General features: G+C 59.0%; 103 protein-coding genes and 2 pseudogenes. 70 read left to right on the top strand and 35 right to left on the bottom strand.

From position 1 onward, the window contains the following. On the top strand, nucleotides 1-255 hold a 255-nt coding region (locus BM300_RS31435; RefSeq protein WP_305883299.1), incomplete at its 5' end, for a group II intron maturase-specific domain-containing protein. A 91-nt stretch (nucleotides 256-346) separates the two neighbouring features. Here BM300_RS31435 and BM300_RS17425 read toward each other — a convergent pair. Then, entirely contained in the window at nucleotides 347-499 is a 153-nt protein-coding gene (locus BM300_RS17425; protein WP_018606531.1) for a DUF3309 family protein, read from the bottom strand. Between the two features lie 232 nt (nucleotides 500-731). Here BM300_RS17425 and BM300_RS17420 point away from each other — a divergent pair, with 232 nt between their 5' ends. The 3 genes from BM300_RS17420 (at nucleotide 732) to csrA (ending at nucleotide 2,289) form a co-directional block, all read left to right on the top strand. Then, complete coding sequence (locus tag BM300_RS17420; RefSeq protein WP_003199173.1) at nucleotides 732-1,547, top strand: SDR family oxidoreductase; 816 nt, start codon at nucleotides 732-734, stop codon at nucleotides 1,545-1,547. A 57-nt stretch (nucleotides 1,548-1,604) separates the two neighbouring features. Further along, complete coding sequence (locus BM300_RS17415) at nucleotides 1,605-1,937, top strand: YnfA family protein (protein ID WP_063325143.1); 333 nt, start codon at nucleotides 1,605-1,607, stop codon at nucleotides 1,935-1,937. Nucleotides 1,938-2,088: 151 nt separating this feature from the next. Continuing rightward, nucleotides 2,089-2,289, top strand: coding sequence for a carbon storage regulator CsrA (gene csrA / locus BM300_RS17410; RefSeq protein ID WP_092144941.1), 201 nt, complete (start codon nucleotides 2,089-2,091; stop codon nucleotides 2,287-2,289). Here the strand turns inward: csrA and BM300_RS17405 are convergent. From BM300_RS17405 to mnmC, 5 genes are all read right to left on the bottom strand, one after another. Then, nucleotides 2,278-2,505 (bottom strand): YheU family protein, encoded by a 228-nt coding sequence (locus BM300_RS17405; RefSeq protein WP_003199186.1) that lies wholly within the window; start codon nucleotides 2,503-2,505, stop codon nucleotides 2,278-2,280. The genes csrA and BM300_RS17405 overlap by 12 nt on opposite strands. Before the next feature lie 177 nt (nucleotides 2,506-2,682). After that, entirely contained in the window at nucleotides 2,683-3,873 is a 1,191-nt protein-coding gene (locus tag BM300_RS17400) for an osmoprotectant NAGGN system M42 family peptidase (RefSeq protein WP_063322377.1), read from the bottom strand. A gap of 178 nt (nucleotides 3,874-4,051) precedes the next feature. Then, the gene (ngg, locus tag BM300_RS17395) at nucleotides 4,052-5,797 is read right to left on the bottom strand and encodes an N-acetylglutaminylglutamine synthetase (protein ID WP_063322376.1); all 1,746 of its coding nucleotides are present in this window, start codon (nucleotides 5,795-5,797) and stop codon (nucleotides 4,052-4,054) included. 3 nt (nucleotides 5,798-5,800) lie between these two features. After that, complete coding sequence (locus tag BM300_RS17390) at nucleotides 5,801-7,573, bottom strand: N-acetylglutaminylglutamine amidotransferase (RefSeq protein ID WP_092144937.1); 1,773 nt, start codon at nucleotides 7,571-7,573, stop codon at nucleotides 5,801-5,803. 277 nt (nucleotides 7,574-7,850) lie between these two features. Next, nucleotides 7,851-9,833: a bifunctional tRNA (5-methylaminomethyl-2-thiouridine)(34)-methyltransferase MnmC2/FAD-dependent 5-carboxymethylaminomethyl-2-thiouridine(34) oxidoreductase MnmC1 gene (gene mnmC, locus BM300_RS17385; RefSeq protein WP_092463403.1), complete on the bottom strand. Its 1,983-nt coding sequence runs from the start codon at nucleotides 9,831-9,833 to the stop codon at nucleotides 7,851-7,853. A gap of 151 nt (nucleotides 9,834-9,984) precedes the next feature. On the opposite strand from mnmC, the gene pap reads away from it, so the two are divergent. Together pap and BM300_RS17375 are read left to right on the top strand one after the other, a co-directional pair. Then, on the top strand, nucleotides 9,985-11,502 hold the full coding sequence (pap, locus tag BM300_RS17380) for a polyphosphate:AMP phosphotransferase (RefSeq protein ID WP_063322373.1): 1,518 nt from the start codon (nucleotides 9,985-9,987) through the stop codon (nucleotides 11,500-11,502). 103 nt (nucleotides 11,503-11,605) lie between these two features. Further along, entirely contained in the window at nucleotides 11,606-12,790 is a 1,185-nt protein-coding gene (locus BM300_RS17375; RefSeq protein ID WP_092222882.1) for a thiolase family protein, read from the top strand. 150 nt (nucleotides 12,791-12,940) lie between these two features. Here the strand turns inward: BM300_RS17375 and BM300_RS17370 are convergent, their stop codons facing one another. Continuing rightward, on the bottom strand, nucleotides 12,941-13,138 hold the full coding sequence (locus BM300_RS17370; protein WP_063322371.1) for a DUF6316 family protein: 198 nt from the start codon (nucleotides 13,136-13,138) through the stop codon (nucleotides 12,941-12,943). Between the two features lie 190 nt (nucleotides 13,139-13,328). Here BM300_RS17370 and BM300_RS17365 point away from each other — a divergent pair, with 190 nt between their 5' ends. After that, complete coding sequence (locus BM300_RS17365) at nucleotides 13,329-14,291, top strand: DMT family transporter (protein WP_063322370.1); 963 nt, start codon at nucleotides 13,329-13,331, stop codon at nucleotides 14,289-14,291. Between the two features lie 133 nt (nucleotides 14,292-14,424). Here BM300_RS17365 and BM300_RS17360 read toward each other — a convergent pair whose 3' ends face one another. Beyond that, nucleotides 14,425-15,819, bottom strand: a complete 1,395-nt coding sequence (locus tag BM300_RS17360) for a class II fumarate hydratase (protein ID WP_063322369.1) — start codon at nucleotides 15,817-15,819, stop codon at nucleotides 14,425-14,427. A 202-nt stretch (nucleotides 15,820-16,021) separates the two neighbouring features. Between BM300_RS17360 and BM300_RS17355 the strand changes: the two genes are divergently transcribed. The 7 genes from BM300_RS17355 to BM300_RS17325 all read left to right on the top strand — a co-directional run bounded on the left by BM300_RS17355 (nucleotide 16,022) and on the right by BM300_RS17325 (nucleotide 24,021). Continuing rightward, nucleotides 16,022-16,543, top strand: a complete 522-nt coding sequence (locus BM300_RS17355; RefSeq protein WP_042732949.1) for a DUF2059 domain-containing protein — start codon at nucleotides 16,022-16,024, stop codon at nucleotides 16,541-16,543. 12 nt (nucleotides 16,544-16,555) lie between these two features. Continuing rightward, on the top strand, nucleotides 16,556-16,855 hold the full coding sequence (locus BM300_RS17350; protein WP_014337210.1) for a BolA family protein: 300 nt from the start codon (nucleotides 16,556-16,558) through the stop codon (nucleotides 16,853-16,855). Nucleotides 16,856-17,123: 268 nt separating this feature from the next. Next, nucleotides 17,124-18,065: an oxygen-dependent tRNA uridine(34) hydroxylase TrhO gene (locus BM300_RS17345; protein ID WP_063322368.1), complete on the top strand. Its 942-nt coding sequence runs from the start codon at nucleotides 17,124-17,126 to the stop codon at nucleotides 18,063-18,065. Nucleotides 18,066-18,101: 36 nt separating this feature from the next. Further along, nucleotides 18,102-18,704: a DsbA family protein gene (locus BM300_RS17340; RefSeq protein WP_170862070.1), complete on the top strand. Its 603-nt coding sequence runs from the start codon at nucleotides 18,102-18,104 to the stop codon at nucleotides 18,702-18,704. Beyond that, the gene (locus BM300_RS17335) at nucleotides 18,697-20,523 is read left to right on the top strand and encodes an ABC transporter ATP-binding protein (protein WP_092144926.1); all 1,827 of its coding nucleotides are present in this window, start codon (nucleotides 18,697-18,699) and stop codon (nucleotides 20,521-20,523) included. The genes BM300_RS17340 and BM300_RS17335 overlap by 8 nt, the downstream gene beginning before the upstream one ends. A gap of 190 nt (nucleotides 20,524-20,713) precedes the next feature. Beyond that, on the top strand, nucleotides 20,714-23,173 hold the full coding sequence (locus BM300_RS17330) for an EAL domain-containing protein (RefSeq protein ID WP_063322365.1): 2,460 nt from the start codon (nucleotides 20,714-20,716) through the stop codon (nucleotides 23,171-23,173). 77 nt (nucleotides 23,174-23,250) lie between these two features. Further along, entirely contained in the window at nucleotides 23,251-24,021 is a 771-nt protein-coding gene (locus BM300_RS17325) for an iron-containing redox enzyme family protein (protein WP_371914666.1), read from the top strand. A 140-nt stretch (nucleotides 24,022-24,161) separates the two neighbouring features. Here the strand turns inward: BM300_RS17325 and BM300_RS17320 are convergent, their stop codons facing one another. From BM300_RS17320 to BM300_RS17300, 5 genes are all read right to left on the bottom strand, one after another. Then, nucleotides 24,162-25,088: a GGDEF domain-containing protein gene (locus BM300_RS17320; RefSeq protein WP_092463397.1), complete on the bottom strand. Its 927-nt coding sequence runs from the start codon at nucleotides 25,086-25,088 to the stop codon at nucleotides 24,162-24,164. Nucleotides 25,089-25,441: 353 nt separating this feature from the next. Next, complete coding sequence (locus BM300_RS17315; protein ID WP_018602937.1) at nucleotides 25,442-26,182, bottom strand: YciK family oxidoreductase; 741 nt, start codon at nucleotides 26,180-26,182, stop codon at nucleotides 25,442-25,444. A gap of 167 nt (nucleotides 26,183-26,349) precedes the next feature. Further along, nucleotides 26,350-27,021, bottom strand: a complete 672-nt coding sequence (gene mupP, locus BM300_RS17310; RefSeq protein ID WP_063322362.1) for an N-acetylmuramic acid 6-phosphate phosphatase MupP — start codon at nucleotides 27,019-27,021, stop codon at nucleotides 26,350-26,352. A 4-nt stretch (nucleotides 27,022-27,025) separates the two neighbouring features. Continuing rightward, on the bottom strand, nucleotides 27,026-27,724 hold the full coding sequence (gene ubiG, locus BM300_RS17305; RefSeq protein WP_063322361.1) for a bifunctional 2-polyprenyl-6-hydroxyphenol methylase/3-demethylubiquinol 3-O-methyltransferase UbiG: 699 nt from the start codon (nucleotides 27,722-27,724) through the stop codon (nucleotides 27,026-27,028). A gap of 61 nt (nucleotides 27,725-27,785) precedes the next feature. Beyond that, complete coding sequence (locus tag BM300_RS17300; RefSeq protein WP_092144920.1) at nucleotides 27,786-29,117, bottom strand: TRZ/ATZ family hydrolase; 1,332 nt, start codon at nucleotides 29,115-29,117, stop codon at nucleotides 27,786-27,788. Nucleotides 29,118-29,223: 106 nt separating this feature from the next. On the opposite strand from BM300_RS17300, the gene mtnA reads away from it, so the two are divergent. From mtnA to BM300_RS17160, 27 genes are all read left to right on the top strand, one after another. Continuing rightward, nucleotides 29,224-30,300, top strand: a complete 1,077-nt coding sequence (mtnA, locus tag BM300_RS17295; protein ID WP_092345747.1) for an S-methyl-5-thioribose-1-phosphate isomerase — start codon at nucleotides 29,224-29,226, stop codon at nucleotides 30,298-30,300. Between the two features lie 442 nt (nucleotides 30,301-30,742). Further along, on the top strand, nucleotides 30,743-33,406 hold the full coding sequence (gene gyrA, locus BM300_RS17290) for a DNA gyrase subunit A (RefSeq protein ID WP_063322358.1): 2,664 nt from the start codon (nucleotides 30,743-30,745) through the stop codon (nucleotides 33,404-33,406). Between the two features lie 304 nt (nucleotides 33,407-33,710). Beyond that, nucleotides 33,711-34,796: a 3-phosphoserine/phosphohydroxythreonine transaminase gene (serC, locus tag BM300_RS17285; protein ID WP_003199231.1), complete on the top strand. Its 1,086-nt coding sequence runs from the start codon at nucleotides 33,711-33,713 to the stop codon at nucleotides 34,794-34,796. After that, nucleotides 34,796-35,890: a prephenate dehydratase gene (gene pheA / locus BM300_RS17280; RefSeq protein ID WP_003199233.1), complete on the top strand. Its 1,095-nt coding sequence runs from the start codon at nucleotides 34,796-34,798 to the stop codon at nucleotides 35,888-35,890. The genes serC and pheA overlap by 1 nt, the downstream gene beginning before the upstream one ends. Before the next feature lie 13 nt (nucleotides 35,891-35,903). Then, on the top strand, nucleotides 35,904-37,016 hold the full coding sequence (gene hisC, locus BM300_RS17275) for a histidinol-phosphate transaminase (protein WP_092463395.1): 1,113 nt from the start codon (nucleotides 35,904-35,906) through the stop codon (nucleotides 37,014-37,016). Between the two features lie 28 nt (nucleotides 37,017-37,044). Then, nucleotides 37,045-39,252, top strand: coding sequence for a bifunctional prephenate dehydrogenase/3-phosphoshikimate 1-carboxyvinyltransferase (locus BM300_RS17270; protein ID WP_057448475.1), 2,208 nt, complete (start codon nucleotides 37,045-37,047; stop codon nucleotides 39,250-39,252). Then, nucleotides 39,249-39,938 (top strand): (d)CMP kinase, encoded by a 690-nt coding sequence (gene cmk / locus BM300_RS17265; protein ID WP_092345753.1) that lies wholly within the window; start codon nucleotides 39,249-39,251, stop codon nucleotides 39,936-39,938. Before BM300_RS17270 ends, cmk begins: the two co-directional genes overlap by 4 nt. Before the next feature lie 119 nt (nucleotides 39,939-40,057). Then, nucleotides 40,058-41,752, top strand: coding sequence for a 30S ribosomal protein S1 (gene rpsA / locus BM300_RS17260; protein ID WP_014337228.1), 1,695 nt, complete (start codon nucleotides 40,058-40,060; stop codon nucleotides 41,750-41,752). A gap of 227 nt (nucleotides 41,753-41,979) precedes the next feature. After that, nucleotides 41,980-42,258: a hypothetical protein gene (locus BM300_RS17255; protein ID WP_013692555.1), complete on the top strand. Its 279-nt coding sequence runs from the start codon at nucleotides 41,980-41,982 to the stop codon at nucleotides 42,256-42,258. A 136-nt stretch (nucleotides 42,259-42,394) separates the two neighbouring features. Then, entirely contained in the window at nucleotides 42,395-42,691 is a 297-nt protein-coding gene (gene ihfB, locus BM300_RS17250) for an integration host factor subunit beta (RefSeq protein WP_003199243.1), read from the top strand. A 26-nt stretch (nucleotides 42,692-42,717) separates the two neighbouring features. Beyond that, nucleotides 42,718-42,942 carry a lipopolysaccharide assembly protein LapA domain-containing protein gene (locus BM300_RS17245; RefSeq protein WP_092222894.1) on the top strand — a complete coding sequence of 75 codons (225 nt, stop codon included), beginning with the start codon at nucleotides 42,718-42,720 and terminating at the stop codon, nucleotides 42,940-42,942. Nucleotides 42,943-43,121: 179 nt separating this feature from the next. Beyond that, a complete protein-coding gene (locus BM300_RS17240; protein WP_092345755.1) occupies nucleotides 43,122-44,165 on the top strand; it encodes an LPS O-antigen chain length determinant protein WzzB in 1,044 nt (347 codons plus the stop codon). A gap of 900 nt (nucleotides 44,166-45,065) precedes the next feature. After that, nucleotides 45,066-46,322 carry a lipopolysaccharide biosynthesis protein gene (locus tag BM300_RS17230; protein ID WP_092345759.1) on the top strand — a complete coding sequence of 419 codons (1,257 nt, stop codon included), beginning with the start codon at nucleotides 45,066-45,068 and terminating at the stop codon, nucleotides 46,320-46,322. Nucleotides 46,323-46,354: 32 nt separating this feature from the next. After that, complete coding sequence (gene pseB, locus BM300_RS17225; protein ID WP_092345761.1) at nucleotides 46,355-47,353, top strand: UDP-N-acetylglucosamine 4,6-dehydratase (inverting); 999 nt, start codon at nucleotides 46,355-46,357, stop codon at nucleotides 47,351-47,353. Between the two features lie 3 nt (nucleotides 47,354-47,356). Continuing rightward, nucleotides 47,357-48,517, top strand: a complete 1,161-nt coding sequence (pseC, locus tag BM300_RS17220; protein WP_092345763.1) for a UDP-4-amino-4,6-dideoxy-N-acetyl-beta-L-altrosamine transaminase — start codon at nucleotides 47,357-47,359, stop codon at nucleotides 48,515-48,517. Then, a complete protein-coding gene (gene pseF, locus BM300_RS17215) occupies nucleotides 48,514-49,215 on the top strand; it encodes a pseudaminic acid cytidylyltransferase (RefSeq protein ID WP_092345765.1) in 702 nt (233 codons plus the stop codon). The genes pseC and pseF overlap by 4 nt, the downstream gene beginning before the upstream one ends. A 5-nt stretch (nucleotides 49,216-49,220) precedes the next feature. Next, a complete protein-coding gene (pseG, locus tag BM300_RS17210) occupies nucleotides 49,221-50,330 on the top strand; it encodes a UDP-2,4-diacetamido-2,4,6-trideoxy-beta-L-altropyranose hydrolase (protein ID WP_092345767.1) in 1,110 nt (369 codons plus the stop codon). 8 nt (nucleotides 50,331-50,338) lie between these two features. Continuing rightward, nucleotides 50,339-50,893, top strand: coding sequence for a UDP-4-amino-4,6-dideoxy-N-acetyl-beta-L-altrosamine N-acetyltransferase (gene pseH, locus BM300_RS17205; protein ID WP_170862068.1), 555 nt, complete (start codon nucleotides 50,339-50,341; stop codon nucleotides 50,891-50,893). Nucleotides 50,894-50,896: 3 nt separating this feature from the next. After that, nucleotides 50,897-51,949 (top strand): pseudaminic acid synthase, encoded by a 1,053-nt coding sequence (gene pseI, locus BM300_RS17200; protein WP_092345769.1) that lies wholly within the window; start codon nucleotides 50,897-50,899, stop codon nucleotides 51,947-51,949. A gap of 124 nt (nucleotides 51,950-52,073) precedes the next feature. Continuing rightward, nucleotides 52,074-52,988: a polysialyltransferase family glycosyltransferase gene (locus BM300_RS30405; RefSeq protein WP_139197670.1), complete on the top strand. Its 915-nt coding sequence runs from the start codon at nucleotides 52,074-52,076 to the stop codon at nucleotides 52,986-52,988. Next, the gene (locus BM300_RS30400) at nucleotides 52,978-54,171 is read left to right on the top strand and encodes a hypothetical protein (RefSeq protein WP_139197671.1); all 1,194 of its coding nucleotides are present in this window, start codon (nucleotides 52,978-52,980) and stop codon (nucleotides 54,169-54,171) included. The genes BM300_RS30405 and BM300_RS30400 overlap by 11 nt, the downstream gene beginning before the upstream one ends. Continuing rightward, the gene (gene galE / locus BM300_RS17185; RefSeq protein WP_092345775.1) at nucleotides 54,168-55,184 is read left to right on the top strand and encodes a UDP-glucose 4-epimerase GalE; all 1,017 of its coding nucleotides are present in this window, start codon (nucleotides 54,168-54,170) and stop codon (nucleotides 55,182-55,184) included. Before BM300_RS30400 ends, galE begins: the two co-directional genes overlap by 4 nt. A 7-nt stretch (nucleotides 55,185-55,191) precedes the next feature. Next, complete coding sequence (locus tag BM300_RS17180; protein ID WP_092345777.1) at nucleotides 55,192-56,289, top strand: glycosyltransferase family 4 protein; 1,098 nt, start codon at nucleotides 55,192-55,194, stop codon at nucleotides 56,287-56,289. Next, entirely contained in the window at nucleotides 56,286-57,248 is a 963-nt protein-coding gene (locus tag BM300_RS17175) for an NAD-dependent epimerase/dehydratase family protein (RefSeq protein ID WP_092345779.1), read from the top strand. Before BM300_RS17180 ends, BM300_RS17175 begins: the two co-directional genes overlap by 4 nt. 27 nt (nucleotides 57,249-57,275) lie before the next feature. Next, nucleotides 57,276-58,292, top strand: coding sequence for an MraY family glycosyltransferase (locus tag BM300_RS17170; RefSeq protein WP_092345781.1), 1,017 nt, complete (start codon nucleotides 57,276-57,278; stop codon nucleotides 58,290-58,292). A gap of 116 nt (nucleotides 58,293-58,408) precedes the next feature. Next, complete coding sequence (locus BM300_RS17165) at nucleotides 58,409-60,403, top strand: polysaccharide biosynthesis protein (RefSeq protein WP_092345783.1); 1,995 nt, start codon at nucleotides 58,409-58,411, stop codon at nucleotides 60,401-60,403. Nucleotides 60,404-60,517: 114 nt separating this feature from the next. After that, complete coding sequence (locus BM300_RS17160; protein ID WP_092345785.1) at nucleotides 60,518-60,853, top strand: ComEA family DNA-binding protein; 336 nt, start codon at nucleotides 60,518-60,520, stop codon at nucleotides 60,851-60,853. Between the two features lie 138 nt (nucleotides 60,854-60,991). Here BM300_RS17160 and BM300_RS17155 read toward each other — a convergent pair. From BM300_RS17155 to BM300_RS17140, 3 genes and pseudogenes are all read right to left on the bottom strand, one after another. Beyond that, a pseudogene (locus BM300_RS17155) lies at nucleotides 60,992-62,500 on the bottom strand (IS66 family transposase). An 18-nt stretch (nucleotides 62,501-62,518) separates the two neighbouring features. Continuing rightward, nucleotides 62,519-62,868 (bottom strand): annotated as a pseudogene (gene tnpB, locus BM300_RS30395) (IS66 family insertion sequence element accessory protein TnpB). A gap of 126 nt (nucleotides 62,869-62,994) precedes the next feature. Further along, nucleotides 62,995-64,098 carry an acyltransferase family protein gene (locus BM300_RS17140; protein ID WP_170862067.1) on the bottom strand — a complete coding sequence of 368 codons (1,104 nt, stop codon included), beginning with the start codon at nucleotides 64,096-64,098 and terminating at the stop codon, nucleotides 62,995-62,997. A 393-nt stretch (nucleotides 64,099-64,491) separates the two neighbouring features. Between BM300_RS17140 and BM300_RS17135 the strand changes: the two genes are divergently transcribed. Beyond that, entirely contained in the window at nucleotides 64,492-65,343 is an 852-nt protein-coding gene (locus BM300_RS17135) for an urea carboxylase-associated family protein (protein WP_092144866.1), read from the top strand. Between the two features lie 198 nt (nucleotides 65,344-65,541). Here the strand turns inward: BM300_RS17135 and BM300_RS17130 are convergent, their stop codons facing one another. Together BM300_RS17130 and eat are read right to left on the bottom strand one after the other, a co-directional pair. Next, nucleotides 65,542-65,709, bottom strand: a complete 168-nt coding sequence (locus BM300_RS17130; RefSeq protein WP_014337248.1) for a DUF2897 family protein — start codon at nucleotides 65,707-65,709, stop codon at nucleotides 65,542-65,544. A 120-nt stretch (nucleotides 65,710-65,829) separates the two neighbouring features. Then, nucleotides 65,830-67,194 carry an ethanolamine permease gene (gene eat, locus BM300_RS17125; protein WP_092144864.1) on the bottom strand — a complete coding sequence of 455 codons (1,365 nt, stop codon included), beginning with the start codon at nucleotides 67,192-67,194 and terminating at the stop codon, nucleotides 65,830-65,832. 393 nt (nucleotides 67,195-67,587) lie between these two features. Here eat and kdpF point away from each other — a divergent pair, with 393 nt between their 5' ends. The 6 genes from kdpF (at nucleotide 67,588) to BM300_RS17095 (ending at nucleotide 75,803) form a co-directional block, all read left to right on the top strand. Further along, nucleotides 67,588-67,677, top strand: coding sequence for a K(+)-transporting ATPase subunit F (kdpF, locus tag BM300_RS17120; RefSeq protein ID WP_063322338.1), 90 nt, complete (start codon nucleotides 67,588-67,590; stop codon nucleotides 67,675-67,677). Between the two features lie 8 nt (nucleotides 67,678-67,685). Then, nucleotides 67,686-69,380: a potassium-transporting ATPase subunit KdpA gene (kdpA, locus tag BM300_RS17115; RefSeq protein WP_092345791.1), complete on the top strand. Its 1,695-nt coding sequence runs from the start codon at nucleotides 67,686-67,688 to the stop codon at nucleotides 69,378-69,380. 10 nt (nucleotides 69,381-69,390) lie between these two features. Further along, nucleotides 69,391-71,445 (top strand): potassium-transporting ATPase subunit KdpB, encoded by a 2,055-nt coding sequence (gene kdpB / locus BM300_RS17110; protein ID WP_092222928.1) that lies wholly within the window; start codon nucleotides 69,391-69,393, stop codon nucleotides 71,443-71,445. A 204-nt stretch (nucleotides 71,446-71,649) separates the two neighbouring features. Next, nucleotides 71,650-72,195 (top strand): potassium-transporting ATPase subunit KdpC, encoded by a 546-nt coding sequence (kdpC, locus tag BM300_RS17105; RefSeq protein WP_092463393.1) that lies wholly within the window; start codon nucleotides 71,650-71,652, stop codon nucleotides 72,193-72,195. 193 nt (nucleotides 72,196-72,388) lie between these two features. Next, nucleotides 72,389-75,040, top strand: coding sequence for a sensor histidine kinase (locus tag BM300_RS17100; protein ID WP_092144856.1), 2,652 nt, complete (start codon nucleotides 72,389-72,391; stop codon nucleotides 75,038-75,040). A 64-nt stretch (nucleotides 75,041-75,104) separates the two neighbouring features. Beyond that, nucleotides 75,105-75,803 (top strand): response regulator, encoded by a 699-nt coding sequence (locus BM300_RS17095; RefSeq protein ID WP_092144854.1) that lies wholly within the window; start codon nucleotides 75,105-75,107, stop codon nucleotides 75,801-75,803. A gap of 178 nt (nucleotides 75,804-75,981) precedes the next feature. On the opposite strand, the gene BM300_RS17090 is transcribed toward BM300_RS17095, so the two are convergent. Next, on the bottom strand, nucleotides 75,982-77,019 hold the full coding sequence (locus tag BM300_RS17090; protein ID WP_003199314.1) for a patatin-like phospholipase family protein: 1,038 nt from the start codon (nucleotides 77,017-77,019) through the stop codon (nucleotides 75,982-75,984). 207 nt (nucleotides 77,020-77,226) lie between these two features. Between BM300_RS17090 and BM300_RS17085 the strand changes: the two genes are divergently transcribed. The 3 genes from BM300_RS17085 (at nucleotide 77,227) to BM300_RS17075 (ending at nucleotide 79,530) form a co-directional block, all read left to right on the top strand. Then, nucleotides 77,227-77,517, top strand: coding sequence for a hypothetical protein (locus tag BM300_RS17085; RefSeq protein WP_057448452.1), 291 nt, complete (start codon nucleotides 77,227-77,229; stop codon nucleotides 77,515-77,517). 105 nt (nucleotides 77,518-77,622) lie between these two features. After that, the gene (locus tag BM300_RS17080; protein ID WP_092144852.1) at nucleotides 77,623-78,384 is read left to right on the top strand and encodes a CHAD domain-containing protein; all 762 of its coding nucleotides are present in this window, start codon (nucleotides 77,623-77,625) and stop codon (nucleotides 78,382-78,384) included. Between the two features lie 348 nt (nucleotides 78,385-78,732). Then, nucleotides 78,733-79,530 (top strand): acyl-CoA thioesterase, encoded by a 798-nt coding sequence (locus BM300_RS17075; protein ID WP_092345797.1) that lies wholly within the window; start codon nucleotides 78,733-78,735, stop codon nucleotides 79,528-79,530. Nucleotides 79,531-79,557: 27 nt separating this feature from the next. Here the strand turns inward: BM300_RS17075 and BM300_RS17070 are convergent, their stop codons facing one another. The 3 genes from BM300_RS17070 to BM300_RS17060 form a co-directional block, all read right to left on the bottom strand. Continuing rightward, nucleotides 79,558-79,932 carry a terminase gene (locus tag BM300_RS17070; RefSeq protein ID WP_092144848.1) on the bottom strand — a complete coding sequence of 125 codons (375 nt, stop codon included), beginning with the start codon at nucleotides 79,930-79,932 and terminating at the stop codon, nucleotides 79,558-79,560. A 248-nt stretch (nucleotides 79,933-80,180) separates the two neighbouring features. Beyond that, complete coding sequence (locus tag BM300_RS17065; RefSeq protein ID WP_092144846.1) at nucleotides 80,181-81,662, bottom strand: methyl-accepting chemotaxis protein; 1,482 nt, start codon at nucleotides 81,660-81,662, stop codon at nucleotides 80,181-80,183. A 232-nt stretch (nucleotides 81,663-81,894) separates the two neighbouring features. Beyond that, nucleotides 81,895-82,701 (bottom strand): TatD family hydrolase, encoded by an 807-nt coding sequence (locus BM300_RS17060; protein WP_092144844.1) that lies wholly within the window; start codon nucleotides 82,699-82,701, stop codon nucleotides 81,895-81,897. Between the two features lie 236 nt (nucleotides 82,702-82,937). On the opposite strand from BM300_RS17060, the gene BM300_RS17055 reads away from it, so the two are divergent. The 3 genes from BM300_RS17055 to BM300_RS17045 all read left to right on the top strand — a co-directional run bounded on the left by BM300_RS17055 (nucleotide 82,938) and on the right by BM300_RS17045 (nucleotide 85,451). Continuing rightward, nucleotides 82,938-84,359 (top strand): MltF family protein, encoded by a 1,422-nt coding sequence (locus tag BM300_RS17055; protein ID WP_063322327.1) that lies wholly within the window; start codon nucleotides 82,938-82,940, stop codon nucleotides 84,357-84,359. 100 nt (nucleotides 84,360-84,459) lie between these two features. Further along, nucleotides 84,460-84,894: a DoxX family protein gene (locus BM300_RS17050; protein ID WP_063322326.1), complete on the top strand. Its 435-nt coding sequence runs from the start codon at nucleotides 84,460-84,462 to the stop codon at nucleotides 84,892-84,894. 248 nt (nucleotides 84,895-85,142) lie between these two features. Continuing rightward, on the top strand, nucleotides 85,143-85,451 hold the full coding sequence (locus BM300_RS17045) for a hypothetical protein (RefSeq protein ID WP_063322325.1): 309 nt from the start codon (nucleotides 85,143-85,145) through the stop codon (nucleotides 85,449-85,451). Between the two features lie 8 nt (nucleotides 85,452-85,459). On the opposite strand, the gene greB is transcribed toward BM300_RS17045, so the two are convergent. From greB to BM300_RS17030, 3 genes are read right to left on the bottom strand one after another with little or no spacing between them, the layout of a single operon-like run. Next, nucleotides 85,460-85,957 carry a transcription elongation factor GreB gene (gene greB, locus BM300_RS17040; RefSeq protein ID WP_092144836.1) on the bottom strand — a complete coding sequence of 166 codons (498 nt, stop codon included), beginning with the start codon at nucleotides 85,955-85,957 and terminating at the stop codon, nucleotides 85,460-85,462. A gap of 34 nt (nucleotides 85,958-85,991) precedes the next feature. After that, nucleotides 85,992-88,496: an ABC transporter permease gene (locus BM300_RS17035; protein ID WP_092345801.1), complete on the bottom strand. Its 2,505-nt coding sequence runs from the start codon at nucleotides 88,494-88,496 to the stop codon at nucleotides 85,992-85,994. Beyond that, a complete protein-coding gene (locus BM300_RS17030) occupies nucleotides 88,496-89,179 on the bottom strand; it encodes an ABC transporter ATP-binding protein (RefSeq protein WP_063322323.1) in 684 nt (227 codons plus the stop codon). Before BM300_RS17030 ends, BM300_RS17035 begins: the two co-directional genes overlap by 1 nt. Before the next feature lie 10 nt (nucleotides 89,180-89,189). On the opposite strand from BM300_RS17030, the gene BM300_RS17025 reads away from it, so the two are divergent. The 3 genes from BM300_RS17025 (at nucleotide 89,190) to BM300_RS17015 (ending at nucleotide 91,283) form a co-directional block, all read left to right on the top strand. Next, the gene (locus tag BM300_RS17025; protein ID WP_063322322.1) at nucleotides 89,190-89,795 is read left to right on the top strand and encodes an arylesterase; all 606 of its coding nucleotides are present in this window, start codon (nucleotides 89,190-89,192) and stop codon (nucleotides 89,793-89,795) included. Between the two features lie 56 nt (nucleotides 89,796-89,851). Then, entirely contained in the window at nucleotides 89,852-90,145 is a 294-nt protein-coding gene (locus tag BM300_RS17020; RefSeq protein ID WP_003199347.1) for a hypothetical protein, read from the top strand. Nucleotides 90,146-90,311: 166 nt separating this feature from the next. Beyond that, nucleotides 90,312-91,283 carry a L,D-transpeptidase family protein gene (locus BM300_RS17015; protein ID WP_063322321.1) on the top strand — a complete coding sequence of 324 codons (972 nt, stop codon included), beginning with the start codon at nucleotides 90,312-90,314 and terminating at the stop codon, nucleotides 91,281-91,283. Nucleotides 91,284-91,423: 140 nt separating this feature from the next. Here the strand turns inward: BM300_RS17015 and oprI are convergent, their stop codons facing one another. Continuing rightward, complete coding sequence (gene oprI, locus BM300_RS17010; RefSeq protein ID WP_003183784.1) at nucleotides 91,424-91,675, bottom strand: outer membrane lipoprotei OprI; 252 nt, start codon at nucleotides 91,673-91,675, stop codon at nucleotides 91,424-91,426. A 635-nt stretch (nucleotides 91,676-92,310) separates the two neighbouring features. Between oprI and BM300_RS17005 the strand changes: the two genes are divergently transcribed. Next, a complete protein-coding gene (locus tag BM300_RS17005; RefSeq protein ID WP_003199362.1) occupies nucleotides 92,311-92,592 on the top strand; it encodes a GNAT family N-acetyltransferase in 282 nt (93 codons plus the stop codon). A gap of 164 nt (nucleotides 92,593-92,756) precedes the next feature. Here the strand turns inward: BM300_RS17005 and BM300_RS17000 are convergent, their stop codons facing one another. After that, nucleotides 92,757-93,833: a 3-deoxy-7-phosphoheptulonate synthase gene (locus tag BM300_RS17000; protein WP_003199364.1), complete on the bottom strand. Its 1,077-nt coding sequence runs from the start codon at nucleotides 93,831-93,833 to the stop codon at nucleotides 92,757-92,759. A 267-nt stretch (nucleotides 93,834-94,100) separates the two neighbouring features. Between BM300_RS17000 and BM300_RS16995 the strand changes: the two genes are divergently transcribed. The 4 genes from BM300_RS16995 to cysB all read left to right on the top strand — a co-directional run bounded on the left by BM300_RS16995 (nucleotide 94,101) and on the right by cysB (nucleotide 97,662). Then, on the top strand, nucleotides 94,101-95,054 hold the full coding sequence (locus BM300_RS16995; RefSeq protein ID WP_092222942.1) for a putative 2-dehydropantoate 2-reductase: 954 nt from the start codon (nucleotides 94,101-94,103) through the stop codon (nucleotides 95,052-95,054). A gap of 20 nt (nucleotides 95,055-95,074) precedes the next feature. Next, nucleotides 95,075-95,980 (top strand): 5'-nucleotidase, encoded by a 906-nt coding sequence (locus BM300_RS16990; RefSeq protein WP_092222945.1) that lies wholly within the window; start codon nucleotides 95,075-95,077, stop codon nucleotides 95,978-95,980. 96 nt (nucleotides 95,981-96,076) lie between these two features. Beyond that, nucleotides 96,077-96,577, top strand: a complete 501-nt coding sequence (locus BM300_RS16985) for a universal stress protein (protein WP_014337270.1) — start codon at nucleotides 96,077-96,079, stop codon at nucleotides 96,575-96,577. A gap of 110 nt (nucleotides 96,578-96,687) precedes the next feature. Beyond that, nucleotides 96,688-97,662: an HTH-type transcriptional regulator CysB gene (gene cysB / locus BM300_RS16980; RefSeq protein WP_003199376.1), complete on the top strand. Its 975-nt coding sequence runs from the start codon at nucleotides 96,688-96,690 to the stop codon at nucleotides 97,660-97,662. Between the two features lie 7 nt (nucleotides 97,663-97,669). Here the strand turns inward: cysB and BM300_RS16975 are convergent, their stop codons facing one another. Further along, complete coding sequence (locus tag BM300_RS16975; protein WP_025212614.1) at nucleotides 97,670-98,152, bottom strand: GreA/GreB family elongation factor; 483 nt, start codon at nucleotides 98,150-98,152, stop codon at nucleotides 97,670-97,672. 2 nt (nucleotides 98,153-98,154) lie between these two features. Then, nucleotides 98,155-98,541: a hypothetical protein gene (locus tag BM300_RS16970; protein WP_092463391.1), complete on the bottom strand. Its 387-nt coding sequence runs from the start codon at nucleotides 98,539-98,541 to the stop codon at nucleotides 98,155-98,157. Nucleotides 98,542-98,661: 120 nt separating this feature from the next. Here BM300_RS16970 and earP point away from each other — a divergent pair, with 120 nt between their 5' ends. Continuing rightward, on the top strand, nucleotides 98,662-99,795 hold the full coding sequence (earP, locus tag BM300_RS16965) for an elongation factor P maturation arginine rhamnosyltransferase EarP (protein ID WP_092463389.1): 1,134 nt from the start codon (nucleotides 98,662-98,664) through the stop codon (nucleotides 99,793-99,795). 48 nt (nucleotides 99,796-99,843) lie between these two features. Continuing rightward, complete coding sequence (locus BM300_RS16960) at nucleotides 99,844-100,413, top strand: elongation factor P (protein ID WP_003199385.1); 570 nt, start codon at nucleotides 99,844-99,846, stop codon at nucleotides 100,411-100,413. A 222-nt stretch (nucleotides 100,414-100,635) separates the two neighbouring features. Here the strand turns inward: BM300_RS16960 and BM300_RS16955 are convergent, their stop codons facing one another. The 3 genes from BM300_RS16955 to BM300_RS16945 form a co-directional block, all read right to left on the bottom strand. Next, the gene (locus tag BM300_RS16955; RefSeq protein WP_092463387.1) at nucleotides 100,636-101,649 is read right to left on the bottom strand and encodes an alpha/beta hydrolase; all 1,014 of its coding nucleotides are present in this window, start codon (nucleotides 101,647-101,649) and stop codon (nucleotides 100,636-100,638) included. Nucleotides 101,650-101,684: 35 nt separating this feature from the next. Next, on the bottom strand, nucleotides 101,685-102,104 hold the full coding sequence (locus tag BM300_RS16950) for an organic hydroperoxide resistance protein (protein ID WP_003199389.1): 420 nt from the start codon (nucleotides 102,102-102,104) through the stop codon (nucleotides 101,685-101,687). Nucleotides 102,105-102,447: 343 nt separating this feature from the next. Further along, nucleotides 102,448-102,909 (bottom strand): MarR family winged helix-turn-helix transcriptional regulator, encoded by a 462-nt coding sequence (locus tag BM300_RS16945; RefSeq protein ID WP_039010909.1) that lies wholly within the window; start codon nucleotides 102,907-102,909, stop codon nucleotides 102,448-102,450. A 147-nt stretch (nucleotides 102,910-103,056) separates the two neighbouring features. On the opposite strand from BM300_RS16945, the gene BM300_RS16940 reads away from it, so the two are divergent. Then, on the top strand, nucleotides 103,057-103,806 hold the full coding sequence (locus BM300_RS16940; RefSeq protein ID WP_063322314.1) for a sulfite exporter TauE/SafE family protein: 750 nt from the start codon (nucleotides 103,057-103,059) through the stop codon (nucleotides 103,804-103,806). On the opposite strand, the gene BM300_RS16935 is transcribed toward BM300_RS16940, so the two are convergent. Next, complete coding sequence (locus BM300_RS16935; protein ID WP_027912697.1) at nucleotides 103,796-104,650, bottom strand: LysR substrate-binding domain-containing protein; 855 nt, start codon at nucleotides 104,648-104,650, stop codon at nucleotides 103,796-103,798. The genes BM300_RS16940 and BM300_RS16935 overlap by 11 nt on opposite strands. A gap of 97 nt (nucleotides 104,651-104,747) precedes the next feature. Between BM300_RS16935 and BM300_RS16930 the strand changes: the two genes are divergently transcribed. Both BM300_RS16930 and BM300_RS16925 read left to right on the top strand, forming a co-directional pair. Next, nucleotides 104,748-104,966 (top strand): DUF1127 domain-containing protein, encoded by a 219-nt coding sequence (locus BM300_RS16930; RefSeq protein ID WP_063322313.1) that lies wholly within the window; start codon nucleotides 104,748-104,750, stop codon nucleotides 104,964-104,966. Between the two features lie 64 nt (nucleotides 104,967-105,030). After that, nucleotides 105,031-106,260 (top strand): winged helix-turn-helix domain-containing protein, encoded by a 1,230-nt coding sequence (locus BM300_RS16925; RefSeq protein ID WP_092463385.1) that lies wholly within the window; start codon nucleotides 105,031-105,033, stop codon nucleotides 106,258-106,260. Between the two features lie 54 nt (nucleotides 106,261-106,314). Here the strand turns inward: BM300_RS16925 and BM300_RS16920 are convergent, their stop codons facing one another. Beyond that, complete coding sequence (locus BM300_RS16920) at nucleotides 106,315-107,661, bottom strand: class II 3-deoxy-7-phosphoheptulonate synthase (protein WP_003199400.1); 1,347 nt, start codon at nucleotides 107,659-107,661, stop codon at nucleotides 106,315-106,317. 142 nt (nucleotides 107,662-107,803) lie between these two features. Between BM300_RS16920 and BM300_RS16915 the strand changes: the two genes are divergently transcribed. Both BM300_RS16915 and BM300_RS16905 read left to right on the top strand, forming a co-directional pair. Continuing rightward, nucleotides 107,804-108,559, top strand: coding sequence for a spermidine synthase (locus BM300_RS16915; RefSeq protein WP_003199402.1), 756 nt, complete (start codon nucleotides 107,804-107,806; stop codon nucleotides 108,557-108,559). Between the two features lie 925 nt (nucleotides 108,560-109,484). Next, complete coding sequence (locus BM300_RS16905; protein ID WP_014337279.1) at nucleotides 109,485-111,158, top strand: DEAD/DEAH box helicase; 1,674 nt, start codon at nucleotides 109,485-109,487, stop codon at nucleotides 111,156-111,158. Nucleotides 111,159-111,267: 109 nt separating this feature from the next. Here the strand turns inward: BM300_RS16905 and BM300_RS16900 are convergent, their stop codons facing one another. Further along, on the bottom strand, nucleotides 111,268-112,035 hold the full coding sequence (locus tag BM300_RS16900; protein ID WP_092463383.1) for a DODA-type extradiol aromatic ring-opening family dioxygenase: 768 nt from the start codon (nucleotides 112,033-112,035) through the stop codon (nucleotides 111,268-111,270). Between the two features lie 104 nt (nucleotides 112,036-112,139). Between BM300_RS16900 and BM300_RS16895 the strand changes: the two genes are divergently transcribed. Then, on the top strand, nucleotides 112,140-112,793 hold the full coding sequence (locus BM300_RS16895; protein ID WP_092144819.1) for a thiopurine S-methyltransferase: 654 nt from the start codon (nucleotides 112,140-112,142) through the stop codon (nucleotides 112,791-112,793). Nucleotides 112,794-112,870 lie beyond the last annotated feature (77 nt).

Raw genomic sequence — 112,870 nt, 5'->3', positions numbered from 1 at the left:
GAGGAGTTGGACGGATGGGTGCGACGTAAGCTTCGGTGTGCCATCTGGCGCCAATGGAAGCAGCCCTCGACGAGGGCGCGCAACTTAATGCGCTTGGGGCTTGGCGAAGCTCGTGCCTGCAAGTCAACGTCGAATGGCCGCGGCCCATGGTGGAACTCGGGGGCGTCGCATATGAATCAGGCGCTGCCGAAGAAACTGTGGAACCAACTCGGACTGGTCTCGATACTGGACACGATCAACGGCTTATCTGCATAACCTGAACCGCCGTATACGGAACCGTACGTACGGTGGTGTGAGAGGACGGCGGATGCAAATCCGCCTCCTACTCGATCGCTTACTGAGTGGTTTATATCTTGCCCAGTAGTAGCAGGATCAACAGCACTACCAACACCACACCGATGATACCGGACGGGCCATAACCCCAACTTCTTGAGTGCGGGAAGACGGGGAGGCCACCGATCAGCAGGAGGATCAGGATAATGATAAGTATTGTGCCCATTGTAGATTTCCTTATTGGTCAGTTCTGGAGTGATACAACTTCCAACTACCAGCGCGCATGCGTTAAATCCGGGCGGCTTAATAAGTCCGACCGTTGCGCCTTGTAGAAAATTCAAAGTTTTTGTAGCGCCTACGGTTTGCCCTCGCCATTCAGCACTCTGATGGAGCGTGGGTCCGTTGAACGCCTTCGCTACACTCGGCCTATCTCTCCCGGAACAACAAGGCTGTCTGCTATGCAAAATCGCATGATGATCACTGGTGCCGGCTCTGGCCTGGGTCGCGAAATCGCGCTGCGCTGGGCCCGCGAAGGATGGCGCCTGGCCTTATCGGATGTCAGCGAACCGGGCCTCGTGGAAACCCTCAAGCTAGTGCGTGGTGCCGGTGGCGACGGCTTCATCCAGCGCTGCGATGTGCGCGACTACAGCCAATTGACTGCGTTCGCCCAGGCCTGCGAAGAGAAATTCGGCGGTATCGATATCATCGTCAACAATGCCGGCGTGGCCTCGGGCGGCTTCTTCAGCGAGCTTTCCCTGGAGGATTGGGACTGGCAGATCGCGATCAACCTCATGGGTGTGGTCAAGGGCTGCAAGGCGTTCTTGCCGCTGCTGGAAAAAAGCCGTGGCAAGATCATCAACATCGCCTCCATGGCAGCCCTGATGCAGGGCCCGGCCATGAGCAACTACAACGTGGCCAAGGCGGGTGTCGTGGCGCTGTCGGAAAGCCTGCTGGTGGAGCTGGCGCAGCAGGAAGTGGGTGTACACGTAGTGTGTCCGTCGTTCTTCCAGACCAATCTGTTGGACTCCTTCCGTGGCCCGACCCCGGCCATGAAAGCCCAGGTCGGCAAGTTGCTGGAAAGCTCACCGATCAGCGCCACGGATATTGCCGACTACATCTATCAGCAGGTCGCCCAGGGCCAGTTCATGATCCTGCCCCACGAACAGGGACGCATGGCTTGGGCCCTCAAGCAGAAGAACCCACAGTTGCTGTACGACGAAATGACCGTCATGGCTGACAAGATGCGCGCCAAGGCCCGGCAAAACCTCAATTGACCTGGGTGCCCGATGTCCTCAGGATGGCGCCATTCGGCCTTCCTGATGGACATCTGCATGCTCAATTACCTGTGGTTTTTTCTCGCCGCCCTGTTTGAGATCGCGGGCTGCTACGCCTTCTGGATGTGGTTGCGCCAGGGCAAGAGTGCCTGGTGGATCGCCCCGGCGTTGCTCAGTCTCACGTTGTTCGCCCTGTTGTTGACCCGCGTCGAAGCGACGTACGCCGGGCGCGCCTACGCCGCTTATGGCGGCCTCTATATCATTGCATCGATCGGCTGGCTGGCGGTGGTTGAGCGGGTGCGGCCACTGGGGTCCGACTGGATTGGCGTGGCACTCTGCGTCTTGGGGGCGAGTGTGATTCTATTCGGCCCGCGGTTCTCGGCCCCCTGAAATAACCGGCGGTCCGACAGGGTTTTGCAGGAAGTTTCCGTCAGTCACAAGAACTTTGCTTGTAGGGCCTTACTGAATTCTCGCGGGTGTCTTGAGAACGGGGAACAGGCCGGGCATGGTCAGGGTCCAGACATTCTTAAGGACAAGAACCATGCTTGTATTAAGCCGCGCTGTAGGTGAGTTGATTTCCATTGGTGACGATATTTCCGTCCGTGTGCTGTCGGTCAGCGGCGGCACGGTGCGTTTCGGCGTGGAAGCGCCACGGCACGTCGATGTCCATCGCTCCGAAATCTACGACAAGATCCAGAAGAAAAAGGCCCAGGCCACTCGCAAGGCCTGTTCAGTCGAATAGGTGTTTTGGCACGTCGTGCTTGAGCATCAGTTGACACTGTTCACTTTCGGGGTCGAAGACGATCAACGCCTGGCCTTTGGTCAGGGCTTGCCTGACCCGCAGAACCCGCGTTTCCAGGGGGGTGTCGTCACCATTGTCGGTGCCGTCGCGGGTCACGAAATCCTCGATCAGGCGGGTGAGCGTGTCGACTTCGAGTTGGTCGTGGGGGATGAGCATGGGGTACCTCGGCTAGACAATGGGACGATGCTACGGCCAATGGGCTTTTGCGGCTAGCCTTGGGTTTGTGGGGCCGTTCTGGCCTCATCGTGAGCAAGCTCGCTACCACAGGAATGCATTTCAAGTGTGGGAGCGAGCTTGTTCGCGATGGTAATAGCCCAGACAGTGAATGTTGGATCAGCTATCGGAGCGCTGCCCCACCAGGCTATCCACCGATGGCACCCGGGTATCGCTTTCCATCTGGGTATCGTGTTCGATCTGATGACTGAAGCGGTCCAGTGAGCCTTGGGCTGGTTGCGCGTCGCTGGCGAACACCGGCGGGCTGAGGATGTAGGCGCCGAGCAGGCGACTGAGGGCGGCCAGGCTGTCGATGTGGGTGCGTTCGTAGCCATGGGTGGCGTCGCAGCCGAAGGCGAGCAGGGCGGTACGGATGTCGTGGCCGGCGGTGATGGCCGAATGAGCGTCGCTGAAGTAGTAGCGGAACAGGTCGCGGCGTGCCGGTACCTCGTTCTCCTTGGCCAGTTTCAGCAAGTGCCGCGACAGATGATAGTCGTAGGGGCCTCCGGAGTCCTGCATCGCCACGCTGACCGAATGTTCGCTCGAGTGCTGGCCAGGGGCGACGGGCGCGATGTCGATGCCGACAAATTCGCTGACATCCCAGGGCAATGCTGCCGCTGCACCGCTGCCGGTTTCCTCGGTGATGGTGAACAGTGGGTGACAATCGATCAGCAGTTCTTCGCCGCTGTCGACAATCGCCTTGAGCGCCGCCAACAGGGCTGCGACCCCGGCTTTGTCGTCCAGGTGCCGGGCACTGATGTGGCCGCTTTCGGTAAATTCCGGCAGGGGATCGAAGGCGACGTAATCACCGATGCCCACCCCCAGGGTTTCGCAATCGGCACGCGTGGCGCAGTAGGCGTCCAGGCGCAGCTCGATGTGGTCCCAACTGATGGGCAGTTCGTCCACGGCGGTATTGAACGCGTGCCCGGACGCCATCAACGGCAGCACGCTGCCACGGATCACGCCGGTGTCGGTAAACAGGCTGACCCGGCTGCCTTCGGCAAATCGGCTGGACCAGCAACCCACCGGGGCCAGGGTCAGGCGGCCGTTGTCCTTGATGGCCCGCACTGAGGCACCGATGGTATCCAAGTGCGCCGACACGGCCCGGTCGGGGCTGCTCTTGCGCCCCTTGAGCGTGGCGCGGATTGTGCCACGGCGGGTCATTTCAAAAGCGATCCCCAGCTCTTCGAGCCGCTCGGCGACATAACGCACGATGGTGTCGGTAAAGCCGGTAGGGCTGGGAATGGCGAGCATTTCCAGCAGGACTTTCTGCAGGTATTCGAGATCCGGTTCTGGAATTTTGCTGATCATGGAAACTCCTCACGGAACATTAAGTTGAATAGGGGAACCTTGTGGCGAGGGAGCTTGCTCCCGCTGGACCGCGAGCGGTCCCCTTTGAGCTCCAGGTCAATGCACAGACCCGGAGGGCAACGGAGAAGGACCGCTTCGCAGCCCCGCGGGAGCAAGCTCCCTAGCCACAGAAGAAGGGCTAGGCCACCGCCTGGCTATGAGGAAACAACAGATCCACAAAGCGCTCGGCGGTGGGTTGTGGTTCGTGGTTGGCCAAGCCTGCGCGTTCGTTGGCTTCGATGAACACATACTCGGGTTGATCGGCCGCCGGTACCAGCAGGTCGAGGCCGACCATGGGGATGTCCAGCGCCCGTGCGGCGCGCACCGCCGCATCGACCAGGGTCGGATGCAGGATCCCGGTGACATCCTCCAGCACGCCGCCGGTATGCAGGTTCGCCGTACGCCGTACGAACAGGTGCTCCCCAGCGGGCAGCACGCTGTCGTAGTCGAACCCCGCCGCGTTGAGTGTGCGCAAGGTCTCGCCATCCATCGGGATTTTACTTTCGCCGCCCGTGGCCGCTTGGCGTCGGCGGCTCTGGGCTTCGATCAACGCGCCGATGGTGTGCCGGCCATCGCCGATCACCTCCGCCGGGCGCCGGATCGCCGCCGCCACCACTTCAAAACCGATCACCAGGATGCGCAGGTCCAGACCCTCGTGGAAACTTTCCAGCAAGACCTGGCTATCGAATTGCCGGGCCGCTTCGATGGCGCTCTGCACCTCCTCGATGGTGCGCAAATCCACCGCCACGCCTTGGCCCTGTTCGCCGTCCAGCGGCTTGACCACCACCCGTTCGTGCTCGTCGAGAAACGCCAGGTTGTCATCGGCATTGCCCGCCAACTGTTGGGCCGGCAGGTTCAGGCCGGCGCTTTTCAGCACTTTGTGGGTCAGGCTTTTGTTCTGGCACAGCGTCATGCTGATGGCGCTGGTCAGGTCGCTCAAGGATTCGCGGCATCGGACCCGGCGGCTGCCATGGACCAGGGTGAACAAGCCGGCCTCGGCATCGTCTACCTGTACGTCGATGCCTCGGCGGTGAGCTTCTTCGACAATGATGCGCGCATAAGGATTGAACTGCGCTTCGGGGCCTGGCCCCAGGAACAACGGCTGGTTGATGCCGTTCTTGCGTTTAATGGCGAAGGTCGAGAGATTGCGAAAACCGAGTTTGGCGTAGAGGTTTTTCGCCAGGCGATTGTCGTGCAACACCGACAGGTCGAGGTAACTCAAGCCACGGCTCATGAAATGCTCGATGAGGTGACGCACCAGCACTTCGCCAACACCGGGCCGCGGACATTGCGGGTCCACGGCCAGGCACCAGAGGCTGCTGCCGTTTTCCGGGTCGTTGAAGGCCTTCTGGTGATTCAGGCCCATGACGCTGCCGATCACCGCACCGGTGTCGTCATCTTCGGCCAGCCAGTAGACCGGGCCACCCTCATGGCGCGGGGTCAGGCGCAGTGGGTCGATGGGCAACATGCCCCGGGCTTGGTAGAGCTGGTTGATGGCCTGCCAGTCGGTCTCGCCTTGGGCCCGGCGAATCCGAAAGCCGCGAAACACCCGCGTGGCCTGGCGATAGTCGCTGAACCACAGGCGCAAGGTGTCGGACGGATCGAGGAACAGTTGGGCCGGTTCCAGCCCCAGCACTTGCTGGGGCGCGGCCACGTATAAGGCAATGTCCCTTTCGCCGGGTTGTTCGTTGAGCAGTTCCCGGGCCAGGCTTGCCGGGTCCGGGAAGGTGTGGCCGATCAAAAGTCGGCCCCAGCCGCAATGCACCGCGATCGGGTCGGCGCCCAATTCGCTGCCGTCTTCGGCCAGGCGTGCCTGCAGGCGTTCATAGGAGGGCGCCTGGCCGCGCAAGAGGCGTTGGTTGTGAACCGTTGCATGAGGTTTCATCGATCAGATTCCTTGCTCGCTGAGCCACAGGTTCAGCGCCGCCAGTTGCCACAGTCGTGAGCCGCGCAATGGCGTGAGCTGGCCGTTGGGGTCGGTCAGCAGGCGGTCGAGCATGGCCGGGTTGAACAGGCCGCGGTCCTGGCTCGGATCCAGCAGCAGTTCTCGAACCCAGGCCAGGGTGTTGCCTTCCAGGTGCTTGAGGCCTGGTACCGGGAAATAGCCTTTTTTGCGGTCGATTACCTCGCCGGGGATCACCCGCCGGGCGGCTTCCTTGAGTACCTGTTTGCCGCCATCGGGTAGCTTGAACTTCGCGGGGACCCTGGCCGAGAGTTCCACCAGGCGGTAGTCCAGGAAGGGCGTGCGCGCTTCCAGGCCCCAGGCCATGGTCATGTTGTCGACGCGCTTGACCGGGTCGTCCACCAGCATCACGGTGCTGTCCAGGCGCAGGGCCTTGTCTACCGCGGCATCGGCCCCGGGCTGGGCGAAATGTTCCTTGACGAAGTCGCCGGCGGCGTCGTTGGCCGTCAGCCATTTGGGCTGCACGGTGGCGGCATATTCTTCATGGCTGCGGTCGAAGAACGCGGCGCGATAGGCCGCGTACGGATCGCTGGCACCATCGACCTGCGGGTACCAATGGTAACCGGCGAACAGCTCGTCGGCGCCCTGGCCGCTTTGCACCACTTTGCAGTGCTTGGCCACTTCCCGCGACAGTAGATAGAAGGCGATGCAGTCGTGGCTGACCATCGGTTCGCTCATGGCACGGAACGCTGCCGGCAGTTGCTCGATGATCTCTTTTTCGTCGATACGCAGTTGGTGGTGGCGGGTGCCGTAGTGCTTGGCGATCAGGTCCGAATACTGGAACTCGTCACCGCGCTCGCCACCGGCATCCTGGAAACCGATAGAGAAGGTCGACAGGTCCTCTACGCCGACTTCCCGCAGCAGGCCCACGAGCATGCTTGAATCCACGCCACCGGAAAGCAGTACGCCGACATCCACGGCGGCGCGTTGGCGAATGGCGACCGCTTCACGGGTGCTGTCGAGCACGCGCTCGATCCAGTCTTCCAGGTTCAGGTGCAGTTCGTCGGCCCGTGGTCCGTAGGGCAGGGTCCACCAGGTTTTCTGCTCGGTGCTGCCGTCGGCTTCGATGCGCATCCAGGTCGCGGGCGGCAGTTTTTCAACACCCGCCAGCAAGGTGCGGGGCGCCGGGACCACCGCGTGGAAATTCAGGTAATGGTTGAGGGCCACCGGGTCGAGCATCGGGTTGATATCGCCGCCCTTGAGCAGCGCCGGCAATGCCGAGGCGAAACGTAGCCGTTGGCCGGTGCGCGACAGGTACAGCGGCTTCACGCCGAGGCGGTCGCGGGCGATGAACAGGCGCTTGGCATCGCGTTCCCAGATGGCGAAGGCGAACATGCCGTTGAGCTTGGGCAGCAGCGCTTCGCCCCAGGCGTGATAGCCCTTGAGCAGCACTTCGGTGTCGCCACCGGAATAGAAGCTGTAGCCCAGGCCTTCGAGTTCGCTGCGCAGCTCCGGGTAGTTGTAGATCGCGCCGTTGAAGGCCAGGGACAGGCCCAGCTGATTGTCGATCATCGGCTGGGCCGAGCCGTCCGACAGGTCCATGATTTTCAGGCGCCGATGGCCCAGGGCAATTGGTCCCTGGCTATGAAAACCCCAGGCGTCGGGGCCGCGAGGGGCCAGGTGATGGGTGATTCGCTCTACGGCCGCAAGGTCCGCAGGTTGTTGATCGAAACGTAACTCTCCAGCTAATCCGCACATAAGTCCTTACCGGTTTTTCCGTTGGGGAGGGGTCAAGCCGCACCCACCAAAAGGGCGGGTACCCTGAAACTGACCGGAGGGATTGCTGTGAGTTTTAGATCGATGCGTTATAAGCCGGCGGGTAGGGGGTGCCCCATGCCTCACGGGATAAGAGGAACCTGTGGAAGCGAGCTTGCTCGCGATAGCAGTGGGGCAGTCAACTCAGATGCCAACTGATCCACCGCCATCGCGAGCAAGCTCGCTCCCACAAGGGATTGGGGCACACCATTAAAGGGTGTCAGGCCTTGCCCCGAATCAATGCCCGCAACGCAAATCGATTCGGATGGCAGGCCTCGGCCACGCTGCGGGGCAGCGGCAAAGGCTCGTTGTCCAGCCAGGCGGCGATCAGTTCGCCCGACAGCGGTGCAGTGATCAGGCCACGGGAGCCATGGCCGCTGTTGATGTACAAACCCTCGGACCACGGGCAGGGGGTGTCTGGCACTTGGCGGGCGTCTTTGCCCAGGGCCGAATAGGCCTCGCTGAACGCCTGCCTATCCGCCAACGGTCCGACAATCGGCAAGTAATCCGGGCTGGTGCAACGGAATGCCGCACGGCCTTCGAGGCGTTCCGGGTCCAGGCTGCCGGCGTTCAGGCGATCCACCAGGTCTTGGGAGATTTCTTCGAGCATCTGCAGGTTGCCGGCGTGCTCGGCGGCGGTGGGCGTCAGGTCGTCGCTGTTGAAATCGAAACTGGCGCCCAGGGTGTGCTCGCCCAGCCGCGGCGGGGCCACATAGCCTTCGGCGCAAACTACGGTCGCCAGGCTCTGGCTGCGGGTGGTTTGCGGCAACCGGGTGATTTGCCCGCGAATACGCTTGAGCGGCAAGTCGGCGGCCGGTTCGAAACGTTTGATTTCGGCGGCGCTGGCGAGGATCGCCACCGGTGCGCTGGCCAGGCATCGTTCGTCGTCCCATGCCTGCCACTGGCCGTCCACGCGGCGCAGTTGCAGCACTTCATGATGGGGCTGCACGTCGATCGCCGTGCCTGAGGCTTGCCAGCGACACAAGGCCGGTGGATGCACCCAGCCGCCCTCGGGATAAAACAGACCACCACAGGCCAGGCCGATGCCGGACCGCACTTGCGCCTCGCACTGATCGAGGGGGTGCAGCAAATCCCTTGGGAACGCCTCGGCCAGTTGTGCCTGACGCTCGGCTTCCTTGCTGTTGAAGGCCAGTTGCAAGACCCCGCAGGCGTCCCAGTCAATGCCGCGTTGCAGTTGTTCCAACACGCGCCGGGTGTAGCCGAAACCGCTGAGGATCATCTGCGACAACGCCGTGCCGTGGGCCGATAGCTTGAGATACAGCACGCCCTGGGGGTTGCCGGAGGCTTCCTCGGCCAAGCCTGCATGACGCTCCAGCAGCGTCACCTGCCAGCCACGCGCGGCGAGGCTGGCGGCGCTGGCACAACCGGCCAGGCCGCCGCCGATCACCAGGGCCCGGCGCTCGCCGATGGGCGGCAAGGGGCGGGCATACCAGGGTTTTGCCGAGGCCGGCGCCGGTGTCTGCTCCGGCCAGCCAAGAAACACACCGCGCAGGATTTCCCACTTATGGCCGATGCCCGGCGTGCGCTTCATCTTGAAGCCCGCCGCGTTCAGCAATCGCCTGACCCAACCGGTGCTGGTGAAGGTGCTGAGGGTGGCGTCGGGTGCGGACAGCCGGGCCAGTTCGGCGAACAGCTCGGCGGTCCACATCTCGGGATTCCTGGCCGGCGCGAAGCCGTCGAGGAACCAGGCGTCGATCTGTCCGTCCAGCTGCGGCAACTGCTCCAGGGCATCGCCAATCAACAGGGTCAGCGTCACCCGTCCGCCCGCCAGGACCAGGCGCTGGAAACCCTGGTGGATGGCCACGTACTGCTCAAGCAATTGCTCCGCCTGAAGGCTCAGTTGCGGCCACAAGGCCAGGGCCCGGCGCAGGTCCTCGGGGCTCAGGGGGTACTTCTCGACACTGACAAAATGCAGTCGGGCGCCTGCCGGTGCGCACTGCTCGAACAGTTGCCAGGCGCAAAGGAAATTCAAACCGGTGCCAAATCCGGTTTCACCGATCACCAGTCGCCCGTCATCGGCCAGGGCCGCGAAACGCTCGGCCAGGTTGTTCTGCTCAAGGAACACATAACGGGTTTCTTCCAGCCCCGACTGGTCGGAAAAATATACATCGTCGAACACCCGCGAACGCGGGCGACCCTGGTCGTCCCAGTCGAGTTGGGCGTGTTGCTGGATGGGCGTCATGGCTGGCTCGGTCGAAACTGAGCGGCCATTCTAGCCGATCGGTATCGGCTTGCTTGACCCATCGCAACACAGCGTTGTTCTTGATGGAATCTGCTGCACAGGGCCGCATCCAATCCGCTAGTCTTGCCCCAATCCCTGGAAGGAGCTGTCCATGTTCGAATCCGCTGAAATCGGTCACGTCATCGATAAAGAAACCTTTGAAGCCGAGGTGCCGGCCCTGCGGGAAGCACTGCTGGAAGCGCAGTTCGAGTTGCAGCAGCAGGGTCGGTTTCCGGTCATCGTGTTGATCAACGGCATCGAAGGCGCGGGCAAGGGCGAGACGGTGAAGTTGCTCAACGAATGGATGGATCCGCGGCTGATCGAAGTGCGCACCTTTGACCAACAGACCGACGAGGAACTGGCGCGGCCTCCGGCGTGGCGCTATTGGCGAATGCTGCCGGCCAAGGGGCGCATGGGAATTTTCTTCGGCAACTGGTACAGCCAGATGCTGCAGGGCCGGGTCCATGGCGAGTTCAAGGACCCACGGCTCGACCAGGCGATTGCCGGTGCCGAGCGCCTGGAAAAAATGCTCTGCGACGAAGGCGCGCTGATCTTCAAGTTCTGGTTCCACCTGTCCAAGAAGCAGATGAAGGCCCGGCTCAAGGGGCTCAAGGATGACCCGCTGCACAGCTGGCGCATCAGCCCGCTGGACTGGCAGCAATCCCAGACCTATGACAAGTTCGTCAAATACGGCGAGCGTGTGCTGCGCCGCACCAGTCGCGATTACGCGCCGTGGCATGTGATCGAAGGCATGGACAGCTGTTATCGCAGCCTCACCGTCGGGCGGATCTTGCTCGACGGTTTGCGCCAGGCCCTGGACCGGCCGAAGATCAGGCCGCAAAAGGTCAGCGTGGCGCCGCTGCCCGAGTTGGATGGCCAGATCACGTTGCTCGACAGCCTGGACATGACCCGGCGCCTGGACAAAGCCGACTACGAAGAACAATTGATCACCGAGCAGGCGCGCTTCTCTGGCCTGCTGCGGGACAAGCGCATGCGCCAGCATGCCCTGGTAGCGGTGTTCGAAGGCAATGACGCGGCGGGCAAGGGCGGGGCTATCCGGCGGGTCACGGCGGCCCTGGACCCGCGCCAATACAGCATCGTGCCCATTGCCGCGCCCACGGAAGAAGAGCGCGCCCACCCCTACATGTGGCGCTTCTGGCGGCATATTCCCGCACGCGGCAAGTTCACCATGTTCGACCGCTCCTGGTACGGTCGGGTGCTGGTGGAGCGGGTCGAAGGGTTTTGCAGCCAGGCCGACTGGCTGCGGGCCTACGGGGAAATCAACGATTTCGAGGAACAGCTCGCCGACGCCGGCGTGGTGGTGGTCAAGTTCTGGCTGGCCATCGACAAGCAAACCCAGCTGGAGCGTTTCCAGGAGCGCGAGGATATTCCGTTCAAGCGCTTCAAGATCACCGAGGATGACTGGCGCAACCGCGACAAGTGGGACGCTTACCGGGCCGCGGTGTGCGACATGGTCGACCGCACCAGCACCGAGATTTCCCCCTGGACCTTGGTGGAAGCCAACGACAAGCGCTGGGCGCGGGTCAAGGTGTTGCGCACCCTCAACCAGGCGCTGGAAGCGGCTTTCGAGCGGAGTGCAAAGCAGGCTCGCAAGAAAAAGAAGGGCTAGGGCGATGGAGGCGCATACGCGAGGTGAATGATTGTCGCAGTCGGTTATGCAGTGGATTTATGCTCGATTCACTCTCAACCGACTACAACAATGAGGTACAGCCATGCGTGAAGTGGTGATCGTCGACAGCGTACGGACCGGCCTGGCCAAGTCCTTTCGCGGCAAGTTCAACATGACCCGTCCAGACGACATGGCGGCCCATTGTGTCGATGCCTTGCTGGCGCGCAACGACATCAACCCCGCCAGTGTCGAGGACTGCATCGTCGGGGCCGGGTCCAATGAAGGCGCCCAGGGCTACAACATCGGGCGTAACGTGGCGGTGCTCTCGCGATTGGGCACCGGCACCGCCGGCATGACCCTCAACCGCTTCTGTTCCTCGGGCCTGCAAGCCATTGCCATCGCCGCCAACCAGATCGCTTCCGGTTGCAGCGACATCATCGTGGCGGGCGGCGTGGAGTCCATCAGCCTGACGATGAAAAGCGTCAACACCGACCACCTGATCAACCCGCTGCTCAAGGAGCAGGTGCCCGGGATCTATTTCCCCATGGGCCAGACGGCCGAGATCGTTGCCCGTCGTTACCAGGTCAGCCGCGAGGAACAGGACCGCTACGCCTTGCAGAGCCAGCAGCGCACCGCCAAGGCCCAGGCGGCCGGGTTGTTCGATGACGAAATCATCCCGATGGCGGTCAAGTACCGGGTCGAGGACAAGAACACTGGCGCTGTGCAGGTCCTCGACGGTGTGGTCGATCGCGACGATTGCAATCGCCCGGACACCACCTACGAAAGCCTGGCAGGCCTGAAACCGGTGTTCGCCGAAGACGGTTCGGTGACGGCGGGCAACTCGTCGCAGTTGTCCGACGGGGCTTCGATGACCTTGGTGATGAGCCTGGAAAAAGCCCTGGCGCTGGGGCTCAAGCCCAAGGCGTTTTTTCGCGGCTTCGCCGTGGCCGGTTGCGAGCCGGACGAGATGGGCATCGGCCCGGTGTTTTCAGTGCCCAAGCTGCTCAAGGCCAAGGGCTTGCAGATCGCCGATATCGACCTGTGGGAACTCAACGAAGCCTTTGCTTCCCAGTGCCTGTACAGCCGCAACCGACTGGAAATCGATCCCGGGAAATACAACGTCAACGGCGGCTCGATCTCCATCGGCCATCCATTCGGCATGACCGGCTCGCGGCAAGTGGGGCACCTGGTGCGCGAGCTGCAGCGACGCAACCTGCGCTACGGCGTCGTGACCATGTGCGTGGGCGGTGGGATGGGGGCTACGGGGTTGTTTGAGGTGGTTCGTTAACCGTTTGCCGAAGAGGTTGGGGGGCAATCTGTGGCGAGGGAGCTTGCTCCCGCTCGGCTGCGAAGCAGTCGCCGGCTTATCAGTACCGTGCTGTTTGAACAGGGGCCGCTTCGCGGCCCAGCGGGAGCAAGCTCCCTCGCCACATCCTGCCTAGCTGGCAACCTGCGTCAGTTGTAGCATCCGGCCGATATACGCCTCTATCTCCCGCTCCGCCGCCTCGCGGGTGGCGAACGGACCCTCCTGGGTGCCCTCACGTGTATTGAAATAAAACTCGCCGTTGACCCGGCAGATCCGGTCACTGCGAAAAATAGTCGTAGGGGCGGGATCCAAGGCGCGTTTTCCAAGCATGTCGGGTCTCCAGAGTGCAGCAAGGTCTGTTTCAAATGAGCATATGTGTTGTCCCTGATTCCCGCCTGCCCAGCCGATCGACGGCTACGACCCATACAATCCCGTGGGCGGCCTCTGCCCAACTGTCCCTGTGTCGTGACGCAATAGACGCCTAGAATGGACGTCCTTTGTCTTGGGCTTCGAGGGTTGCATGCACATATCGTCCGGTCGCTGGGTCTACGGCCTGTTCCTCGCCCTGCTGACTGCCCTGCTCTGGGGAATCCTGCCGATCAAGCTCAAGCAAGTGCTGCAAGTGATGGACCCGGTCACCGTGACCTGGTTTCGCTTGCTGGTGTCCGGCGGTTTGCTGTTCATCTATTTGGCGGCCACCCGGCGCCTGCCCAGTCACAAGGTCCTTGGCCCGCGCGGAGGCTGGCTGGTGGCGATGGCGGTGCTCGGGCTGGTGGGCAACTACGTGTTGTACCTGATGGGCCTGAATCGCTTGAGCCCCGGCACCGCGCAACTGGTGGTGCAGATGGGGCCGATCATGTTGCTGGTCGCCAGCCTGTTCGTGTTCAAGGAGCGCTTCAGTGTGGGGCAGGGCATCGGCCTGCTGGTGTTGCTGATCGGTTTTACGCTGTTTTTCAACCAGCGCCTGGGTGAGTTGCTGACGTCCCTGAGCGACTACACCGCCGGGGTGCTGATGGTGTTGCTGGCGTCGACGGTCTGGACCTTCTATGCCTTGGGCCAGAAGCAACTGTTGACGGTGTGGAATTCGTTGCAGGTGATGATGGTGATCTACCTGTTCTGCGCGTTGCTGCTCACCCCCTGGGTGCACCCGTTGGAGGCGCTGCAATTGAGTCCGTTGCAAGGCTGGTTGTTGCTCGCTTGCTGCCTCAACACGCTGATTGCCTATGGCGCGTTTGCCGAAGCCTTGGCCCATTGGGAGGCGTCGCGGGTCAGTGCGACCCTGGCGATCACGCCGCTGGTGACGTTCGCCGCGGTGGCGATGGCGGCTTGGTGGTGGCCTGATTATGTCCATGCCGAGCAGATCAATCTGCTGGGGTATGGCGGGGCGGTGCTGGTGGTGCTGGGTTCGGCGTTGGTCGCCCTGGGGCCCTCGCTGATCGCCGGGCTCAAGGCCCGGCGGCAGCGGATGGTTGTAGAGCGATAGACCGCGTTATCGTTCTTCGCGAGCAAGCCCGCTCCCACATTCGATCTCATCGGACACAGGTTGTGTATCCGACCCCAATCCATTGTGGGAGCAGGCTTGCTCGCGAAGACAGGTTATCGGTCACCGCAAATCTTCAGCCCTGGCTACCGGCCTCCAGCATATTCTCCGGTCGCACCCAGGCATCGAACTCTTCATCGGTCAGGTACCCCAGTTGCAGTGCCGCTTCACGCAAGGTCAGCCCTTCGCCGTAGGCTTTCTTGGCGATCTCGGCGGATTTGTCGTAGCCGATGTGCGGGTTCAGCGCGGTCACCAGCATCAACCCGCGTTCCAGGTGCGCGGCCATCTGCTCGGCATCCGGCTCGAGCCCGGCGATGCAGTGCTGCTGGAAGTTGCTGCAGCCATCGGCCAGCAGCCGGATCGATTGCAGCAGGTTGTGGATGATCACCGGTTTGAACACGTTCAACTGCAAATGCCCCTGACTGGCGGCAAAGCCGATGGTCACGTCGTTGCCCATGACCTGGCAGGCCAGCATCGACAAGGCTTCGCACTGGGTCGGGTTGACCTTGCCGGGCATGATGGAACTGCCCGGTTCGTTGGCCGGCAATTTCACTTCGGCAAACCCCGCCCGCGGCCCGGAACCCAGCAGGCGCAGGTCGTTGGCGATTTTCATCAGGGTCACGGCGAGGGTTTTCAGGGCGCCGGACAAGGCAGTCAAGGGTTCATGGCCGGCCAGCGCGGCAAACTTGTTCGGCGCGGTGACGAACGGCAGGCCCGACAGCGCCGCCAGTTCAGCGGCAATCGCTTCGCCGAAACCATGGGGCGAATTGAGCCCGGTGCCGACCGCCGTGCCGCCTTGGGCCAGTTCGCAGACCGCCGGTAGCGCGGCGCGGATCGCTCGTTCGGCGTAATCGAGTTGAGCAATGAACGCCGACAGTTCCTGGCCAAAGGTGATTGGCGTGGCATCCATCATGTGGGTACGGCCAGTCTTGACCAGTTTCATGTGGCGCGCCGCCAGTTCCGCCAGGCCGCCGGACAGCTCACTGATGGCCGGGAACAATTGCTGGTGGACGGCCTGGGCAGCGGCAATGTGCATCGCGGTGGGGAAGCAGTCGTTGGAGCTCTGCGAGCGGTTGACGTGATCGTTGGGGTGCACGGGGCTCTTGCCACCGCGGGGGTTGCCGGCCAGTTCGTTGGCGCGCCCGGCGATCACCTCGTTGACGTTCATGTTGCTCTGGGTGCCGCTGCCGGTCTGCCAGACCACCAGCGGGAACTGGTCGTCATGCTGGCCGGCCAGCACTTCGTCGGCGGCCTGTTCGATCAGGCGGGCGATGTCGGCGGGGAGGTCGCCATTGCGATCATTGACCCGTGCGGCGGCTTTCTTGATCAGTGCCAAGGCGTGCAACACCGACAGTGGCATGCGTTCGTTGCCAATGGCGAAGTTGATCATGGAACGCTGCGTCTGGGCGCCCCAGTAGGCGTCGTCCGGGACTTCAACCTGGCCAAGGCTGTCGGTTTCGATACGGCTCATCGGGTCAAACTCCTTAAGGGCTGAATGCGCAGTTTAGGCCCAGATGGGCGGCACCGGTTCCCTCAATCATCCTTCAATCCAGGAGCGGTGGGTTCGGCCCGTCAATCGGACCCGGCAAGCATCGGGGTTGAGGCCCAGCGTTTTTTAGGCGCAGAATGGTCGCCCTTGGGGTTCTACCTCGCCTGTAATGAAAGGAAACTCGATGACCCGTCTTCGTGCCATCTGTACCGCAGTTGCTCTGGTGTGTGCCAGCGGCCCTGTTTTCGCCGATACCGCCAGCCACAACGCCAGCGCCGAAGCGTTCCTGACCCTGGCGCACGCTGACAAACTGGGCACTCCGGTATACATGCAAGTGCAGCAGATGTTTGCCCAGCGCTTTGAACAGACCAAGGCCCCTGAGTCGAAAAAAGCCACCCTGGAAACCTACCAGGCCAAGGCCAATGCCGCGTTGGACCAAGCTATCGGCTGGAACAAGCTCAAGCCGGACATGGTCAAGCTCTACACCAGCAACTTCAGCGAATCGGAGCTCAAGGACCTGGTCGCTTTCTATCAATCGCCACTGGGCAAGAAAGTCCTGGAAAAAATGCCGCAACTGACCCAGCAATCAGCCCAACTGACCCAGGCCAAGCTTGAAAGCGCGGTGCCGGTGGTCAACAAGCTGCTGGCGGACATGACGGCCGAGCTCGAGCCAAAAGCCGCCGCCCCTGCCAAGAAAAAGCCGTAAGCGGAGCCTGGTATGAGCATGCAACAACGCATCGAATCGACACTCGGGCTCTTGCAGCCCGAGCACTTGCAAGTGCTGGATGAAAGCCACATGCACAGCCGTGGCCTGCAGACCCACTTCAAGGCCGTGGTGGTCAGCCAGCAGTTCGAAGGGCTCAATCGTGTCAAGCGTCACCAGAAGGTCTACGGCACGCTGGGCGAGCTGATGGGCGAATTCCATGCGTTGGCGCTGCACACCTACACCCCTGAAGAATGGGCCCAGATCGACGCGGCCCCGGCTTCGCCAACCTGTGCCGGCGGCAGCAAGCACTGAAAGTGGTTGTTTGTCGCGCGGATGCTTGTTGTGGCGAGGGAGCTTGCTCCCGCTGGACCGCGAAGCGGTCCCCTGGAAACTGATCCAGACGACGGCTTCGCCGCCGAGCGGGAGCAAGCTCCCTCGCCACAATGGTCCGGCTCACAGGCGCGTGCAGCTCCTAAAGCCACCGTGTTTTTGCTAGAATCCGCAACGCGCCGCTCACCCGGCGCGTTTTTTTTCGCATCCGGTTCACCCTTTACGAGGGTAGCCACCTGGAGAAACACCCATGGCACAACCCATTGTCGTGGCGGCACTGTATAAGTTCGTCACCCTTGAAGATTACGTCGAGCTGCGTGAGCCCTTGCTCAAGGCCATGCTCGACAACGGCATCAAAGGCACGTTGCTGATCGCCGAAGAAGGCATCAACGGCACGGTTTCCGGCACTCGCGAAGGCATCGATGGCCTGCTGGCCTGGCTCAAGAATGATCCGCGCATGATCGACATCGACCATAAAGAGTCGTACTGCGATGAACAGCCGTTCTACCGCACCAAGGTCAAGCTCAAAAAAGAAATCGTCACCCTCGGCGTCGAAGGCGTGGATCCTAACAAGCAGGTCGGCACCTATGTCGAACCACAGGACTGGAACGCACTGATCAGCGATCCGGAAGTGTTGTTGATCGACACCCGTAACGATTACGAAGTGTCCATTGGCACCTTCGAGGGCGCCATCGACCCCAAGACCACCAGCTTTCGCGAATTCCCTGAATACATCAAGGCCAACTTCGACCCGGCCAGGCACAAGAAAGTCGCGATGTTCTGCACCGGCGGCATTCGTTGTGAAAAAGCCTCCAGCTACATGCTTGGCCAGGGTTTCGACGAGGTCTATCACCTCAAGGGTGGCATCCTGAAATACCTCGAAGAGGTCCCCCAGGAAGAAACCAAGTGGCGCGGCGACTGCTTCGTGTTCGACAACCGCGTAACCGTCCGCCACGACCTCAGCGAAGGGGACTACGATCAATGTCACGCTTGTCGTACTCCGGTAAGCGTAGAAGACCGCGCCTCGGAGCACTACGTGCCTGGCATCAGTTGCCCGCACTGCTGGGACAAACTGAGCGAGAAGACCCGTCGCAGTGCCATCGACCGGCAGAAGCAGATCGAGTTGGCCAAGGCTCGCAACATGCCGCACCCGATCGGCTACAACTACAAGCAATCATCTTCCGAGGCTTGAACCATGGCGTCACGCCTGCTCTATGTGATGGACCCGATGTGTTCCTGGTGCTGGGGTTTTGCGCCGGTGGCCGAGGCGCTGGTAGAGCAGGCGCAGGCCGCGGGGGTGGAGTTGCACCTGGTGGTGGGTGGTTTGCGCACCGGCAGCGGTTTGGCGCTGGAGCCGACCACCCGGCGCTACATTCTTGAACACTGGCAGGCCGTTACCCAGGCCACCGGCCAGCCCTTCAAGCTTGAAGGCGCGCTGCCGGACGGTTTCGTCTACGACACCGAGCCTGCCTGCCGGGCACTGGTCACGGCCCGCAGCCTGGCTCCGGACCTGGCCTGGAAGTTGGTGAAGCTGATCCAGCAGGCTTTTTATGTGCAAGGCCGCGACGTGACCCACGCCAGCGTGCTGGTGGAGCTGGCCGAACAGGCCGGGCTGCCACGCATCGAATTCGCCGCGGCCTTCGATCGCGCCGATCAACATGCGGCCACGGCTGCGGATTTCACCTGGGTACAGGACCTGGGCATTGCCGGGTTCCCCACACTGTTGGCCGAGCGCGATGGCCAGTTGGCCTTGCTGACCAACGGTTACCAGCCCCTGAGCCAACTGTCGCCTTTGCTTGGCCGCTGGCTGGAGCGCGCGACCTGTGCCTGACCGGCCACCAGATACATCGGCCTCGCAGCGCATCGACCGGTTGAGTTGGGCGGAAATCCGTCGCCTGGCCCTCAAGCATAAAAAAGCCCTGTGGATCGCCAACGGCGTGGCCGTGCTGGCGACGCTGTGCAGCGTACCGATCCCGTTGCTATTGCCGTTGCTGGTGGATGAAGTCCTGCTGGGGCATGGCGATACGGCCCTGAAAGTCATGAACCAGGCGTTGCCCATGGGCTGGCAGCGCGCGGCCGGCTACATTGGACTGATGTTGCTGGTAACCCTGGCCCTGCGCTGTGGCGCATTGTTGTTCAACGTGCTGCAGGCGCGCTTGTTCGCCCGCTTGGCCAAGGACATCGTCTATCGCATTCGCATCCGCTTGATCGAACGTCTCAAGCGAATTTCCCTGGGCGAATACGAAAGCCTGGGCAGCGGTACCGTGGCGGCCCATCTGGTCACCGACCTGGACACCCTGGACAAATTCATCGGCGAAACCCTCAGTCGTTTCCTGGTGGCGATGCTGACCCTGGTGGGCACCGCCGGGATCCTGGTGTGGATGCACTGGGAGCTGGCGCTGCTGATCCTGCTGTTCAATCCGTTGGTGATCTACGCCACGGTGCAGTTGGGCAAGCGGGTCAAGCACCTCAAGAAGCTGGAGAACGACAGCACCTCGCGCTTCACCCAGGCCTTGACCGAAACCCTGGATGCCATCCAGGAAGTGCGCGCCGGTAACCGCCAGGGGTATTTTCTTGGCCGCTTGGGGATGCGCGCCAAGGAGGTCCGCGATTACGCCGTGAGTTCGCAGTGGAAAACCGATGCCTCGAACCGCGCCAGTGGTTTGCTGTTCCAGTTCGGCATCGATATTTTTCGCGCGGCGGCCATGCTCACCGTGGTGTTTTCCGACCTGTCCATCGGCCAGATGCTGGCGGTGTTCAGCTATCTCTGGTTCATGATCGGTCCGGTCGAGCAACTGTTGAACCTGCAGTACGCCTATTACGCCGCCGGCGGTGCCTTGAACCGGATCAATGAACTGCTGGCCCGGGCCGACGAGCCCCAGTACACGGGCGTCGTCGATCCGTTCAAGGGCCGTGACACGGTGGGCATCGAGATCCAGGGGTTGAGTTTCGGCTACGGCGAGGAACTGGTGCTCAACCAGTTGAACCTGTCCATCTCGCCGGGCGAGAAAGTCGCCATCGTCGGGGCCAGCGGCGGTGGCAAGAGCACCCTGGTGCAGTTGTTACTGGGGCTGTACACGCCACAATCAGGCAGCATTCGTTTCGGCGGCGCCACGCAACAGGAGATCGGCCTGGAGACCATCCGGGAGAATGTTGCAGTGGTGTTGCAACATCCGGCGCTGTTCAACGATACGGTGCGGGCCAACCTCGCCATGGGCCGTGAGTGCAGTGACGACGACTGCTGGCGTGCTCTGGAAATCGCCCAGCTCGATGCCACCGTACGGGCGCTGCCCCAGGGCCTGGAGAGCGTCGTTGGGCGTTCCGGGGTGCGGCTGTCGGGCGGACAGCGTCAACGGCTGGCCATCGCTCGCATGGTATTGGCCGACCCACGGGTGGTGATTCTCGACGAAGCCACCTCGGCACTGGACGCGGCGACCGAGTACAACCTTCATCAGGCACTGGCGCGTTTTTTGAGCGCACGCACCACGCTGATCATCGCCCACCGGCTCTCGGCGGTGAAGCAGGCCGATCGGGTATTGGTGTTCGACGGTGGGCAAATCGCCGAAGACGGCGACCATTTGCAGCTGATTGCCGAAGGTGGCCTGTACGCGCGACTCTATGGTCATTTGCAACAGATTCAGCAGCCTTGAGTTTCTAGCGCTTTTCTGCGCTTAGTATCGGAAAAAAAGCAGGCAAACACGCCGATTTTTCTGAATTCCACGCAAAGTCTGTCGATCTGTTCATCCATTCATTCGAAAGGTTGAAAACTAGCCTAGGCTATTGAGTCAGGAGCGGAATTCTGGCGGGTGTTCGTCTGGCAATACCTGTGCAAGGGACCTCATGAAGCAAAAGCAGACTCTCGGAACACCACGGCTGCTAGGCATCGTCTGGCCCTTTATTGCCGTCGTGCTATTTCAGGCATTGCTTGGCGGCGTCAGCCTTTACGTGCTGTCTGCCGTTCGCGGCTATGTGGCGGGGGAGAGTCTCTGGTCCAAGGGCCAGAAAGACGCCATCTATTATCTCAACCTCTACGCCGACAGCCGCGACGAGGCGATTTTCCGCAAATACCAGCAAGCCATCGCCGTCCCCGAGGGCGGCCATGAACTGCGCGTGGCGCTGGATCGCGAACCGCCGGATCTCGAAGCTGCACGGGCCGGGATTCTCCAAGGTGGCAATCATCCGGATGACGTTTCCAGCTTGATCTGGTTGTACCTCAATTTTCGCCACTTCAGTTACCTGGAAGAAGCCATCGATCTCTGGACGGTGGGCGACGGCTACTTGATCGAGTTGGATAACGTCGCCCGGCAGATGCACAACAGCATTACCGCAGGCCAGGCGTCGGAGGTGGATATCCGCGGCTGGAAGGCCCAGATCTTTGCGATCAACGATTCCGTTACCCCGGCTGCCAAGGCCTTCAGCGACGCATTGGGCGAGGGCTCGCGTTTCATCCTGCAGCTTTTGTTGGTGACCAATTTCGCCACCGCCCTGGGACTGATCGTCCTGGCGTTGTTGCGGACCCATAAATTGCTCGCCCAGCGGCAGGTGTTCGCCAACGCGCTGCAGATGGAGAAAGAGCGGGCGCAGATCACCCTGCAATCCATTGGCGACGGGGTCATCACCACCGACGTCGAAGGTGCCATCGCCTACATGAACCCCGCTGCCGAAGCGATGACCCATTGGAAGGCTGAACATGCGACGGGCTTGCCCTTGGCCGCGTTGTTCAATTTGCTCGATGACAATGCCCAGACCGAGGGGCTGACCCTTATCGAGCACATCCTCAGCGGTCGGCTCAGCGGTGCCAGCGAACATTCCAAGCTGATCCAGCGCCTGGATGGCAGTACCGTGTCGGTCACCCTGGTGGGCGCGCCAATCCGTCATGCGGGCAAGGTCAGCGGCGCCGTGCTGGTGTTGCATGACATGACCCAGGAGCGCCAATACATCGCCAACCTGTCGTGGCAGGCTACTCATGATGCCCTGACTGGCCTGGCGAACCGCCGGGAATTCGAGTATCGCCTCGAGCAGGCCTTGCACAACCTCACTCGCCAGGTCGGGCGTCATGCCTTGATGTTTCTCGACCTGGATCAGTTCAAGCTGGTCAACGACACTTGCGGCCATGCAGCGGGTGACGAATTGTTGCGCCATATCTGCGCCTTGCTGCAATCGGGGCTGCGGGAAAACGACACCCTGGCCCGGCTGGGCGGGGATGAGTTCGGGATCTTGCTGGAGAACTGTTCGCCGGAAGCGGCGGAAAAGATTGCCGAAGGGCTGCGCCAGACCGTGCAGAACCTGCACTTTGTCTGGAAGGGCCGGCCGTTCGTGACCACCGTGAGCATCGGCCTGGTGCATATCGCCCAGACGCCGACGACCCTCGAGGCGTCCCTGCGGGCTGCCGACATGGCCTGCTACATGGCCAAGGAAAAGGGCCGCAACCGGGTCCAGGTCTATCATGCCGACGACTCGGAGCTGTCCCTGCGTTTTGGCGAAATGGCCTGGGTCCAGCGCTTGCACATGGCTTTGGAGGAAAATCGCTTCTGCCTCTACGCCCAGGAAATCGCCGCGTTGGGCCCGGGCGACCATGGCGGCGGGCATATTGAGATCCTGTTGCGCCTGCATGACGAAGCCGGGCGGATGATCCTGCCGGATAGCTTCATTCCCGCGGCGGAACGCTACGGCCTGATGACCTCCCTGGACCGTTGGGTGGTGGAGAATGTCTTCAAGATCATCCGCCAGTGCCTGAATGATTCGCGACAGGGGCCTATGGCGATGTGTGCGATCAATCTGTCAGGCACAACGATTGGAGACCAGGCGTTCCTCGATTTCCTGCGTAAACAGTTCGTGGCCTACTCGATTCCGCCGGAAATGATTTGTTTTGAAATTACAGAAACCAGCGCTATTTCGAATTTGGGCAGTGCGATCCGCTTTATCAATGAACTCAAGAGCTTGGGATGTTACTTCTCGCTGGATGACTTTTGCGCCGGAATGTCTTCATTCGCCTACCTGAAACATTTACCTGTAGACTTCCTGAAGATCGACGGGAGTTTCGTAAAGGATATGCTGGACGACCCGATTAACCGAGCAATGGTCGAAGTGATCAATCACATCGGCCACGTCATGGGTAAGCGCACGATTGCCGAGTTTGTTGAGACCGCCCAGATCGAGCAGGCATTGCTGGAGATAGGGGTGGATTACGCTCAGGGGTATGTGATCGAACGCCCGCAATTGTTTACCTGTGACACGTTGCAATGTCGGCCGGCCCGGCCGCAGCCGTTGTTATTCAAGGCCCCCGGCACGTTCCGCTGAAACTCTTGCTGATCTGGAAAATCACAATCAAAAGGAGCCCGACAGTGATCGACACATTCAACCGAACAGGCCCGCTCATGGACGCCACGAGCTATCCGAAATGGGCACAGCAGCTCATTACCGATTGCAGCGAGAGCAAGCGCCGGGTTGTCGAACACGAACTGTACCAGCGCATGCGCGACAACAAGCTCAGCGCCAGGACCATGCGCCACTACCTCATTGGTGGTTGGCCGGTCGTCGAACAGTTCGCTTTATACATGGCACAGAACCTCACCAAGACCCGCTTTGCCCGCCACCCCGGTGAGGACATGGCGCGTCGCTGGCTGATGCGCAACATTCGTGTCGAACTCAACCATGCCGACTACTGGGTCAACTGGAGCGCCGCCCACGGCGTGACCCTGGAAGACCTGCAAGCCCAGCATGTGCCGCCTGAGCTGCATGCCTTGAGCCACTGGTGCTGGCACACCAGTTCCTCGGATTCGCTGATCGTGGCCATCGCCGCGACCAACTATGCCATTGAGGGGGCCACGGGTGAGTGGTCGGCGCTCGTGTGTTCCAGCGGTGTCTACGCGGCCGCTTTCGCCGAGGAAGACCGCAAGCGGGCGATGAAATGGCTGAAGATGCATGCCCAGTACGACGATGCCCATCCTTGGGAAGCCCTGGAAATCATCTGTACGCTGGCGGGGATGAACCCAAGCAAAGCCCTGCAAACGGAGCTGCGCCAGGCCGTCTGCAAGAGCTATGACTACATGTACCTGTTCCTGGAGCGTTGCATGCAACTGGAGCAGTCGGACACGGTGAGCAAGTCCTCATCCACCCGTGAGCGCCTGGCACTGGCCGGGAGCTGATTACTACCGCTACAGATAGCCACAACCTGTGGGAGCGAGCCTGCTCGCGAAGAGGTCTGGACAGTCGACGGGGAGGTTGACTGCAAGACCGCTATCGCGAGCAGGCTCGCTCCCACACAATCTCGCTTGCACAGAGGTTTTCAGCCAGCCATCGCCAGTCGATTACGGCCTTCGCGCTTGGCCACGTACAGTGCGCTGTCAGCCCTGCGCAGCAGGCTTTCCGATGATTCCCCCGGTAGCAGGGTGGCGCAACCCAGGCTGACCGTCAGCTCGATCCTTGTGCTCGCGGCGAAATAATCCTGGGCCTGGGCGGCGTAGCGCAGTCGTTCCCCGACCATGGCCGCAGCATCCCGGCTGGTATTGGCCAGCAGGATCAGAAACTCTTCACCGCCGAACCTGAACACCATGTCCACGTTGCGCAGTTGGCCCTTGATCGACTCGGCCACGGCCTTGAGCACTTCGTCGCCAACGCCGTGACCATGGCTATCGTTGATGCGCTTGAAATGGTCGATGTCGAGCATCAGCACCGACAAGGGTTGCGAATGACGCTTGGCCATGTCGATTTCACGCATCAGCGTCTGGTCCATGGCAATGCGGTTGCCGGTACCTGTCAGCGGATCGCGCAGAGCGCTCTGGGTGGCGGCCCGATAGAGCAACGCGTTGCGCAGTGGATACAGCAGCGCCGACATGCTGGATTCAAGGTCGCTTTGTTCGGCTTCGGTGAAGCGCTGGTTGCGACGGAATACCAGTTCGCCCAGGTGTTCGCCTTCATGGCTGAGGTTATAGCTGAGGGTGTGATGCCCGCGTTGCCCGAACTCCAGGCGCAAATCACTGGCTTTGTGCTGGTAAGCCAGCGCATCCAGGGGCACCAGCCGCTGGATTTCCCGGAAAAACAGGCCGAGGATTCGCTGTGGCTCCAGGCTGGTCTGCAGCTGTTGGCTCAGTTGCTGGCGCAATTGCGAAAGACTGACGGAGCGTGCCGCGAGCGGCGATGGCTGGCCAAGACCCAGACGCTGCAATTTGGCGCTGTCGAAGTCAATCGCGTTGCTCTGGGTGGGCGTTTTCATATGGCGTTAGCCCCTAAGCTAAATCTGTCCTGGCAGGTTGGGTGTGGCGGCTTTGGGCTGCGCGTCGTACTGGTCCTTCAGTCCCGTAGGACACTGATTTGAGTTTAGTCTGCTTTCCCTGGCAGGCATAAGTCTCGTCTCAACGTCCACTACTTGCCGAACATGGCATGTTTGAGGAAGTTTAGAGCGAAAGTCGTGCCATTCGGTTCACTTCAATAAAAACCGCTTAGGAATCAATTTATTGGCGGCAAATAGGGATATTTCCAGCGACGTGGGTTTGGCGGTTCGCTTGGTTGGGCATCGAATGGAGCCTGCATCGCGACGGTAAGTCGTCGCGATGCAGGCCGTGGCCATTATTGCGCGTTGAACGCCTGGCCATTGACGCCGGTGCTGTCCGGGCCCATGAGGTACAGGTAGACCGGCATGATCTCCTCGGGCGTCGGATTGTTGAGCGGGTTCTCCCCCGGGTAGGCCTGGGCTCGCATGCTGGTGCGGGTGGCACCGGGGTTGATGCTGTTGGCGCGCACGGCGGCAACGGTGTCGACTTCGTCGGCCAGGGTCTGCATCAGCCCCTCGGTGGCGAACTTGGACACGCCATAGGCGCCCCAGTACGCCCGGCCCTTGCGCCCGACGCTGCTGGAGGTGAACACCACGGACGCATCCTGGGACAGCTTGAGCAGGGGCAGCAAGGTGCTGGTAAGCATGAACATCGCGTTGACGTTAACGTGCATCACCCGCATGAAATTCTCACCGGACAACTGTTCCAGCGGTGTACGCGGGCCGATGATCGAGGCGTTGTGCAGCAGGCCGTCCAGATGACCGAACTCGGTTTCGATCATGGCCGCCAGTTCATCGTACTGATGAGGCAGTGCGGTTTCGAGGTTGAACGGGATCACCGCTGGCTGCGGATGACCGGCCGCCTCGATTTCATCGTAGACCTGGGTCAGGTTGGCTTCGGTCTTGCCCAGCAGCAGCACGGTGGCGCCATGGGCGGCATAGGCTTTCGCCGCTGCGGCACCGATACCGCGACCGGCGCCGGTGACCAGAATCACCCGGCCATTGAGCAGGTCGGGGCGGGCGGAATAATCAAACATAAAAAACCTCAACAATTAGAGCAGCACAGTACCGGTGACGAGGAAGCTTTTGTGGCAAAGAGGCTTTTGTGGCGAGGGAGCTTGCTCCCGCTCGGCGGCGCAGCCGTCGTCCAGGGGACCGCTTCGCGCTCCAGCGGGAGCAAGCTCCCTCGCCACAAGGGCTCAGTTCAGCAACTGCACAACGCGTTATCCAGCACTTCACGCAGCGCCGAAGGGTGGTCGATCACGACGTCCGCACCCCAGTGCTTCGGGTTGTCGTCCGGGTGGATGTAGCCGTAGGTCACCGCGCAGGTCTTGGTACCGGCGCTGCGTCCGGACTCGATGTCCCGCAGGTCATCGCCCACGAACAGCACGCTGGCCGGATCCAGGTCGAGCATCTTGCAGGCCAGGGTCAGCGGTTCCGGGTCTGGCTTGCTGTTCTTCACGTGATCAGGGCAGATCAGCACTTTCGAGCGCTCGGCCAGGCCCAGTTGCTGCATGATCGGCTCGGCGAAACGCACCGGCTTGTTGGTGACCACGCCCCAGATCAGGTTGGCCGCTTCGATATCGGCCAGCACCTCGGCCATGCCGTCGAACAAATGACTGTGGACCGCGCATCCCTTGAGGTAGCGGTCGAGGAACTCCTGGCGCAGTTCCTCGAACCCCGGTGATTCAGGGTCCATGGAAAAGGTCACCGCGACCATCGCCCGGGCACCGCCGGAAATCTCGTCGCGAATGTGCTGCGTGTTCATCGGTGGCAAGCCACGGTCGGCGCGCATGGCCTGGCAGATGGCGATGAAGTCCGGCGCGGTGTCGAGCAGCGTGCCGTCCATGTCGAAGAGAACCGCTTTGAGACGCATCGACTTACTCCTCGCGCAGGGTCTGGATCATGTAGTTGACGTCAACGTCGGCGGCCAGCTTGTAGTGCTTGGTCAGCGGATTGTAGGTCAGGCCGATGATGTCCTTGACGGTCAGCCCGGCCGCGCGGCTCCAGGCGCCCAGTTCGGAAGGGCGGATGAATTTCTTGAAGTCGTGAGTGCCGCGCGGCAGCAGCTTCATGATGTATTCGGCGCCGATGATGGCGAACAGGTAGGCCTTCGGGTTGCGGTTGATGGTGGAGAAGAACACCTGGCCGCCGGGCTTGACCATACGGAAGCAGGCGCGGATGACCGACGACGGATCCGGCACGTGCTCAAGCATTTCCAGGCAGGTGACCACGTCGAATTGGCCGGGCATTTCTTCGGCCAGGGCTTCGGCGGTGATCTGCCGGTATTCCACGCTGACGCCCGACTCCAATTGATGCAGTTGCGCCACGGCCAGTGGCGCTTCGCCCATGTCGATGCCCATCACCGTCGCCCCGCGCTGGGCCATGGCTTCGCTGAGGATGCCGCCGCCACAACCGACGTCGAGCACCTTCTTGCCAGCCAGGTTGACCCGTTCGTCAATCCAGTTGACCCGCAGCGGGTTGATGTCGTGCAGCGGTTTGAATTCGCTTTCACGGTCCCACCAGCGATGGGCCAGGGCTTCGAACTTGGCGATTTCGGCGTGGTCGACGTTGCTCATGTGCAGATCCTCGAAAAGCTTGAAAAATCAGGTGCCCCGAGCCGTGGCTCAAGGGGCGTGGTTATTCGTTGTGGCCGCTGATGCGCCGACCCCAGGCCTGGGCCGTGGCGATCAGTCTTGATTCGTCCATGCGGGTCAGTCGGCCATCCTCCAATAACGGCTTGCCGCCCACCCACAGGTGTTTTACGCAATCGCGACCGGTGGCATAGATCAACTGCGACACCGGGTCGTAGATCGGCTGCTGGGCCAGGCCCGACAGATCGAAGGCCACCAGGTCGGCGGCCTTGCCCACTTCCAGCGAGCCGACAATCGCCTCGATGCCCAGCGCCCGGGCGCCATTGAGCGTGGCCATGCGCAGCGCCCGGTGGGCATCCAGGGCCGTGGCCGAGCCGGCGACGGCCTTGGCCAGCAGGGCCGCGGTGCGGGTTTCGCCCAGCAGATCCAGGTCGTTGTTGCTCGCCGCACCGTCGGTGCCAAGCGCCACATTGACGCCGGCCTGCCACAGGCGCTCCACTGGGCAGAAACCGCTAGCCAGCTTCAGGTTCGATTCCGGGCAGTGGATCACGCTGCAATTGCTTTCTACCAGCAAGGCCTGGTCTTCGTCGCTGATTTGAGTCATGTGCACGGCCTGAAAGCGTGGCCCCAGCAGGCCAAGTCGTCCCAGGCGCGCCAGCGGTCGCTCCGCGGTGTTATCCACAGCCTGCTGCACTTCGAAGGCGGTTTCGTGAACGTGCATATGAATGGCCGCGTCCAGTTCCTCGGCGATCACGCGGATTTTCTCCAGGTTCTCGTCGCCCACGGTGTAGGGGGCGTGCGGGCCGAATGCGACTTTGATCCGTGGGTGGTGCTTGAGGTCGCCAAACAATTCGATGCCCTGACGAATGGCTTCGTCGGCGCTGGCGGCACCGGGGATCGGGAAATCGAGGATTGGAATCGCGATTTGCGCACGAATACCGCTGTCGTGGACACACTCGCTGGCGATCTTGGGGTAGAAATACATGTCGGAGAAGCAGGTGATGCCGCCCTTGATCTGCTCGGCGATGGCCAGGTCGGTGCCGTCGCGTACGAAATGCTCATCGACCCATTTGGCTTCCGCCGGCCAGATGTGCTGTTCGAGCCAGGTCATCAAGGGCAGGTCGTCGGCCAGGCCGCGGAACAGGGTCATGGCTGCGTGGCCATGGGCATTGATCAGGCCGGGGCTGAGCAGCATGCCGGGCAGCTCACGGACCTGGGCGGCGTCACACCGGAGGGCTTCTGCCCGTGGACCAATGAACGCGATGCAGCCGTCGCGAATGCCCAGGCCATGATCCTTGAGCACTACACCGGCGGGTTCGACAGGCACCAACCAGGTCGGCAGCAATAATAAGTCGAGCGCAACGGCAGGCTTGGGCATCGTGGAACGGTTCCATGGGGTATAAAGGATGGCGAAGTATACCCGAGCGTCTTCGCGGAGGGATCGCTATAATCGGCGGCTTTTGTTCATGAGTACGGGGTGAAGGATGCGCGATCGACTATTGGCTGCGGAGAAGGTGAAGGCCATCGATTGGCGTGATGGCGTCCTGTACCTGTTGGACCTGCGTGTCTTGCCGTTCGAGGAAAACTGGATCGCCTGCACCTGTGCCGCCGATGTGGCCGAGGCCATTGGCTCGCTGGTGGTGCGCGGCGCGCAGGCCATCGGCATCAGCGCGGCTTATGGTGTCGTGCTGGCGGCGCGGACCAGGGTGGCCGAGGGCGGTGACTGGCAATCGGCCCTGGAGGCTGATTTTGCCTTGCTGGCCGAGGCCCGGCCGACAGCGGCGAACCTCTTCTGGGCGCTGGATCGGATGCGCGACCGGTTGGGGCGCTTGAAAGAGCACGCCGAGCCGCTGGCGGTACTTGAGGCTGAAGCCATCGCGATCCACGAAAGTGACCGCGAAGCCAACCTGACCATGACCCAGCTCGGTGTCGACCTGATCCGCAAGCACCAGGGCAACGCCCAGGCCATCCTCACCCACGGCAACACCGGCGCCCTGGCGAGCGGTGGCTTCGGCACGGCCTTGGGTGTCATCCGTGGCGCGTATATCGAAGGCATGGTGGAGCGCGTCTATGCCGACGAAACCCGTCCATCGCTGCAAGGCTCGCGCCTGACGGCGTGGGAGCTGGCCCGTGAGAGCATCCCGGTGACCCTCAACGCCGATTCCGCCGCCGCCCACATCATGAAGACGAAAGGTGTGACCTGGGTGATTGTCGGTGCCGACTGCATCACCGCCAATGGCGATGTGGCGAACAAGATCGGTACCTATCAACTGGCGGTCTGTGCCATGCACCATGGCGTGCGTTTCATGGTGGTGGCGCCGAGTTCGACCATCGATATGAGCCTGGCCTGCGGTGATGACGTTCCGGTCGAGGAGCGCGATGGACGTGAACTGCTGGAAATCGGCGGCAAGAGGCTCGGTGCGGAGGTGGACGCCTTCAACCCGACGTTCGATATCACCCCGGCGGATTTGATCGACGTCATCGTCACGGAGAAGGGCATCATCGAGCGTCCGGACACCGCCAAGTTGGCGCAGTTGATGTGCCGCAAGCGGTTGCACTGAAGATTTCCAGAGGGTGATCTGCCGCCATCGCGGGCAAGCTCGCTCCCACAGTGGATAGGGCATGTCTGAAATTTCTGACATAAGAGTCCTTGTGGGAGCGAGCTTGCTCGCGATGAGGTCCTCAAAGGCAACAAATGCCTTGCATTTTCGCCCTGATTCTCCATCCGCAGCGCTTCTAAGCCCCTCTGGTCCCATATCAGCCTGTCACCGGTCAACTAACTACGCACCATGCGCATCTGGGGGATAGGTGCGTGGCGGCTCTTGTGATAACATCCGGCGGTTTCCAAGGCTGCCTCGCGAGGTGGCCTTTACTGCGCAGATCCATGGCATAACTCGTTGATTTGTCGTAAGTCGCTGCACGGCACTTGTTCTGCAGCGGCGAGCTTCGTTCGTCCCATCTGGATGTGACGAGGTTTCACCAGAAAAAGGAATCAGGCTTCTCATGGGCGAACTGGCCAAAGAAATCCTCCCGGTCAATATCGAAGACGAGCTGAAACAGTCCTACCTCGACTACGCAATGAGCGTAATCGTCGGGCGGGCGCTGCCGGATGCGCGCGATGGCTTGAAGCCCGTGCACCGGCGCGTGCTGTTCGCGATGAGCGAACTGGGCAACGACTTCAACAAGCCGTACAAGAAATCTGCCCGTGTCGTCGGCGACGTGATCGGTAAGTATCACCCCCACGGCGACACTGCCGTGTACGACACCATCGTTCGTATGGCGCAGCCATTCTCCTTGCGCTACCTGCTGGTAGACGGCCAGGGCAACTTCGGTTCCGTGGACGGCGACAACGCCGCGGCCATGCGATACACCGAAGTGCGCATGACCAAGCTGGCCCACGAACTGCTGGCCGACCTGCACAAGGAAACCGTGGACTGGGTGCCGAACTACGACGGCACCGAAATGATCCCGGCGGTCATGCCGACCCGTATCCCGAACCTGCTCGTCAACGGCTCCAGCGGTATCGCCGTGGGCATGGCGACCAACATCCCGCCGCACAACCTCGGTGAAGTCATCGACGGTTGCCTGGCCCTCATCGACAATCCCGAGCTGACTGTCGATGAGCTGATGCAATACATCCCGGGTCCGGACTTCCCGACCGCCGCGATCATCAACGGTCGCGCCGGCATCATCGAAGCCTACCGCACCGGCCGTGGCCGTATTTACATGCGCGCCCGTTCCACCGTCGAAGACATCGACAAGGTTGGCGGCCGCCAGCAGATCGTCATCACCGAGCTGCCGTACCAACTGAACAAGGCTCGCCTGATCGAGAAGATCGCCGAGCTGGTGAAAGAGAAGAAGCTCGAAGGCATCACCGAGCTGCGTGACGAGTCCGACAAGGACGGCATGCGCGTCGTGATCGAGTTGCGTCGTGGTGAAGTGCCTGAGGTGATCCTCAATAACCTCTACGCTCAGACCCAACTGCAAAGTGTGTTCGGCATCAACATCGTTGCGCTGATCGACGGCCGTCCGCGGATCCTGAACCTCAAGGACCTGCTGGAAGCTTTCGTACGTCACCGTCGCGAAGTGGTTACCCGCCGCACCGTGTTTGAACTGCGCAAGGCTCGCGAGCGTGGCCACATTCTTGAAGGCCAGGCCGTTGCCCTGTCGAACATCGACCCGGTGATCGCCCTGATCAAGGCCTCGCCAACGCCGTCGGAAGCCAAGGAAGCGCTGATCAGCACGCCTTGGGAGTCCAGCGCGGTGGTGGCGATGGTGGAGCGTGCCGGTGCCGATTCGTGCCGTCCGGAGAACCTCGACCCGCAATACGGCCTGCGCGAAGGCAAGTACTTCCTGTCCCCGGAACAGGCGCAAGCCATCCTGGAACTGCGCCTGCACCGCCTGACCGGCCTGGAACACGAGAAGCTGCTGGCCGAGTACCAGGAGATCCTCAACCAGATCGGCGAACTGATCCGCATCCTCAACAGCGCCACGCGCCTGATGGAAGTGATCCGCGAAGAGCTGGAAGTGATCCGCGCCGAGTACGGCGACGTGCGTCGCACCGAGATTCTCGATGCGCGCCTCGACCTGACCCTGGGCGACATGATCCCGGAAGAAGAGCGCGTGGTGACCATTTCCCACGGCGGCTACGCCAAGACCCAGCCGTTGGCCGCCTACCAGGCCCAGCGTCGCGGCGGCAAAGGCAAGTCGGCGACCGGCGTCAAGGACGAGGACTACATCGCTCACCTGCTGGTCGCCAACAGCCACACCACGCTGTTGCTGTTCTCCAGCAAGGGCAAGGTGTACTGGCTCAAGACCTACGAAATCCCCGAAGCGTCCCGCGCAGCCCGTGGTCGTCCGCTGGTCAATCTGCTGCCGCTGGACGACGGTGAATACATCACCACCATGCTGCCGGTGGAGGAATACACCGAAGGTCACTACATCTTCATGGCGACCGCCAACGGCACCGTGAAGAAGACCCCGCTGGAATCCTTCAGTCGCCAGCGTAGCGTCGGCCTGATTGCCCTGGAGCTGGACGAAGGCGACGTGCTGATTTCCGCCGCCATCACCGACGGCGAGCGTGAAGTCATGCTGTTCTCCGACGGCGGCAAGGTCACTCGCTTCAAGGAATCCGACGTTCGCGCCATGGGCCGTACCGCCCGCGGTGTGCGCGGCATGCGCCTGCCGGAAGGCCAGAAGCTGATTTCCATGCTGATCCCAGAAGAGGGCAGCCAGATCCTCACCGCTTCGGCGCGTGGTTATGGCAAGCGCACGGCCATCAGCGAGTTCCCTGAGTACAAGCGTGGCGGCCAGGGCGTGATCGCCATGGTCAGCAACGAGCGTAACGGCCGTCTGGTTGGCGCTGTCCAGGTGCTCGATGGCGAGGAGATCATGTTGATCTCCGACCAGGGTACCCTGGTGCGTACGCGGGTCGCCGAAGTCTCGAGCCTGGGTCGTAACACCCAGGGCGTGACGCTGATCAAGCTGGCCAGCGACGAAACGCTGGTAGGGCTTGAGCGGGTGCAGGAGCCATCGGAAGTCGAAGGCGAGGAGCTGGAAGGCGAGGAAGGCGTGGCGTTCGACGGCACCCTGGGTGCCGATGTCGACGACATGACCGGTGACCAACCGCTCGACGCTGCCGCAGACGAAGAAGAACCGCAGGACTAAGCGGACACGCGGGGGGCGGATGAAGATTCGCCCCCTTGTTGTTTGTCCCGTTTGAAAATTTGCGACACTGCACATTCTCCTGTGGGGCTGATGCTGCTCACTTAAGGTTTGTTTGATTCATTGTGGCGAGGGAGCTTGCTCCCGCTTGGGTGCGAAGCGCCCATAGAATGGGTCTGCTGCGCAGCCCAGCGGGAGCAAGCTCCCTCGCCACAGGTTCAGGGCAATCCTTACATGAGCGGTAGCTACCATCGGGTGATGGGTGAATGAAGATTTAAGTGACCACCAGATCAGAGCGAGATTGGATGTGAGCAAGAGAGCCTATAACTTCTGTGCCGGCCCGGCGGCGTTGCCTGAAGCGGTCCTGAAGCGTGCCCAGGGTGAACTTCTCGACTGGCACGGCAAGGGCCTGTCGGTCATGGAAATGAGCCATCGCAGCGATGAGTTCGTGTCCATTGCCACCAAGGCCGAGCAGGACCTGCGTGATCTGCTGAACATCCCGTCCAACTACAAGGTGCTGTTCCTGCAGGGCGGCGCCAGCCAGCAGTTCGCCCAGATCCCGTTGAACCTGCTGCCGGAAAGTGGCAAGGCCGACTACATCGACACCGGTATCTGGTCGCAGAAAGCCATCGAAGAAGCTTCGCGCTACGGTCACGTCAACGTGGCTGCCACCGCCAAGCCCTACGACTATTTCGCGATTCCCGGCCAGAACGAATGGAACCTGTCCAAGGACGCGGCCTACGTTCACTACGCGCCGAACGAAACCATCGGTGGCCTGGAATTCAACTGGATCCCGGAAACCGGCGACGTGCCATTGGTGGCCGACATGTCCTCGGACATTCTCTCGCGCCCTGTGGATATCTCCCGTTTCGGCATGATCTACGCCGGCGCCCAGAAAAACATCGGCCCTAGCGGCATCCTGGTCAGCATCATTCGTGAAGACCTGCTGGGGCGTGCCCGTTCCCTGTGCCCGACCATGCTCAACTACAAGGTCGCGGCCGACAACGGCTCGATGTACAACACCCCGCCGACCCTGGCCTGGTACCTCTCTGGCCTGGTGTTCGAATGGCTGAAGGAGCAGGGCGGTGTCGAAGCCATCGGCAAGCTCAACGAAGTCAAGCAGCGCACGCTGTATGACTTCATCGACGCCAGCGGCCTCTACAGCAACCCGATCAACAAGACTGATCGTTCGTGGATGAACGTGCCGTTCCGCCTGGCCGACGACCGTCTGGACAAGCCGTTCCTGGCCGGTGCCGACGAGCGTGGGCTGCTGAACCTCAAGGGCCACCGTTCGGTCGGTGGCATGCGTGCCTCCATCTACAACGCCGTCGACATCAACGCTGTCAACGCGTTGATCGCCTACATGGCAGAGTTCGAGAAGGAACATGGCTGATGTCTGAGCAAGAACTCAAGGCGCTGCGCCTGCGCATCGATGCCCTGGACGAAAAGGTCCTGGAGCTGATCAGCGAGCGTGCGCGCTGCGCCCAGGAAGTCGCCCGGGTGAAGATGGCCTCCCTGGCCGAAGGCGAAGTGCCGGTGTTCTATCGTCCTGAGCGTGAAGCCCAGGTGCTCAAGCGTGTCATGGAGCGCAACAAGGGGCCGCTGGGCAACGAAGAGATGGCGCGGTTGTTCCGCGAAATCATGTCCTCGTGCCTGGCGCTCGAGCAGCCGCTGAAAGTCGCCTACCTGGGCCCGGAAGGGACCTTCACCCAGGCCGCCGCCATGAAGCACTTTGGTCACGCGGTGATCAGCAAGCCAATGGCGGCCATCGACGAAGTCTTCCGTGAAGTGGCGGCCGGCGCGGTGAATTTTGGCGTGGTGCCGGTGGAAAACTCTACCGAAGGCGCGGTCAACCACACGCTGGACAGCTTCCTCGAGCATGACATGGTGATCTGCGGCGAAGTCGAGCTGCGTATCCACCATCACCTGTTGGTCGGCGAGAACACCAAGACCGACAGCATCAGCCGGATCTATTCCCACGCCCAATCGTTGGCCCAGTGCCGCAAGTGGCTGGACGCCCATTACCCGAACGTCGAGCGCGTAGCGGTATCGAGCAACGCCGAAGCGGCCAAGCGGGTCAAGGGTGAGTGGAACTCGGCGGCGATCGCTGGTGATATGGCGGCCGGCCTCTACGGGCTGACGCGCCTGGCCGAGAAAATCGAGGATCGCCCGGACAACTCCACGCGGTTCCTGATGATCGGCAGCCAGGAAGTACCGCCGACCGGCGACGACAAGACCTCGATCATCGTCTCCATGAGCAACAAGCCCGGTGCGCTCCATGAACTGCTGGTGCCGTTCCACGACAACGGTATCGACCTGACGCGGATCGAGACCCGTCCGTCGCGCAGTGGTAAATGGACCTACGTGTTCTTCATCGATTTCGTCGGCCACCACCGCGATCCGCTGGTAAAAGGTGTGCTGGAGAAAATCAGTCAGGAAGCAGTGGCACTCAAGGTGCTGGGTTCCTACCCCAAGGCAGTTCTTTAAGGGCGGATAGCAAATGAGTGGCAACTTCCTCGCTCTGGCTCAGCCAGGCGTGCAACAACTCTCGCCTTACGTTCCGGGCAAGCCCGTCGACGAACTGGCCCGCGAGCTGGACCTGGATCCGGCCAGCATCGTCAAGTTGGCGAGCAACGAAAATCCGTTGGGCGCGAGCCCCAAGGCACTGGCGGCGATCCGCGACGAACTGGCCGAGCTGACCCGTTACCCCGATGGCAATGGGTTTGCGTTGAAAAGCCTGCTGGCCGAGCGCTGTGGCGTCGAGCTGAACCAGGTGACGCTGGGCAATGGCTCCAACGACATTCTTGAGTTGGTCGCCCGTGCGTACCTGGCACCCGGTCTCAACGCCGTGTTCAGCGAGCACGCGTTTGCGGTCTACCCGATCGCGACCCAGGCCGTGGGCGCGGATGCCCACGTGGTTCCGGCCAAGGACTGGGGGCACGATCTGCCGGCCATGCTGGCCGCCATCGATGCCAACACGCGGGTAGTCTTCATTGCCAACCCGAACAACCCGACCGGCACCTGGTTCGGCGCCCAGGCCTTGGACGACTTCCTGCAAGACGTGCCCGCGCACGTGCTCGTGGTGTTGGACGAGGCCTACATCGAATACGCCGAAGGCAGCGATTTGCCCGATGGCCTGGATTTCCTCGCGGCCTACCCGAACCTGCTGGTTTCGCGCACGTTCTCGAAAGCCTACGGCCTGGCCTCGCTGCGGGTTGGCTACGGCTTGTCCACCGCCGTGGTGGCCGATGTGCTGAACCGCGTGCGCCAGCCATTCAACGTCAACAGCTTCGCCCTAGCAGCCGCCTGTGCCGCCTTGCAGGATGAGGCCTACCTGGCCGAAAGCCGTCGCCTGAACGCGGCCGGCATGCAGCAGTTGGAAGCGGGGTTCCGTGAGCTGGGCTTGAGCTGGATTCCATCCAAAGGCAATTTCATCTGCGTCGACCTGGGGCGTGTCGCTGCGCCGGTGTACCAGGGGCTGCTGCGCGAAGGCGTGATCGTGCGTCCGGTGGCCAACTACGGCATGCCGAACCACTTGCGCGTCACCATCGGCCTGCCAGCGGAAAACAACCGTTTCCTTGAGGCGTTGAGCAAGGTTCTGGCTCGTGGTTGATGTCACTTCGCTGCAACCTGCTGCCCCTATGATCGGTCGCCTGGTGGTGGTCGGCCTGGGGTTGATTGGCGGTTCGTTTGCCAAGGGCTTGCGTGAAAGCGGTCTGTGCCGCGAGGTGGTCGGTGTCGACCTGGATCCGCAGTCGCGCAAGCTGGCCGTGGAGCTGGGGGTGGTCGATCGCTGCGAGGATGACCTGGCGATCGCTTGTCAGGGCGCGGATGTGATCCAATTGGCGGTGCCGATCCTGGCCATGGAAAAACTGCTGGCGCGTCTGGCGACCATGAACCTGGGACAAGCGATCCTGACCGACGTCGGCAGCGCCAAGGGCAACGTCGTGCGTGCGGCCACCGAGGCCTTCGGCGGGATGCCGGCGCGCTTCGTGCCCGGCCATCCGATTGCCGGTTCCGAGCAGAGCGGGGTGGAAGCCTCCAACGCCGAACTGTTTCGTCGCCACAAAGTGATTCTCACGCCGCTGGACCAGACGGATCCAGCCGCGCTGGCAGTGGTGGACCGTTTGTGGCGCGAACTGGGCGCCGATGTCGAGCACATGCAGGTCGAGCGTCACGATGAAGTGTTGGCGGCCACCAGCCACTTGCCGCACCTGTTGGCGTTCGGCCTGGTGGATTCGTTGGCCAAACGCAATGAAAATCTTGAGATCTTCCGTTACGCTGCCGGCGGTTTCCGCGATTTCACGAGAATCGCTGGAAGCGACCCGGTCATGTGGCACGACATCTTCCTCGCCAACCGCGAAGCTGTCTTGCGCACACTCGATACATTTCGCAGCGACCTCGACGCCTTGCGCGACGCGGTCGATGCAGGGGACGGGCACCAATTGCTGGGCGTTTTCACACGCGCCAGGGTGGCCCGCGAGCATTTCAGTAAAATCCTGGCCCGTCGGGCCTATGTGGACGCTATGAACTCCAACGATCTGATTTTCCTGGCACAACCTGGTGGCTCCCTGAGCGGGCGTATTCGTGTACCGGGCGATAAATCGATTTCCCACCGTTCGATCATGCTCGGCTCCCTGGCCGAAGGCGTGACCGAGGTGGAAGGCTTCCTCGAGGGTGAAGACGCCCTGGCAACGCTGCAAGCGTTTCGCGACATGGGGGTGGTCATCGAAGGTCCGCACCACGGTCGCGTGACCATCCATGGTGTCGGCCTGCACGGCCTCAAACCTGCTCCGGGGCCCATCTACCTGGGTAACTCCGGGACCTCGATGCGTCTGTTGTCCGGCCTGCTGGCCGCGCAAGACTTCGACAGCACCCTGACCGGTGACGCCTCGCTGTCCAAGCGCCCGATGAATCGCGTCGCCAATCCGTTGCGGGAAATGGGCGCGGTCATCGAGACGGCCGCCGACGGTCGTCCGCCGATGATCATTCGTGGTGGCAACAAGCTCAAGGGCCTGACCTACACCATGCCGATGGCCAGCGCGCAGGTAAAATCCTGCCTGCTGCTGGCGGGTCTCTACGCCGAAGGCAAGACCACCGTCACCGAACCGGCCCCGACCCGCGACCATACCGAGCGCATGCTGCGCGGCTTCGGCTACCCGGTCACGGTCGATGGCGCCACGGCGTCCGTCGAGTCTGGCAGCAAGCTGACCGCTACCCACATCGAAGTGCCGGGTGACATCTCCTCGTCGGCATTCTTCCTGGTGGCCGCTTCGATTGCCGAAGGTTCCGACCTGGTGCTCGAGCATGTCGGCATCAACCCGACCCGCACCGGCGTGATCGACATCCTGCGCCTGATGGGCGCTGACATCACCCTGGAAAACCAGCGTGAAGTCGGCGGCGAGCCGGTGGCGGACCTGCGCGTACGAGCAGCTAAACTCAAGGGTATCGAGATTCCGGAGGCGCTGGTTCCGCTGGCCATCGACGAGTTCCCGGTGCTGTTCGTGGCGGCTGCCTGTGCCGAAGGGCGCACCGTATTGACGGGTGCCGAAGAGCTGCGGGTCAAGGAGTCGGATCGCATCCAGGTGATGGCTGATGGCTTGCTCGCCCTGGGCGTCAAGTGCCAGCCAACGCCGGACGGCATCATCATCGACGGCGGCCAGATCGGCGGCGGCGAAGTCCATGGTCACGGTGACCATCGTATCGCCATGGCCTTCAGTGTTGCGTCTTTGCGCGCCAGCGCGCCGATTCGCATCCATGATTGCGCCAACGTCGCGACGTCGTTCCCGAACTTCCTGGCGCTGTGCGCGCAGGTCGGTATCCGAGTAGCACAAGAGGCGCAGTCGTGAACATCAAGGCACCGGTCATCACCATCGATGGCCCAAGCGGTTCGGGCAAGGGCACCGTCGCCGGGATCCTGGCCAGGCAGTTGGGCTGGAACCTGCTCGATTCGGGTGCCCTGTATCGTCTATTGGCGTTCGCTGCCGCGAACCATGGCGTCGACCTGACCAACGAAGAGTTGCTCAAGGCGCTGGCGGCTCATCTGGACGTGCAATTCATTGCCGCGACCGACGGTCAGCTCCAGCGCATCATTCTGGAAGGTGACGAAGTCAGCGACGTCATTCGTACCGAAAGCGTGGGGGCCGGGGCCTCCCAGGTCGCCGCGCTGCCGGTGGTACGCGAAGCCTTGCTGCAACGCCAGCGTGCCTTCCAGGAGCCGCCGGGGCTGGTGGCCGATGGTCGTGACATGGGCACGGTGGTCTTTCCTGACGCGCCGCTGAAGATTTTCCTCACCGCCAGTGCAGAGGAGAGGGCGCGTCGCCGATATTTGCAGTTGAAGGGCAAAGGCGAGGATGTTAGTCTGTCGAGTCTGCTAGATGAGATCCGTGCACGCGATGAGCGTGACACCCAGCGCGCAGTAGCCCCGCTCAAGCCGGCGGCCGACGCGATACAGCTGGATTCCACGGAGTTGTCCATCGATCAGGTGCTGCAACGCATCATGAGCGAGATCGCCATTCGCGATATCGCCGGGTGACAGGAAGCTCCGCAGGGGACCAGTCATAGTCCTGCGGCGCTTCTTTTATATGAAACTAACCCACATCGTCTGGGGTGTGGAGATGGGCGTTTACTTCGCCCTAATCAACAGGAATTAAAATGAGCGAAAGCTTTGCGGAACTCTTTGAAGAAAGCTTGAAAACCCTGAACCTTCAGGCAGGCTCCATCATCACCGGCGTTATCGTTGATATCGATTACCAAGCTCGCTGGGTAACCGTTCACGCTGGTCTGAAGTCTGAAGCGCTGATCCCGCTTGAGCAGTTCTACAACGACGCTGGCGAACTGAACATCAACGTCGGTGACGAAGTTCACGTTGCGCTGGACTCGGTTGAAGATGGTTTCGGTGAAACCAAGCTGTCCCGTGAAAAAGCCAAGCGCGCTGAATGCTGGATCGTTCTGGAAGCGGCCTTCGCAGCTGAGGAAGTGGTCAAGGGCGTTATCAACGGTAAGGTTAAAGGCGGCTTCACTGTCGACGTTAACGGCATCCGTGCGTTCCTGCCAGGTTCCCTGGTTGACGTCCGTCCAGTGCGCGATACCACGCACCTGGAAGGCAAAGAGCTGGAATTCAAGGTCATCAAGCTGGACCAGAAGCGCAACAACGTTGTCGTTTCCCGTCGCAGTGTCCTGGAAGCCGAGAACTCCGCCGAGCGTGAAGCTCTGCTGGAATCGCTGCAGGAAGGCCAGCAGGTCAAGGGTATTGTCAAGAACCTCACCGATTACGGCGCATTCGTCGATCTGGGTGGCGTCGATGGCCTGCTGCACATCACCGACATGGCCTGGAAGCGTATCAAGCATCCTTCGGAAATCGTCAACGTTGGCGACGAGATCGATGTCAAGGTTCTGAAGTACGATCGCGAGCGCAATCGTGTTTCCCTGGGCCTCAAGCAACTGGGTGAAGATCCATGGGTCGCTATCAAAGCCCGTTACCCAGAAAGCACCCGCGTCACCGCTCGTGTTACCAACCTGACCGACTACGGCTGCTTCGCTGAGCTGGAAGAAGGCGTTGAAGGCCTGGTACACGTTTCCGAAATGGACTGGACCAACAAGAACATCCACCCTTCGAAAGTCGTACAAGTCGGCGACGAAGTGGAAGTCATGGTTCTGGACATCGACGAAGAGCGTCGTCGTATCTCCCTCGGCATCAAGCAGTGCAAGTCCAACCCATGGGAAGACTTCTCTGGCCAGTTCAACAAGGGCGATAAAATCTCCGGCACCATCAAGTCGATCACCGATTTCGGTATCTTCATTGGTCTGGACGGCGGCATCGACGGCCTGGTTCACCTGTCCGACATCTCCTGGAACGAAGTGGGCGAAGAAGCCGTGCGTCGTTTCAAGAAGGGCGACGAGCTGGACACCGTTATCCTGTCGGTTGACCCAGAGCGCGAGCGTATCTCCCTGGGTATCAAGCAACTGGAAAGCGATCCGTTCTCCGAGTACGTTCAAGAGAACGACAAAGGCGCAATCGTTAAGGGCATCGTGAAAGAAGTTGACGCCAAAGGCGCCATCATCACTTTGGCCGACGATATCGAAGCGACTCTGAAAGCCTCCGAAATCAGCCGTGACCGCGTTGAAGACGCGCGCAACGTTCTGAAAGAAGGCGAAGAAGTAGAAGCCAAGATCATCAGCGTTGACCGCAAGAGCCGCGTAATCCAGCTCTCCATCAAGTCGAAAGACGATGCTGAAGAGAAAGAAGCAATCCAGAGCCTGCGCGACAAGCCAGCTACCTCTGACATTGCTGCTGGTCCTACCACTCTGGGCGACCTGTTGCGTGCACAAATGGAAAAACAGAACTGAGTTCTGTCAGACCATAGAAAAAGGGCGACTTCGGTCGCCCTTTTTTGTGCCTGCGAAATTTCAAGATTCTCTGCCCGAGCCCTGCCGATAATGGCGTTCATTCGGGGCGCTGCGAAACCAACTCATTAACCCAGCTGTCTCTTTTATGAAGCGGATCAATAATCTATTCAGGGCGTGGCTCCGACTTGTATAAATGATCGATCCGGACCTCTGTCTAAAGGAACTGAATGAACAAGCTCTTTCTGGTGTTGAGTGTCTTGGTGCTGGCCGCTTGCTCTACAAGCGCCAAGACCCACGCAGTGCGTGGTGTCAGTGGTATCGAGGTCGACTGCTCGGGGTTGGGTTCCGGTTGGGAGAAGTGCCACAAGAGGGCCGCAAGAGAGTGTAAGGGGGCTGGCTACAAGGTGATTACCCGATCCGACGACGCGAAGGATGAAGATCAGTACCCCTTTGGTTTTAATCCGGCTGGCTATCTGACTCGTACGATGCTGGTCATCTGTCGATAGCATCTCCCTGCTTGCGCACAAAGAGGCGGTAGGGGAGTCAAGAAGAATGTCAATACTTGGGCTGTTCAAATCCCTCCGGTCATGCTAAAACCTTTTCAAGCGATTTTCCTAGCTGCTTGAAAAAGAAGGGAAAAATATGACGAAGTCGGAGTTGATCGAACGAATTGTCACCCATCAAGGGCTACTCTCATCCAAGGATGTGGAGCTAGCCATCAAGACCATGCTTGAACAAATGTCCCAGTGCCTGGCTACGGGGGATCGCATCGAGATCCGCGGTTTCGGCAGCTTCTCCCTGCACTACCGCGCTCCGCGGGTTGGGCGCAACCCCAAAACGGGCCAGTCCGTCAGCCTTGATGGAAAATTCGTTCCTCATTTCAAACCAGGCAAAGAGCTTAGGGATCGTGTGAATGAGGAGGAGGGGGATGAGCTCTGACGGAGCCCTAAAACAGAGGAGTTCATATGCGGAACTTTAAACGCTTGACCCTTGTCGTACTTGCGCTGCTCGTGGCCTCAGCTATCGTCCTGTTCGTGCTTGAAAACAACCAGCCAGTGGCATTGCTGTTTCTGGGTTGGTCAGCTCCGCAGCTTCCTGTCTCGGTTTTCGTGATCCTGGCGCTTCTCGCTGGTATGATAGTCGGGCCGTCGCTTGCGTGGTTTTTAGGGGTGCGTAGGCGCTTTAAATAAATGGATGTGTGGCCCGGAAGTCTTGGTAAGGATCACTATCTGCAATTTTTCTGACTTTGGGTGCGTTTTGTTCGTATTTAATCTAGCTCAGTTTGCCGCTATATCCGACACGGCCTTGCCCGTCTTGCCTTTGAATACGTTCGATGTGTCTACGGGCTTGATGCAAAGCGAGGCTTCTTATGCGAAATGATCGCATTGATGCGCGTGACGCAGAGGAGATTGATCTGGTTGAGCTTGCTCAGGGGCTTTGGGCTCAAAAATGGCTGATCCTAAGTGTCACTCTTTTGGTTACTGTTGGTGCAGGCCTCTATGCGTTTCTTAGTAAGCCTGTTTACGAATCCAAACTTTTTATCGTGCCACCTACTCAGAATGATATTGCTGAGCTGAATTATGGTCGTGGAAAAAGTACGGAGCTGGATATTTATTCCATTAATTATGTTTACGATGTATTTGCTCGGAATCTTCAGGGTGAATATCTTCGCCAGAAATTTTTTAATGAGGTCTATCTTCCTTCACTTAGTGAGGTTGAGCGAAAGGGTGCGCTTGATCGTTTATATGAGCGTTTTTCCCGAGAGTTGGTGATAAAGGGGCTTGGTAAAGGTACGCCTGATCGCTTTTCTATTACCGTTCAAGGTATAGATCCTATACAGGTCACGAAATGGGCAAAAGATTATGTCCAGCGTGCTAGCGAAGCTGCTGAGTCGGAGTTGATCAAGAACGTCACGACTGAAGCTTCGGTTAGGGCTCGCAATTTGGAGCAGAAAATTGTCAGCTTGCGCGAGAACGCACAGCGCGTACGCGAGGATCGGATTCAGCAGCTACGGGAAGCATTGAAGATTGCTGAGTCCATTGGTTTAAACTCACCGGCTATCAACTCTACCGCTGCAGTAGATATCACTGTAGAAACTGGTAATAAAATGGATTACCAGCGGGGGAGCAAGGCGTTGGCTGCGGAGATCAAAGCGTTGGAGTCTAGGTCTTCTGATGATGCTTTTATTAAAGATTTACGGTCGTTGCAAATGAGGTACAGTTTTTATCATAAGTTGAACATCGATCCTGAGAGTATTGCAGTGTACCGGCAGGATGGTAGTGTTGAGGTGCCGGAGAGTTCGATAAAGCCTAAGAAGGGCTTGATCCTAATAGTGGGGTTCGTGGCTGGGTTGTTATTGGGCGGGTTCATCGCCTTGGCCCGTGTTGTGTTGAGTCGCAATTCGGAAGATTAGCGAGGTGGCTAAACCAGTCATGGCTGAATGCCATCTATCCGGCATGAGTTATATTTGATAGTCGTAATTCATGAAGAGTAAATGATCTCTGTTTGGCTTTATAAGCCTGTCTGCGTTAGGTGTTTTTCCGGGGCAGGCAGGCTTTTTGATGTAAGAAAAACGCTACGCGCTAGAGTCAGCGCTTGATGGCTTTATGCTACTAGGTGATAGCTTTGTACGTCACGCACTGCTCACTTGATGTCTTCTGATGGGATTCGAGTTCGGTGTGTGTGGTCGCTTCGGTGGCTAAAAAGATAGACTGCCCGGCGAAAGCGGGCTCCGGATATTCTGCCTATTGCCTGGTTGGACACTGACGCACGTACGTGGGTGGTCCTTAAAGCCATTTTGCTCGAGAGCAGGCATAATACTCGCAGGCTGATCGTGCCTCCTCAGACTGATTACTGGCTTAAGGACCAATTCGGTCATCGCATCGAGTAGGGTGGCAACCTGACGATTGTCCACTGGGCAAAAATTAGAGCCTGCGCCTTGGCGTCGCTCGAAAAGTCGCGTTTGGTGGGCAGCCAGTTCACGTCGCTGATGAGCTGGTTTTTCAATTGTTACAAAGATCGAAATTCGATGTGGAAACACCCTTTCGTTTGGAGAAAGCATCCGCGTCCTTCACTGCGATCATGCGGAGATAGACGCTGTGCTTCTGGCCTTGGAGGGGTATGAACGAGTCCTGTTGCTGGTCAAAATATGCTCAATCGCCAACAGCAAATCAGCGAGCGTTGGCATAGATGATTACGATCTCAGGAAGACGAAGGTGAGATTTTGGAGCGATAGCGTGTCAAGGATCAAACACAAGGTTAAAAGTGCTTTTATGCAGGTGCTATCAGGTACGAACGTGAATAGACCAATTTAATGCTTGCTCGAAATTTTTTACAGCTTTCCAATATTGCAATTCGTGGTTTGACGCTTGTCAGCAAATTTTTGCTGATTTTTTTTCTTGCCCGTTTTCTTGATCCGGCCGAGCTAGGCGTCTATGGCCTGTTGGCCGCGACAGTGGGCTATTCGCTGTATTTTCTTGGGTTCGATTTTTATACCTATAGCACTCGTGAATTGCTTAAACGCGAGCGTCACGAGTGGGGTGGATTACTCAAGGCGCAAGGGGCTTTAACCCTGTTGCTCTACGTCATTTTTTTACCATTGCTTAGCCTGATTTTTATCAAAGGCTTGCTTCCAATGAAGGTCATTGGTTGGTTCTTCGTTTTACTGATACTTGAGCATCTGACTCAGGAGTTGGGGCGCTTGCTGATTGCGATTTCGGATCAACTCTTCGCGAGCTTGGTACTGTTTTTTCGTTCGGGGGTCTGGGCCGTCTTGATCACGGGGCTGATGTTCGTTGAACCTGATATGCGAAATCTAGACATGGTGTTTGGAGCTTGGACGCTGGGATCGGCGATAGCGCTTTTTCTGGGTGTATACCGCGTCAAGCGCATGGGGCTATCTGGTTGGCGACAAAATGTTGACTGGACCTGGATCATCAAGGGATTAAGGGTAGCCTCCGCATTGCTGATTGCGACCTTGGCCATTCGGGGGGTTTTCACCTTGGACCGTTATTGGTTCCAGGATTTGGCGGGATTGGACGTACTAGGTGCCTATGTCTTGTTCATGGGCGTCAGTATGGCGTTGATGTCATTTCTGGATGCGGGGGTATTTGCATTTATTTATCCAGGGCTGATCAGCGCCTACCAGCGGCGCGATCCAGTCGGTTTTCATCAAGGCATACGTAATTTATTGCTGCAGACCGTTGGTCTTTGCAGCGCTTTTTCGGTAGTCGCGCTGGTTATGATAGGCCCATTGCTGGCTTGGCTAGGCAAGCCGCTTTACAGTGAGCAGCAGGGACTTTTCGTCTGGATCCTTTTGGCTACGGTGCTCTACGCTCTGGGAATGATTCCCCACTATGGATTATATGCCCAAGGTCGTGATCGACCGATCATTCGTAGTCACGTAGCCGGTTTGATTATTTTTATTCTGGCGACCTGGAGTTTTGCGCAAACCTGTCCTCACCTAGCGGTACCGTTAGGGCTGTGCGCCAGTTTCTTTGTCGTTTTGTGTTGGAAATCGTGGAGTTTCTATCGCCTCACGCCAGCACCTTACCGTTTATTTCAATCCTGACATCGTGCAGGAAGCAACCAAGGGACGCGTCAATGTTCACCAATAAAACCATTCTCATCACCGGTGGTACCGGCTCTTTTGGTAACACGTTTGTGCCAATGACCCTGGCCAAATACAACCCGAAAAAGATCATCATCTTTTCCCGAGATGAAATGAAGCAATGGGACATGGCGAAAAAATTCGAGGGTGATTCTCGCGTTCGATTCTTCATCGGCGACGTCCGCGACAAGGAGCGCTTGTACCGGGCATTGGACGGTGTTGATTATGTGGTTCACGCAGCGGCGACCAAAATCGTGCCAACCGCGGAATACAACCCCTTCGAGTGCATCAAGACCAACATCAACGGCGCGATGAACCTGATCGATGCCTGCATCGACAAAGGCATCAAGCGCGTTGTCGCATTGTCCACCGACAAGGCCAGCAGCCCGATCAACCTGTACGGTGCCACCAAGTTGGCGTCCGATAAGCTGTTTGTTGCCGGTAACTCCTACGCCGGCGGTCACGAAACCCGCATGGCAGTAGTACGTTATGGCAACGTGATGGGGTCGCGCGGTTCAGTCATCCCCTTCTTCATGTCGATCAAGGACAAAGGTGAATTACCGATCACCGATGAACGCATGACTCGTTTCATGATCTCCCTGGAAGAGGGCGTCGAACTGGTCTGGCATGCCTTCGAAGATATGGAAGGCGGTGAGATCTATGTGAAGAAAATTCCGTCGATGAAAGTGACAGACCTTGCTCGCGTTGTTGCACCAGAGGCCACTCAAAAGATCGTCGGCATTCGTCCTGGCGAAAAATTGCATGAGCAGATGATCAGCGCCGAAGATTCCTACTACACGTACGAATACCCTGAGCACTTTAAAATTCTGCCGGTTATCAACGAATGGGCAACCTGCCCAAAACGCATTAAAGACGGCAAGAAGGTTCCTGAAGGCTTCGTTTACGCTAGTGACAACAACACTGAGTGGATGAGCGACGAAGATCTGAAAAGCTGGATTACCCTCAACGAAGCCAAGATCGGGAGTATCTGATACATGATCCCCTACGGTCGCCAGGACATAACCCAAGCTGACATTGATGCGGTGATTGGGGTGTTGCAATCCGACTTCCTCACCCAGGGCCCTATGGTGCCCCGCTTCGAACAGCAAGTTGCTCAGCATGTGGGTGCCAGCCATGCGCTGGCGGTGAACAGCGCAACGTCTGCGCTGCATATCGCTTGTCTTGCACTGGGTCTCGGCCCAGGTGACCGTTTGTGGACAAGCCCCATTACCTTTGTGGCTTCTGCCAACTGCGGATTGTACTGCGGAGCGCAGGTTGATTTCGTGGATATAGATCCACGTACCTACAATCTTTGCCCCCTGGCGCTGGAGCGCAAGTTGGAGCAGGCCGAACGAGCAAATGCGTTGCCCAAAGTGGTCGTGGTGGTCCATCTCTGCGGTCAGCCCTGCGACATGCAAGCGATCCACGGGTTAGCCCAGCGCTACGGGTTCAAAGTCATAGAGGATGCCTCCCACGCCATCGGCGGCAAATACCAAGGCGAATTTATCGGGAACGGAAAGTACAGTGACATTACGGTACTCAGTTTCCACCCGGTAAAGATCATTACCACCGCTGAAGGCGGCATGGCTTTGACCAACGACGTCGAGCTAGCCAATAAAATGGCTCTGCTGCGTAGCCACGGCATTACCCGGGATGCGCAACAGATGACTCATGAGTCGGATGGTCCCTGGTATTACCAGCAGATTGATCTGGGCTTCAACTACCGAATGACTGAACTGCAAGCTGCCTTGGGCGTTAGTCAGATGGAGCGTCTGGATCAATACGTCGCTCGCCGTCATCAGTTGGCTGCGCGTTACAACGACCTATTGGCGACTTTACCTGTCACTGTCCCTTGGCAACACGCCGACAGCTACTCAGGCTTACATCTTTATGTGATTCGTTTGCAACTGGATAAAATCAGCAAGACTCATCGCCAGGTGTTTGAATCGCTACGTGAGCAAGGGATTGGCGTGAACCTGCATTACATTCCGGTTCACACCCAGCCTTACTACGCGCAGATGGGCTTCAAGCCTGAGGATTTTCCGATGTCGCAAGCTTACTACCGCGAGGCAATTAGCATCCCGATGTTCCAGACGATGAGCAATGAACAGCAGGACCAAGTAGTTAGCGCCATCACCAAGGCTCTGCAACGATGAAACTGGCCGTCATTCCTGCCCGGGGAGGCAGCAAGCGAATACCGCGAAAAAACATCAAGGCGTTTTGCGGTAAGCCGATGATTGCTTGGTCAATCGAAGCTGCGTTGCAAAGTGGATGCTTTGATCAAGTCATTGTCTCTACCGACGATCAGGAAATTGCTGAAGTAGCCCGCGAATACGGGGCCAGTGTTCCGTTCATGCGTCCTGCGGAATTGTCTGATGATTACACCGGGACCATACCGGTGATTCAGCAGGCCATCGAATGGTGTAGGGCTGATGGGTTTGATGTCCGCCAAGTATGCTGTTTGTATGCAACCGCACCGTTCGTTAGCCCGGAAGATTTGTGTCGTGGCTTGGATATCCTTGAAAAAACCGGTAGCCAGTACGCCTTTTCGGTGACCAGCTACGCATTTCCGATACAACGGGCGATTCGCCTGACGGAAGCGGGGCACGTTGAAATGTTCAACCCTGAACATTTCAACGCCCGTTCTCAAGACCTTGAAGAAAGCTATCATGACGCTGGCCAATTCTACTGGGGACAGGCAAGCGCCTGGCTGGAAGGGAGAATGATCTTCAGCCATGAGTCCAGTGCGGTTTTATTACCGCGTCACCGTGTGCAAGATATCGATACACCCGAAGACTGGATTCGCGCCGAATGGTTATACAGAGCATTTCAAGCTGAGTCAGGTCAGAAGTGAAAGACATGAAGGTTGTATTCCGGGTCGACGCTTCTCTGCAAATTGGCAGTGGGCACGTCATGCGTTGTCTGACGTTGGCGGAGGCGCTGAGGAAGAAAGGGGCTGAGTGCCACTTTATTTGTCGAGAGCATCCGGGAAACCTTCTAGAAGTCATACGCGCCAAAGGTTTCAACGTTCATGTATTGGCTTCAGATAAAGAACTCGACTCTTCACTAAACTCGCAGAGTGATAATCCTCGGCATTTTGCTTGGCTCGGGGTTTCCCAAGAGCTAGATGCCGAGCAAAGTGGAAGGATACTTGAGCTGTTGCAGCCCAACTGGTTAGTCGTTGACCACTATGCATTGGATATAACGTGGGAGCTAAAGCTCAAAAAAAATGACCTTAAGCTCTTGGTCATAGACGATTTGGCTGATCGGAATCATGTTAGTGATATCTTGCTGGACCAAACCTTTGGGCGTGAGGCCATCGATTACTGTTTACGAGTACCTTCTAATTGCATTGTCTTGTGCGGTTCCAAGTACGCATTGCTTCGTCCTGAGTTCTCAATATTACGACCGTATAGTTTGAAACGAAGAAATTTCTACAAGCTCGAATCGGTATTGGTTACCTTGGGAGGGGTTGATAAAGACAATGTGACGCGGTCAGTGTTGGAAGGATTGAAAGTATCTGGTCTGCCCAAAAGCTGCCGCATCACTGTAGTGATGGGCGCAGTTGCTCCTTGGTTGAATGATATTCAGCATTTAGCGAGTACGATGCCATGGCATACTGAAGTTAAGGTGAACGTCGGTGATATGGCACAGTTAATGGCTGAAAGCGATCTTTCCATTGGCGCGGCAGGAGCGACATCATGGGAACGTTGTTGTCTTGGGATTCCTACTATTATGGTAGTGCTAGCAGAAAATCAAAGATTTGCAGCTAGTTTGTTAGCGAGCGCTAAAGCAGTCTTAATGATATCGTCAGGTACCAGAATCGTTTCACAACTTGCTCGAGCGGTTGATTGTGTAGTAAAGGATTCGCAGTTCTTGAGGTCATTAAGTGAGTCTTCGAGGCTAATCACCGATGGGGCCGGTTGCGAGCACCTATTAAATACTATAGCTGAATTTAAATACCATTGATGGGTGTGATGATGGAAATATTCGGTCAACTTCGTAAAATCAATACCGATGAGCTCGAGTTGATGCTTGCTTGGCGGAATGCACCCAATGTTCGAGCTAATATGTATACAAGGCATGAGATAGCCCTCAAGGAGCATTTGGCTTGGTGGGAACGAGTCCAGCACTGCGACGATCAGCTGTATTTTATGTATGAAATCAATGGAAGACCAACGGGGATCGTAGCTTTCAATAATATCGATGTTATTAGCTCTATCTCATCTTGGGCGTTCTATGCTGCTCCTGATGCCCCAAAAGGAACGGGAAGCAAAATGGAGTTTCTTGCTTTGGACTATGCATTTCACAATATGGGCTTACATAAGCTGGCATGTGAGGTTTTAGAATTTAATTCGGCTGTAATAAAGCTTCATCAGAAATTTAATTTTAAAATTGAAGGTGTGCTTCGCGAGCATCATTTGGTTGATGGTGAATATGTTGATATATATAAACTTGGTATTCTCTCTGAGGAGTGGGAGGCCCATAGGTCATTTATGTATGAAAAACTGATTAAATTGTCTAGAGGTTGAAAAATGAATCCGGAAATTTCTATTGCTGGACGAAAAATAGGCGTCGCGCATTCACCTTATGTTATCGCAGAGCTTTCCGCAAATCATAATGGGAAACTAGATACTGCATTAAATTTAATCGAGGTCGCTAAAAAAGCTGGCGCTGATGCGGTTAAGTTGCAAACTTACACGGCAGATACAATTACTCTTGATTCCGATGCGCCAGAGTTTCAGATAAAGGGCGGATTGTGGGACGGTAGGTCTTTGTACGAGCTTTATTTGGAAGCACAAATGCCCTGGGAATGGCATGCTCCATTGTTTGAATACGCAAAAAAACTGGGGATTACTATTTTTAGTTCTCCGTTTGATACTACTGCTGTAGACCTTCTGGAAAGTTTAGGCACTCCAGCTTATAAAATCGCATCTTTTGAAGCGGTTGACTTGCCACTGATCAAATATGTTGCAAGCACCGGGAAGCCGATGATTATCTCCACCGGCATGGCCGATAGTCAGGAGATAACCGAGGCTATTGAAGCCGCTCGAGACGGCGGTTGTAAAGAACTGGCAATCCTCCACTGCGTTAGTGGTTATCCCGCCCCTGCGCATGATTATAATCTACGAACTATACCCGATATGATTCAGCGTCATGGTTTGGTAACAGGCTTATCCGATCATACATTAGATAACACTACTGCTATAACCAGCGTTGCGTTGGGCGCATCAATCATTGAAAAACACTTCACTCTTGATCGAAGCGGTGGCGGGCCTGATGACAGTTTTTCACTGGAGCCAACAGAGCTTGCTGCTTTGTGCCAAGACAGTAAAACAGCATGGGCTGCATTGGGAAAGGTTGATTATGGGAGGAAGTCCAGCGAGCAGGGAAATGTACAGTTTAGGCGTTCTTTATATTTTGTAAAAACATTGAAGGCGGGTGAGGTTATAACCCCAGAGTCTATTCGAAGCGTAAGACCGGGATTTGGTTTGGCTCCGAAACACTATCTGGAAGTATGTGGCAAAGTTCTATTGTGCGATGTACAAAAAAATACTCCGGTTTTGGCGGCACAGATAGGCAAATAAAGAATTTAGAATGAGTAGTTATCATGCTGGCTCGAATAGCTGTAAGTTGTATAGGAGGTACCTGCTCCCTCGTTCGCTTACTTTTCGACAGCCGGGATAGCGTTTAAGGGAGCAACGGGAGTATATGAAATATATTGTGTGTGTGACTAATTTTCACCTTCTTCTTGCTGAGGCGTTTAGTAAAAACTGGCCCCCTGAGCTTTACAGCATTATTGATTTGAGGCGGCGCGGCGATACTAAAGACTGGCGAGTGTGGCTGAAAGGGCGTTGCAGTGGGCTGATTATGCTCGCTCGCTGTTTGATTGATCGTAAGTCACACGTTGTCGTTTCGCACCCATACAATTTATGGTTTTCGCTGTTTATCTATATTGGTAGAAAAGTCTCATTATATGATGATGGCATCGCTTACTATAATAACTCAATGGCTCCGAGTGGATTGATCGCGACATTTTACTCGACGTTGTCAAAAAAAATAAGTGTTCTGTTGAGGGCCGGGGTTGGATACAGAGATGTATTGATTTCAGCAGATATTGAGCAATACTATTGTTTATACCCAAAGCTATTTGCTGAGTGTGAAGATGATTTTAAAGTTAAAATAACTAACATTGCGCTGCCTGAAAATGAATTCGACTCTATAGATGGTTCACATGAGTCCGTAGTTGTGTTTCTTGATAGTACGCCAGCGATATTGAGTTATTATGATGCTATTAAGATTTTTGAGTACTTTAAACTTAAGTGTTTAGGGTCGCAATTAAAGTTCTACTATAAGCCACATCCATCTAGGGAAACGTCATTGTCAGCGATGCTTGGAGAGGCTGACTGGGCGTGCTGTATTGATGATAGTTTTGAGTGCTTTGTTGCGCGTAAAAATATTACAGAAATGTATTCTTTTTATTCTTCGGCATCAATAGTGGTTAGAGCATACTCAAAAAAAGCAAAGATATATTGCTTGGGTAATGCCCAAGCTAGCCTGCTGTTTTCAGGGGTGGCACCACTAATGGAGTTGATAGGGGCAGAGGTGTTGTGTGTTGAAAATTGATAAGAGCTTGGTTAAAGCGATTCTATGTTCTTGGTTTGTTTTTTTTTCTGCCATGTTTTCGCCGTTAATTGAGCCGAACTATGAGAGTGTTGGCATTGGATATTGTTTGTATTTTTTTTGCTCGTATCTGGTTTTTTATATCTCAATGGTTGTTGTTGATATGCCTGCTGATAATAAGCGGCGTGATGCTGGGGTTTCGATTTTTTTTCAGTTATTTATATTTTTTTTGTTGCTTACGTTTCTGTTTCGAGTTGTGGACCGATTTTATTTTCGACCAGTAGATAATTACTTTTCTATTGAAAGTTACAGGGAGGCTCGGAAGGCTGGGACTAATATTTTTTCCTTTCTTGGTTCCTTCTTGCTGCCTTTCTTTTTTGTTAGCATGGATGCATATTTGCAACGAGCCAAATCATTAGCAGGGATGAAAATTAAGATTGTTCCCATGATTATGGTGGCTCTCATATTTTTTGATCTTCTTGCTTCAGGGTCGCGTGGTGTAGTGCTGGTTGCATTGGTTATGTTATTAGGGCGTTATTTCAGTTTTAAGAAATTTATTTTTGTATTGCCAGTTTTGGTTTTGTTGTCTGGTCTGCTATTTGTTTTTAGATTTATCTCCCTTGCGGGTAGAGAAGTAGATATGCAGTCAATGCTTGTTTCGGTTAGCTCTCTGGGCTATGCTTTTTTTGTTCCATACTCAGGTTGGATTGATACGTTAGCGGGCGAAGGAAATGCTCTATTGGTTATATTTCCTTTTCTTCAGGCTAATCAATATCTAGCGCACGGTTTTTTTGAGTTTTCTTATATGTTTGGTAGTTTTGATGGCTGGTTTTCTGATGTTGTTATAGTGCTTCCTCATTTTGCTAAATTTCTTGATCAAACTCAGGAAGTTATTAGGCCTGGTATGTACTATACTATGGCGGGAACTGCTTATAATGCCTTTGGATATTTTTCGATAGCGTTTATGATGTTCTTGGGGATGGTTTATGGAGTGGTGTTGAGGTCAGCGAGATTTTTGGGGGTCGGATCAATGTTGGTTGTTCTCCTTTCTATCTTTCTGCTTCCGTTTGTCAATAGCTTTGGTGGTTTTGATTTTTATCTTTATTTTGTGGCGATACTAGTTCTTCGGGCTGTTGCAGGGCTTTGCTCTCATGGCGCTAGAACTTCAAGGCAGGAGGGATTATGAGAGTGCTAGTGACCGGCGGAACGGGTTATATAGGGTCGCACTTCGTCCTTGAACTCCTGCTTTCCGGGTATGATGTTGTGGTGCTGGATAATTTATCAAATAGCGTTCAAGCAGTTATTGAAAGAGTTTGCTTGTTGTCTGGGAAAGAGCCGATTTTTATAGAGGGCGATGTTCGAGATGCTCAACTGCTGGACCAGATTTTTTCAGAGTATGCTATAGATAAAGTCGCACATTTTGCGGGTCTTAAAGCTGTAGGGCAAAGTGTCTGTGATCCGATTCTTTACTATGATAATAATGTGTATGGCAGCATAGTGCTATTTAAGGCAATGGCAAAAGCTAATGTTTTTTGCCTTGTATTCAGTTCCTCGGCGACTGTCTATGGTGACCCCAAAGAAAATCCAATTATAGAGTCTTCATTTGCTAACAGTCCAAGTAATCCATACGGTCGCTCAAAGCTATTTGTTGAAAATATACTAGCTGATGTTGCTGTTTCGGATCCTCGATGGTCAATTGCTATCCTTAGATATTTTAATCCAATCGGTGCTCATGAAAGTGGTCTTATAGGGGAGGCTCCTAATGGTACACCTAATAATTTGCTTCCTTATCTAAGCCAAGTTGCTGTTGGTAAATTATCTGAGTTGTCTGTGTATGGTGATGATTATCTGACACCTGACGGCACCGGTGTTCGGGATTATATTCATGTTGTTGACCTTGTGAGAGGACATCTTGCAGCTCTGGTATATCTGGATGGTCATGTAGGAAAGCATGTTTGGAATCTTGGCACTGGTGTTGGTTACTCCGTGATGCAAGTTGTTAGGGCTTTTGAGAAAGTATGTGGAAAAACGATACCCATCAAGATCATGCCGCGTCGTTTGGGTGATATAGCAGCTTGCTGGGCGGATACTACAAAAGCCGAAGTTGAGCTCTCTTGGCGCGCTGAGTATGGATTAGAAAAAATGGTAGAAGATACTTGGCGATGGCAGCTTAATAGCCCTGACGGATACGAAGGATGAACTGTAAGTGAAAATCGTCTATGTAATCACACGCTCAGATACCATGGGCGGAGCGAGTGTTCACGTACTTGATCTGGCTAGTGGTGCGCAGAAGGCTGGGCACGAAGTTATCATTTTGGTGGGCGGGAAGGGTGTCCTTGTGGCGCGTGCCAACAAAAAAAACATTCCTGTTATCTCTTTAAAGTTTTTGATTCGAAATATAAATCTGTTTAAAGATGTTTTTGCTTTTTTTGAATTGCGAAAATATATAAAGGATATCGAGCCTGATCTCATTCATCTTCATTCTTCTAAAGTGGGTATTTTAGGACGGTTAGTAGCTAAATCTCTAGGTATACCTGTTATTTTTACAGCGCACGGTTGGGCGTTTACTGAGGGGGTATCGGCCGGGCGGCGTAAGTTTTATAAGGCGGTCGAACGTGTTATGGCTTTTTTGGCAAGCCGAATTATTACTGTCTCCAACTATGATCGGAAAATTGCGCTAAGTTCAGGGGTGGGGGATGAAGGCCTTATTTGTACGGTGCACAATGGAATGCCGGCGCTAGAGTTAGATAGCACCATTTTTCAAGATACTGCTTCCCCCAAGATGATTATGGTTGCTCGATTTGATGAGCAAAAAGACCAAGTTGGTCTGGTGAGAGCTTTGGCACTGTTGCAGGATATTTCATGGACGTTAGAATTTGTAGGTGATGGCCCTTCTATTTGTAATATTAAGCAACTTGTGAAGCAATTTGGGCTGGAGGGGCGCGTATTGTTTTCGGGCGCTTGTGACGATATTCCTGAGAGATTAAATAACTCTCAAATTTTTCTGTTGATCACAAACTGGGAAGGATTTCCTCTAACCATTCTTGAGGCTATGCGAGCGGGCCTACCGGTAATAGCCTCTGACGTAGGGGGGGTTAGCGAAGCAGTCCAAGACGGGTGTACGGGTATACTTGTGTCAAGAAACGATATTAATAACTTGGCTGAAGCTATAAGGTCTATGCTTGGCTCTTCCGAAATGAGGCGTGCAATGGGGGCAGCAGGAAAGGAACGATTCGAAAAGGCGTTTTTGTTTGATGGGATGTTAGATAAGACGCTTTCTATTTATCGAGATGTTTTGAAATGAAGGTTCTAATTACCGGGGCTAACGGCTTCTTAGGTCGGAATTTAGTGTCCACTCTGTTAGGCACAACAGATTTTTATTTGGTCGGTGCTGTAAGAGGAGAGGGCGCTGTTATTTCCTCGAGAGAATCTTACATCTCAGTTGGTGATATTTCCTTTGATACTGATTGGCATGCAGCGTTATCTGGTGTGGATGTGGTTATTCACCTGGCTGCACGTGCTCATGTTTTAAGTGAATCATTCCGTAATCCTTTATACGAGTTTCGACGGGTAAACGTGGGAGGGGCAGTCTCGCTTGCGAAACAAGCTTTGGAGCATCGAGTTAAACGTTTCATTTTCATAAGCTCAATCGGTGTAAATGGGGGGGTGACTACAAATGTTTCCATTAATGAAAAAACCCCTTGTTTGCCTCATGCCGACTATGCTGTGTCAAAAATGGAGGCTGAAGAGGAACTTAGGACGATTACGCGAAACAGCTCAATGGAACTGGTGATTATTCGGCCACCTCTAGTATATTCCTCCGATGCTCCTGGAAATTTTTCTCGATTATTAAAAGCGGTTGATATGGGGTTACCTTTGCCGTTAGGTTCCGTTCGCAATGCTAGAAGCATCATCGCGTTAGAGAATCTCACGGACTTCATTAGGGTCTGTGTGGATAATAGAGCAGCAGGTAACGAGCTTTTTCTGGTTTCGGATGGTAAAAGTTTTTCAACTCCTGATATTATTCGAATGATCGGTCGGGGCATGGGGAAACGTTCAATTCTTTTGCCGGTGCCGGACGTGTTTCTTCGATCGATGGCCGCAATATTTTGCAGGACGCCCGTATACACGCAGCTGTGTAAGTCTCTCGTTATTGACTCAAGTAAAGCTAGGAGCTTATTGGGTTGGACGCCGCCTATTGATCCGGTAGATGCTTTGGTTCAAGCTGGCACAGCTTATAAGTTCCGTAAGAATTCGCTTTAGCGGGTTTCCATATATGGCCGATATAAAATGAATTTATTTTTTCTATTGCTATCAGTTGTCGGATCCTCATTGATCTTAACTTATAGTTTGCGCTGTTATGCATTGGCCCGAAGCATTATTGACATCCCCAATGCCCGTAGCTCACATACAGTCCCCACCCCTCGTGGTGGCGGCGTGGCGATCGTCCTCAGCTTCCTGTTGGCCTTACCCATATTGACAGCTACCGGCTTCCAGTCTTGGCCAACCATGTGGGCAATGCTGGGAGCTGGATCTGGGATCGCTGTGCTGGGATTCTTGGACGATCACGGTCACATCGCTGCCCGCTGGCGGTTGCTCGGTCATTTCACAGCATCAATTTGGGCGTTGTATTGGTTGGGCGGTTTGCCGGCAATCAGCTTGTTTGGTCTTGAACTTGATTTGGCTTGGTTTGGGCACGTCTTGGCAGTGTTCTACCTGGTCTGGATGCTCAACCTCTATAACTTCATGGACGGTATCGACGGTATCGCTAGCGTCGAGGCGATTTGCACTTGCCTCGGAGCTTGTTTGCTTTACTGGTTGGCTGGCTTCGATAGCTTGATCGTGGCGCCACTGGTACTCGCAATGGCAGTGGGGGGATTTTTATACTGGAATTTCCCGCCCGCACGAATTTTCATGGGGGACGCAGGGAGTGGGTTCCTCGGGATCATTCTCGGTTTGTTGTCGTTGCAGGCAGCCTGGGCTTCACCCAAACTGCTTTGGGTCTGGCTAATTTTGTTGGGGGTGTTCATCGTCGATGCGACCGTCACCTTGATCCGACGCCTTCTACGAGGCGATAAGGTGTATGAAGCCCACCGCAGTCACGCATACCAATTCGCTTCGCGTCAGTATGGCCGTCATTTGCCGGTAACCGTGGCGGTGGTGGTGATTAACCTGTTCTGGCTCCTGCCTCTGGCGGCATCTGTCGTTTTGTGGAACATGGATGGCGCATTGGCTTTGATAGTGGCCTATCTCCCGTTGGGGTTGCTTGCCGCCAGGTTCCATGCTGGTGAGCTGGAGACGCCCTGATTTCATGGTAAGGTTCGCGTTTTTTCCTTATCGGTTGTCTAGGGGACGGAATTATAATTGCGTGCTTTATAGGAATGCATTTGTTTTAGGAGCTGGCCAAGGTGCGTGAAGGGGTTATGGATAAAATAAGATCGGCTTTGTTGGGGCTGCCTAGACGCCACAAGCGCGCAATCCAAGTAGCCACCGATGTGGTTTTGGTTTGGGTCGCCTTGTGGCTGGCATTTGTCGTTCGACTGGGTGTCGAGGCGTTGGCCAGCCCAATCGAGACACATTTGTGGCTTTTCGTAACCGCTCCGCTGATCGCTATTCCTATTTTCATTCGCTTTGGCATGTATCGCGCGGTCATGCGCTATTTCGGTAACGACGCGCTGATCACGATTTGCAAGGCGGTCAGCCTTTCGGCCTTGCTGCTGGCTTTGGTGGTGTATTGGTACAGCAACCACAAAACCGTGGTGCCACGCTCCATCATTTTCAACTATTGGTGGCTGAGCCTGATCATGATTGGCGGCTTGCGCCTGATGATGCGGCAGTACTTCCTGGGGGACTGGTTTACCGCAGCCCAGCATGTGCCCTTCACCAACCGTGACGACGGTCTGCCCAAGGTTGCTATTTATGGTGCCGGGGCCGCAGGTAACCAGCTCGTGGCCGCGCTGCGCATGGGGCGGGTGATGCGACCGGTCGCGTTCATCGATGATGACAACAGCATCGCTGACCGCGTGATCGCTGGACTACAGGTCTACGCGCCCAAGCATATCCAGAAAATGATCGACACAACCGGCGCGCAGGAAATTCTGCTGGCGGTGCCTTCCTCGTCACGTGGGCGCCGTCGGGAGATCTTGACGCTGCTTGAAGGTTTTCCCCTGCATGTACGCAGCGTCCCTGGGTTCATGGACCTGGCCAGCGGCCGGGTCAAGGTAGATGACATCCAGGAAGTGGACATCGCTGACCTTCTAGGGCGCGATCCGGTTCCCGCGCAACCTGATCTGCTAGAGCATTGCATCACTGGCCAGTCGGTCCTGGTCACTGGAGCCGGTGGCTCGATCGGCTCCGAGCTTTGTCGGCAAATACTGGCACTGAAGCCGACTACGCTGCTGCTGTATGAGCATAGCGAATTCAATCTCTATAGCATCCTGTCTGAGCTTGAGCCTCGAGTGGTTCGGGAGTCGCTGTCGGTTCGGTTGCTGCCTATCCTTGGATCGGTACGAGATCAGGACAAACTGCTGGACGTGATGAAGACCTGGAATGTCGACACGGTCTATCACGCCGCCGCTTATAAGCATGTCCCGATGGTCGAACACAACATTGCCGAAGGCGTCCTGAACAATGTGATCGGGACGTTGAATACGGCACAGGCTGCGTTGCAGGCAGGCGTATCGAACTTCGTGCTGATCTCCACGGATAAAGCGGTGCGCCCAACCAATGTAATGGGCAGCACCAAGCGGCTTGCAGAACTGACCTTGCAGGCCCTTAGCCGCGAACTGGCCCCCGTGTTATTCGGTGACAAGGCCAACGTTTCAAGGGTCAATAAAACCCGTTTCACCATGGTTCGGTTCGGCAACGTGTTGGGGTCATCCGGTTCGGTTATTCCTCTGTTCCACAAACAGATCAAGTCCGGCGGGCCGTTGACCGTCACGCACCCAAAAATCACGCGTTACTTCATGACCATTCCCGAGGCCGCTCAGTTGGTCATACAGGCGGGGTCCATGGGGTTGGGCGGAGACGTGTTTGTGCTGGACATGGGCGAACCGGTAAAGATCGTCGAGCTGGCGGAAAAGATGATTCACCTGTCTGGCTTGAGCGTCCGTTCGGAAAAGAACCCCCACGGCGACATTGCAATCGAGTTCACTGGCCTGCGTCCAGGCGAGAAGCTTTACGAAGAATTGCTGATTGGCGACAACGTCGTCGCCACCCAGCACCCGATGATCATGAGTGCCAATGAGGACCATCTGTCTTGGGACACGCTCAAGATCAAGCTAGCTGAGTTGCTGGCCGCCATCGAGCGCGATGACTACACCAGGGTCCGCCAGCTGCTTCGGGACACTGTCAGTGGTTACGCTCCAGACGGCGAGATTGTCGACTGGATCTATCAGCAACGCCGTCTCGAACCCTGATTGTTACATACGCTGTAACGTACACATTTTTGACAGCGGCACCTCATCGCCTAAGTTTGAGAGGCAGCTTCGGAAAAGCTGCTTCTCTCTTAACGATGTCATGGAGCGTCATTTATGCGTACAGGCTATTTCTACTCTCTGGTTTTTGCCTTTCTCACCAGCGCCTCGATTGCTGCTATCGCCGCCCCAGTGGTCAAGCCTGAGGTGGTTGCTACGCCGCAAGCAGTGGAGCAGCCAGCCAAAACGCAGAGTACCAAGGTGGATTTGAACGGGGCGGATGCTGCCACGCTGCAGCGCGAGCTGTCAGGGATAGGGAAGGGCAAGGCCGAGGCGATTGTTGCGTATCGGGAGAATAATGGGCCCTTCTCTTCGGTGGACGAATTGCTGGAGGTCAAGGGGATCGGCAAGGCGATTCTCGACAGGAATCGTGACAAGCTGGAAGTTAATTGAGCGCATGAAAAAGAAGGGCCGATCGAATGATCGGCCTTTTTTATATGGTGCGTCAGGCATGGCGCGTAGCGCCGTGACTGGCGCTGTTCGGTTGTAAGCGCTCCATAAACCCCACCGACTTGAAAGTGGGCGGCGCCGTCAGCTAGACGATGTCGGCGAACAGTTCCATGGCAGCAGGGCCTCGTAATCCTCAACCGAGGATGCCATTGGCAAGCGCTCAAGTGCGTGGCGCAGCCACACATAAGGCTCTTGGCCGTTGGCTTTGGCAGTCTCGACCAGGCTGTAAAGTTGAGCGCTGGCCTTCGCGCCTCTAGGCGTGTCGCTAAAAAGCCAGTTCTTTCTCCCGATCACGAAGGGGCGGATGGCTCGTTCGGCGGCGTTATTGTCGATAGGCAGGTAGCCTTCCTCGACATACCGTTCAAGCTTGTCCCAGTTGTTTGCCAGGTGGGTAACTGCCTTGCCAAGTGCATTCTGTGTAGTCACATAAGGCAGGATTTTGCGCAACCACTCTCTGAGTTGTCCCATTACGTGGCAGCTCAAGTCCTGGCGAGCTTTTTTGCGCGCCTCATCGCTTTTCTCTTTGTAAGCGATTTCGATACCGTACAGTTTGCTGATCAATTTCAATGCAATATCTGCGCGTCCCGTCTTGCCTTTGGGTTGCATTTTTTGTGCTTCAACGAACTTGCGACGAGCATGGGCCCAGCATCCCAGGCGCTCAATGCCAGGTTGAGCACCCAGCGCGTTGTAACCGGCGTAATCATTGGCCATGAGATAGCCACGATAGCCCTTGAGCAGACGTGCAGGTACTTCCTGCGCTCGGCCGGTGGAGTAGTCGAAAAGAATCACCGGCTTATCGGGCGGGCCGCCGGTTTGAACCCACATCCATGACTGGCTGCTCGGCTCTCGGCCAGGCTCTTTGAGCACCTGCACGCGAGTTTCATCGCAGTGGATGACACGGCTGGCCAACAGGTTGTCGCGCATTTCAGGAGTGGCTGGAAGTGCTCGCCGCACTGGATAACCCAGCGTGCCAAGGTCTGACGAGGAATATCGATGCCGTGGCGACCCAGTGCATTTTCAAAGCGGTGAAGCGGCAAGCCGTCCACGTATTTGGTGGTCAGCAGCATCGCCAGAACGCTTGGGCTGGCCATGCTTTTTTCAATCAACTGGGCCGGTTTATTGGCAGTGACCGGCGCCGTTTCGCAGTCGCGACAGCCGTAAACCTGACGTACGTGTTTGATGACCCGAATCTGCATCGGCACGATTTCAAGTTGCTCGCTGACTTCTTCGCCAATCACGTGTTTACGACAGCCACAGAAGCAGGTCAGTTCATGTTCGGGAAGTGCGTGGATGACTTCGATACGTGGCAGGTCAGCAGGCAGCGGCTTGCGTTTACCCCGACGCCTGATGGGTGAGACGACCTCTTCATCAGCATCTTCGCCGACAGGTTCGGCAACGCTTTCCGCTTCGTTGAAAAGGGCCATCTGTGGCATGGCAGAATCGACCGCTTGCTCAGACTTTCGACCAAACAAGCGCTGACGTAGCAGCGCGTTTTCTTCCTCAAGCAAACCAACCCGCGACTGCATCTTCGCAAGCATCTGCTTGAGCAATTGGGGATCGTCGGGGGAGATTATCGGGCATGGAGTGCATGCCCGGGATTATACCGAATCAGGCCACAAATCGAGGCGTCAAAACCTGATGAAGGCGGTTACGCCAGAGGTCAAAGCCGTCGAGCATCCAGTTGAGTTCTTGAACAGTCAGGACAATCGCCTCGTCGGTGGCATCAGGCGAAGTTTGGAATCGCTCGGACTCCAGGCGCTTTAGCCAAAGGCAGAACGCTCCCAGTACAAAATCTTCACTCGATTACGTGGCTTATTGAGGAAGACGAAGAGCACTGGGTCGAAAACGGCGACCTTGATGTCCAGCTCGACCAAGGCAGCCAGGCCGTCGATGGATTTTCGGAAGTCGACCGGCTTGGGGTACAGATACACTTTTTCGACTTTGGCGTCGGGTCGCATCATGGCGAACGGGCTCCTGAGAGAATCGGGAGCACAGTATCCGACATCAGCTAAGCGCTTGGATGTGGGGTTTATGGAGCGCTTACGATGCAAATCCGCCTCTACTCGATACTATTGCTCAGTCTCTCATTGTCCTGTTGTCGTCCTAACAGATAAATTATTTTGTCTCGATTGATTGGTTAAATGCCTCCCAAGATTAATGAAAGGCTTTTCAATGAGGCGGTAAATAAAATAACTTAAGGTGATCGTGAGTGGTAAGGTAATGATGCAGAAAAACTGTAATTTTTCATACGGTGTTGGACTGCTATAAAACAAGGGGAGAAGGTATTCTGAAGTGTAAAATAAGGCTGCACCATGCAGTAGATATACTGAGTACGAAATATCACCGATGAACTTTAATGCTGGTGTGGTATATTTTTGCGACTTTATATTCAGATTTAGTACTGACCAGCAAGCGATTCCGCATGTGAAGGTGAAGAATGCTCTATTGAACCCTGTGACGATGTTAATTTGATTGCCGTCGACAGGCCAGTATATGAAAGCTATGCAAGCAAAGACGAGTGCGGTCATGGGGTATAGGTTGTTCGCACTTACATGCGATTTTCTCATCATGCCGATGCCCACACCTATGGCGAAAAGAAATGCTTGGTTAAATGGGTTTATATATGTTACCCATTGTTGGGCTAGGCTCTGTTCGGGGGTTAATAAGTGGCTTGAGAAGTAAAAGTATATAGAGCCAAGGGCTAGGCTGGCGCAGAGATATGACCATTTATGTTTTGCGGATGCGACGAGGAATGGAAATAGAGCATAAAAAACCATTTCGTTTCCAATTGACCAGCCACCGACGGGAATGTAGTTTTTAGGATGATAATATCCAAAAGTAAGGGTGAGGTTGGATATGTATTTTTCCCAGTTGATAGTAAAATTTTGTGTTGCTAAATATAGATAAAGGCCCGTTAAAAGCGTGGCAATCCAGTAGAGAGGAGCAATTCTGAAAAAACGCTTTGTGACGTAGGTGAGTAGATTCTGGCGGGAAAACTTTAAGTCGGAGTATGCAAGATAGAGTGATATGCCGCTGATGATATAAAATGTCGATACTGCATATACCCCCAGTCTTCCTAGCGTGGTGCTGCTGTCGGGAGTTCCTATGCTCCAGCTCATGAAGTGATAAAACATCACGCATAAGGCAAGAAGGCCTCTCATGTAGTCAATGGAGTTTACTCGATGCATTAGTTGCTCGTCCGGCGTTGGTAATGCTGATATTAAGATGAAGCCCATTAGGCGGTGGGTAGTATCGCAGATTCTCGGCTTTTAACCCACACCGACTCATAGCTTGAAAGCGGCTTCGAAGATGTGACGCATAGATCCATGGTCATTGAGTGGTCTAGGTGGCACGAAGTGTGATTACCTAATGCGGAGAACCAACTGCTGAACAGTCCTGAGGCTTTTGAGCATGAACAGCGGACCTTCCTTATCCACTGATCAATCTGAAGTTACGCGCAGGCATAAGCATTGAGCTCTTGCTGTGGGGTTGCTCGCGGCGGTCGAAGGCGACAGAAGCGCGAGCAACTGCTTCTTCAACTGCTAACTCCCACCCATCACCCCTGATCAAGGACCCGCGCCATGTACAAAGACTACCCAGCCGCCTACCAGGTCAGCAAAGGTTCAGCCCTGCAGGTGGACAAACCCTTCTACGACCGCATCCGCACCCAGCAGGACAAGCGCACCCTGATCGAGCAGTTCGAAGTGCCGATCCGTACCGGTAAGGCCTGGCACGTACCCGCCGGTCATGTGTTCCGAGTCACGACTCCGGTGGGCCCGCAGGTAGGAGACTTCAACGTCTGGAACGCCCACGATCCACGGGAACGCCTGTGGGCGGCGCGCACGCGTCAGCTTCAGGGCGCCCACGTCAGTACCCATGATCGGTTGTGGTCGAACCTGCCATTCCTGCGGCCATTGGTGACCATCACCGATGACAGTCTGGCCGGTTATGGCATCGATGAGCATGGTGGCCGACTGCACGATCTGCTGGGTACGCGCTGTGATCCCTATGTGAACAAGATGCTGACGGGGGAGGATTTTCATCATCACTGTCACTCGAACCTGACCCGTGCGGTGTTGCCTCACGGCCTGACTGAGTTCGATGTGCACGACGTGCTGAATATCTTCCAGTGCACCGGGCTTAATCATGACGACATGTACTTCATGAAGGCCTGTCCGGCGCAGAAGGGCGATTACCTGGAGTTTTTTGCCGAGATCGATCTGTTGTGCGCCCTGTCCACCTGCCCGGGTGGTGACTTGTCGCTGGCGATGTGGGGGCCGGATGCGCAGGATCCCCTTAGCGTCTGTCGTCCTCTGGGGGTGGAGATCTATCGGTTGGAGGATTCATTGCTGGAGGGCTGGAGCCAACCTGAGCGGGCGGCATACAAAGGGTTGCATGGCTTGCAGATTGCCAAGGCGGATTGGGAGAAGTAAGGCGGCAGGGGCTCTTGTGGCGAGGGAGCTTGCTCCCGCTGGGCTGCGCAGCAGCCCCCAAATCATGACTCAATCAGCCTGGCGCACCGCGTCGGCAGGTTTGAGGGGGCGCTTCGCGCCCCAGCGGGAGCAAGCTCCCTCGCCACGGGTACGGAGTGTGAAGCTTCCTCACCACAAGAGTGGTGTGTGAGGCAGCGGTTAACGATCCTTGGCCTCCTTCGCATCCATTTCCGCATTGCGCTCGGCAACGCGCTTGCGTTGCTCATCGGTCAACTCGACCTTGTGGGCGGTGTCGCGCAGCATCATCAGACCACCAACGATCGAGCCGATTGCAACAATCAGAATCAACCAGGCATACCAGGGCATAGGGCTCTCCTTGAGGGGGCGATGGACGGACGAACATTTCGCCGGTCCATCGCACCTACCACTTATGAGCGAAGGTTGCTCGCAGTGGTTCAATACTACGCCCGTTCGGTCGGCTTCACCTCAAAGCCCGGTCAGCATCGCATCGGCGGGAGCGTCTGCACGCAACTGTGCGGTGAGGATGAAGTAGACGAAACCCACCACCATGAAGCCAAGGAAGATCAGCCCGATCAGCGCGTTGAACCAGGCCATCGCCACCAGGCACACCACGGCCAATACCAGGGCGATGCCGGGTACCAGCGGATAGCCCGGTGCGCGGAAGGTGCGTTCCAGGTTGGGTTCGGTTTTACGCAGTTTGAACAGGCTGAGCATGCTCATGATGTACATGACGATGGCACCGAACACGGCCATGGTGATCATCGCCGCAGTCAGGGTCATGCCGCCGAGGTTGATCAGGCCGTCGCTGTAGATCGCCGCGATGCCGATCAGCCCACCGGCGATGATCGCCCGGTGCGGCGTCTGGAAGCGTGACAGCTTGGCCAGGGAGGCGGGCAGGTAACCGGCGCGGGCCAGGGCGAAGAACTGGCGCGAGTAGCCAAGGATGATGCCGTGGAAACTCGCCACCAGGCCGAACAGGCCGATCCACACCAGCATGTGCAGCCAGCCGGAGCTTTCGCCAACCACGGTTTTCATGGCTTGGGGCAGGGGATCGTTGATGTTCGACAGGGTGCGCCAGTCACCCACGCCACCGGCAAAGAACATCACGCCCATCGCCAGGATTACCAGGGTCAGGATGCCGCTGATGTAGGCCTTGGGAATCGTGCGTTTCGGGTCCTTGGCTTCTTCGGCGGCCATGGCCGCGCCCTCGATGGCCAGGAAGAACCAGATGGCGAAGGGGATCGCGGCAAACATGCCGGCGATGGCCGGTGCGCCGAACACATCGGAACCGGCCCAGCCGTTCAGGGCAAAGCTGCTGAAACTGAACGCCGGGGCCACGACGCCCATGAACACCAGCAGTTCGGCCACCGCCAGGACGCAAACAATCAGCTCGAAGGTCGCGGCCAGTTTGACCCCGAGGATGTTCAGGCCCATGAACACGATGTAGGCGCCGACCGCTGCGTGTTTCGGGTCCAGGGCCGGGAACTGCACGTTCAGGTAGGCGCCGATGGCCAGGGCAATGGCTGGCGGGGCGAAGACGAATTCGATCAGTGTCGCCAGGCCGGCAATCAACCCGCCTTTCTCGCCGAAGGCGCGACGGCTGTAGGCAAACGGCCCGCCGGCATGGGGAATGGCGGTGGTCAGCTCGGTGAAGCTGAAAATGAAGCAGGTGTACATGGCCGCCACCATGAAGGACGTCACCAAAAAGCCCAGTGTCCCGGCCACGCCCCAGCCATAGCTCCAGCCGAAATACTCGCCGGAAATCACCAGGCCGACGGCAATACCCCATAAATGCAGGGTGCCCAGGGTGGGTTTGAGTTGTGTGTTCATCGGTGGCTCCCCTCGATCCATAGCAAAAGCGCTGGGGAGGGCAGTGCAGTGGGCGTGCCAGGGTGGCGGGGGCGGTCGTAATGGGTGAAATCGTGTCGTATCGGGGATGTTCCTTGCTTGATGTGCGCCTGTTGTGCGCCAGTTGGGGGCGTTGGCGCTGGTAATGCCGCCTTCGCGAGCAAGCCCGCTCCCACACTGGACTTGCGGTGAGCTCACACCGCGACCTCCTGTGGGAGCGGGCTTGCTCGCGAAGAGGCCCGCCCAGCCAATCATCCAGCCGATTTTTTTACAGATTCTTTATCCCCCAACCGATCTCTCGATCTCGTTCCTTTACAGCCTACCTGCCGACAATCACTCCACACACGGCACGACGCCGTACCACGGAGAAATCCCATGAATGTTCTGGACGGGGTGTCGCTGCTGCTGGCAGGGGCGCTGTTCATTTATCTGCTGGTTGCGCTGTTGCGCGCCGATCGGAACTAGGAGCGGATATGCACGGTTATGACTACGGGCTGATCCTCGGCTTTTTCGCCCTGGTGCTGATTCCGGCACCGTTTCTGGGGCGTTTTTACTACCAGGTGATGGAGGGCCAGCGCACTTGGCTTTCACCGATCCTCGGTCCGGTGGAGCGCGGTTGCTATCGCCTGGCCGGTGTCGATTCCACCGCTGAGCAGAGCTGGCAGAAATACACCCTGGCCCTGCTCGCGTTCAACCTGGCGGGTTTTGCATTGCTGTTTGTGATCCTGCTGCTGCAGGGATATCTGCCCCTCAACACTGAGCAACTGCCGGGTATGGAGTGGACCCAGGCCTTCAACACGGCCGTGAGTTTCATGACCAACACCAACTGGCAGTCCTACAGCGGTGAAGCGTCGTTGAGCTACCTGAGCCAGATGGTCGGCCTGACCGTGCAGAACTTTGTCAGCGCCGCAACGGGACTGGCCGTGCTGGTGGCGCTGTGTCGCGGCATCGGGCGCAAGTCCGCCGCAACGCTGGGTAACTTCTGGGTCGACATGACCCGCGCCACCCTCTATGGGCTGTTGCCGCTGTGCCTGCTGCTGGCATTGTTCCTGGTCTGGCAGGGCGTGCCGCAGACCTTTGCGCACTATGTGCACGGGGTCACGCTGCAGGGCGCCGACCAGGTCATCCCGTTGGGGCCGGCCGCCAGCCAGATCGCGATCAAGCAACTGGGCACCAACGGTGGCGGTTTCTTCGGCGTCAACTCGGCGCATCCGTTCGAAAACCCGACGGCCTGGAGCAACCTGTTCGAAGTCGCCTCGATCATCCTGATTCCCGCCGCGCTGGTGTTCACCTTCGGCCATTACGTCAAGGACTTGCGCCAGAGCCGGGCGATCATCGCCTGCATGCTTGCTTTGTTCCTGATTGGCGGCGCCACGTCGCTGTGGGCCGAATACCAGCCCAACCCTGCCTTGGACAACCCGGCCGTCGAGCAAGCCGCGCCGCTGGAAGGCAAGGAAGCACGCTTCGGCACCACGGCCACGGTGCTGTGGTCGGTGACCACCACGGCAGCGTCCAACGGCTCGGTCAACGCCATGCACGACAGCCTCAGCCCGCTCAGCGGCATGGTGTCGCTGGTGAACATGATGGTCGGCGAGGTGATCTTCGGCGGCGTCGGGGCCGGGCTCTACGGGATGCTGTTGAACGTACTGATCGCAGTATTCCTGGCCGGCTTGATGATCGGTCGCACCCCGGAATACCTGGGCAAGAAGCTGGGCGCCCGGGAGGTGCAGCTGTTGGTGGCAACCCTGCTGGTGATGCCCGTGAGTGTGCTGGTGCTGGGTGCCGTCGCCGCGAGTCTGCCGGGGCCGGCCGCAGCGGTGAGCAACCCGGGTGCCCACGGTTTCAGCCAGTTGTTGTACGCCTACACCTCGGCGGGAGCGAACAACGGTTCGGCATTCGCCGGGTTCGGCGCCAACACACCTTTCCACAACCTGATGCTGGGCCTGGGCATGTTGATCGGTCGGTTCGGCTACATCCTGCCGGTGCTGGCGTTGGCCGGCAGCCTGGCCTTGAAGAAGACCGCGCCGATTGGCCAGAACAGCTTCCCCACTCACGGCCCGCTGTTCGTGACCTTGTTGACCGTGACCATTCTGTTGGTAGGCGGCTTGACCTTCTTGCCGACCCTGGCGCTGGGGCCGATTGCCGAACACCTGAGCATGGGCTTCTGAGGACCTGATGATGAATATGCCGATGAGCAAAACCGTCGCCGCCAAGGCACCGGAACAACCGAAGACCCACCTGTCGGCCCTTTGGCGGCCGGCGCTGGTGCAAGCCTTCGTCAAGCTCGATCCACGCCAGTTGCACCGCGCGCCGGTGATGCTGGTGGTGGAACTGACCGCGATCCTCACCACTGTGTTGTGCTTCATCCCCGACAGCGCCGTGCCGACATTTGTGGCTGCGCAAATTGCGTTGTGGCTGTGGTTCACCGTGCTGTTCGCCAACTTCGCCGAAGCCTTGGCCGAAGGCCGCGGCAAAGCCCGGGCCGACAGCCTCAAGGCCGGCAGCGAAGGTCTCAACGCACGTCGCCAGACCGCCAGCGGCTTTGAAATCATCCCCGCCACCCGGCTGCGCAAAGGCGACGTGGTGCGCGTCGAGGCCGGCGACATGATTCCCGGCGACGGTGAGGTGATCGAAGGCATCGCCGCGGTCAACGAGGCGGCGATCACCGGCGAATCGGCGCCGGTCATCCGCGAGTCCGGCGGCGATCGCTCGGCCGTCACCGGCAACACGCGGCTGGTCTCCGACTGGTTGCTGATACGCATCACCAGCAATCCCGGCGAGTCCACCCTGGACCGCATGATCGCCTTGGTCGAAGGTGCCAAGCGCCAGAAAACGCCGAACGAGGTGGCGCTGGATATTCTGTTGATCGGTCTGACGCTGATCTTCCTGTTGGTGGTGGTGACGCTGCAACCGTTCGCCCATTTCGCCAACGCCAACCTGCCGCTGGTGTTTCTGGTGGCGCTGTTGGTGACGTTGATTCCCACCACCATCGGCGGGCTGCTGTCGGCCATCGGCATCGCCGGGATGGATCGGCTGGTGCGCCTGAACGTGATCGCCAAGTCCGGCCGCGCGGTGGAGGCGGCGGGGGACGTGCATGTGCTGATGCTGGACAAGACCGGCACCATCACCTTTGGCAATCGTCGCTGTACAGCGGTCTATGCCGCCGCCGGTGTGAGCGCCAAGGAACTGGCCGAAGGCGCGCTGTTCGCCTCGTTGGCTGACGATACCGCAGAGGGCAAGTCCATCGTCGAGTACCTGCGAGGTTTGCATCCACAGTCCGAGCCTGGCGTCGAAGCGCTGAGGGCCGTGCCGTTCAGTGCTGAAACCCGTTTGTCCGGCGTCGACTATCAGGGCCGCATCTACCGCAAGGGCGCCGTGGATTCGTTGCTGGACTTCATCGGCCTTGCACGCAATGAGTTGCCACAGGCATTGGCGCGGGAGGTCGACAAGATCGCCCAGAGTGGCGGCACGCCGTTGCTGGTGTGCGTGGACGGCAAGTTGCTCGGCGCGATCCATCTCAAGGACGTGGTCAAGCCGGGCATTCGCGAGCGCTTTGCCGAGTTGCGCAAGCTGGGGATCCGCACGGTGATGGTCACCGGCGACAACCCATTGACCGCTGCGGCGATTGCCGCCGAGGCCGGTGTCGATGACGTGCTGGCGGAGGCCACGCCGGAGAAAAAACTGGCGCGTATCCGTCATGAGCAAAATGACGGTCGGCTGGTGGCCATGTGCGGCGACGGTGCCAACGACGCCCCGGCCCTGGCCCAGGCCGATGTCGGCATGGCGATGAACGACGGCACCCAGGCCGCGAGGGAAGCGGCCAACATGGTCGACCTCGACAGCGACCCGACCAAGTTGCTCGATGTGGTGCAGATCGGCAAGGAACTGCTGGTGACCCGTGGCGCACTGACCACCTTTTCCATCGCCAACGACATCGCCAAGTACTTCGCGATCCTGCCGGCGCTGTTCGCTTCGATTTATCCACAGCTCGGCGTGTTGAATGTGATGCACCTGAGCAGCCCCCAGAGCGCGATTGTGTCGGCCATCGTCTTCAACGCCTTGATCATCGTCGTGCTGATCCCCCTGGCCCTGCGTGGCGTGCGCGTGCAAGCGGCAAGTGCGGCGGCGCTGTTGCGACGCAATCTGCTGATCTATGGCCTGGGCGGGATCGTGGTGCCGTTCGTGGGGATCAAGGCGATCGATATGTTGCTGACGGCGTTGCACCTGGTTTGAGCTGGATGTTCGGCCCACGGATTTTTTGTGCCAGGAGAGGTTTTGTGGCGAGGTAGCTTGCTCCCGCTGGGTTGCGAAGCAACCCCCAGGAAATTGACTGCAACCCGCCTGACACACAGTTGTGGCTGGTTTTGGGGCTGCTTCGCAGCCCAGCGGGAGCAAGCTCCCTCGCCACGATGAATTTTTTGATTCGAGGATTTTGAGATGTCCACTTTGATTCGCCCGGCCTTGAGCCTGTTACTACTGATGACCCTGATCACCGGTGTCGCGTACCCGCTGGTGGTCACCGGCGTGGCGCAAGTCGCGTTTCCCGCCCAGGCCAACGGCAGCCTGGTCGTCGATGCCGACGGCAAGGTCCGTGGCTCGACGCTGATCGCCCAGGATTTCACCGGCGATGCGTGGTTTCATCCACGGCCGTCGGCCGGTGCCTTCGCCACGGTTGCCAGCGGCGCCAGCAACTTCTCCCCAAGCAATCCGGCTCTGGCCTCGCGGGTGATCGATGACGCCCAAAAACTCCAGGTGCCCGGCCAGGGCCCGGTGCCGCTGGCCTTGCTGACCACCTCCGCCAGCGGGCTGGATCCGCACTTGCCTCCGGCGGCGATTGCCTATCAACTGGCGCGTGTCGCCGCAGCGCGCAACCTGCCGGCCTCGACCTTGCAGCAACTGCTCGACGACAACACCGAGCAATCCTTGGTGGGCCCGCCAGTGGTGAATGTGCTGGCGCTGAACCTGGCGTTGGAAAAACTGTAGAACCTGTGGGGAGCCGGGCCTGTGGGAGCAAAGCTTGCTCGCGATGAACGATAACGCGGTCCATCCGTTGGACTGTGTCGTCTTGATCGCGAGCAAGCTTTGCTCCCACAGGTCCAGTGCTCATATGCTTTGCTTCCACAGGTCCGGCTCCCCACAGGGTGTTTGATCAATATTTGAAAGAGATTTCCACGCCATGAGCGACTCCGGCCGCGCCGACGCACTGTTAGCCAATCTGCCCCGTAACGATCGTGGCCGGCTCAAGGTCTTCCTGGGCGCGGCGCCCGGTGTCGGCAAGACCTACGCCATGCTGCAAGCGGCCCACACCCAACTGCGTCAAGGCGTGAAAGTCGTCGCCGGCGTGGTGGAAACCCACGGTCGTGCCGAAACCGAAGCACTGCTCGGCGGTCTGGTGCAGCAACCGTTGGTGCGTTCGGAATATCGCGGCGTCATGCTCGAAGAAATGGATCTCGACGGCCTGCTCGCGGCCCGCCCGGCCCTGGTGCTGGTGGACGAACTGGCCCACAGCAACGCCCCCGGCAGTCGTCATGCCAAACGCTGGCAAGACATCCAGGAACTGCTCGCCGCCGGCATCGATGTCTACACCACCGTCAATGTCCAGCACCTGGAAAGCCTCAACGACCAGGTGCGCGGCATCACCGGAGTGCAGGTGCGCGAGACGCTGCCGGACTGGGTCTTGCAGGAAGCCGATGAACTGCTGTTGATCGACCTGCCATCGCGCGAGCTGCTGGAGCGCCTGCGTGATGGCAAGGTCTATGTGCCGGAGCAGGCGCGAGCGGCGATCGATGCGTTTTTCACCCAGACCAACCTGACCGCGTTGCGTGAGCTGGCCATGCAGACCGCCGCCGCCCAGGTGGACAACGATTTGGCCCAGGGTTATCGGCAACTGGGCCAGGCTGCGCCGGCGGTACGCGGACGCTTGCTGGTGGGGGTAGGCGCCGACGTGCAGGCCGAGCGTCTGGTGCGCCACGCCAGCCGCGTCGCCCAGCGCCGGCATCTGCCGTGGAGCCTGGTCCACGTAGACAGTGGCGTCGCGCACGACGAGTCATCGCGACAGTATCTGCAAAATGCCCAGCAGTTGGCTGAACGCCTCGGCGGCGAAGTGGTGCTGTTGCGGGCCGGCGAAGTCGCCAAGACCTTGATCCAGCACGCCACCGAACGTCGCGCCACGCTACTGTTGGTGGGCCAGTCCCGGCCGCGTTTGCGGCGACGGTTGTTCGGCGGTGGCTTGGCTTCACGCTTGCTGCGCGATGCCCGGGGACTGGAAATCAACGTGCTGGACAGCGATGAACAGCCCCGTCCCGCCCGCGTGCGTTCGAACGCCGTCCAGACTGGGTTCGACTATGCGCTGGCGTTGATGGCGACCGTGGCGGCCAGCGCGTTGGCCTGGGGTATTTCAGGGTGGCTGGCGCTGCCCAATATCTCCCTGGTTTTCCTCATGGCAGTGTTGCTGGTGGCGGTACGCAGCAGCCTCGGTCCGGCGCTGGCCTGCGCGGCGCTGTCGTTCCTGGCCTATGACTTCCTGTTCATCCCGCCGAATTTTTCCTTCACCATCCAGCGCGAAGAAGACGTGCTGACCCTGGTTTTTTTCCTGCTGATGGCGGCCCTGACCGGCAATCTGGCGGCCCGTCAGCGCCGACAATTGCAAGCCTTGCGCGACACCCAGCAGGAAACCGGCGAACTGCTCGACCTGTCGCGCAAACTCACTGCCGCCACCGACCGCCAGGCGGTGATCAGCGCCGCCGCGCAGCACCTCAACGGCCTGCACGACTTGCAGCTTTGCCTGCTCAATCGCGACGGCCAGCACGATTGGAAGGTCGAGACGGGCGAGCCGTTGACATTCACCGAGGCCGAACGTGCGGCGGCCGATTGGGCTTGGCAGCATGACCAGCCCGCCGGTGCCGGCACCGGGACGTTGCCCTCCGGACGCTGGTGGTGGTGGCCGCTGTCGGCGGAAGGTGGGCCACTGGGGTTGCTGGGGGTGTGCCCGAACGAAGGCAAGCCGCTGAGCGGCCAGCGTCGGCGTTTACTGGCGGCGCTCAGTCAACCATTGGCCCAGGCGTTGGCCCGGGCGCAACTGGCCCAGGACCTGGAAGCGGCGCGCCTGCACGGTGAAACCGAGCAACTGCGCAGCGCCTTGCTGGCTTCGGTGTCCCATGACTTGCGCACGCCGCTGACGTCCATGCGCGGCAGCATCGACAGCCTGTTGGCGCTGGGGGAGGCGATCCCTCTGGCCGATCGCCGTGAACTGCTCGAAGGCACCCGCGATGAGGCAGAGCGGCTGGATCGCTACATCCAGAACCTGCTGGACATGACCCGTCTTGGCCACGGCGCTCTGAAGCTGGCGCGAGACTGGGTGTCGCCAGCCGATATCGTCGGCAGCGCGCTGAACCGCCTGCGGGCGGTGTTGGCACCGCTGGCGCTCAGTGTCGAGGTGCCCGCTGAATTGCCCTTGCTGTATGTCCATGCGGCGTTGATCGAACAGGCCCTGGTAAACGTGCTGGAGAACGCTGCGCGATTCTCACCCGTTCACGGGCGACTGCTGCTGAGCGCCGGCGTGACCGACAGCGAAGTGTTTTTTGCGGTGGCTGACGAGGGGCCCGGGATCCCTGAGCAAGAGCGAGAGAACATCTTCGACATGTTCTATACCGCCGCGCGCGGCGATCGGGGCGGGCAGGGCACGGGGTTGGGATTGGCCATCTGCCAGGGCATGGTCGGTGCCCATGGCGGGCGAATCAGCGTGGCCGATGGCCTCGACGGGCTCGGCACCTGCATCACGTTGCACCTGCCCTTACAGGCACAACCGGGCATGGACGATGAAGCTTGAGCGGCGCTGCGTTACTCTCGTCCTACCTGCTTGCCTTTTCACCTGATTGCAACGAACGAGCGCCATGAGCCAGACCGCGACCCTTTTGGTCATCGATGACGAACCGCAGATCCGCAAATTCCTGCGCATCAGCCTGAGTTCCCAAGGTTACAAGGTGCTGGAAGCCGGCACCGGCGCTGAAGGGCTTGCCCAAGCGGCGTTGAACAAGCCCGATCTGCTGATACTCGACCTGGGCCTGCCGGACATCGACGGCCAGCAAGTGTTGCGCGAGTTTCGCCAATGGTCGACGGTGCCGGTGCTGGTGCTCTCGGTGCGGGCCAGCGAAGCGCAGAAGGTCGAGGCGTTGGACAATGGTGCCAACGATTACGTGACCAAGCCGTTCGGCATCCAGGAATTTCTCGCCCGCATCCGCGCCTTGTTGCGCCAGGCCCCGGCTGGCGAGCCGCAGGAAGCCGCGCTGAAGTTCGGCCCGCTGACGGTGGACCTGGCGTATCGACGCGTGCTGCTGGACGGCAGCGAAGTGTCCCTGACTCGCAAGGAGTACGCCGTGCTGGCGCAACTGGCGCGGCACCCGGGGCGGGTCATTACCCAGCAGCAACTGCTCAAGGACATCTGGGGCCCGACCCACACCGAAGACAGTCACTACCTGCGGATCGTGGTCGGCCACCTGCGCCAGAAACTGGCCGACGACCCGACCCGACCGCGGTTCATTGTGACCGAGGCGGGGGTGGGGTATCGGTTGTTGGGGGAGGGTGGGGCTTAGCCTCGAACAGGCTTCAAGTCGTGCACTCATGTGGCGAGGGAGCTTGCTCCCGCTGGGCTGCGCAGCAGCCCCGATACAGCCAACTCAATGAACCTGATACACCGAGCGTGCGGTTTTGGGGGCGCTTCGCACCCCAGCGGGAGCAAGCTCCCTCGCCACAAGGGCTCAGCGATCGTGCTCAGTTCTGGTCACTCTCATACCGATCCAAAGTATCGCTGGCAATCTCCCGCCCCAGTGCGATCAACTCCGGTGCCTTGTAGAACTCGAAGAACCGGCACACCCGTTTAGGCACGTTGATCAGCACATCCGGCGGGTAACCGGCGATCTTGTACTGGGCCAGCGAGGTCTGCATCACTTCGAAGCTCTGGTTGATCAAGTCCAGCAACGAGGCCGGGCCGACGTTGTCGATGATGAACGAACCGGTGGCGGATTTCGGTGCGCCTTCGTTCTCTGGTGCGGCGGCCGGTTGTTGGCCTTCGGGCTCGGCCGAGTCGATCCACGGGTTGATGTCAGCGGCTTCGGCCTTCAAGGCTTCCTGCTCCAGCAGCAACAGCTGCTCGGCCTGCTTGCGGCGAAACGGCAGGCGCGATCCCAGGGAGCTGACCAGGGTGTCGAAGCGCCGCCGGAACGCGGCGGGGCGCGGGATCACCGGTAACCGATATTGTTTCTGGTTGGTGGCGTTGAGGTTGACCGCGATGATCAGGTCGCAGTGGCTCGATACCACCGGCACGATCGGCAATGGGTTGAGCAGGCCGCCATCCACCAACATGCGGTTGCCTTGCATCACGGGTGTGAACAGGCTGGGAATCGCCGCCGAGGCGCGCATTGCCTGATGCAGGCAGCCTTCCTGGAACCAGATTTCCTGCTGGTTGGTCAGGTCGGTCGCGACGGCGGTGTAGGGGATACGCAATTGTTCAATGTTGATTTCGCCGACGATCTTGCGGATCTGTCCGAAGACCTTTTCGCCACGGATCGCCCCCAGGCGAAAACTGACGTCTACCAGGCGCAGGACGTCCAGATAATCCAGGCTTTCAATCCAGTTGCGGTACTCCTCAAGCTTGCCCGCCGCATAGATCCCACCCACGACCGCGCCCATGGAACAACCGGCGATGCAGGCAATGTCGTAGCCACGTCGTTCGATTTCTTCGATCACCCCGATATGGGCATAGCCCCGGGCGCCACCCGAACCCAATACCAATGCGACACGTTTTGTCATGACCCGGCCTCTTGTCGAACAGATTTCAACAATGCACCCATCGACGACTTGGCTCAATCGTTGTGGCGCACGCGTCGTTTTTTGACACGCCGTGACGGCATTTGCGTATGCTCGGCCACACTTGAATTTACGCGGTCAAGCAAGGCACTTTTCGCCGTTGCCACCGTCTTAATAGCACGACTGTTGACCTGACTTGAGGTGTTATTGATGAAAGCTCGGATCCGCCTGCCCTTGGTGGCTTCTTTGATGGTTTTGGCCCTGGCCGGTTGCGCAGGCAAAACCGCTTACCGCGACAGTTGTGGCAGCCAGCTCGACAGCGCCTGGCGTGAACTGGACCTGGCCAAGGCCGAAGGTTTTGCCGGCACCGTCAGCTACTCCAAGGCCCTGTCCCTGCTGACGGGCGCCAAGACCCAGCAGCAATTCGAAGCGTTCGAAGGCTGCGCCAAGAAAGCCGAGAAGGCGCGTTTCTACATTCGTGAGTCCCGCGCAGGACGATAACGGCAGCGACAAGCCATGAGCTGCAAGCTACAAGTGAAGGGCGCACACCGCTCCTCTCTTGAAGCTTGCAGCTCGACGCTTGGAGCTGCGTACGGAGTACGCCCCATGATCGATCGGCTGGTGGCCCGGATACTGGGCCTGGAAGTCCGCCTGTTGGCCTGTCAGGCCCGCTTGAATGCCCATACCGACAGCGAAGCGCTGCATGACTTGCGGACCACGGTACGCCGTTTGCGCAGCCTGCTTCGTCCATTGCGTGGTTTGCCCGGCGTCGAACAGCTGGAAACGGCTGCTTCGGCGGTCGGCAGCCTGACCACGCCATTGCGCGACCGGGAAGTGTTGGCCGCCTACCTGGAGCAGCATGGCCAGGCCGAGGCGGCGCGGCGACGCCAGGTGCAAATGGCCGAGGCTTACCCCGCCGTGGCCGCGAGTGTTGAACTGGCGCAGTTGCTGATGATCCTCGATGCCTTCCCGCGCTTCATTCGTGCCTCCCAGCGCGAGGGGTTGCTGAAGGGTTTGCGCAAACGCATCGAAAAGCGCTTGGAAAAACAGTGGAAGAAACTCGGCGAAGCCCTGCGCGATCCGGCCCATGACCGCCATCGATTGCGCCTGCTGATCAAGCGCGTGCGCTACGCCATCGAAGCCTACCCTGAACTCGACCGACTGCCCGAAGCGGCCCTGCCCCGGCTCAAATCCGCCCAGGCCGCACTGGGCGACTGGCACGATTGCTGGCAGTGGCTGGCCAGGGCCAAGGAAGAAACCGATCTGCACGCTTGTGTGCCAACCTGGCACGCTGCCATGGAAAAGGCCGAGGCCAAGTCCGACAAGGTGCTCGACAAGCTGATTGCCAGTTGCTTCGAAAAATCCTGAACCCAGCACATCCCCGCTCCCAGCGGTAATGCTGTTCACTTAAGAAAATGATGCACCTGTGGCGAGGGAGCTTGCTCCCGCTCGGCTGCGAAGCAGTCGTAAACCGGCGGGTGCGGTGTGTCTGATGCTGCGCATTTGGCAGATTCAGGGGCCGCTTCGCAGCCCAGCGGGAGCAAGCTCCCTTGCCACGGGTTTGTTGATTGCCTTAAGTGAACACCATTACGCTCCCACAGGGGAAATTCAAGATCCTCGGCTTTTCTGTCAGTCTCTTTGGCCGGAATGAGCCCTGTGCCGCCAGCCCGGGCTGGTTAAGATCCCTTCATCCTTTTCCCTGTTTTCGAGGTCGTCATGCGCTTTTCCGATTTGATCGATGCCGTGCGCCGGCAGCCAGGTGCGGTGAGCATCGCGCCTGAATGGGGCCAGGGGCGGGCCAGTTTTGGCGGGTTGGTGGCGGCGCTGCAATATGAGGCGATGCGTGCCCAAGTGCCGGCGGATCGCCCGGTGCGCTCGCTGGCGATCACCTTTGTCGGCCCGGTCGAACCCGATGTGCCTGTGAGTTTCGAAGTCGACGTATTGCGTGAAGGCAAGGCAGTGAGCCAGGTGCTGGGGCGCGCGGTGCAGAACGGCCAGGTGGTGACCGTGGTGCAAGGCAGTTTCGGCGCATCGCGCTCATCCGTGGTGGCGGTGCAGGCCGATCCCGCGCCAGAATTCAAAAGCGTGGAGCAATGCCAGGAACTGCCTTATGTCAAAGGCGCTACGCCGGAATTCATGCGTCACCTGGCAATGCGCTGGAGTGTTGGCGGCTTGCCGTTCAGCGGCAATAAATCCCGGAGCATGGGCGGCTGGGTGCGCTTGCGCGGTGATGTGCAGGAGGAGCCGCTGAACGAAAGTCATATCCTGGCCTTGGTGGACGCCTGGCCGCCGGCCTTGTTGCCGCACCTTTCGCAAATGGCCCCGGGCAGCACGCTCACGTGGACCATCGAGTTCGTCCAGCCGCTGCTGGACCTCACGACACTGGACTGGTGCAAGTACCTGGCCGAGATCGAGCATGCCCAAGACGGTTACGGCCATGTCGCCGCGAAGTTCTGGAGCGCCGATGGCCGCTTGATCGCCCTGAGCCGGCAGACGGTCACGATCTTTGGCTAAGGCTGCTCCGATCAAGATTTGCTTCGGTCAAGGCTTGCGGTTGTGACGGTGGCGCTCCCGCCAGGCGCGCCACCAGCCACCGCTGAGAAAGAACCGCGGAAAAGTCAGGAACTGTTCCACCAGCAGGCGTGACACGGCATCCTTGCGATCGCTGAACGGCTCGGAGGCCTGGGTCTCCAGGCTGTGTCCGTGACGTTGCAAGCCGAGTGCCGCGAGCAGACCGATGATGCCGATGGCGACATCGCCCAGGCTCAAGCTGAACACCCCCGACACAATCAGCAGAAAAGCGATGATGAACAGCGGCACGGCAATCAGGTGCAACACCAGGTTGGTGGGGTGGCGATGATTGTCTGGGTAGGCGCGCCATTGCCAGGCTGGAAGATTGGGGTGACGTTTGCCCATGATGCTATTCCTTGAACGAAACCGAATAACCCAAGGATAGGTCCGTGCGACCGGGGCGGCGAATGGCGGTTGGCTATCGAGGCGATAGGTGGCCATACAGTTTTGCTGTTGTGGCGGGGGTGGGGGAAAGGCTTGCCCGCGATGCAGGCGCCTCGGTTCACCAAGGACCGCATCGCACCCATCGCGGGCAAGCCTTGCTCCCACAGAGGGAATCCCTTCACCACAAGGGAGTCGGGCAAGCCGGCGTTCTACAGTTTGAGCTGCCCGATCGCCTTGCTCAACTCGCCCGCCAACGTCGCCAGTTCATGGCTGGTGGTGGCTGAGTCGACGGTTTGGCGAACGGTGTTCTCGGTCACGTCGCGAATACTCACCACCGCCCGGTTCATTTCCTCGGCGACATGGCTTTGCTGTTCGGCCGCGACAGCGATCTGGGTGTTGCTCTCGCGCATTTGCGCCACCGCTGCGGTGATCTGTGCCAACGCATCGCCGGCCTCGCGGGCCTGTTGCACGCAATCGTCGGCCTTGAGCGAGCTCTCCTGCATGAAGTCCACTGCGTCTCGGGTCCCGGCCTGCAGGGCCGAAACCATGGTGGTGATTTCATCCGTGGAGGTCTGTACCCGCTTGGCCAGGTTGCGCACCTCGTCGGCCACCACGGCAAAGCCTCGGCCCATTTCTCCGGCCCGCGCCGCTTCGATGGCCGCGTTCAGGGCCAGCAGATTGGTTTGTTCGGCGATGCTGTGGATCACACTGACCACGCCATTGATCTTCTGGCTGTCTTCGGCCAGGCGCTGGATCATTTCGGCGGTCTGCTGCACACCCGAAGACAGCCCGGTGATCGACTGTTGCACCCGGGCGACCACGTCGTGACCGTTGCCGGCCAGGGTGTCGGCGGTTTTCGACAGGTCGCGGGTGGCGCCGGCATGCTGGGCGATGTGATAAACCGTGGCGGACATTTCGTTGATCGCCGTGGCTGCCTGATCGGTTTCGCTTTGCTGGCCGAGCATGCCGTGGCGAACATCGTTCATGCTCGACGCCAGGCGCGCGGCACCACTGTCCAACTGCCGGGCGGTGCTGGCAACGGTGTCGACCACCCGTTGATAACCGGCCTGCATGGCGTTGAACGCCGCCGCCATCTGGCCCACTTCGTCCTCGCAGGCCAGGGGCACGCGGGCGGACAGGTCGCCGGTTTTTTCCACGTGCAGCATCACGTCTTTGAGTGTGTTGAGCTGGCTGAGCAAAAAACGGATCAACAACTGCGAAGCGCCGAGCATCGCCAGCATCAACACGAACACGGCCGCGGCGTATTGACTGAAGCGTTCACTGAACACTTGGCTCAGGCTTACACCTTGGGCCAGCACGGCGAGTCGTTGGCTTTCACCTCGATGGATCACTTGGGCGCCCAGCAGCGGGTCGTCGCCAAACAGCAGCCCGGTATCGAGTTCGACCCAGCCCTTGGCCTGGGCCAGCGAAGGCAACGGTTGTTCGTTGAGAACGGGGACCTGGTCGCGCGGGAATGCCAGGAGATAGTCGACCTTGGGCAAGGGCGTTCCGGCAGGCCAGGCATCCAGCAGGTGCGCCTGGGCCTGGGCGTTCGCCTGGGCCGCGTGGTTACGCGCCTGCTGTTCGAGGTGCACCGCGTAGAGCACCAGCAGCAAGGTGGTGACAAAGGCGACCGCATTGACCGCCCAGAATTTGTATTTCAGCGAGATATTGCTAAGCCAGGCACCCATGGAAGGTCTTCTCTGATAGCGGAAACAGCATTGGCAAGGTGCCATTATTCTGCCGCTACTCAGGTGACGGGATTTTGATGTGGGTCAACAGGCAACGAAGTCCCTGGGTCTTGATGTGGGCCAACAGACAACGAAGTCCTCTGGTGGGAGCGAGCTTGCTCGCGATAGCGGTGTGTCAGTCAGCCAATGTGCAGGCTGGTGCGCCACTATCGCGAGCAAGGATTTGCAGGATTCACGAGATCGTGGGTAACCCAAAGAACGCCCGGGCGCAGGCGGTGCTGTGGGCTGCCAGGTCTTCCTGGGTTTCGCCCCGGTGCAAGGCTACTTCACGCAGGACCTCCGTCAGGTAGGCCGGTTCGTTGCGGCCATTCTTGGGTTTGGGCCGCAGCGTGCGGGGCAGCAGGTACGGCGCGTCGCTTTCGAGCATCAGTCGACCGCGGGGAATTTCGCGCACCAACGGGTGCAGGTGCGTGCCCCGGCGTTCGTCACAGATCCAGCCAGTGATGCCGATGTGCAGGTCCAGGTCGAGATAGCTGAACAACGCCTTCTTTTCACCGGTAAAGCAATGCACCACGACTGCCGGCAACTGATCGCGAAAATCCCGGAGGATGTCCAGCAAGCGCTGATCGGCATCGCGCTCATGCAGGAACACCGGCAATTGCAATTGGATCGCCAAGGCGAGGTGTTCTTCCAGGACCTTTTCCTGTTGTGGCCGGGGGGAGAAGTCTCGGTTGAAATCCAGCCCGCATTCGCCCACCGCGCGCACGCGGCTGTGCATCAGCAGATCCTTGAGGTGTCGGGCGCTGTCGGCGGTCCAGTCGCTGGCGCTGTGGGGGTGAATGCCGGCGGTGGAAAACAGCCGCTCGCCCGTTTCGTCGAGGCGTTGGCACAGCTCCAGAGCCTGTTCGCTGCCCTCGATACTGGTGCCGGTCAAGACCAGTTGGCAGACCCCGGATTCATAGGCGCGCTCGAGCACCGCCTGATGTTTGTCGGCGAAACTGGGGTTGGTCAGGTTGACGCCGATATCGATGAGTTGCATGGTGCTACCTCGGCCCAAAGGCTGGAAAGCATATCAGAGCTGTAGATTTATAAGAAAAGCCAAGAACTACAACGAGTTGAGGCTGTCTGTTAAGGCCGCGAGACATATCGGGTTGGTATAAAAGCCATCACTGTGCCAGTCTTCCGCACTTTTTCAGCGCCCCAGGCGCTCTGTTTCTGTCGACTCAGCCTCGTTTTTCAAGGGAGGCGGTCCGCAGTATTCCTTCCGGAGAGTGGATGACACGTCCCCAGGTATTGCTACTGTTGTGTTGTTCGCTGTTGTTGCCAATGCCGGCCGAGGCGCGGCTGCCCGGGCCGGTGCAGGCGGTGGCGCCGGGCACGGTGCGCGACCTGGCGCAAATCCGCAGCAGCCGTGTGTTGAAGGTTTTGGTCAACCAGAGCCGCAACAGCTCCGGTGAAGTCCAGGGCCAACCCATTGGCGTCGAATACCACCGGTTGCGAGCCTTCGAGCAATACCTCAACGGCCACGCCCGGGATGGCCAGGAAATCACCCTCAAGATCATCCCCATGGCCAAGGACCAGTTGCTCGGCGCCTTGCAGCGCGGGGAGGGCGATCTGGTAGCGCCGGGTGAGTTGCTCGAACTGCAGGCCGGCCATGCGGTCAGCGCCAGCGATCCGATCCGTACCGACGTGCCGTTGCTGCTGGTGGGTATCAAGGGCGAGAAGCGCTACACCCGTGTGGAGCAACTTTCCGGCAAGACCCTGGCCCTGCCCAACGGCAGCGCTGCGGGAGACTCGGTGAGCCAGATCAACCAGAAACTGGCGCTGCTCAAGCTGCCGCCGGTGAAGGTCGAATGGGTCGATCCCACCTTGGCTGTAGAGGATGTCCTGGAAATGGTCCAGGGTGGGATTTTCCATTTGACCATCGTCGAGCAGCCCATCGCCGAGCGCTGGAGCAAGATCCTGCCCAAGTTGCGCTTCGACCGGCAGGTGCTGATCGGCGAGCCGAGTGACGAGTATTGGTTCGTTCGCCGTGACGCCGCCATGCTGCGGGCGAGCATCGACCGCTTCCTGGCGACCTACAAGGTGCCCGCCAACGAGGACGCGGCATTCCTGCGTATCTACCGGCGTTTGTACCAGGTCCACTATCCGCTGGCCCGGGCTGATCGCCAGCGTCTGGAAAAACTGCGCCCGGTGCTGCAAAAACATGCCGATGCCCAAGGCATGGACTGGCTCAACCTGGCGGCCCTGGCCTTCAAGGAATCAGCCCTGCAACCTAACGCCCGCAGCGGCACAGGCCCCACCGGCCTGATGCAGATCACCCCCTCGGCGGCTCAGCGGGTCGGCGTCGATAACATCCAGAACCTGGACGCCAATGTGCAGGCTGGCGCCAAGTACCTGGCCCTCATCCGCCGCAAGTTCTTTGCCAGCCCCAAGCTCAACGAGCGCGAACGCATGGCCTTCGTCCTGGCCGCTTACAACATGGGCCCCGAGCGCGTCCAAGGTATGCGAGCCGAGGCCCGACGGCGTGGACTGAACCCCAACCAGTGGTTTTTCCAGGTCGAACGCATTGCCATGGAGCAGGTGGGAATGGGCGCCGTCAGCTACGTTAATAGTGTCAATAAGTACTACTTGGCATTTGATCGTGAACGAGAGTCGCTGGAGCCTGGAGATCAAAAGGTCGCCCAGCGAAAATAATCGATAAATTCGATTTGTATCTCGTATTTTTTGCGCTTTTTGTACAAGTTTATTTGATTAATATGGCGACCAACAACCACACACCTAGGGATGAACCCGCATGAGCTCGTTGATCAATAAAGTCTTGTTTACCCGCGCTGGCTACGGCCTGACTGTCCTGCGCATCGCCGTTGGTGTCATATTCGCTGCCCACGGCTCGCAGAAACTCTTCGGCCTGTTCGGTGGCTACGGCCTTGCAGGCACGGCGCAGTGGATGGAAAGCATCGGCCTGACCCCGGGCTACGTGATGGCGACACTGGCGGGCGGTACCGAGTTTTTTGCCGGGCTGGCGCTGATCATCGGCCTGCTGGCGCGTCCTGCTGCACTAGGCCTGGCCTTCCTGTCGCTGGTGGCGATTTTCGCCGTGCACATCGGTAACGGCTTGTTCATGGCCAACAACGGTTATGAGTTTGCCTTGGCGTTGCTGGCGGGCAGTATTGCCGTGCTGATCGAAGGCGCGGGCAAGCTGTCGGTCGATCGCGCTATCGCGGGTTGATTGCACGATTTGAATTCGAGGCCCGTCTTGTACGGGCCTTTTCATGGGAAGTGATTCTTGACACTGGCCGGTCAGCTTCTCTAGGATGCCGCTCATGCGCCGATTTAAACAGCTACTTGCGGGGCGCCAGGTGACTCGATCCAGTCGCCGATAGAAGCCGAAGACAAGGCTTCGAAATACCGCTAAAGCGCTGGTTCGGTGTTGCCTCTCACCTGCCATGCAGACTTTTGAGGCAGAGACACGACACGATGAACGCACCCAGCCCCCTAGTACGTCTTGCGCCGATCACGGCGAACCTTGTGCAACGCAACCCGAAAATTCTCCTGGGCGGCACTCACCAGCCAACGCTCTTGCGCTATCTCGACGGCTGGCCGCGTCGTAACCATGGGCCCGCAGCTTTCCTGATCCAGTTTGTCGAAGACGGCGAGTCACTGGCGCGGTTCGCCAATGACAGTTTCGACCTGGCCGTCATCCAGTCCCCCAGTGCGGCGGACGCTCCTCAAATGATCCGGCAGTTGACCCGTGTCGCCCGGCAGGGATTGATCACGCGCCGCTGAGGCGAGGATTACGGATACGAGATGTCCACGATGTAGACCCGTTTTTCGCCGGTAGGCGTCTGGACGCTGACCTCGGCATCCAGGGCCTTGCCGATCAGGGCCCGTGCCAACGGTGAGTCGATACTGATCAGGTTCTGTTTCAGGTCCAGCTCGTCCGGGCCGACGATGCGATAGCGTGATTCCTTGCCGTCCTCATCTTCGACCGTCACCCAGGCGCCGAAATACACCTTGTTCGGATCGCTGGGTTTTTCACTGACCACTTTGAGCGCTTCAAGGCGCTTGGTGAGGAAGCGCACGCGACTGTCGATTTCCCGTAGCATTTTCTTGCCATAGGTGTATTCGGCGTTTTCCGAACGATCACCCTGGGCCGCCGCCTCGCTGACCGCCTGGGTCACCTGTGGACGGCGCACATGCCACAGCTCATGGAATTCAGCGCGCATCCGCGCTTCACCCTCGGGGGTGATCAGCGCGGTGCCGGCAGTGCGGGGTGGGCGATAACGGCTCATGGCAACTTCTTGTAATAGCGAAACCGGGAGTCTATCAACCCTCGCGCAATACTGTCAGCGGGCTGGCATTGAGCGCTCGACGGGTGCCGAATACACCGGCCGCACCGATCAACAAGGCCCCCAGCAGCGGCAATACCAACAGCCAAGGATGCGGATGCCAGGGCAGGTCGAAGGCGTACCGGTAAAGCACCAGGCTCACCAGCTCCGACCCCAGGGCCGCGAGCAGGCCACTGACCGCGCCCAGCAGGCCGAACTCGATGCGCCGGGCCTTGACCAGCAGGGGCCGTTCGGCGCCCAGTGCGCGCAATAGCGCGCCTTGGCGTATGCGCTCGTCGAGGGTCGCCTGCAGGCCGGAAAACAGCACCGCCATCCCCGCTGCCAGCACGAACAGCAACACATACTCCACCGCCAGGGTCACTTGGGCCAGGATGCTGCGCAGTTGCTCGAGCAGGGCCTCGACTTGCAGGATCGTCACCGCCGGAAAGGCCCGGGACAGGTCGACGATCTGTTGGTCGTGGCCCGATGCCAGGTAGAAACTGGTGAGATAAGTCGCTGGCAGATCCTTCAATGTGCCGGGCTGGAAGATCATGAAGAAGTTGGGCTGGAAATTGTCCCAGTTGATCTCCCTCAGGCTGGTGACCTTCGCTTCACGATTGACGCCGCCCACGCTGAATACCAGGCGGTCGCCCAGCTTGATCTTGAGGTTCTCGGCCACTTTGCCTTCCACCGAAACCCCCGGGATATCGTCCGGTGGCTGCTGCGGCCACCAGGTCCCTGCGGTGACAACGTTGCCCGCCGGCAGGTCGGCAGCCCAGGTCAGGCTCAGGTCACGTTGCAGCGCCCGGTCACCCGCCGAGTCCTTGGTGACGAACTCCGTGGCCGGCTCGCCATTGATGCTGATGAGGCGACCGGGGACCACGGGGTAGAGCGGAGCAGATTGTGCGGACAATTCCAGCAGTTTGTCGGTGAAGGCCTGTTTGTCGTTGGGCAGGATATTCAGGGCGAAATAGTTCGGCGCGTTTTTCGGCAACTGGTTTTGCCAGGTGTCCAGCAATTCACCGCGCAACAACGCGATCAACGCCATGGACAACAGGATCAGGCCGAACGCCAAGGCCTGACCGGCGGCGGCCAAGGGATGGCGCAGCAATTGGCCGAGGCCCAGCCGCCAGGGCAGGGAAGCGCGGGCCAGCAGGCGACGCAGGCTCTGGAGCAGCAGCAACAACAAGCCGCCGAGCACCAGGGCGGCAACGACGCCACCGCCCAGCAGTGCGAAGGTGAGGACCAGGTCCAGGCTCAGGCGCCACATGATCAGGCCCAGGGCACCCAGCGCGGCACCGTAGATCACCCAGGAGCTGGAGGGGATCGGCAGCATATCCCGGCGCAGCACCCGCAACGGTGGTACCCGGCCCAGTGCAGCCAATGGCGGCAGGGCGAACCCCGCCAGGGCCACCAGCCCGGTGCCGATCCCGGCGACTGCTGGCAGCAGGCCACCCGGCGGAACGGTGGTGGGCAGCAGGTCGTGCAGCAGGGCGAACAGGCCCAGTTGGGCGATCCAGCCGAGCAGGGCGCCACTGATGCTGGCGAGCAGGCCCAGCACCGTCAATTGCAGGCTGAACAGCACCATGGTTTCCCGGCGTGACAGGCCCAGGCAACGCAGCAGTGCACTGGCATCGAAACGTCGGGTGGCAAAGCGGTTGGCCGAGAGCGCGACGGCGACTCCGGACAGCAATACGGCCACCAGGCTGGCCATGTTCAGGTAGCGCTCGGCCTTGCCCAGGGCACCACCGATCTGCCGGTTGCCGTCGCGGGCATCCTGCAGGCGCTGGTTGGCTTCAAGGCCAGGCTTGACCAGGTCGCGGTAGGTTTGCAGCGCCGATGCCGGGCCGCGCCACAGGTCGCGATAGCTGACACGGCTGCCCGGCTGGACCACGCCGGTGGCCTCCAGGTCTTTGAGGTTGATCAGCACTCGCGGGGTGAGGCTGTAGAAATTGCCGGCGCGATCCGGTTCATAGGTCAGCACTCGGGCCAACCGCAGGGTTTGGTTGCCAACGTCGATGCTGTCGCCGATCTTCAGGTCCAGTGCCGTCAGCAACCGTGCTTCGACCCAGGCCTCGCCAGGGTTCGGGCGTCCGCCGGTTTCTTCCGGCGCGAACGGGGCGGGGCTGCTTTTCAGTTCGCCGCGCAATGGGTAGCGGTCATCGGCCGCCTTGACGCTGGACAGCTGGATGCCATTGTCGGTGGCCACGACACTGGAGAACTCCACGACCCGGGCGTGTTCCAGCCCCAGGTCGGTGCCGTTGCGGATCTGCTCCGGGCGGGCGGGGGAACTGCCTTCGAGCAACAGGTCGGCACCGAGGAATTCGGTGGCGCGCATCATCATCGCGCCGTTGAGGCGGGCACCGAAGTAACCGATGGCGGTACTGGCCGCCACCGCCACCAGCAGGGCGAAGAACAACACCCGCAACTCACCGGCGCGGGCATCGCGAAGCAATTGACGGACAGCGAGACTGAACAGGCGCAACAGCGGCAAGCGTGCCATCAAGGCTCCAGAGGGGCGACCATCTCGCCGGCTTCAAGTCGGATCAGGCGCCGGCAGCGATGGGCCAGGCGTTCATCATGGGTCACCAGCACCAGGGTCGTGCCGCGTTCCTTGTTCAATTCGAACAGCAGGTCGCTGATGCGCTCGCCGGTGTGGCTGTCGAGGTTGCCGGTGGGTTCGTCGGCAAACAGCACGTCGGGTTCGGCGGCAAAGGCGCGGGCAATCGCCACGCGTTGCTGTTCGCCGCCGGAGAGCTGGCGCGGCGAGTGAGTCAGGCGCTGGCCCAGGCCGACGCGCTGCAACAGTTGCGTGGCGCGTTCGCGGGCATCCTTGCGCCCGTCCAGTTCCAGCGGCAGCATGACGTTTTCCAGTGCATTGAGGCTGTCGAGCAACTGGAACGACTGGAAGACGAAACCGACGTGCTCGGCGCGGATCCGCGCACGCTGGTCTTCATCCAGAGTGCTGAGGGCCCGGCCGGCGAGCGTCACCTCGCCGCTGCTGGGCAGGTCGAGGCCGGCCAGCAGGCCCAGGAGGGTGGATTTGCCGGAACCGGACGCGCCGACGATGGCCAGGCTATCGCCTTTGTTCAGTTCCAGGCTGAGTTCGTGCAGGATGGTCAGTTCACCTTCCGCGCTGGAGACCACTTTGCTAAGGTCCGTCGCGGTGAGAATGCTTGAGCCCATGGAGAATCCGATGCGTGTGTGGTTTTTGAGTGCCGGCCTGGCCTTGATGTGCATGGCCCAGAACGCAGCGGCGGGTACAGTCCTGATCGTTGGCGATAGTATCAGCGCGGCTTTCGGCCTGGATACCCGGCAAGGGTGGGTGTCGTTGCTCGAACAACGGCTCAAGGCCGAGGGTTTTGACGATAAAGTGGTCAATGCCTCCATCAGTGGCGACACCAGCGCCGGAGGCCAGGCGCGGCTGCCGGCGCTGCTTGCAGCCCATAAGCCGGACCTGGTGATCCTGGAGCTGGGCGGCAACGATGGCTTGCGCGGTCAACCGCCAACACAATTGCAACAAAACCTTGCAGCGATGATCGACAGCGCTCGCGCCAGCGGTGCCCAGGTGCTTTTGCTGGGTATGCAACTGCCACCCAATTACGGACGGCGCTACACCGAAGCCTTTGCCCGGGTCTACAGCACCCTGGCCGAGGAGAAAAAAGTCCCCCTGGTGCCGTTTTTTCTCAAGGACGTCGGTGGCATCCCGACCATGATGCAAGGCGACGGATTGCACCCGTCCGTCGCGGCCCAGGGCAAGTTGCTGGAAAATGTATGGCCGACACTGAAACCGCTGCTTTGACGCTTTTCTACCGGCGGGCTTTCGGCTAATGTGGCGCCCCCGATTTGGAGCCCCCGATGCCGCGTCCCGCCTGGTCCCTGTTTGCCTACCAACTGATCGAGCCTGACGAGCAGCTGGATCTGTTCGCCTGCCAGGAAGTGCGGGTGCACCTGGTGACCCGGCAGTTGGAACTCGGTGGCTCGGCCGATCGGACTCTCTGCGGCAGCCTGCTGCCGGCCCAACCGCGCTGGTCGAGCGTCGATCGCAAGATTTTCCAGGATCATCGCCTGTGCTCGTTGTGCCGGGCGATCCTGGAATCCCAGAAGCGCGGCACATCGCCGATCTGGCCGGAGCTGCGGTTCGAGTTGTAATCCCTTCGCGCGTGCCATGACCCGCGGCTCCCACAGGGCGCGGGGTGAATGCCGAACAAAATGCTGTGCATCGGACGCTTGATTGCCGCTCTCCCCGAAATAACAGGTGGCAGTGTACAATCGCCGTTTTCATCACCCCTTGTTCGATCTGCGAAGGATTTCCCGGATGTTGCCGCGCTTGCCTGCCGTCGCCCGCTGCCTGTCTCTTGCCGCCCTGTGTATGGCGGGCCACGTTGCCGCCCTGGAGCTGCCTCTGCCGCCACCGGGTGAAGACATCGTTGGCCAGGTGCAGGTTATCAAGGCCAAATACGAAGACACCTTCGCCGACCTGGGCACCACCTATGACCTGGGCTACAGCGAGATGGTCGCCGCCAACCCGGGGGTCGATCCCTGGTTGCCGGGCGCAGGCACCGAGATCGTGCTGCCGACTCGTTTCATCCTGCCGCCGGGCCCGCGCGAAGGCATCGTGATCAACCTTGCCGAGTACCGTCTCTACTATTTCCCCAAGGGGCGGAACGTGGTCTACACCTTCCCGCTGGGGATCGGGCGTGAGGGCTGGGGATCGCCGATCGCCCACACCAGCATCATCGCCAAGACGCCGAACCCGACCTGGACCCCGCCGGCATCGATCAAGGCCGAACACGCCGCCGACGGCGACCCGCTGCCGAACGTCGTGCCCGCCGGCCCTGATAACCCGCTGGGCCCCTTCAAGTTCACCCTGGGCACCCCGGGCTACCTGATCCATGGTTCGAACAAGAAGTTCGGCATCGGTATGCGCACCAGCCACGGCTGCTTCCGGATGTTCAACAATAACGTGCTGGAAATGGCCGGCATGGTGCCGGTGGGCACATCGGTACGGATCATCAACGACCCCTACAAGCTGGGCTTGAGCGGTGGCAAGGTGTACTTGGAGGCTCACACTCCGCTGGACGACAAGGGCAACCCGTCGGTGGTGGACAAGCACACCTCAGTGATCAACGCGATGCTCAAGCGTGAAGACATCACCAGCAACTTGCGCATGAACTGGGACGTGGTGCGGGACGTGGTGGCGGCCGAAGATGGCATGCCGGTGGAAATCGCTGTTCCGAATACCTCGGCACCGATGGTCACGAGCGCGCCGATCGACTTGCAGCAATAAAAGACTCGACAACAACCCGCCGACGTTTCGCGATGTCGGCGGGTTTTTTATTGCTTGGGAAAACACCGGGCAGCCGCTCTCGAACCCAAAAAAAAGCCGACCCAAAAATGGGTCGGCTCGATAACAATCCCGGGGGACTATTACTTGCGGCTAGCTTTTTCCAGCATGCGCAGAGCACGCTCGTTAGCTTCGTCAGCAGTCTGTTGTGCTTTTTGAGCAGCAGCCAGAGCTTCATCAGCTTTACGGTAAGCTTCGTCTGCACGAGCCTGGGAGCGAGCTGCTGCGTCTTCGGTAGCAGTCAGACGTGCTTCGGTTTCTTTCGATGCGCTGCTGCAACCGGTAGCCAGAACTGCGGCCAGGGCCAGAGCAGAGAATTTCAGAACGTTGTTCATCGTGTTCCCCTTCAAGGACATTCTATTAGTGACTGTCTCCCCAGACTGAGGAGTTAGCCGGCGTACATACTACCCATTACTTGTAGTAAGTAAACTGACGTAGCGCAAGAAGCAAAAAAATTGTAGGCGGTGATTCTTTTTCGAGCAACTTTTCTAAGGGGTGTTTAAAAAATATACAGCCCAAAGCCCTTGGCTGGAGCACGTCGACGAAAAAAAGTTCCGTGGCGGCGGAGAACTCTAGCAGCCCTCGCTAACGTCGTTGTTTATTGATTCACCTACACTTTTGTACATTTTTTGTGCAATGCCCCAGGCATCTTTATTGGTATTGGCGGTGACTTTAACTACGCGCGCTCGTCTCAAGACTCAACAACTGGCGATGTTCAGCTATTGCACCGTGACCGACTACAGCGCGACGATGGCGCTCAATCGATAAACCCGACAAGGTTTACCCCTTCGATGACAGGCGTGCCTTGAGCATTTGCGTCATTGGTGCCTACTATTCACGACGTGCTCGGGTTTGAGCGGATCGATTTTGGCGCTCGGTGACCAGGAAGGCACGGGGTGGCGTAGATGTTCCTTCGCCGGAAAAACATCGGTAAGGTAGGGGTCGGCATTCAGACCCGCGAGGAGTAGTGATGAGCGAGGCGGTTACCATCCACCATGACCAGGCTGGTCATCAGTTCGAGACCAACGTGGACGGTCATCGTGCTTATCTGACCTATATGGACCTGGGCAAGCAGACCCTGGATATCTATCGCACCTTCGTGCCCAACGCCTTGCGCGGCCGGGGCATCGCGGCGGCGTTGACCGAAAGTGCGCTGCAGTACGCCGAAGAAATGGGCTACACGGTGATCCCATCCTGCTCCTACGTGGAGCGCTACATGGAGCGTCACCAGCGGCACGCGGCGAAACTCTGAGAAAAAGGATTCCCAATAAAAAACGCCGTGCTGAAGAGCACGGCGTTTTTTTATGCCTTGAGGAAAGTAAAGGATCGCAGGCTTCGCCAACTCCTACATCCCCGCTCCAAACATGTGCAGGAGCTGTGTAGGAGCTGTCGAGTGAAACGAGGCTGCGATGTTTTTTAACCGCGCTGACGCTTCGGCAGAACATCCTTGAGCTTGGCATGCATGCTGCGCAGGGTGTTCTCGGTGGCGCTCCAGTCGATGCAGGCATCGGTGATGGAGACGCCGTACTGCAAGTCGGCGAGGTCTTTCGGGATGGCTTGGCAGCCCCAATTCAAGTGGCTTTCGACCATCAGGCCGATAATCGACTGGTTGCCTTCCAGGATCTGGTTGGCCACGTTCTCCATCACCAGCGGCTGCAGTGCCGGGTCCTTGTTGGAGTTGGCGTGGCTGCAGTCGACCATGATGTTCGGCTTGATCTTGGCTTTGTTCAGCGCCTGTTCACACAGCGCGACGCTGACCGAATCGTAGTTCGGCTTGCCGTTGCCGCCGCGCAGTACCACGTGACCATAGGCGTTGCCCTTGGTGGTGACGATCGACACGCCGCCTTCCTGGTTGATGCCCAGGAAACGGTGTGGGCTGGAGACCGACTGCAAGGCGTTGATCGCCACGGTAAGGCCACCGTCGGTGCCGTTCTTGAAGCCCACCGCCGACGACAGGCCGGAGGCCATTTCGCGGTGGGTCTGGGATTCTGTGGTGCGCGCGCCGATGGCCGACCAGCTGATCAGGTCCTGCAAGTATTGCGGCGAGATCGGGTCCAGGGCTTCGGTGGCCGTGGGCAGGCCCATTTCCGCCAGGTCCAGCAGCAATTGACGACCGATGTGCAGGCCGTCCTGGATCTTGAACGAGTCATCCAGGTACGGGTCGTTGATCAGGCCTTTCCAGCCGACAGTGGTCCGGGGCTTCTCGAAATACACCCGCATGACCAGGTACAAGGTGTCGGAGACTTCCGCAGCCAGCACCTTCAGGCGCTCGGCGTATTCGTGGGCGGCCTTGATGTCATGGATCGAGCAGGGCCCGATGACCACGAACAGGCGATGATCGGTGCCGTCCAGGATGTTGCGGATGACTTCCCGGCCCTTGGTCACGGTGCGCAGGGCAGCGTCGCTCAGGGGAATATCGCGCTTGAGCTGGTCAGGCGTGATGAGGGTCTCGTTGGAGGCGACGTTAAGGTCGTTGATCGGTAAATCAGCCATCGTGTTACTCGTCAGGTCACGGGTGCCGGCCGCCAGCGATCCCCGCGCGGCGGTGCACAGCGGATTTTAAGCGCGTCGGGGAGCCGAACCTTATCGCGTTACGAGGGGGCTCGACAATGGGCTGGGACGGGTTTAATGCCCTATAGGCGGGGGAAAAGGCCTTGGCGATGGCTCAGCAGCAGATTCGTGAGCAGATGTAATGATGATTGCATGCCATGCTGCTCGCGCTGATAGTGTGCAGGGACTTTTACCAGGAGAGTTGCAAAGATGCAGGCAGGCGTGAAACCGCGGATCGGGATGATCGGCACCGGGGCGATCGGTGGGTTCTACGGCGTGATGCTGGCGCGTGCCGGTTTTGACGTGCACTTTTTACTGCGCAGCGAATTTGCCGCCGTGGCCGAAGCCGGTTTGCGGATCGACAGCGCGGTCCACGGTACGCTGGCCCTCAACCCCGTCCAGGCGTATCGCTCGGCAGCCGACATGCCGCCCTGCGACTGGCTGCTGGTTGGCGCCAAGACCACCAGCAATACCGAGCTGGCCCCGGTCATTACCCACGCTGCCGCTGAGGGGGCAAAAGTCCTTTTGCTGCAGAACGGCCTGGATGTCGAAGACGATCTTCGCCCTTTGTTGCCCGATTCGTTGCACCTGTTGGGCGGCCTGTGCCTGATCTGCGTGCATCGCGTCGGCCCTGGTGTCGTCACCCACCAGGCCCTGGGCGCGGTCAACGTCGGTTATCACAGTGGGCCTTGCGCCGATCAGGCACAACGCATGGTGATCGTCGAAGAGGCGGCGACGCTGTTCCGCAGCGCCGGTATCGACGCCCAGGCCATGCCGGGCCTGCAACAGGCCCGCTGGCAGAAGCTGGTGTGGAATGTGCCGTACAACGGGCTTTCGGTCCTGTTGGGCGCCAGTACCACGCCGTTGATGGCCAACGACCATAGCCGCGAATTGATCCAGGCACTGATGGGGGAGGTGGTCCGCGGTGCGCAAGCCTGCGGGCATCATATCGCGCCGGGTTATGCCGAGTATCTGTTCACGATGACCGAGAAGATGCCCGACTACTGGCCGAGCATGTACCACGATTATTCCCACAAGCGTGTGCTGGAACTGGACGCGATCTACGGCCGGCCATTGGCGGCAGCGAAAGCGGCAGGGTGTGAGCTGCCGAAAATCGAAGCCTTGTACCAGGCGTTGGCGTTCGTGGACCGATATAACCGCTGAGCGGGCGAAAGGGGAGCGGTATGGCAAGCAACATCGACGACAAACTGGTGCTGGCGATTTCGTCGCGGGCGCTGTTCGACCTGAGGGAAAGCCACAAGGTGTACTTGTCGAGTGGTGTCGAAGCCTATCGGCAATACCAGATCGAGCATGAAGACGAAGTCCTGGCACCCGGCGACGCCTTCGCCCTGGTGCAAAAGCTGCTGAGCCTTAACGAGCACCTGGGGCGTGCCCGGGTCGAAGTCATCCTGGTTTCGCGCAACAGCGCCGACACCGGCCTTCGGGTGTTCAACTCGATCCATCATTATGGGCTGGCGATCTCGCGCGCGGCTTTCGTGGGCGGTCGCAGCCCGTACCCGTACCTCAAGGCGTTCGGTTGTGATCTCTTTTTGTCCACCCACGCTGAAGACGTGCGCAGTGCCCTGGACGCCGGGTTTGCCGCCGCGACCATCCTGTCGGGTGGTGCCAGTCGCGCGGCCAGCGAGGAACTGCGCATTGCCTTCGACGGCGATGCCGTGCTGTTTTCCGATGAGTCGGAACGCGTCTATCAGGCCGATGGGTTGGAGGCCTTCCAGGCCAGCGAGCGACAGGCCGCCCGCGAGCCGCTGCGAGGCGGGCCGTTCAAGGGGTTCCTGGCGGCGCTCAATGCACTGCAGCGTGAGTTTCCCGAGGACGCCTGCCCCATTCGTACGGCGTTGGTGACGGCCCGTTCGGCACCGGCCCACGAGCGGGTCATCCGGACCTTGCGTGAGTGGGATATTCGCCTGGACGAGTCGTTGTTCCTGGGTGGCCTGACCAAGTCGGCCTTCCTCGAAGCCTTCGCCGCCGATGTTTTTTTCGATGACCAGACCGGCCATTGCGAACTGGCCCGGGAGGTGGTCGCCACCGGTCACGTGCCCCACGGTATCAGTAACGAAGTGAAGCCCTGACTGCCCTTGGTCCGGGACGTCAAGCCGCACGTCGCAGTCCCCTGGGCGCTGCTAAGCTGAATCAATCTCCGCCATTTTGGCACGCGAGGAGGTCACATGATTCGTTCGATGCTGTACGCCACAGACCTGGGCCTGTACGCCCCTTATGTGATGCAGCATGCCTTGGCGTTAGCACGGACGTTTGAAGCCGAGTTGTATGTGGTGCATGCGGTAGAACCGATGGGGCTGTTCGCCGAGTCGGTGTTGCAAAGCTATCTCGACGAGCAGGCGCTGAACGAATTTCACCGCCAAGGTCTGAATACGGTGATGGCCAATATCGAACAGCGGGTGCTCGACAGTTTCCGCGAGGAGTTGGGGGAAGGGCAGCAGGACTTGAAACTGATCAAGTCGGTCAGGGTGTACCAGGGCGATCCTTCCCAAGTCATCCTGGAGCAGGCTGCGAAACTCTCCGTCGACTTGCTGATCGTAGGCAGTCATTGCCAAGGGGCAAGCGGTGAAACCCCCTTGGGCAGAACCGCTGCACGGGTATTGCAGTTATCCCGGGTGCCGGTCTATCTGGTACCGCTGGTACAGCGCCGACGCCAGGGAGAGGCCTGAGGCGAAACGATGGCTTTTTATAAAAAGTTCTAGATTTATTGTCGAAACCTTTCATATAGTTATATACCGTCGCTGATGCCCGTGGCGTCCAACTGCTTTGAGGGATACATATGAAGCTTCAACAACTGCGCTACATCTGGGAAGTGGCGCACCACGACCTCAACGTTTCCGCTACTGCCCAAAGCCTCTACACATCGCAACCCGGCATCAGCAAGCAGATCCGCCTGTTGGAAGATGAACTGGGCGTCGAAGTCTTCGCCCGCAGTGGCAAACACCTGACCCGCGTGACGCCGGCCGGTGAGCGCATCATCACCACCGCTGGCGAGATCCTGCGCAAGGTCGAAAGCATCAAGCAGATCGCCCAGGAATTCTCCAACGAGAAAAAAGGCACCTTGTCGATCGCCACCACCCACACCCAGGCTCGTTATGCGCTGCCGCCGGTGATCAGCAACTTCATCAAGCAATACCCGGACGTGGCGCTGCACATGCACCAGGGGTCGCCGATGCAGATCGCCGAAATGGCCGCCGACGGTACCGTGGACTTCGCCATTGCCACCGAGGCCCTGGAACTGTTCGGGGACCTGGTGATGATGCCGTGCTATCGCTGGAACCGCTGTGTGGTCGTGCCCCAGGGCCATCCGTTGACCAAGCTGCCGAAGCTGACCCTCGAAGCCCTGGCCGAATACCCGATCGTGACCTACGTATTCGGTTTCACGGGTCGTTCCAAACTTGACGAAGCCTTCAGCCATCGTGGCCTGACGCCCAAGGTGGTGTTCACCGCCGCCGACGCCGACGTGATCAAGACCTACGTTCGCCTGGGCCTGGGTGTGGGCATCGTCGCGAAGATGGCCGTCGATACCAAGCTCGACAGCGACCTGGTGGTACTGGATGCCAGTGAGTTGTTCGAATCCAGCGTGACCAAGATCGGTTTCCGTCGTGGCACTTTCCTGCGGGGTTTCATGTGCGATTTCATCGAGAAATTTGCACCGCACCTGACTCGGGAAGTGATGGCCAAGGCCATCCAATGCCACAACAAGCAAGAACTTGAAGAGTTGTTCGACGGCGTCGAGCTACCGGTGCACTAAGACCCTTCTAGATCGCCTCGGTGACAGCGAACTGTTGCCGGGCGCCCGCTACCACGATCTCTACTTCATCCCCTTCGAACTTGCCCAAAAGGCCGCGGCCCAGCGGTGAGCGAGGGGTGATGACGGTGATCGGCTGGCCCACCAGCGAGACCTTCAAGCCCGCCGCATCCGGCCCCAGGAACAGCCATTGCTGGCGACCGTCCTCATCCTCTAAACCAATCAACGTGCCCACCTGAATGCCGCGCTGTTCGTCGTATGGCCTTAGTGTCAGGTTCTGGCAGAGGGCGAGGGCCTGGCGTATTTCTTCCACGCGCCTGGCTTGCCCGGCAGCGAGGTAAGAAGCTTCAAGGCCCAGGGTGTCGTACTTGTTCTCGGCGATGTTTTCTTCGTGGGTCGCGGTTTCGTAGGCGGTCTGCGCGGCGCGTTCGGCGATGTCGAGATCAATTTTGAGCTTGTCGAGAATCAACTGGTGGACGGTCTGTTTGTTCATGGTCATTCGCAGAATTGCAGGACGTTGGCGCGGCTTTTCTCACTGGGCGCATTCTGGTCCTGTTGCAGCCAGAACTGGCACTTGGGGTTGGACAGGTTGCGCGGATTGTTGCGGGCCTGATCGAGCGCCTGGCGCTGCTCGTTCCTCTGCAGGTTCTGCTGGTACTGCTCGAACATCGGCGTGGGCGGCTCTGGAGGTGGTTGCACCACCGGTGGTTGCGCCAGTTGATGGACGGCGGCGGCCACGGGTGCCAGTTGTTCGTTGAACAGGAATCTGGACAGCAGCCAGCCCGTCAACACGATGGCGAGGAACCCCAGCCACAGGCCCAGGGCGATGCTGAAGGTCAATTGCAAAGCCGTGAGGCGCGAGGGTGTCGGGTGATCGGGCATGGCTGCTTCCTGGCAGGGGCATGGGCAGGCGATATTGTCGCATGAAGATTAATCGCCGTCGGCTCTTCTGCGTGATCGGTTTATTCGGGACAATCAGGCCTTTGCCACAGGGAGTCGGGAATGACTGTGCGTTGGGATATTTTTTGCACCGTCGTCGATAACTTTGGCGACATTGGTGTCACATGGCGTCTGGCTCGGCAGTTGGTGGCCGAGCATCGATGCGCGGTGCGGCTATGGGTCGACGACCTGCGTGCCTTCGAACGAATTTGCCCGGAAATCGACATCACCCTGTCCGAGCAATGGCAGCAGGGTGTGCAAGTGCGTCACTGGCCCGAGGAGTGGGCGCCCACCGAAGCCGCCGACGTGGTGATCGCCGCGTTTGCCTGCCAACTGCCGAGCGCCTATATGGATGCGATGGCTGCGCGCCAGACGACGCCCCTGTGGATGAACCTCGATTATTTGAGCGCCGAGGACTGGGTGATCGGTTGCCATGGCTTACCGTCAGTCAAATACAAGCACGTGCAGAAATATTTCTTTTTCCCCGGCTTTCGGGAGGGAACGGGTGGCTTGCTGCGCGAGGCCGGCCTGCTGGAGCGCCGCCGGCAATTTCAGCAGGATGCCGAAGCGCAACGCAGTTTCCTGCAAGGATTGGGCGTGGAGCGGGCGCCGCAAGCCTGTCTGATCTCGCTGTTTGCCTACGAGAACGCCGGGCTGGCGAGCTGGTTTGACGCGATGGCAGCCGATACCCAGGCATTTCATGTGCTGGTTCCCGAAGGGCGAGTGTTGGGCGACGTCGAGTGTTGGCTCGGTGTCGAAGGCCTGAAGGTCGGTGCGCTGCATCGACGCGGTGCACTGACGGTGCAGGTGCTGCCGTTCGTTCGCCAGGATCAGTACGACCAGTTGCTGTGGTGCTGTGATTTCAACGCCGTGCGTGGCGAAGACTCCTTCGTGCGCGCGCAATGGGCTGGTCGGCCGCTGCTCTGGCATATCTACCAGCAGGAAGAAGACGTCCACCTGGAAAAGCTCGAGGCATTTCTCAGGCTCTACAATCAGGGGCTTTCACCAGATGCGCAAAAAGCGATCAGCGGTCTTTGGCGGGCCTGGAATGCCGGCCAGGACATGACCGAATATTGGAAAGCCACCCGTGAACAGCAGCAGGAACTGGCCGGACATGCCCAGGCGTGGTGTCTGGAACAGGCCTCGCGAGCCGATCTTGCCGCAGCGCTGGTGAAGTTTTATGTAAATTGGATATGATACGCGGCCTAGATTTTTGTAAATCCCATCCAAATTCGGATATTCGCAATGAAAACTGGTAAAGAACTGAAACCCGGGACCGTGATCCGTCTCGAAAACGATCCTTGGCTGGTTCAGAAAGCTGAGTTCACCAAGTCGGGTCGTAACAGCGCGATCATGAAGACCAAGCTGAAGAACCTGCTGACCGGTTACAAGACCGAGATCGTCTACAGCGCCGACGACAAACTGGACGACGTGATCCTCGACCGCAAAGAAGCGACCCTGTCCTTCATCAGCGGCGACACCTACACGTTCATGGACACCACTGACTACACCATGTACGAGCTGAACGCCGAAGACATCGAAAGCGTTCTGCCGTTCATCGAAGAAGGCATGACCGACGTCTGCGAAGCCGTATTCTTCGAAGAACGCCTGGTTTCCGTAGAACTGCCGACCACTATCGTGCGTCAGGTTGACTACACCGAAGGCTCCGCTCGCGGTGACACTTCCGGCAAGGTGATGAAGCCTGCCAAACTGAAGAACGGTACCGAGCTGTCGGTTGCTGACTTCATCGAAATCGGCGACATGATCGAGATCGATACCCGCGAAGGCGGTTCCTACAAAGGCCGCGCTAAATAAGCGAAGCCTTGTGTATAAAAAAGCCCGACCATTGAGTCGGGCTTTTTTATTTCAACTGCCACAGCAGAACCCTGTGGCGAGGGAGCTTGCTCCCGCTGGGCTGTACAGCAGCCCCAAACCCAGACAACGCAATTATCCAGTCATACCGCATTTGCCCAGTTTACGACTGCTGCGCAGCCGAGCGGGAGCAAGCTCCCTCGCCACCAAGGCTCCGGGGCCCAGTTATTTCAAGTGCTGCTTGAGCTCTTCGGACACCTGCAACATCGCCGAACGCACCGCTGGGACCTGGCTGACCACGTTGAGCAAGCCATAGTCGTGGATCATGCCGTTGTAGCGCACGGCGGTGACGGGTACACCGGCCGCGTCCAGCTTGCGGGCATAGGCTTCGCCTTCATCGCGCAAGACATCAGCCTCGGCGGTCTGCACCAGCGCTGGCGGCAGGCCCTTGAGTTGTGCGGTGCTGGCCCGCAGCGGCGAGGCATAGATCTCGCCGCGTTGCCCGGCATCGGTGGTGTAGTTGTCCCAGAACCATTTCATCATGTTTTTACTGAGGAAGTGCCCTTCGGCGAACTGGTTGTAGGACGCCGTCTCGAAGCTGGCATCAGTCACCGGCCATAGCAACGCCTGGAAACGGATCGCCGGCGTGCCTTTGTCCTTCGCCATCAGGGCCACGACCGCCGCCATGTTGCCGCCGACGCTGTTGCCCACCACGGCCAGGCGCTTGCCGTCGACGTTGATCTGCTTGCCGTGTTCGGCCACCCATTTCGTGGCGGCGTAGGCCTGGTTGAGCGCCACCGGGTAATGCGCCTCGGGTGAGGGCGTGTAGTTGACGAACACCGCGACAGCGCCCGAGCCCGCCACCAGATCTCGAACCAGGCGTTCGTGGGTCGGGAAGTCACCCAATACCCAGCCACCTCCGTGGAAGAACATGAACACGGGCAACTCACCCTTGACCCCGGCTGGGCGAACGATGGTCAGGCTGATCGGCTGGCCATCGACCTGGATGGTTTTCTCGCTGACGTCGGCCTTGGGCAAAGTCAGTTTCACCCCCGCCTGGGCGCCCACCAATACGGCGCGGGCGTCCTTGGGCGACAGTTGCTCCAGGGGCTTGCCAGTGCCGGCATTCAGCACGTCGAGAAACGCCTGGGTGTTGTGTTCGACGATGCCGTCGGCGAAGGCACTGCTGACGCTGAGGGCGAGAAGGGTGCCGGCAAAGGCTTTGCTGAGCGTGTTCATGTGCATCTCCTTAGGTTCGGGTCCAGGGTTGGTGGTCAGACGGTCACGTGCAGGCGCACATCAACGTTGCCGCGGGTGGCGTTGGAGTACGGGCAGACTTGGTGAGCCGCATCCACCAGGCTTTGCGCGTCGGCCTGGTCCAGCCCTGGCAGGCTGATGTGCAGGTCGATATCGAGGCCGAAACCGCCGGGGATCTGGCCGATACCGACATGGGCGGTAATCGAGGCGTCGTCCGGGATCTTGCGTTTGCTCTGGCTAGCCACGAATTTCAGTGCGCCGATGAAGCAGGCCGAGTAGCCGGCGGCGAACAGTTGCTCAGGGTTGGTCGCCGCACCGCCTGCACCACCGAGTTCCTTGGGCGTGGCGAGTTTGACGTCGAGGATGTTGTCACTGGAGATCGCACGACCATCACGGCCGCCGGTGGAGGTTGCGATTGCGGTGTAGAGAGTTTGCATGATGAGAGCCTCGTTTCTAGGGTGGAGTTATCGTGCTAAATGTTTGCGCGCTAATTAGGTGTGAGACAAATGTATAGCGCTAATATTTTGTGCGCAAGATATTTTTTTGAGGCGAGTTGAGTTGGCGCCACTAAAAGGGCATGTAACCCTTGAGCTAGAGCGTCTCAGCGCAGCAAAAAAAATTTAGATGGGCGAGTTAGAGATCAAGGAGCTGCAGGATCCCCGCCATCGCGAGCAAGCTCGCTCCCACATTAGATTTGCGTCGAAGGCAGATTTATAGCCACTGAGCATCAAGTGTGGGAGCGAGCTTGCTCGCGATAGCGGTGGGTCAGTTGGAGGTCAGTCAGAGGCTGTCTTGCAAATGCCCGCGCAGTGCCTGCAGGTCAAGTTGCAGCTTCTTCAACTGCTCCAGGGTCAGGCCGCTGGCGGCGAGGATGCATTGGGGGATGTCGAGGGCTTTTTCGCGCAGGGCGCGGCCCTGTTCGGTGAGTTCGACAATCACCACACGTTCGTCTTCACGGCTGCGGGTGCGGCTCAGCAGGCCCTCGACCTCCAGGCGCTTGAGCAGTGGCGTCAGCGAGCCGGGGTCTGTCAGTAGGCGCGTGCTGATTTCACCGACGGTCAATCCGTCCTTTTCCCACAACACCATCATCGCCAGGTATTGCGGATACGTCAGGCCCAGGGCCTGTAGCAGCGGCTTGTAGACTTTGGTCATCAGCAGCGACGTGGAGTGCAGGGCGAAACAGACCTGGTTGTCGAGTAGTAGGGCTTCGCAGGCTTCGGGGGTGTCGCGCAGGGTGTTCATGGCAGAACCTTCAATCAATGATCGATACGAATCTAGCGGGCGAATCTTTAATGCACCAGATAATTCTGATATTTCGGATGGATGTTACGTTTCCCCGCTGGCGCCGACTGCGTAGGATAAGCGCCCTGAGGAAAAGGGGAGTCTTCTGTGTTCGAATTTGCACTGTTCTTGGTCTTTGGTGCCGTGTTGGGCACCTTGGGGGGATTGTTCGGGATCGGTGGTGGCCTGATTGCCATTCCGGTGCTGGGCGTCTGGTTCGGCCTCGACCAGCAAATGGCCCAAGGGACAGCGCTGGTCATGGTGGTGCCCAATGTGATGCTTGCGTTGTGGCGCTATCACCAGCGCAATCGCATCGAATTGCGCCATGTCCTGCCGTTGGCTTCCATGGGGTTCTGCTTTGCCTGGCTGGGTTCGATCTGGGCCGTGGGGATCGACGCGAATAGCATGCGGATCGGCTTCGTCGCGTTCCTGATCGCGCTGACACTCTACAACATGGCCCGCATGTTCGCCGCCAACGCACCGGCTTCGGCGCAGATGCGTTATGGCTGGCCATGGCTCGCCGTGCTTGGGGCGGCGTCCGGTACCATGGGCGGCCTTTTCGGTGTTGGCGGGGCCGTGGTCGCGACGCCGATCCTGACCAGCATTTTTGGCACCAGCCAGGTGGTCGCCCAAGGGTTATCCCTGGCACTGGCCTTGCCCAGCACCGGCGTGACCCTCGCCACTTATGCGTTTCACCATGAGGTGGACTGGAGCATCGGCCTGCCGCTGGCCGTCGGTGGCCTGCTGAGCATCAGTTGGGGGGTGAAAGTCGCCCACGCCTTGCCGGAGCGGCTGTTGCGCGGGCTGTTTTGCGGTTTCCTGGTGCTGTGCGCGGTGCTGCTCGCCTTTAAAGTTTGAAGCCTTCGACGATGTGCTCGGCCAGGCACTCGGTGATCGGCGATGGGTTATGCAGGTTGCGGATCAGCATGATGCTGGCCTCGGGCAGTTCCGGCAGGTCTTCAGCTTCGCCCAGTACGCGCATGTCCGGGGTCAGCAGGCTTTCCAGTTGCGCCGTGATTGCCAGGCCGGCGCCCACCACCGCCATGAGCGCCGACAGGCTCGAGCTGTTGTATGCCACGCGATAATCGCGACCCATGGCATCCAGCGCATTGCAGGCCCATTGCCGGCAGAAACAGTCACTGTTGAACATCGCCAGCGGCAGCGGTGTTTGTTCATGGACATTGAAGCAAGCGGCTTCGGCCCAGACAAAGCGTTCCTTGCGCAGCAACTGGCCGATTTCGTCCCCCGGTTTGCGGGTGACGATGGACAGGTCCAGGTCCTGGCGCAGCAGCAACTGCTTGGACGATTCGCAGTGCACTTCAATTTCGATCAGCGGGTAGAACTGGGCGAAGCGTTGCAGGATGCCTGGCAGAAAGCGCATCACGTAATCGTCCGGCGTGCCGATGCGCACCGTGCCGACCATGTGCGGTTCACGCAGGGTATTGAACACTTCGCTGTGCAGCTTGAGGATCCGCCGCGCGTAACCCAACAGCACCTGGCCTTCAGCGGTGAGCTTGACCTGGCGTCCGTCACGCTCGAACAACCGTCGTTGCAACACGTCTTCTTCCAACCGCTTCATCTGCATGCTGACGGCAGACTGGGTGCGATTGACCAATTCCCCGGCCCGGGTGAAACCGCCTTGGTCGGCGATGGCGACAAAGGTACGCAGCACTTCCGTATCGATGCTCGGGTAACTCGACAATTGATCAATCTCCGAGATGTATTGCATAAGAAACATTCGTTGGATTGATCTTATCGTTAGCGCGAGACTTGATCCATCCCCAACGGAGGACATCACGATGAAAGGTCAAAAAGGTTATCTACTGATAGACAAACTCTCCCACGGCTTTTCCGTCAGCGCCCTGCTGCACAAGTTTAGCCGCTGGTACGAATTGCACCACGAGCGCGAACTGCTGGCCGGAATGAGCGACGAGGCGCTCAAGGACATTGGCGTGAGTCGTGCCGATGTGGAGCGGGAAGTGGTTCGGCCATTCTGGGACGACCCAATGCACAAATGAGCCATCCTTTCCTACACAAACCCCTTATTGGTGAGGTAGGTTGCGAGCAGACAAGGAGATCTCCATGCCCGCGACTCTGTCCTTTACCCTCAAACAGGCCCGGCGTCTGGCGTTGGCCGCCCAAGGATTCGATGGGCGCTCACCGCCAGCTTCGGTGCAACCCTCACGCCTCAACCGTCTGATCGAACGCCTCGGCGTCCTGCAGATCGACTCAGTCAATGCGTTGGTGCGCTCGCATTACCTCCCGCTGTTCTCCCGTCTCGGCCACTACAATCGCGATTTGCTTGATCAAGCAGCCTGGAGCCAGGGCCGACGTCGTACGCTGTTCGAGTACTGGGGGCATGAAGCCTCGCTGCTGCCGATGTCGATGTATCCGCTGATGCGCTGGCGCATGAATCGGGCGTCGGGTGGCGAAGGGATTTATCAGCAGTTGGCGCGTTTCGGCCAAGAACGCCAGGATGTCATCCGCCGCGTTCTGGCGGCGGTCCAGGAGCAGGGCGCCCTGGGTGCTGGCAGCTTGTCTACGCGTCAGGAAAAGGCCGGGCCTTGGTGGGACTGGAGTGCGGAGAAACATGCGCTGGAGTGGCTGTTCGCCGCAGGCGAAGTCACGGTGGCGGGGCGGCGCGGGTTCGAACGGCTCTACGACTTGCCCGAACGCGTACTGCCGGCCTCGATCCTGCAGCAACCGTTGCCGGACGAGGCCCAGGCCCAGCGCGCCTTGCTGCTGCATGCAGCTGACGCCTTGGGCATTGCGACAGAGAAAGACCTGCGCGACTACTTTCGCCTCGCTCCGGCCGACAGCCGCGGGCGCCTGGCTGAGTTGGAGGAGGCCGGAGAGCTGCTGCGCTGCCAGGTGCAGGGCTGGAAACAACCGACCTGGTGTCGACCCGCGGCGAAAATTCCTCGCAAAGTCGCCGCCAGTGCCTTGTTGTCGCCGTTCGACTCGCTGGTCTGGGAGCGCGACCGCACCGAGCGGTTGTTCGACTTTCGCTACCGGTTGGAGATCTACACGCCTGTCCACAAGCGGGTGTATGGCTATTACGTGTTGCCGTTCCTGCACAATGAACGCATCGCCGCTCGGGTGGACCTGCGGGCGGAGCGGGCCCTGGGCCGGTTGGCGGTGCATGCGGTGCATGAGGAAGAGCCGGGGTTGGACGAGGAGGGGGTGCAAGCCTTGGCGGTGAACCTGCGGTGCATGGCCGATTGGTTGGGGTTGGAAAGGGTCCAGCTCAATTGTCAGCGGGTGGGTGGGGTTCGGTTGGCGGTGGCATTGGCCCAGTTAAGTGGTGACTGACCCGACGCTATCGCGAGCTTGCTCGCGATAGCAGTCCAACCGGCGAAGAAGAACCTACCGCCGAACCTGCTTCAATGTCTCGGCAATCAGGAAAGCCAGCTCCAGCGACTGATCGGCATTCATCCGCGGGTCGCAGTGGGTGTGGTAGCGGTCCGATAGCCCATCCTCGGTAATCGGGCGCGCGCCGCCGATGCATTCAGTGACGTTTTGCCCGGTCATCTCGATGTGAATTCCGCCGGCATAGGTGCCTTCGGCTTCGTGGACCTGGAAGAACTGCTTCACTTCGCCGAGGATCTGCGCAAAGTCCCGGGTCTTGTAGCCGCTGCTGGCCTTGATGGTGTTGCCATGCATCGGGTCGGAGCTCCACAACACTTGCTTGCCTTCACGCTGCACGGCGCGCAATAGCGGCGGCAAGTGTTCGCCGACCTTGTTGGCGCCCATCCGGGCGATCAGGTTCAGTCGGCCGGGGTCGTTCTGCGGGTTGAGCACGTCGATCAGGCGGATCAGGTCGTCAGGGTCCATGCTCGGGCCGACCTTGACCCCGATCGGGTTGTTCACCCCGCGCAGGAATTCGACATGGGCGCCGTCCAACTGACGGGTACGGTCGCCGATCCACAGCATGTGGGCCGAGCAGTCGTAATAGTCGTTGGTCAGGCTGTCACGGCGCACGAAGGCTTCTTCGTAATTGAGCAGCAACGCTTCGTGGGCAGTGAAAAAGCTGGTTTCACGCAGTTGCGGCGAGCTGTCCATGCCGCAGGCGCGCATGAATGCCAGGGTTTCGTCGATGCGGTCGGCCAGGTGGCTGTATTTTTCCGCCAGGGCCGAGTTGGCGATGAAGTCCAGGTTCCACTTGTGCACCTGGTGCAGGTCGGCGAACCCGCCCTGGGCGAAGGCGCGCAGCAGGTTCAAGGTGGCGGTGGACTGGTGGTAGGACTGCAGCAACCGCTCCGGGTCCGGTACGCGGCTTTTCTCGTCGAAACCGATGCCGTTGACGATGTCGCCCCGGTAGGCCGGCAAGGTCACGCCGTCGATGGTTTCATCATTGGCCGAGCGCGGCTTGGCGAACTGCCCGGCCATGCGCCCAACCTTGACCACCGGGCAGCCGGCGGCAAAGGTCATGACGATCGCCATCTGCAAAAGGACCTTGAAGGTGTCGCGGATCTTGGCCGCCGAGAACTCGGCAAAGCTTTCGGCGCAGTCGCCGCCTTGCAGCAGGAACGCCCGGCCTTGGGTCACCTCGGCGAACTGACGGCGCAACTCCCGGGCTTCACCGGCAAACACCAGTGGCGGATAGCTGGCCAGGGTCTGCTCCACCTGCAACAGGTGCGCGGCGTCGGGGTAGCGGGGTTGTTGCTGGATCGGCAAGGCGCGCCAGCTGTCAGGGCTCCAGGGTTGGCTCATCGTGATCTCTAGGTGATTTACGCTCGGACGGCCATGTTATCAGCAAATTAGTGCGTGACCTGCTCCGGTTGCTTCGCGGACAATCGCGCCTTTGTCCCGTATCCGCAGGCTCAAGCCGGCACGGTCACCATCAGGAGATGAAATGACAGAGGAGCGCGTCGAGCATTTGCTCGCCGAGGTGCACGACGAGTTCGGCATGATTCGCGTATTCGAAGTGGCCGATTATCGGTTTCTCGAGTTTGGCGATGCCATCGAGCAGAGTTGCGTGTTCACAGCCGATCCGAGCTGGCTCGAATATGACTATACCCGCGCCATGCTCATTGGCGCGTTGTGTCACGAGCAGCCGGAAAGTGCACTTTTTCTGGGTCTGGGCGCTGGTACGTTGACCCAAGCCTGCCTCAAGTTCCTGCCGTTGGAAGATGTCGAGGCCATCGAATTGCGCCCCGACGTGCCGCGCCTGGCCATCGAATACCTGGGGCTGGATGACGATCCGCGACTGTACATCCGTGTTGGAGATGCACTGGAACTGCTTGAAAGCGCTGAGCCTGCGGACCTGATTTTCGTCGACCTCTATACCGATGTCGGTCCTGGCGTCGGGCACCTGGCCTGGGGCTTCCTGGAAAACTGCCAGAAACGTCTCAACCCGGGCGGCTGGCTGGTGATCAACCAATGGGCCACCGACGACGGCAAGCCATTGGGCGCGGCGCTGTTGCGCGGTTTGTACCACCGGCATTATTGGGAGCTGCCGGTGAAGGAGGGCAATGTGATCCTGATCGTGCCGGCGGACCTGGATCAGGAGCTGGACATGCAAGGACTGGTGGCCAGGGCCGAAGGGCTGGCGCCGAGGCTGGGTTATTCGTTGCAGTCGTTGATCAAGGCGATCCGGCCGGCGACCTGATCAAAGGCCCCCAAAACCTTTTGACAAGTGAGTTCCCCTGTGGCGAGGGAGCTTGCTCCCGCTGGGCTGCGCAGCAGCCCCCTCTCAAGCTCACTCAATCAACCTGATCCACCGCGTCGCCGGGCTCCAGGGCCGCTGCGCGCCCCAGCGGGAGCAAGCTCCCTCGCCACGGGGAATTCGGCACGGCGTGGGTTAAGGGAATGCCTCGAGTCAGTGTCAGTCTCAAGAGCAAATCGGTTGATCGACCGGAATGCTTTTGTGGCGAGGGAGCTTGCTCCCGCTGGGCTGCGCAGCAGCCCCTCTCAAGCTCACTCAATCAACCTGATCCACCGCGTCGCCGGGCTCTAGGGCCGCTGCGCGCCCCAGCGGGAGCAAGCTCCCTCGCCACGGGGAATTCGGCACGGCGTGGGTTAAGGGAATGCCTCGAGTCAGTGTCAGTCTCAAGAGCAAATCGGTTGATCGACCGGGATGCTTTTGTGGCGAGGGAGCTTGCTCCCGCTGGGTCGCGAAGCGGCCCCCTTCGATTTCAGATATCAACCCAGGCGTCTGCTTCGCAGCCGAGCGGGAGCAAGCTCCCTCGCCACCAAGGGCAAAGTTGTCTGGGGTGAACCGTTTTAGCCGGCTGTCCCAAGGCCCAGGCCAACGAGCCCCATAACGGTATCTGGCAATAAAAAAAGCTCCCTTTTCGGGCGAATTCCGGTATAGTGCGCGCCGGCCTTTAGCCGGGCCGCGTCAAGGTAGCGCAATTCCCCGAAGTCAGCTTCGGTTGCATGTCCGCACAACGGATGCTTCCACGACGTTCTTTTTCATTCATTCGTTTTCGCAAATCCCCGCCGACAAAGCAGCCAGGGCGACTCTTGAGTCTCAACACGGCATGCGCAGCTTTGGAGCATGGGTCTTTGCGGATGCACTTAGAGGCAGACCCATGACCCAGGAAACCGGCGGCTTCGCCGCTTTTAATCTCAACCCGAACATTCTTGCTGCCGTCACTGCGACCGGCTACGAAGAACCTTCGGCGATTCAGCAGCAATCGATCCCGATCATCATGGCCGGCCACGACATGATTGGCCAGGCGCAAACCGGTACGGGTAAAACCGCTGCGTTCGCCCTGCCGATCCTGCATCGCATCGATCCTGCCAAGCGCGAACCGCAAGCCCTGATCCTGGCGCCAACTCGTGAGTTGGCGCTGCAAGTAGCAACCGCTTTCGAAACCTATTCCAAGCAGATGCCTGGCGTTACTGTTGTGGCCGTTTATGGCGGTGCCCCGATGGGCCCACAACTGAAAGCCATCCGTAATGGCGCGCAGATCGTTGTCGCTACTCCGGGTCGTCTGTGCGATCACCTGCGTCGTGACGAAAAAGTCCTGGCCACCGTGAACCACCTGGTTCTCGACGAAGCCGACGAAATGCTCAAGCTGGGTTTCATGGATGACCTGGAAGTCATCTTCAAGGCCCTGCCAGCGACCCGCCAGACTGTATTGTTCTCGGCTACCTTGCCGCAATCGATCCGTGCCATTGCCGAGCGCCACCTGCGCGATCCGCAACACGTAAAGATCCAGACCAAGACCCAGACCGTCACCGCGATCGAACAGGCTCACCTGCTGGTTCACGCCGACCAGAAGACTTCCGCCGTTCTCAGCTTGTTGGAAGTGGAAGACTTCGACGCCCTGATCATGTTCGTGCGTACCAAGCAAGCGACCCTGGACCTGGCCAGCGCCCTGGAAGCCAAAGGCTACAAAGCCGCAGCGCTGAACGGTGACATTGCCCAGAACCAGCGTGAGCGCGTGATCGACTCCCTCAAGGATGGCCGCCTGGACATCGTTGTGGCGACCGACGTTGCTGCCCGTGGCCTGGACGTTCCGCGCATCACCCACGTATTCAACGTGGACATGCCGTACGATCCGGAATCCTACGTTCACCGTATCGGCCGTACTGGCCGTGCTGGTCGCGAAGGCCGTGCGCTGCTGCTGGTTACCCCGCGTGAGCGTCGCATGCTGCAAGTGATCGAGCGTGTAACTGGCCAGAAGGTAGCTGAAGTTCGCCTGCCGGACGCCCAGGCCGTTCTCGATGCCCGCATCAAGAAACTGACCAACAGCCTGTCGCCACTGGTGGCTGACGCCGAATCGACCCACGGTGATCTGCTCGATCGCCTGACCGCCGACATCGGTTGCACCCCGCGCGCTCTGGCCGCTGCACTGCTGCGCAAGGCCACCAATGGCCAAGCGCTGAACCTGGCTGCAATCGAGAAGGAGCGTCCCCTGGTGCCGAACAACGCACCGCGTGGCGACCGTCCTGAGCGTACCGGTGATCGTCCGGACCGTGGTGATCGCGAGCGTCGTGCTCCGATCCCGCTGGCCGAAGGTCGTGCCCGCTGCCGTACCGCGTTGGGTGCCCGTGACGGCATCGCCGCCAAGAACCTGCTGGGTGCCATCCTCAACGAAGGCGGCCTGGCCCGCGAAGCGATCGGTCGCATCCAGGTGCGTGACAGCTTCAGCCTGGTGGAACTGCCGGAAGATGGTCTGGAGAAGTTGCTGACCAAGCTCAAAGACACTCGTGTGGCTGGCAAGCAGCTCAAGCTGCGTCGCTATCGCGAAGATTGATCGGCTCTTGGGTTGATTGATCGAACATAAAAAATCCCCGACTGGTTCGGGGATTTTTTATGCCTGTCGTTTGGTGTGCCTTCAGGGGGCGTGGGTGGAGGCCAATCAGTCAATCGAACCGATAGATGTCCATCCCCAGCGTCCCCATCGTGAACCCCGCATGGACAACGCTGAACTTGCCCCCCGCACCCCGGGCAAAATACAGCGGCAGCAAGTGCTCATCGCTGGGATGGCTGCGCACGGCGTTCGGCGCCTGGCGACGGTAATCATGCAGCGCGGCCTCGTCGTCGGCCGCCAGCTTCTCAACCATCCAGTCGCGAAAGGCCTTGGCCCAGGGCTCAATGCTGTCGGGGCCGGCGTTCCAGTCCAGGTCGCGCAGGTTGTGGGTGATGCTGCCGGAACCGATCAGCAAGATGCTTTGCTGACGCAGGCTCGCCAGGGCCTGGCCGACCTGTGTCTGCAACATCGGTCCCTGGCGGCTGGGCAGGGAAACCTGCACCACCGGGATGTCGGCTTCTGGGTACATCAAAGACAATGGCACCCAGACGCCATGGTCGGACGGCCGTTGAGGGTCGAGGCGTGCCGGAAGGTTCGCGGTGTTGAGCACGGCTGCGATTTGTGTCGCCAGTTGAGGATCGCCAGGCGCGGGGTACTGCACCTCATACAAGGCTGGTGGAAAGCCGCCGAAGTCGTGCCAGGTGCGCGGCTGCGGATTGGCGCTGACCAGCAATTCGTTGCTTTCCCAGTGGGCGGACACGATGACGATGGCCTTGGGCTTGGGCAATTGAGCGGCCAGGCGAGCCAATGCCGGACCGCTGTCGCCGGGCTCCAGGGCGAGCATCGGTGAGCCATGGGAGATAAACAGGCTGGGCAGCATGAAGGGGCTCCTGAGCGTTAAGATGTGATCATCTTCCGTCAGGTCAATGATCTAAATCTAATATAAGTTTTAGCCCGTTTTTATCGAATTTCTTGGAGTTAATCATGGAGCCCGAGTTTTGGCATAAGCGCTGGTCATCGAACCAGATTGGTTTTCACTTACCGGAGGTGAACCCGTACCTGCAACGGTTTTGGCCGCAACTGGGCCTGGCCCAGGGCAGTCGGGTGCTGGTGCCATTGTGTGGCAAAAGCCTGGATCTGCTGTGGCTTGCCCATCAGGGGTACTCGGTGCTGGGCGTGGAGTTATCGGAAAAAGCCGCCAATGATTTTTTTCTTGAACATCGGCTTGAGCCGAGCGTGAGTGAAGAGGGTGTGTTCAAGGTCTTCCGTGCCGGGGGCATCGAAATCCGCTGTGGTGATTTCTTTGCCTTGAGTGCTGCAGATGTGGCCGATTGCACGGCGTTGTACGACCGCGCTGCGTTGATTGCCTTGCCAGTGGCGATGCGAGAGCGGTATGCGGCCCATCTGCAGAAGATCTTGCCCAATGGCGTCGGATTGTTGATTACCCTGGATTACAACCAGGATGAAATGCCTGGCCCGCCTTTCTCCGTGGGCAATGATGAGGTGCTGAGGTTGCTGGGTAATGCCTGGCGACTGGAGGTCTTGCAGGAGCAGGATGTGCTGGGGGAGAGCTGGAAGTTCTTGCAGGCTGGGGTGAAGCGGCTGGATGAGCGGGTGTATCGGATTTCCAATCGTTGACGGATGAAGCTGTGGTGAGGGAACCCCCTGCTTTTGTGGCGAGGGAGCTTGCTCCCGCTGGGCTGCGCAGCAGCCCC

The organism is Pseudomonas sp. NFACC46-3 (assembly GCF_900114515.1).
Lineage (GTDB): Bacteria > Pseudomonadota > Gammaproteobacteria > Pseudomonadales > Pseudomonadaceae > Aquipseudomonas > Aquipseudomonas fluorescens_Q.
Note: the sequence above shows the minus strand (reverse complement) of the source record. Positions and strands in the feature narration are given on the sequence as shown.

Coding starts and splice junctions, on each gene's coding strand:
- BM300_RS17240 (WP_092345755.1), top strand. CDS start 43,122: ATGCGAAATGATCGCATTGATGCGCGTGACGCAGAGGAGATTGATCTG.
- BM300_RS16995 (WP_092222942.1), top strand. CDS start 94,101: ATGCAGGCAGGCGTGAAACCGCGGATCGGGATGATCGGCACCGGGGCG.
- BM300_RS17075 (WP_092345797.1), top strand. CDS start 78,733: ATGCGCTTTTCCGATTTGATCGATGCCGTGCGCCGGCAGCCAGGTGCG.
- BM300_RS17035 (WP_092345801.1), bottom strand. CDS start 88,496: ATGGCACGCTTGCCGCTGTTGCGCCTGTTCAGTCTCGCTGTCCGTCAA.
- pseC (WP_092345763.1), top strand. CDS start 47,357: ATGATCCCCTACGGTCGCCAGGACATAACCCAAGCTGACATTGATGCG.
- mtnA (WP_092345747.1), top strand. CDS start 29,224: ATGCGCGATCGACTATTGGCTGCGGAGAAGGTGAAGGCCATCGATTGG.
- BM300_RS17055 (WP_063322327.1), top strand. CDS start 82,938: ATGACACGTCCCCAGGTATTGCTACTGTTGTGTTGTTCGCTGTTGTTG.
- BM300_RS16985 (WP_014337270.1), top strand. CDS start 96,077: ATGATTCGTTCGATGCTGTACGCCACAGACCTGGGCCTGTACGCCCCT.
- BM300_RS17400 (WP_063322377.1), bottom strand. CDS start 3,873: ATGATCAGCAAAATTCCAGAACCGGATCTCGAATACCTGCAGAAAGTC.
- BM300_RS17095 (WP_092144854.1), top strand. CDS start 75,105: ATGAGCCAGACCGCGACCCTTTTGGTCATCGATGACGAACCGCAGATC.
- BM300_RS17050 (WP_063322326.1), top strand. CDS start 84,460: ATGAGCTCGTTGATCAATAAAGTCTTGTTTACCCGCGCTGGCTACGGC.
- gyrA (WP_063322358.1), top strand. CDS start 30,743: ATGGGCGAACTGGCCAAAGAAATCCTCCCGGTCAATATCGAAGACGAG.
- pseF (WP_092345765.1), top strand. CDS start 48,514: ATGAAACTGGCCGTCATTCCTGCCCGGGGAGGCAGCAAGCGAATACCG.
- mupP (WP_063322362.1), bottom strand. CDS start 27,021: ATGCGTCTCAAAGCGGTTCTCTTCGACATGGACGGCACGCTGCTCGAC.
- BM300_RS17355 (WP_042732949.1), top strand. CDS start 16,022: ATGACCCGTCTTCGTGCCATCTGTACCGCAGTTGCTCTGGTGTGTGCC.
- BM300_RS17080 (WP_092144852.1), top strand. CDS start 77,623: ATGATCGATCGGCTGGTGGCCCGGATACTGGGCCTGGAAGTCCGCCTG.
- pseH (WP_170862068.1), top strand. CDS start 50,339: ATGATGGAAATATTCGGTCAACTTCGTAAAATCAATACCGATGAGCTC.
- ngg (WP_063322376.1), bottom strand. CDS start 5,797: ATGAAACCTCATGCAACGGTTCACAACCAACGCCTCTTGCGCGGCCAG.
- BM300_RS17025 (WP_063322322.1), top strand. CDS start 89,190: ATGCGTGTGTGGTTTTTGAGTGCCGGCCTGGCCTTGATGTGCATGGCC.
- BM300_RS17165 (WP_092345783.1), top strand. CDS start 58,409: ATGGATAAAATAAGATCGGCTTTGTTGGGGCTGCCTAGACGCCACAAG.
- BM300_RS17070 (WP_092144848.1), bottom strand. CDS start 79,932: ATGGGCAAACGTCACCCCAATCTTCCAGCCTGGCAATGGCGCGCCTAC.
- greB (WP_092144836.1), bottom strand. CDS start 85,957: ATGAGCCGTTATCGCCCACCCCGCACTGCCGGCACCGCGCTGATCACC.
- galE (WP_092345775.1), top strand. CDS start 54,168: ATGAGAGTGCTAGTGACCGGCGGAACGGGTTATATAGGGTCGCACTTC.
- BM300_RS17175 (WP_092345779.1), top strand. CDS start 56,286: ATGAAGGTTCTAATTACCGGGGCTAACGGCTTCTTAGGTCGGAATTTA.
- BM300_RS16945 (WP_039010909.1), bottom strand. CDS start 102,909: ATGAACACCCTGCGCGACACCCCCGAAGCCTGCGAAGCCCTACTACTC.
- BM300_RS17330 (WP_063322365.1), top strand. CDS start 20,714: ATGAAGCAAAAGCAGACTCTCGGAACACCACGGCTGCTAGGCATCGTC.
- BM300_RS17020 (WP_003199347.1), top strand. CDS start 89,852: ATGCCGCGTCCCGCCTGGTCCCTGTTTGCCTACCAACTGATCGAGCCT.
- BM300_RS30405 (WP_139197670.1), top strand. CDS start 52,074: ATGAAATATATTGTGTGTGTGACTAATTTTCACCTTCTTCTTGCTGAG.
- BM300_RS17005 (WP_003199362.1), top strand. CDS start 92,311: ATGAGCGAGGCGGTTACCATCCACCATGACCAGGCTGGTCATCAGTTC.
- BM300_RS17090 (WP_003199314.1), bottom strand. CDS start 77,019: ATGACAAAACGTGTCGCATTGGTATTGGGTTCGGGTGGCGCCCGGGGC.
- BM300_RS17405 (WP_003199186.1), bottom strand. CDS start 2,505: ATGCTCATCCCCCACGACCAACTCGAAGTCGACACGCTCACCCGCCTG.
- BM300_RS17340 (WP_170862070.1), top strand. CDS start 18,102: ATGTGTTCCTGGTGCTGGGGTTTTGCGCCGGTGGCCGAGGCGCTGGTA.
- BM300_RS17160 (WP_092345785.1), top strand. CDS start 60,518: ATGCGTACAGGCTATTTCTACTCTCTGGTTTTTGCCTTTCTCACCAGC.
- BM300_RS17135 (WP_092144866.1), top strand. CDS start 64,492: ATGTACAAAGACTACCCAGCCGCCTACCAGGTCAGCAAAGGTTCAGCC.
- pseG (WP_092345767.1), top strand. CDS start 49,221: ATGAAGGTTGTATTCCGGGTCGACGCTTCTCTGCAAATTGGCAGTGGG.
- pap (WP_063322373.1), top strand. CDS start 9,985: ATGTTCGAATCCGCTGAAATCGGTCACGTCATCGATAAAGAAACCTTT.
- BM300_RS16900 (WP_092463383.1), bottom strand. CDS start 112,035: ATGCTGCCCAGCCTGTTTATCTCCCATGGCTCACCGATGCTCGCCCTG.
- BM300_RS17170 (WP_092345781.1), top strand. CDS start 57,276: ATGAATTTATTTTTTCTATTGCTATCAGTTGTCGGATCCTCATTGATC.
- BM300_RS17390 (WP_092144937.1), bottom strand. CDS start 7,573: ATGTGCGGATTAGCTGGAGAGTTACGTTTCGATCAACAACCTGCGGAC.
- csrA (WP_092144941.1), top strand. CDS start 2,089: ATGCTTGTATTAAGCCGCGCTGTAGGTGAGTTGATTTCCATTGGTGAC.
- BM300_RS16915 (WP_003199402.1), top strand. CDS start 107,804: ATGACAGAGGAGCGCGTCGAGCATTTGCTCGCCGAGGTGCACGACGAG.
- BM300_RS17350 (WP_014337210.1), top strand. CDS start 16,556: ATGAGCATGCAACAACGCATCGAATCGACACTCGGGCTCTTGCAGCCC.
- BM300_RS16950 (WP_003199389.1), bottom strand. CDS start 102,104: ATGCAAACTCTCTACACCGCAATCGCAACCTCCACCGGCGGCCGTGAT.
- BM300_RS17325 (WP_371914666.1), top strand. CDS start 23,251: ATGGACGCCACGAGCTATCCGAAATGGGCACAGCAGCTCATTACCGAT.
- kdpF (WP_063322338.1), top strand. CDS start 67,588: ATGAATGTTCTGGACGGGGTGTCGCTGCTGCTGGCAGGGGCGCTGTTC.
- BM300_RS17370 (WP_063322371.1), bottom strand. CDS start 13,138: ATGCTTGGAAAACGCGCCTTGGATCCCGCCCCTACGACTATTTTTCGC.
- BM300_RS17065 (WP_092144846.1), bottom strand. CDS start 81,662: ATGGGTGCCTGGCTTAGCAATATCTCGCTGAAATACAAATTCTGGGCG.
- earP (WP_092463389.1), top strand. CDS start 98,662: ATGACTGTGCGTTGGGATATTTTTTGCACCGTCGTCGATAACTTTGGC.
- BM300_RS17345 (WP_063322368.1), top strand. CDS start 17,124: ATGGCACAACCCATTGTCGTGGCGGCACTGTATAAGTTCGTCACCCTT.
- BM300_RS17130 (WP_014337248.1), bottom strand. CDS start 65,709: ATGCCCTGGTATGCCTGGTTGATTCTGATTGTTGCAATCGGCTCGATC.
- oprI (WP_003183784.1), bottom strand. CDS start 91,675: ATGAACAACGTTCTGAAATTCTCTGCTCTGGCCCTGGCCGCAGTTCTG.
- BM300_RS17270 (WP_057448475.1), top strand. CDS start 37,045: ATGATCGGTCGCCTGGTGGTGGTCGGCCTGGGGTTGATTGGCGGTTCG.
- BM300_RS16930 (WP_063322313.1), top strand. CDS start 104,748: ATGAAAGGTCAAAAAGGTTATCTACTGATAGACAAACTCTCCCACGGC.
- BM300_RS17060 (WP_092144844.1), bottom strand. CDS start 82,701: ATGCAACTCATCGATATCGGCGTCAACCTGACCAACCCCAGTTTCGCC.
- BM300_RS17415 (WP_063325143.1), top strand. CDS start 1,605: ATGCTCAATTACCTGTGGTTTTTTCTCGCCGCCCTGTTTGAGATCGCG.
- BM300_RS17420 (WP_003199173.1), top strand. CDS start 732: ATGCAAAATCGCATGATGATCACTGGTGCCGGCTCTGGCCTGGGTCGC.
- BM300_RS17000 (WP_003199364.1), bottom strand. CDS start 93,833: ATGGCTGATTTACCGATCAACGACCTTAACGTCGCCTCCAACGAGACC.
- eat (WP_092144864.1), bottom strand. CDS start 67,194: ATGAACACACAACTCAAACCCACCCTGGGCACCCTGCATTTATGGGGT.
- kdpC (WP_092463393.1), top strand. CDS start 71,650: ATGTCCACTTTGATTCGCCCGGCCTTGAGCCTGTTACTACTGATGACC.
- BM300_RS16960 (WP_003199385.1), top strand. CDS start 99,844: ATGAAAACTGGTAAAGAACTGAAACCCGGGACCGTGATCCGTCTCGAA.
- BM300_RS17030 (WP_063322323.1), bottom strand. CDS start 89,179: ATGGGCTCAAGCATTCTCACCGCGACGGACCTTAGCAAAGTGGTCTCC.
- BM300_RS16975 (WP_025212614.1), bottom strand. CDS start 98,152: ATGAACAAACAGACCGTCCACCAGTTGATTCTCGACAAGCTCAAAATT.
- BM300_RS17100 (WP_092144856.1), top strand. CDS start 72,389: ATGAGCGACTCCGGCCGCGCCGACGCACTGTTAGCCAATCTGCCCCGT.
- pseI (WP_092345769.1), top strand. CDS start 50,897: ATGAATCCGGAAATTTCTATTGCTGGACGAAAAATAGGCGTCGCGCAT.
- pseB (WP_092345761.1), top strand. CDS start 46,355: ATGTTCACCAATAAAACCATTCTCATCACCGGTGGTACCGGCTCTTTT.
- BM300_RS17315 (WP_018602937.1), bottom strand. CDS start 26,182: ATGTTTGATTATTCCGCCCGCCCCGACCTGCTCAATGGCCGGGTGATT.
- BM300_RS16970 (WP_092463391.1), bottom strand. CDS start 98,541: ATGCCCGATCACCCGACACCCTCGCGCCTCACGGCTTTGCAATTGACC.
- BM300_RS16990 (WP_092222945.1), top strand. CDS start 95,075: ATGGCAAGCAACATCGACGACAAACTGGTGCTGGCGATTTCGTCGCGG.
- BM300_RS17245 (WP_092222894.1), top strand. CDS start 42,718: ATGCGGAACTTTAAACGCTTGACCCTTGTCGTACTTGCGCTGCTCGTG.
- BM300_RS16905 (WP_014337279.1), top strand. CDS start 109,485: ATGACCCAGGAAACCGGCGGCTTCGCCGCTTTTAATCTCAACCCGAAC.
- BM300_RS17365 (WP_063322370.1), top strand. CDS start 13,329: ATGCACATATCGTCCGGTCGCTGGGTCTACGGCCTGTTCCTCGCCCTG.
- BM300_RS16895 (WP_092144819.1), top strand. CDS start 112,140: ATGGAGCCCGAGTTTTGGCATAAGCGCTGGTCATCGAACCAGATTGGT.
- mnmC (WP_092463403.1), bottom strand. CDS start 9,833: ATGACGCCCATCCAGCAACACGCCCAACTCGACTGGGACGACCAGGGT.
- ubiG (WP_063322361.1), bottom strand. CDS start 27,724: ATGAGCAACGTCGACCACGCCGAAATCGCCAAGTTCGAAGCCCTGGCC.
- BM300_RS17360 (WP_063322369.1), bottom strand. CDS start 15,819: ATGAGCCGTATCGAAACCGACAGCCTTGGCCAGGTTGAAGTCCCGGAC.
- kdpA (WP_092345791.1), top strand. CDS start 67,686: ATGCACGGTTATGACTACGGGCTGATCCTCGGCTTTTTCGCCCTGGTG.
- BM300_RS17320 (WP_092463397.1), bottom strand. CDS start 25,088: ATGAAAACGCCCACCCAGAGCAACGCGATTGACTTCGACAGCGCCAAA.
- BM300_RS17085 (WP_057448452.1), top strand. CDS start 77,227: ATGAAAGCTCGGATCCGCCTGCCCTTGGTGGCTTCTTTGATGGTTTTG.
- BM300_RS17255 (WP_013692555.1), top strand. CDS start 41,980: ATGAACAAGCTCTTTCTGGTGTTGAGTGTCTTGGTGCTGGCCGCTTGC.
- cysB (WP_003199376.1), top strand. CDS start 96,688: ATGAAGCTTCAACAACTGCGCTACATCTGGGAAGTGGCGCACCACGAC.
- BM300_RS16955 (WP_092463387.1), bottom strand. CDS start 101,649: ATGAACACGCTCAGCAAAGCCTTTGCCGGCACCCTTCTCGCCCTCAGC.
- BM300_RS17375 (WP_092222882.1), top strand. CDS start 11,606: ATGCGTGAAGTGGTGATCGTCGACAGCGTACGGACCGGCCTGGCCAAG.
- BM300_RS17230 (WP_092345759.1), top strand. CDS start 45,066: ATGCTTGCTCGAAATTTTTTACAGCTTTCCAATATTGCAATTCGTGGT.
- BM300_RS17140 (WP_170862067.1), bottom strand. CDS start 64,098: ATGCATCGAGTAAACTCCATTGACTACATGAGAGGCCTTCTTGCCTTA.
- BM300_RS17045 (WP_063322325.1), top strand. CDS start 85,143: ATGAACGCACCCAGCCCCCTAGTACGTCTTGCGCCGATCACGGCGAAC.
- rpsA (WP_014337228.1), top strand. CDS start 40,058: ATGAGCGAAAGCTTTGCGGAACTCTTTGAAGAAAGCTTGAAAACCCTG.
- hisC (WP_092463395.1), top strand. CDS start 35,904: ATGAGTGGCAACTTCCTCGCTCTGGCTCAGCCAGGCGTGCAACAACTC.
- BM300_RS16925 (WP_092463385.1), top strand. CDS start 105,031: ATGCCCGCGACTCTGTCCTTTACCCTCAAACAGGCCCGGCGTCTGGCG.
- BM300_RS17425 (WP_018606531.1), bottom strand. CDS start 499: ATGGGCACAATACTTATCATTATCCTGATCCTCCTGCTGATCGGTGGC.
- BM300_RS17015 (WP_063322321.1), top strand. CDS start 90,312: ATGTTGCCGCGCTTGCCTGCCGTCGCCCGCTGCCTGTCTCTTGCCGCC.
- ihfB (WP_003199243.1), top strand. CDS start 42,395: ATGACGAAGTCGGAGTTGATCGAACGAATTGTCACCCATCAAGGGCTA.
- BM300_RS16920 (WP_003199400.1), bottom strand. CDS start 107,661: ATGAGCCAACCCTGGAGCCCTGACAGCTGGCGCGCCTTGCCGATCCAG.
- BM300_RS17300 (WP_092144920.1), bottom strand. CDS start 29,117: ATGCCCAAGCCTGCCGTTGCGCTCGACTTATTATTGCTGCCGACCTGG.
- kdpB (WP_092222928.1), top strand. CDS start 69,391: ATGAATATGCCGATGAGCAAAACCGTCGCCGCCAAGGCACCGGAACAA.
- pheA (WP_003199233.1), top strand. CDS start 34,796: ATGTCTGAGCAAGAACTCAAGGCGCTGCGCCTGCGCATCGATGCCCTG.